At 62.8% G+C, this 93,370-nt stretch carries 93 protein-coding genes and 1 pseudogene; 51 read left to right on the plus strand and 43 right to left on the minus strand.

Annotation, left to right across the window (positions count from 1 at the left end; translation table 11 throughout):
• Positions 1-41: 41 nt before the first annotated feature.
• Entirely contained in the window at positions 42-1,643 is a 1,602-nt protein-coding gene (locus ACFQ6H_RS17635) for an MFS transporter (protein WP_378647579.1), read from the minus strand.
• 68 nt (positions 1,644-1,711) lie between these two features.
• On the opposite strand from ACFQ6H_RS17635, the gene ACFQ6H_RS17640 reads away from it, so the two are divergent.
• Entirely contained in the window at positions 1,712-2,287 is a 576-nt protein-coding gene (locus tag ACFQ6H_RS17640) for a TetR family transcriptional regulator (RefSeq protein WP_378447068.1), read from the plus strand.
• Positions 2,288-2,290: 3 nt separating this feature from the next.
• Here ACFQ6H_RS17640 and atzF read toward each other — a convergent pair whose 3' ends face one another.
• The 12 genes from atzF to urtA all read right to left on the minus strand — a co-directional run bounded on the left by atzF (position 2,291) and on the right by urtA (position 14,102).
• Positions 2,291-4,000, minus strand: coding sequence for an allophanate hydrolase (atzF, locus tag ACFQ6H_RS17645; RefSeq protein ID WP_378647581.1), 1,710 nt, complete (start codon positions 3,998-4,000; stop codon positions 2,291-2,293).
• A gap of 17 nt (positions 4,001-4,017) precedes the next feature.
• A complete protein-coding gene (locus ACFQ6H_RS17650) occupies positions 4,018-4,719 on the minus strand; it encodes a GntR family transcriptional regulator (protein WP_378647583.1) in 702 nt (233 codons plus the stop codon).
• 75 nt (positions 4,720-4,794) lie between these two features.
• On the minus strand, positions 4,795-5,328 hold the full coding sequence (locus tag ACFQ6H_RS17655; protein WP_378637985.1) for a carboxymuconolactone decarboxylase family protein: 534 nt from the start codon (positions 5,326-5,328) through the stop codon (positions 4,795-4,797).
• Positions 5,325-6,131, minus strand: coding sequence for an SDR family NAD(P)-dependent oxidoreductase (locus tag ACFQ6H_RS17660; protein ID WP_378647585.1), 807 nt, complete (start codon positions 6,129-6,131; stop codon positions 5,325-5,327). The genes ACFQ6H_RS17655 and ACFQ6H_RS17660 overlap by 4 nt, the downstream gene beginning before the upstream one ends.
• 96 nt (positions 6,132-6,227) lie before the next feature.
• The gene (locus ACFQ6H_RS17665; RefSeq protein WP_378647587.1) at positions 6,228-7,454 is read right to left on the minus strand and encodes an MFS transporter; all 1,227 of its coding nucleotides are present in this window, start codon (positions 7,452-7,454) and stop codon (positions 6,228-6,230) included.
• 9 nt (positions 7,455-7,463) lie between these two features.
• Positions 7,464-8,453 carry an LLM class flavin-dependent oxidoreductase gene (locus ACFQ6H_RS17670; protein WP_039973481.1) on the minus strand — a complete coding sequence of 330 codons (990 nt, stop codon included), beginning with the start codon at positions 8,451-8,453 and terminating at the stop codon, positions 7,464-7,466.
• A gap of 136 nt (positions 8,454-8,589) precedes the next feature.
• Complete coding sequence (locus ACFQ6H_RS17675; protein ID WP_378447079.1) at positions 8,590-9,279, minus strand: GntR family transcriptional regulator; 690 nt, start codon at positions 9,277-9,279, stop codon at positions 8,590-8,592.
• Position 9,280: 1 nt separating this feature from the next.
• Positions 9,281-9,973, minus strand: coding sequence for an urea ABC transporter ATP-binding subunit UrtE (urtE, locus tag ACFQ6H_RS17680; RefSeq protein WP_378647589.1), 693 nt, complete (start codon positions 9,971-9,973; stop codon positions 9,281-9,283).
• A gap of 3 nt (positions 9,974-9,976) precedes the next feature.
• Positions 9,977-10,807 (minus strand): urea ABC transporter ATP-binding protein UrtD, encoded by an 831-nt coding sequence (urtD, locus tag ACFQ6H_RS17685; RefSeq protein ID WP_378647591.1) that lies wholly within the window; start codon positions 10,805-10,807, stop codon positions 9,977-9,979.
• On the minus strand, positions 10,804-11,910 hold the full coding sequence (gene urtC / locus ACFQ6H_RS17690) for an urea ABC transporter permease subunit UrtC (RefSeq protein ID WP_317552531.1): 1,107 nt from the start codon (positions 11,908-11,910) through the stop codon (positions 10,804-10,806). Before urtC ends, urtD begins: the two co-directional genes overlap by 4 nt.
• Entirely contained in the window at positions 11,907-12,791 is an 885-nt protein-coding gene (gene urtB / locus ACFQ6H_RS17695; RefSeq protein ID WP_378647593.1) for an urea ABC transporter permease subunit UrtB, read from the minus strand. Before urtB ends, urtC begins: the two co-directional genes overlap by 4 nt.
• Before the next feature lie 54 nt (positions 12,792-12,845).
• Positions 12,846-14,102 carry an urea ABC transporter substrate-binding protein gene (gene urtA / locus ACFQ6H_RS17700; protein ID WP_230816876.1) on the minus strand — a complete coding sequence of 419 codons (1,257 nt, stop codon included), beginning with the start codon at positions 14,100-14,102 and terminating at the stop codon, positions 12,846-12,848.
• A 267-nt stretch (positions 14,103-14,369) separates the two neighbouring features.
• On the opposite strand from urtA, the gene ACFQ6H_RS17705 reads away from it, so the two are divergent.
• From ACFQ6H_RS17705 to ACFQ6H_RS17745, 9 genes are all read left to right on the plus strand, one after another.
• Entirely contained in the window at positions 14,370-15,110 is a 741-nt protein-coding gene (locus tag ACFQ6H_RS17705) for a TetR/AcrR family transcriptional regulator (RefSeq protein ID WP_378647595.1), read from the plus strand.
• Positions 15,111-15,236: 126 nt separating this feature from the next.
• On the plus strand, positions 15,237-16,421 hold the full coding sequence (locus ACFQ6H_RS17710) for an ABC transporter substrate-binding protein (RefSeq protein ID WP_378537439.1): 1,185 nt from the start codon (positions 15,237-15,239) through the stop codon (positions 16,419-16,421).
• 15 nt (positions 16,422-16,436) lie between these two features.
• On the plus strand, positions 16,437-17,312 hold the full coding sequence (locus ACFQ6H_RS17715) for a branched-chain amino acid ABC transporter permease (protein WP_378647614.1): 876 nt from the start codon (positions 16,437-16,439) through the stop codon (positions 17,310-17,312).
• Positions 17,313-17,380: 68 nt separating this feature from the next.
• Positions 17,381-18,340 (plus strand): branched-chain amino acid ABC transporter permease, encoded by a 960-nt coding sequence (locus ACFQ6H_RS17720; protein WP_378647673.1) that lies wholly within the window; start codon positions 17,381-17,383, stop codon positions 18,338-18,340.
• Positions 18,337-19,110, plus strand: a complete 774-nt coding sequence (locus tag ACFQ6H_RS17725; protein ID WP_378647616.1) for an ABC transporter ATP-binding protein — start codon at positions 18,337-18,339, stop codon at positions 19,108-19,110. Before ACFQ6H_RS17720 ends, ACFQ6H_RS17725 begins: the two co-directional genes overlap by 4 nt.
• A gap of 2 nt (positions 19,111-19,112) precedes the next feature.
• Positions 19,113-19,817, plus strand: coding sequence for an ABC transporter ATP-binding protein (locus ACFQ6H_RS17730; protein ID WP_378537444.1), 705 nt, complete (start codon positions 19,113-19,115; stop codon positions 19,815-19,817).
• A 9-nt stretch (positions 19,818-19,826) separates the two neighbouring features.
• Positions 19,827-21,467, plus strand: a complete 1,641-nt coding sequence (locus ACFQ6H_RS17735; RefSeq protein ID WP_378647618.1) for a class I adenylate-forming enzyme family protein — start codon at positions 19,827-19,829, stop codon at positions 21,465-21,467.
• A 68-nt stretch (positions 21,468-21,535) separates the two neighbouring features.
• Positions 21,536-22,555, plus strand: a complete 1,020-nt coding sequence (locus tag ACFQ6H_RS17740) for an alpha/beta hydrolase (RefSeq protein ID WP_378647620.1) — start codon at positions 21,536-21,538, stop codon at positions 22,553-22,555.
• Between the two features lie 131 nt (positions 22,556-22,686).
• Positions 22,687-23,706 carry an alpha/beta hydrolase gene (locus ACFQ6H_RS17745; protein ID WP_378647622.1) on the plus strand — a complete coding sequence of 340 codons (1,020 nt, stop codon included), beginning with the start codon at positions 22,687-22,689 and terminating at the stop codon, positions 23,704-23,706.
• Between the two features lie 5 nt (positions 23,707-23,711).
• On the opposite strand, the gene ramB is transcribed toward ACFQ6H_RS17745, so the two are convergent.
• From ramB to ACFQ6H_RS17765, 4 genes are all read right to left on the minus strand, one after another.
• On the minus strand, positions 23,712-25,124 hold the full coding sequence (gene ramB, locus ACFQ6H_RS17750) for an acetate metabolism transcriptional regulator RamB (protein ID WP_230816883.1): 1,413 nt from the start codon (positions 25,122-25,124) through the stop codon (positions 23,712-23,714).
• A gap of 125 nt (positions 25,125-25,249) precedes the next feature.
• A complete protein-coding gene (gene fmdA / locus ACFQ6H_RS17755; RefSeq protein WP_019744435.1) occupies positions 25,250-26,509 on the minus strand; it encodes a formamidase in 1,260 nt (419 codons plus the stop codon).
• A gap of 81 nt (positions 26,510-26,590) precedes the next feature.
• On the minus strand, positions 26,591-26,878 hold the full coding sequence (locus ACFQ6H_RS17760) for an FmdB family zinc ribbon protein (protein WP_378647624.1): 288 nt from the start codon (positions 26,876-26,878) through the stop codon (positions 26,591-26,593).
• 119 nt (positions 26,879-26,997) lie between these two features.
• A complete protein-coding gene (locus tag ACFQ6H_RS17765) occupies positions 26,998-27,630 on the minus strand; it encodes a serine/threonine protein kinase (protein ID WP_378647626.1) in 633 nt (210 codons plus the stop codon).
• A 514-nt stretch (positions 27,631-28,144) separates the two neighbouring features.
• On the opposite strand from ACFQ6H_RS17765, the gene aceA reads away from it, so the two are divergent.
• From aceA to ACFQ6H_RS17785, 4 genes are all read left to right on the plus strand, one after another.
• Positions 28,145-29,434 carry an isocitrate lyase gene (gene aceA, locus ACFQ6H_RS17770; RefSeq protein WP_050656693.1) on the plus strand — a complete coding sequence of 430 codons (1,290 nt, stop codon included), beginning with the start codon at positions 28,145-28,147 and terminating at the stop codon, positions 29,432-29,434.
• A 200-nt stretch (positions 29,435-29,634) separates the two neighbouring features.
• Positions 29,635-30,531 carry a 3-hydroxybutyryl-CoA dehydrogenase gene (locus ACFQ6H_RS17775; RefSeq protein WP_003941541.1) on the plus strand — a complete coding sequence of 299 codons (897 nt, stop codon included), beginning with the start codon at positions 29,635-29,637 and terminating at the stop codon, positions 30,529-30,531.
• A 92-nt stretch (positions 30,532-30,623) separates the two neighbouring features.
• Positions 30,624-32,930 (plus strand): 5-methyltetrahydropteroyltriglutamate--homocysteine S-methyltransferase, encoded by a 2,307-nt coding sequence (gene metE, locus ACFQ6H_RS17780; RefSeq protein ID WP_378537460.1) that lies wholly within the window; start codon positions 30,624-30,626, stop codon positions 32,928-32,930.
• A gap of 72 nt (positions 32,931-33,002) precedes the next feature.
• Complete coding sequence (locus ACFQ6H_RS17785) at positions 33,003-34,043, plus strand: NAD(P)-dependent alcohol dehydrogenase (RefSeq protein ID WP_378647628.1); 1,041 nt, start codon at positions 33,003-33,005, stop codon at positions 34,041-34,043.
• A gap of 5 nt (positions 34,044-34,048) precedes the next feature.
• Here ACFQ6H_RS17785 and ACFQ6H_RS17790 read toward each other — a convergent pair whose 3' ends face one another.
• Together ACFQ6H_RS17790 and ACFQ6H_RS17795 are read right to left on the minus strand one after the other, a co-directional pair.
• A complete protein-coding gene (locus tag ACFQ6H_RS17790) occupies positions 34,049-34,843 on the minus strand; it encodes an RNA polymerase sigma factor SigF (RefSeq protein WP_020906739.1) in 795 nt (264 codons plus the stop codon).
• Entirely contained in the window at positions 34,840-35,271 is a 432-nt protein-coding gene (locus ACFQ6H_RS17795; protein WP_230816889.1) for an ATP-binding protein, read from the minus strand. Before ACFQ6H_RS17795 ends, ACFQ6H_RS17790 begins: the two co-directional genes overlap by 4 nt.
• A gap of 391 nt (positions 35,272-35,662) precedes the next feature.
• Here ACFQ6H_RS17795 and ACFQ6H_RS17800 point away from each other — a divergent pair, with 391 nt between their 5' ends.
• Positions 35,663-36,106, plus strand: a complete 444-nt coding sequence (locus ACFQ6H_RS17800) for an STAS domain-containing protein (RefSeq protein ID WP_283304882.1) — start codon at positions 35,663-35,665, stop codon at positions 36,104-36,106.
• A 68-nt stretch (positions 36,107-36,174) separates the two neighbouring features.
• Here ACFQ6H_RS17800 and ACFQ6H_RS17805 read toward each other — a convergent pair whose 3' ends face one another.
• On the minus strand, positions 36,175-37,443 hold the full coding sequence (locus ACFQ6H_RS17805; protein ID WP_378647630.1) for a glycosyltransferase: 1,269 nt from the start codon (positions 37,441-37,443) through the stop codon (positions 36,175-36,177).
• Between the two features lie 120 nt (positions 37,444-37,563).
• On the opposite strand from ACFQ6H_RS17805, the gene ACFQ6H_RS17810 reads away from it, so the two are divergent.
• Positions 37,564-37,977 carry a DUF6292 family protein gene (locus ACFQ6H_RS17810; RefSeq protein ID WP_378447095.1) on the plus strand — a complete coding sequence of 138 codons (414 nt, stop codon included), beginning with the start codon at positions 37,564-37,566 and terminating at the stop codon, positions 37,975-37,977.
• 22 nt (positions 37,978-37,999) lie between these two features.
• Here the strand turns inward: ACFQ6H_RS17810 and ACFQ6H_RS17815 are convergent, their stop codons facing one another.
• Positions 38,000-38,569, minus strand: coding sequence for a DUF2231 domain-containing protein (locus ACFQ6H_RS17815; RefSeq protein WP_378537471.1), 570 nt, complete (start codon positions 38,567-38,569; stop codon positions 38,000-38,002).
• A 114-nt stretch (positions 38,570-38,683) separates the two neighbouring features.
• Here ACFQ6H_RS17815 and ACFQ6H_RS17820 point away from each other — a divergent pair, with 114 nt between their 5' ends.
• Positions 38,684-38,905: a hypothetical protein gene (locus ACFQ6H_RS17820; RefSeq protein WP_230816894.1), complete on the plus strand. Its 222-nt coding sequence runs from the start codon at positions 38,684-38,686 to the stop codon at positions 38,903-38,905.
• A 31-nt stretch (positions 38,906-38,936) separates the two neighbouring features.
• Here ACFQ6H_RS17820 and ACFQ6H_RS17825 read toward each other — a convergent pair whose 3' ends face one another.
• Both ACFQ6H_RS17825 and ACFQ6H_RS17830 read right to left on the minus strand, forming a co-directional pair.
• Positions 38,937-39,791 (minus strand): polyphosphate kinase 2 family protein, encoded by an 855-nt coding sequence (locus tag ACFQ6H_RS17825; protein ID WP_378638053.1) that lies wholly within the window; start codon positions 39,789-39,791, stop codon positions 38,937-38,939.
• A 57-nt stretch (positions 39,792-39,848) separates the two neighbouring features.
• Positions 39,849-40,583 (minus strand): TetR/AcrR family transcriptional regulator, encoded by a 735-nt coding sequence (locus tag ACFQ6H_RS17830; RefSeq protein ID WP_378537479.1) that lies wholly within the window; start codon positions 40,581-40,583, stop codon positions 39,849-39,851.
• A 171-nt stretch (positions 40,584-40,754) separates the two neighbouring features.
• Between ACFQ6H_RS17830 and ACFQ6H_RS17835 the strand changes: the two genes are divergently transcribed.
• The 5 genes from ACFQ6H_RS17835 (at position 40,755) to ACFQ6H_RS17855 (ending at position 45,011) form a co-directional block, all read left to right on the plus strand.
• Positions 40,755-42,035 carry a DUF445 domain-containing protein gene (locus tag ACFQ6H_RS17835; protein ID WP_378447269.1) on the plus strand — a complete coding sequence of 427 codons (1,281 nt, stop codon included), beginning with the start codon at positions 40,755-40,757 and terminating at the stop codon, positions 42,033-42,035.
• Between the two features lie 103 nt (positions 42,036-42,138).
• Positions 42,139-42,645, plus strand: a complete 507-nt coding sequence (locus ACFQ6H_RS17840) for a helix-turn-helix domain-containing protein (RefSeq protein ID WP_230816898.1) — start codon at positions 42,139-42,141, stop codon at positions 42,643-42,645.
• Positions 42,638-43,465 (plus strand): heparin-binding hemagglutinin, encoded by an 828-nt coding sequence (locus ACFQ6H_RS17845; RefSeq protein WP_378447100.1) that lies wholly within the window; start codon positions 42,638-42,640, stop codon positions 43,463-43,465. Before ACFQ6H_RS17840 ends, ACFQ6H_RS17845 begins: the two co-directional genes overlap by 8 nt.
• A 95-nt stretch (positions 43,466-43,560) precedes the next feature.
• On the plus strand, positions 43,561-43,857 hold the full coding sequence (locus ACFQ6H_RS17850; RefSeq protein WP_003941505.1) for a DUF2516 family protein: 297 nt from the start codon (positions 43,561-43,563) through the stop codon (positions 43,855-43,857).
• Positions 43,858-43,979: 122 nt separating this feature from the next.
• Entirely contained in the window at positions 43,980-45,011 is a 1,032-nt protein-coding gene (locus ACFQ6H_RS17855) for an alpha/beta fold hydrolase (RefSeq protein ID WP_021333908.1), read from the plus strand.
• Here ACFQ6H_RS17855 and ACFQ6H_RS17860 read toward each other — a convergent pair.
• From ACFQ6H_RS17860 to ACFQ6H_RS17870, 3 genes are read right to left on the minus strand one after another with little or no spacing between them, the layout of a single operon-like run.
• Complete coding sequence (locus ACFQ6H_RS17860) at positions 45,008-45,805, minus strand: carbon-nitrogen hydrolase family protein (protein ID WP_378647632.1); 798 nt, start codon at positions 45,803-45,805, stop codon at positions 45,008-45,010. The two genes, ACFQ6H_RS17855 and ACFQ6H_RS17860, sit on opposite strands and share 4 nt — an antisense overlap.
• Positions 45,802-47,157: an MFS transporter gene (locus tag ACFQ6H_RS17865; protein WP_378647634.1), complete on the minus strand. Its 1,356-nt coding sequence runs from the start codon at positions 47,155-47,157 to the stop codon at positions 45,802-45,804. Before ACFQ6H_RS17865 ends, ACFQ6H_RS17860 begins: the two co-directional genes overlap by 4 nt.
• Entirely contained in the window at positions 47,154-47,906 is a 753-nt protein-coding gene (locus ACFQ6H_RS17870) for an HpcH/HpaI aldolase/citrate lyase family protein (protein WP_378647636.1), read from the minus strand. Before ACFQ6H_RS17870 ends, ACFQ6H_RS17865 begins: the two co-directional genes overlap by 4 nt.
• A gap of 173 nt (positions 47,907-48,079) precedes the next feature.
• Here ACFQ6H_RS17870 and ACFQ6H_RS17875 point away from each other — a divergent pair, with 173 nt between their 5' ends.
• Complete coding sequence (locus ACFQ6H_RS17875; protein WP_378647638.1) at positions 48,080-48,751, plus strand: GntR family transcriptional regulator; 672 nt, start codon at positions 48,080-48,082, stop codon at positions 48,749-48,751.
• Between the two features lie 2 nt (positions 48,752-48,753).
• Here ACFQ6H_RS17875 and purU read toward each other — a convergent pair whose 3' ends face one another.
• Positions 48,754-49,641, minus strand: coding sequence for a formyltetrahydrofolate deformylase (purU, locus tag ACFQ6H_RS17880; RefSeq protein WP_003941509.1), 888 nt, complete (start codon positions 49,639-49,641; stop codon positions 48,754-48,756).
• Positions 49,642-49,705: 64 nt separating this feature from the next.
• Here purU and deoC point away from each other — a divergent pair, with 64 nt between their 5' ends.
• A complete protein-coding gene (gene deoC, locus ACFQ6H_RS17885) occupies positions 49,706-50,371 on the plus strand; it encodes a deoxyribose-phosphate aldolase (RefSeq protein WP_378647640.1) in 666 nt (221 codons plus the stop codon).
• On the opposite strand, the gene ACFQ6H_RS17890 is transcribed toward deoC, so the two are convergent.
• Positions 50,368-51,138 (minus strand): DUF2993 domain-containing protein, encoded by a 771-nt coding sequence (locus ACFQ6H_RS17890; protein WP_378447101.1) that lies wholly within the window; start codon positions 51,136-51,138, stop codon positions 50,368-50,370. The genes deoC and ACFQ6H_RS17890 overlap by 4 nt on opposite strands.
• Before the next feature lie 127 nt (positions 51,139-51,265).
• On the opposite strand from ACFQ6H_RS17890, the gene ACFQ6H_RS17895 reads away from it, so the two are divergent.
• From ACFQ6H_RS17895 to ACFQ6H_RS17905, 3 genes and pseudogenes are all read left to right on the plus strand, one after another.
• Positions 51,266-51,844 (plus strand): hypothetical protein, encoded by a 579-nt coding sequence (locus ACFQ6H_RS17895; protein ID WP_378647642.1) that lies wholly within the window; start codon positions 51,266-51,268, stop codon positions 51,842-51,844.
• 74 nt (positions 51,845-51,918) lie between these two features.
• Entirely contained in the window at positions 51,919-52,512 is a 594-nt protein-coding gene (locus ACFQ6H_RS17900) for an Ig-like domain-containing protein (protein ID WP_378647644.1), read from the plus strand.
• A 201-nt stretch (positions 52,513-52,713) separates the two neighbouring features.
• Positions 52,714-53,169, plus strand: a pseudogene (locus tag ACFQ6H_RS17905) (Ig-like domain-containing protein); the annotation flags it as partial.
• Between the two features lie 169 nt (positions 53,170-53,338).
• On the opposite strand, the gene ACFQ6H_RS17910 reads toward ACFQ6H_RS17905, so the two are convergent.
• The 3 genes from ACFQ6H_RS17910 to ACFQ6H_RS17920 all read right to left on the minus strand — a co-directional run bounded on the left by ACFQ6H_RS17910 (position 53,339) and on the right by ACFQ6H_RS17920 (position 55,209).
• Entirely contained in the window at positions 53,339-54,127 is a 789-nt protein-coding gene (locus tag ACFQ6H_RS17910; RefSeq protein WP_378549167.1) for a class I SAM-dependent methyltransferase, read from the minus strand.
• Positions 54,128-54,134: 7 nt separating this feature from the next.
• Positions 54,135-54,635 (minus strand): DUF2505 domain-containing protein, encoded by a 501-nt coding sequence (locus ACFQ6H_RS17915; protein WP_378537494.1) that lies wholly within the window; start codon positions 54,633-54,635, stop codon positions 54,135-54,137.
• 76 nt (positions 54,636-54,711) lie between these two features.
• Entirely contained in the window at positions 54,712-55,209 is a 498-nt protein-coding gene (locus ACFQ6H_RS17920; protein WP_378647646.1) for a DUF2505 domain-containing protein, read from the minus strand.
• A gap of 74 nt (positions 55,210-55,283) precedes the next feature.
• On the opposite strand from ACFQ6H_RS17920, the gene ACFQ6H_RS17925 reads away from it, so the two are divergent.
• The 4 genes from ACFQ6H_RS17925 to ACFQ6H_RS17940 all read left to right on the plus strand — a co-directional run bounded on the left by ACFQ6H_RS17925 (position 55,284) and on the right by ACFQ6H_RS17940 (position 59,977).
• Complete coding sequence (locus ACFQ6H_RS17925) at positions 55,284-56,327, plus strand: UDP-N-acetylmuramate dehydrogenase (RefSeq protein WP_378537498.1); 1,044 nt, start codon at positions 55,284-55,286, stop codon at positions 56,325-56,327.
• Positions 56,328-56,359: 32 nt separating this feature from the next.
• The gene (locus tag ACFQ6H_RS17930) at positions 56,360-57,556 is read left to right on the plus strand and encodes an Ig-like domain-containing protein (protein WP_378647647.1); all 1,197 of its coding nucleotides are present in this window, start codon (positions 56,360-56,362) and stop codon (positions 57,554-57,556) included.
• Positions 57,557-57,686: 130 nt separating this feature from the next.
• Positions 57,687-59,222, plus strand: a complete 1,536-nt coding sequence (locus tag ACFQ6H_RS17935) for a hypothetical protein (protein WP_378647648.1) — start codon at positions 57,687-57,689, stop codon at positions 59,220-59,222.
• Entirely contained in the window at positions 59,219-59,977 is a 759-nt protein-coding gene (locus tag ACFQ6H_RS17940) for an ESX secretion-associated protein EspG (protein WP_378549179.1), read from the plus strand. The genes ACFQ6H_RS17935 and ACFQ6H_RS17940 overlap by 4 nt, the downstream gene beginning before the upstream one ends.
• A gap of 15 nt (positions 59,978-59,992) precedes the next feature.
• Here the strand turns inward: ACFQ6H_RS17940 and ACFQ6H_RS17945 are convergent, their stop codons facing one another.
• The 3 genes from ACFQ6H_RS17945 to ACFQ6H_RS17955 are packed head-to-tail and all read right to left on the minus strand — an operon-like array spanning position 59,993 to position 64,053.
• Entirely contained in the window at positions 59,993-60,742 is a 750-nt protein-coding gene (locus ACFQ6H_RS17945; RefSeq protein ID WP_095970396.1) for an SDR family NAD(P)-dependent oxidoreductase, read from the minus strand.
• Positions 60,743-60,757: 15 nt separating this feature from the next.
• The gene (locus ACFQ6H_RS17950; protein ID WP_378647649.1) at positions 60,758-63,079 is read right to left on the minus strand and encodes an arylsulfatase; all 2,322 of its coding nucleotides are present in this window, start codon (positions 63,077-63,079) and stop codon (positions 60,758-60,760) included.
• On the minus strand, positions 63,076-64,053 hold the full coding sequence (locus tag ACFQ6H_RS17955; RefSeq protein ID WP_378537508.1) for a TauD/TfdA dioxygenase family protein: 978 nt from the start codon (positions 64,051-64,053) through the stop codon (positions 63,076-63,078). The genes ACFQ6H_RS17950 and ACFQ6H_RS17955 overlap by 4 nt, the downstream gene beginning before the upstream one ends.
• 342 nt (positions 64,054-64,395) lie before the next feature.
• On the opposite strand from ACFQ6H_RS17955, the gene ACFQ6H_RS17960 reads away from it, so the two are divergent.
• On the plus strand, positions 64,396-65,667 hold the full coding sequence (locus ACFQ6H_RS17960; RefSeq protein WP_378447114.1) for an ROK family protein: 1,272 nt from the start codon (positions 64,396-64,398) through the stop codon (positions 65,665-65,667).
• 15 nt (positions 65,668-65,682) lie between these two features.
• On the opposite strand, the gene ACFQ6H_RS17965 is transcribed toward ACFQ6H_RS17960, so the two are convergent.
• Positions 65,683-66,042, minus strand: coding sequence for a YybH family protein (locus tag ACFQ6H_RS17965; RefSeq protein WP_378647650.1), 360 nt, complete (start codon positions 66,040-66,042; stop codon positions 65,683-65,685).
• Positions 66,043-66,112: 70 nt separating this feature from the next.
• Here ACFQ6H_RS17965 and ACFQ6H_RS17970 point away from each other — a divergent pair, with 70 nt between their 5' ends.
• Positions 66,113-66,982: a LysR family transcriptional regulator gene (locus ACFQ6H_RS17970; RefSeq protein WP_378549191.1), complete on the plus strand. Its 870-nt coding sequence runs from the start codon at positions 66,113-66,115 to the stop codon at positions 66,980-66,982.
• On the opposite strand, the gene ACFQ6H_RS17975 is transcribed toward ACFQ6H_RS17970, so the two are convergent.
• The 3 genes from ACFQ6H_RS17975 to ACFQ6H_RS17985 form a co-directional block, all read right to left on the minus strand.
• A complete protein-coding gene (locus ACFQ6H_RS17975; protein WP_378647652.1) occupies positions 66,948-67,952 on the minus strand; it encodes a tocopherol cyclase family protein in 1,005 nt (334 codons plus the stop codon). The two genes, ACFQ6H_RS17970 and ACFQ6H_RS17975, sit on opposite strands and share 35 nt — an antisense overlap.
• Positions 67,949-68,341 (minus strand): PaaI family thioesterase, encoded by a 393-nt coding sequence (locus tag ACFQ6H_RS17980; protein ID WP_003942017.1) that lies wholly within the window; start codon positions 68,339-68,341, stop codon positions 67,949-67,951. The genes ACFQ6H_RS17975 and ACFQ6H_RS17980 overlap by 4 nt, the downstream gene beginning before the upstream one ends.
• Before the next feature lie 64 nt (positions 68,342-68,405).
• Positions 68,406-69,179: a PIG-L family deacetylase gene (locus ACFQ6H_RS17985; protein WP_378647654.1), complete on the minus strand. Its 774-nt coding sequence runs from the start codon at positions 69,177-69,179 to the stop codon at positions 68,406-68,408.
• Positions 69,180-69,290: 111 nt separating this feature from the next.
• On the opposite strand from ACFQ6H_RS17985, the gene ACFQ6H_RS17990 reads away from it, so the two are divergent.
• From ACFQ6H_RS17990 to ACFQ6H_RS18025, 8 genes are all read left to right on the plus strand, one after another.
• Positions 69,291-70,517 (plus strand): MFS transporter, encoded by a 1,227-nt coding sequence (locus tag ACFQ6H_RS17990; protein WP_378647656.1) that lies wholly within the window; start codon positions 69,291-69,293, stop codon positions 70,515-70,517.
• Positions 70,463-71,290: an alpha/beta fold hydrolase gene (locus tag ACFQ6H_RS17995; protein ID WP_378647657.1), complete on the plus strand. Its 828-nt coding sequence runs from the start codon at positions 70,463-70,465 to the stop codon at positions 71,288-71,290. The genes ACFQ6H_RS17990 and ACFQ6H_RS17995 overlap by 55 nt, the downstream gene beginning before the upstream one ends.
• Positions 71,291-71,332: 42 nt before the next feature.
• Positions 71,333-72,661: a D-inositol-3-phosphate glycosyltransferase gene (gene mshA / locus ACFQ6H_RS18000; protein WP_378647675.1), complete on the plus strand. Its 1,329-nt coding sequence runs from the start codon at positions 71,333-71,335 to the stop codon at positions 72,659-72,661.
• Positions 72,658-73,155, plus strand: coding sequence for a YbjN domain-containing protein (locus tag ACFQ6H_RS18005; protein WP_003941943.1), 498 nt, complete (start codon positions 72,658-72,660; stop codon positions 73,153-73,155). The genes mshA and ACFQ6H_RS18005 overlap by 4 nt, the downstream gene beginning before the upstream one ends.
• Before the next feature lie 139 nt (positions 73,156-73,294).
• Complete coding sequence (locus tag ACFQ6H_RS18010; RefSeq protein ID WP_378447119.1) at positions 73,295-74,896, plus strand: AMP-binding protein; 1,602 nt, start codon at positions 73,295-73,297, stop codon at positions 74,894-74,896.
• A 46-nt stretch (positions 74,897-74,942) separates the two neighbouring features.
• Positions 74,943-75,698 (plus strand): phosphoglyceromutase, encoded by a 756-nt coding sequence (locus ACFQ6H_RS18015; protein WP_378549204.1) that lies wholly within the window; start codon positions 74,943-74,945, stop codon positions 75,696-75,698.
• 162 nt (positions 75,699-75,860) lie between these two features.
• A complete protein-coding gene (locus tag ACFQ6H_RS18020; protein WP_378549206.1) occupies positions 75,861-77,096 on the plus strand; it encodes a sensor histidine kinase in 1,236 nt (411 codons plus the stop codon).
• A complete protein-coding gene (locus tag ACFQ6H_RS18025) occupies positions 77,093-77,782 on the plus strand; it encodes a response regulator transcription factor (RefSeq protein WP_003942020.1) in 690 nt (229 codons plus the stop codon). The genes ACFQ6H_RS18020 and ACFQ6H_RS18025 overlap by 4 nt, the downstream gene beginning before the upstream one ends.
• An 88-nt stretch (positions 77,783-77,870) precedes the next feature.
• Here the strand turns inward: ACFQ6H_RS18025 and ACFQ6H_RS18030 are convergent, their stop codons facing one another.
• Entirely contained in the window at positions 77,871-78,656 is a 786-nt protein-coding gene (locus ACFQ6H_RS18030) for a hypothetical protein (RefSeq protein ID WP_378638113.1), read from the minus strand.
• 66 nt (positions 78,657-78,722) lie between these two features.
• Here ACFQ6H_RS18030 and ACFQ6H_RS18035 point away from each other — a divergent pair, with 66 nt between their 5' ends.
• From ACFQ6H_RS18035 to ACFQ6H_RS18045, 3 genes are read left to right on the plus strand one after another with little or no spacing between them, the layout of a single operon-like run.
• Positions 78,723-79,673: a Ppx/GppA phosphatase family protein gene (locus tag ACFQ6H_RS18035; RefSeq protein WP_003941975.1), complete on the plus strand. Its 951-nt coding sequence runs from the start codon at positions 78,723-78,725 to the stop codon at positions 79,671-79,673.
• The gene (locus tag ACFQ6H_RS18040; RefSeq protein WP_378647659.1) at positions 79,673-80,779 is read left to right on the plus strand and encodes a hypothetical protein; all 1,107 of its coding nucleotides are present in this window, start codon (positions 79,673-79,675) and stop codon (positions 80,777-80,779) included. The genes ACFQ6H_RS18035 and ACFQ6H_RS18040 overlap by 1 nt, the downstream gene beginning before the upstream one ends.
• Before the next feature lie 7 nt (positions 80,780-80,786).
• The gene (locus ACFQ6H_RS18045; protein ID WP_230816927.1) at positions 80,787-81,671 is read left to right on the plus strand and encodes a sugar phosphate isomerase/epimerase; all 885 of its coding nucleotides are present in this window, start codon (positions 80,787-80,789) and stop codon (positions 81,669-81,671) included.
• Here the strand turns inward: ACFQ6H_RS18045 and ACFQ6H_RS18050 are convergent.
• The 4 genes from ACFQ6H_RS18050 to ACFQ6H_RS18065 form a co-directional block, all read right to left on the minus strand.
• The gene (locus tag ACFQ6H_RS18050; RefSeq protein WP_378647661.1) at positions 81,651-83,084 is read right to left on the minus strand and encodes an HAD-IB family hydrolase; all 1,434 of its coding nucleotides are present in this window, start codon (positions 83,082-83,084) and stop codon (positions 81,651-81,653) included. The two genes, ACFQ6H_RS18045 and ACFQ6H_RS18050, sit on opposite strands and share 21 nt — an antisense overlap.
• Complete coding sequence (locus ACFQ6H_RS18055; RefSeq protein WP_378647663.1) at positions 83,081-85,417, minus strand: glycerol-3-phosphate 1-O-acyltransferase; 2,337 nt, start codon at positions 85,415-85,417, stop codon at positions 83,081-83,083. The genes ACFQ6H_RS18050 and ACFQ6H_RS18055 overlap by 4 nt, the downstream gene beginning before the upstream one ends.
• A 3-nt stretch (positions 85,418-85,420) precedes the next feature.
• Complete coding sequence (locus tag ACFQ6H_RS18060; RefSeq protein ID WP_378537528.1) at positions 85,421-86,887, minus strand: wax ester/triacylglycerol synthase domain-containing protein; 1,467 nt, start codon at positions 86,885-86,887, stop codon at positions 85,421-85,423.
• A 155-nt stretch (positions 86,888-87,042) separates the two neighbouring features.
• Positions 87,043-87,666 carry a TetR/AcrR family transcriptional regulator gene (locus ACFQ6H_RS18065; protein WP_378537530.1) on the minus strand — a complete coding sequence of 208 codons (624 nt, stop codon included), beginning with the start codon at positions 87,664-87,666 and terminating at the stop codon, positions 87,043-87,045.
• A gap of 154 nt (positions 87,667-87,820) precedes the next feature.
• Between ACFQ6H_RS18065 and ACFQ6H_RS18070 the strand changes: the two genes are divergently transcribed.
• The 7 genes from ACFQ6H_RS18070 to ACFQ6H_RS18100 all read left to right on the plus strand — a co-directional run bounded on the left by ACFQ6H_RS18070 (position 87,821) and on the right by ACFQ6H_RS18100 (position 93,265).
• Positions 87,821-88,459 (plus strand): MerR family transcriptional regulator, encoded by a 639-nt coding sequence (locus ACFQ6H_RS18070; protein ID WP_378647665.1) that lies wholly within the window; start codon positions 87,821-87,823, stop codon positions 88,457-88,459.
• The gene (locus tag ACFQ6H_RS18075; protein WP_378647667.1) at positions 88,456-89,301 is read left to right on the plus strand and encodes a thioesterase family protein; all 846 of its coding nucleotides are present in this window, start codon (positions 88,456-88,458) and stop codon (positions 89,299-89,301) included. The genes ACFQ6H_RS18070 and ACFQ6H_RS18075 overlap by 4 nt, the downstream gene beginning before the upstream one ends.
• A 34-nt stretch (positions 89,302-89,335) precedes the next feature.
• On the plus strand, positions 89,336-90,151 hold the full coding sequence (gene proC / locus ACFQ6H_RS18080) for a pyrroline-5-carboxylate reductase (protein WP_378647669.1): 816 nt from the start codon (positions 89,336-89,338) through the stop codon (positions 90,149-90,151).
• A gap of 126 nt (positions 90,152-90,277) precedes the next feature.
• The gene (locus ACFQ6H_RS18085; RefSeq protein ID WP_003941845.1) at positions 90,278-90,514 is read left to right on the plus strand and encodes a helix-turn-helix domain-containing protein; all 237 of its coding nucleotides are present in this window, start codon (positions 90,278-90,280) and stop codon (positions 90,512-90,514) included.
• Positions 90,515-90,758: 244 nt separating this feature from the next.
• Positions 90,759-90,860, plus strand: a complete 102-nt coding sequence (locus tag ACFQ6H_RS18090; RefSeq protein ID WP_003402602.1) for a 30S ribosomal protein bS22 — start codon at positions 90,759-90,761, stop codon at positions 90,858-90,860.
• A gap of 237 nt (positions 90,861-91,097) precedes the next feature.
• Positions 91,098-92,231: an NAD-dependent epimerase/dehydratase family protein gene (locus ACFQ6H_RS18095; protein ID WP_378647671.1), complete on the plus strand. Its 1,134-nt coding sequence runs from the start codon at positions 91,098-91,100 to the stop codon at positions 92,229-92,231.
• Complete coding sequence (locus tag ACFQ6H_RS18100) at positions 92,228-93,265, plus strand: lysophospholipid acyltransferase family protein (protein ID WP_378537537.1); 1,038 nt, start codon at positions 92,228-92,230, stop codon at positions 93,263-93,265. Before ACFQ6H_RS18095 ends, ACFQ6H_RS18100 begins: the two co-directional genes overlap by 4 nt.
• Positions 93,266-93,370: the final 105 nt, after the last annotated feature.

Below are 93,370 nucleotides of genomic sequence, written 5' to 3' on the forward strand. Positions count from 1 at the left end.
CCTTTATTAACCGCGGGCGGTTAATAAAGGCGCACAGGGGTCTACCCCATGTGGACTGCACCCTCGGCGGGCAGATCACCCTTCTTGGCGCGAACCAGTACCAGCACGACCGGTGCGATGATCGCCAACAGGATTGCCGCCCAACCGAATGCGGCCGAGTATCCGGATACCTCGGCGCCGAAGAAGTAGTCCGTCATCGAGGCGACGAAGTCCTGCACCGGCTGGGGGAGTAGTGCCAATTGGTCGCCGGTCGGGATGGTCGCGTTCGACATGTCGACGGGCATGCCTTCGGGCGGCGTCGGCATTGCGTTGTCTGCACTGAAGGCGGACTTCGCCGAAGCGTAGATCGTGGTGAACAGTGCGGTGCCGAGCGCGCCGCCGATCTGCAGGGTGGCGTTGACCAGGGCACTGGCAGCTCCGGCGTCGTGGTCGGGAACGCCGATCAGTGCGAGGTTCTGCATCGGCACCATCAGCAGGCCGAGTCCGAAGCCGAAGATCGCGAGGCCGGGGAACACGTGCGTCCAGTAGGAGCTGTGTACCTCGATCTGGGTCAGCATGAGCAGTCCTACCGCTGCCACCAGTGGGCCGGCGACCATGAGCGGCTTGGGGCCGATCTTGGTGGACAACTGCGCTGCGATGGTCGACGCCAAGACGATGAAGAACGCCATCGGCAGCGATCCGACGCCGGCCATGACCGGGCTGAATCCGAGCACGATCTGTAGGTAGAACGTCAGGTACAACGTGCCGCCGAGCAGGGCAGCGCCCACCAACATGGAGCCGATCAGAGCGGCGCCGCGATCACGATGCCACGGAACACTCAGCGGCAGAAGCGGATTCTTGCTGCGGCTCTCGACGACCACGAAGATCGCGAGGAAGACCAGGCCCAGTGCGATGAACAGCAAAGTGTCCGCCTGACCCCAGCCGTGCTCGGCGCGCGTGAACCCGTACACCAGTGAACCGAGGCCGAGTGCGATGAGAATCGCACCGGGAAGGTCGTAGCTCGTGTCGCCGTGTGCCTTGGTTTCCTTGACGATCGGGACGGCCGCAGCGATGGCGATCAGCGCGATCGGGATGTTGACGAGCAGGCACCAGCGCCAGTCGACGTACTGCGTCAGCACTCCACCGAGGAGCAGGCCGATGGCAGCGCCACCGCCGGAGATCGCGCCGTAGACGGCAAAAGCCTTGGCGCGCTCCTTCTCTCCGATGAAGGTGGTGGTGAGCATCGACAGCGCGGCGGGCGCGAGCAGTGCTGCGAAGACGCCCTGGCCGGCGCGGGCGATGAACAGTTCGATACCGCTCTGCGCGATGCCACCGATGCCGGAGGCAACCGCGAAGCCCGCCATGCCGACGATGAAGGAGCGCTTGCGGCCCCAGTAGTCGGCGATACGTCCGCCGAGGAGCAGCAGCGCACCGAACGCCAGGGCGTACGAGGTGACCACCCACGCGCGGTCCAGGTCACTGATACCCAGTTCCTCCTGGGCCGCGGGTAGCGCGATGGAGACGATGGTGCCGTCGAGCACCACCATGAGTTGAGCGAAGGCGACGATGCAGAGCACCAGCCAGCGACGTTGATGATTCGGATTCTCGGAGGCGGCCGGGATCGGTGGCAGAGTGCCGCCGTCGACGTGGGACGTGGTGGTCATTCGAAAAAGATATTCCAGCCTTCTCGGGTGAGTCAAACGAAATAGTTCGTTCGGTTACCATCATCACTATGGCTCCCACTGATGTGACCGCGACAAAACAGCGAATCCTCGACGCCGCGCAAGAAGAATTCGGCACCTACGGGCTTGCCGGTGCGCGCATCGATCGGATTGCAAAGAACGGAAACGCCAGCAAGGAGCGCCTCTACGCCTATTTCGGCGACAAGGTCGCGTTGTTCCACGCGGTGCTCGACGTCGACTTCGAGCAGGCAATGGAGTCTGTCGAGTTCACCGGTGAAGACATGCCCGCGCATGCCGTCGAACTGTTCGACGCGATGCTCGGCAAACCGCAGATTCAACGGATGATGATCTGGGGTCAACTGCAGGGTGAGGCGCCACGGATGAAGAAGCTGGCCGAGGAACATTCCAGTTGGGTTCCGCGAATGGCCACGATCCGCAAGGCGCAGGACGACGGCATCATCTCGAAGCATTGGGATCCCCAGGACTTGATCACAATGCTGTTCGGCCTCGTGTTCGGCTGGGTGGTGGCACCCGGTGTGGCTGACAACCAGAACGTCGACGCCGACGAGATTGCGCGCCGCCGTGAAGTGGTGCGCGAGGCCGTCACGCGAATCTGCAAGCCCTAGCTGTCAGCGAGCGAGGTACGCGGCCCAGCCGCCGTAGCCGGTGATGTCAGCTGCGCCGTTTACGGCGTCATGGGTGCAGCTGAAACCGACAGTCGTTCTGCCGTCGGATAACTCGACGCTGGTGAGCGCCATCGGTGCAGGCAGTGCGGCGAGGAACGTTCCCAGCCCGGCCGGTGAGATTCGGAAGATCTCGCCGACGACCGGTGCACCAAGGCCGGGACCGCGGCGTACCAGGCCGGGCTTCGGTGGCGTCGTGTCGAGAGCGAAGAGTCGGTAGGCATCCGAGGTCGTGACGGTTTCGACGTACCGCGCGCCGAGGTCGACCAACTGTGTGTTGAGGGGTTGCCCGCGCAGGTGAGCGCCGAATACTGCGAGGTCGATTCCGGTATTGACGAGGGTGGGTGAAGGCACACCGCCGAGTCGCGCAGCGAGGTCGATGGCGATCTGGTCGTCGAAAGCGGGTACGACGAACATGACGCCGAACGGGTGGTCTTCGGCAGTGCGGTGTCCGGGCGCCGCGACGGCTGCCATGTCGAGCAGGTTGCAGAAGTTTGTGAAAGTTCCCATCCGGCGGTTGATTCCGATCGGATCCTCGGTCACTGCGGCGATGGTCGGATGTTCGGTGGTGGTGGGAAGCAGTAGGGCGTCGAACCCGGCGAGGAGTGCCCGGGCAGCGGCCTTGGCGCGGGTGAGAGCATCGAGATCGTCGACTAGCTGGTATCCGGTGGGGTGCTTCGCGCCGAGCACGATGTCGGACACCGCGGGATCTGCTCCGGCAGGAAGGGTTTCGAGGAACTCGCCGGCCGCTGCATATCGCTGCGCCACCACGGCGCCGTCGTAGAGCAATCGGGCCGCGTCGAGCAGTCCGGAGATGTCGACGGTCTCGGTCTCGGCGCCGCCGGCTACCAGAGCTGTCACAGTGTCCTGAAATGCTGCCAGATACGGCGGGCTAAGTTGAGCGAGATCCTCGATTCGGGGGACGGCGACACGGGGATTCGGCGCTGCCGCGAGACGAACATCGGAAGGCCAGATTCGGCTGCGGGGATCGCGCGATTCGTGGCCGACCATGATTGCCGCTGCCGCGGTTGCCGATTCGAGGTCGCCGGCGAACACGGTCAAAGCGTCGTAGTCGACGCAGGCGGGTACGACTCCGTGGACGGGGATGACGCCGAGCGAAAGCTTGAGCCCGTAGATCCCGTGGAACGCTGCCGGCACCCGGCCCGAACCGGCAGTGTCGGTGCCGATTCCGATGTCTGCAATCCCCAGTGCGACAGCGACGGCGGATCCGGAACTACTACCACCCGAGATCAACTCTTCGTTCCAGGCGCAGCGAACGGCTCCGTACGGACTGCGCGTTCCGACCAGTCCGGTGGCGAACTGGTCGAGGTTGGTCTTCCCCAGAACAACAGCGCCGCGCTCGATCAACCGCGCAACGGCACTGGCTGTTTCATCCGGCGCATACGCGAATTCGGGGCACGCCGCTGTGGTCGACAGACCGACGACGTCGACGTTGTCCTTGACGGCGACCAGACTCCCGGCCAGGGGAAGCTGTTCGCCTGCGGCGAGTCTGGCCTCGACCGAGGCGGCGTCGGCAAGCACATCGTCCTTGCTGCGCAACGTGATCCAGACTTCGGGGCGATCGACCTCCTCGATCCGGTGGAAAGCCTGCTCGACCCGGGCTGTCGGGGTGAAAGCTTCTGCTGCGATGGTCATGGTGTGTACTGCTCCGATCAGTCCGTGATGTTGGCGAGTGAGAGCGCGGTGATCGCGCGGGTCACCCGGTCGAGGACGACGTCGAGAGACTCGCCGATGTGCTGGTGCAAAAGCGTGCGGGCCTCGGGCAGATTGCCGGCACGTAGTTCTTCGAGGATTCGAATGTGCTCCGCGATCGAGGTGTCGATGCGGCCGTTGACCATGAAGTCGTACATCCGAACGTGCCGGATACGGGAATTCACCGACAGCAGCGACGCGACCAGTTCGTTGTTGCCCGACGCCCTCAGCACCGCGACGTGGAACTCCTCGTCCAGTTCGACGAACCCCGGCTCCTGAGCCGGCGGATCGAGAGCAAGAGCACGCCACCGCGCCAACTCGCCGTCGAGAATTGTTCGGTTGTGCTGGATCGTCGGATCCGCGATCGCCCGGGTAATTCCTTGCAGTTCCAAAGTGATTCGGAGTTCGTACAGATCTCGGATCCGCGGGATGCTCGGGCGCACGGCGGAGAACCCGTACTCTTCCCGGCGCAGGAGTCCATCGGCACACAGCATCGTCAGCGCCTCCCGTACCGGAGTACGAGAGATACCGAAACGCGTGGAGAGCTTCGGTTCCGTCAGACGCTGATCGAACCCGATGGTCCCGTTGACCAGTTCGGTACGTAGTTCTCGGTAGACCACCTCACGCAGTGGCTCAGGAGCCGTATTCATCCCTGTCGACATACCTGTATACGCTATTGATCAGGTGTTTCGTCCAGGTGTCTTCGGGTTAGAGCTGAGTTACGGCCGCCGCGAACTTCAGGAGAAGTCGCGCTGAACCCGCAAGGTTCCGATCGTGGTGGCCAGGCCGTCGTACTGGGTGACCAGCAAGGTGAATTCGATCAACCGACGATCGTCGAGATGCTGTGAAAGCGTTCCCCACGTGGTGTCGGTGACGTCCTTGGTGGTGACAAGCTCGTCGACCGCAGTCAAGATCGCACGGTGACGCGGACTCAACTCGGAAGCGCCAGGTCCCTCGATGATTCGGGCCAGTTCTTCTGCGTCGATTCCGGCTTTGCGGCCGAGCCTTATGTGGTGATCCATCTCGTAACCGCAGTCCCGCAGGTGCGCGACTCGCAGGATGATCAGTTCGGTGTCGTGCCGAGAGATCTTGCCGCCGGGCATGAGTGAGCCGGAGTAGTGCAGCCAACCGCGGAAGAGTCCACCCGTGCGCCCCAATGTGCTGAACAGATGCGCATCGGGTGCTCCGGCAGCCTTCGACAGGACACGCCAGATTCCCCAGTTGATCGGACCGAGGTCCTTGAATCGGCCGGGCGGGATACGGGGGTTCATGCGACTCCACGGATATGAGAGGGACGGAGGTCGATAGCTCGTTGCGCGATGTGGCGAACCGCAGCGCTGCGACGGGGTGCATGTACGCGCGACTTTCGGCCGACGATACCGCGCTCGAACGCGTCGACGGCGTCAGCGACTGTCGTGGTGCCGACGCTGGCGAGGGTTCCGCGTGCTCCGTCGAACGACAGTGCGGTGGTATCGGTGTCGATGTCGCCGATGTACGCGACGCCCACCTTGGTGCCGAGGTGTTTCATTTCCAAGCGCAACGCGTCACCCAGCGCTTCGACGCCGGCGCGCGAAGCACCGAACGGTCCGCGAAACGGATGCTTGGCGGCGCCGTGAGCCGAGGCGACCACCAGGGCGTAACCGTTTTCGTGACTGATGTGCGGACCGGATGCGCGCAGGGTGTAGTACGTGCCCATGAGATTGACTTCGACGGCGCGGCGCATGTCCGCAGGGTCGCCGCCGAGGATCGACGAGTTCGCCTCGACACCGGCATTGGCGACGACGACGTCGATGCCGCCCAGCTTCTCGGCTATGTAGTCGACGCCGCGAGATACCTGCGCGAGGTCGGCGACATCGCACAACTGCCAGGGCGCGCGGCCGCAGGAGGTGGCGACTTGTTCGAGAAGTTCCGGCTCGAGTCCGAGGAGCCCGACGGATGCACCGCGGTCGTAGAGGCGTCTGGCCAGCGAAGAACCGATATTGCGGGCGGCGCCGGTGATCAAGATGCGCCGACCCGTCAGGTCGTCCGCACCACTCTTGGCCGATTCGGCCTTGCCCGCCTCGCTCTTGCCCATTGCTGTGTCCCTACGCAGTGACCTTCTGGTCCTCCGACGCTAACACCGCCGGGTAGCTGCGACTGCAAGTACCGCCAACTCTGTCCGAATGGACGCTCAGACCGATGCGGCTTCGAGACGAGGATGTGACGCGGAAGCCTGTGTCGACCGCAATCGGCGGAATCGGACCACGGCAACGACGGCGGCAACAGCGGCGAGGATCACCAACGGCAGTGACGGACCCATCGTGGGTTCGATGACGACCAGCAGTACCGGTAGTCCGAATCCGAGATAGGTGCCGACGTAGAAGATCCCGGTCAGGGCGCCCCGCGAGGCTGGGGGAGCCAGCGACTCGAGATCGAGTAGGCCTTCACGCAGGCACAGTCCGTAGGCCGTACCGAGGACGAGCGCGCAGACGATGAACAACCCGAGCGCGGGGTGTGCACCGCCGACCGCGACAAGAAGGTATCCGAGTGCCGCCAGTGCGGCGCCGACCGTGCCGGCCTGGGGACCCCAATTGCGATGGCGCGCAGCGGTTTGAACCAGGATCCCGGCACCGAGAGTCAACGCCGCGGCGAAACCAGGAAGGAGCGGCCCGGAGTAGCGGTCACCGAGCCTGGCCGTCATGGTCACGAAAGACACTGTTGCGCTGGCGAACACCCACGGAGCCAACGGAAGTGCCCAGAGCAGAGCATTCGCGACGGAGCGCTCCGCGCCGTCTGGCGCATTTGCGACGGAGCGCTCCGCGCCGTCTGGCGCATTTGCGACGGAGCGCTCCGCAGCTTTGGTGGGAGCAGGAGTACGACTCCACACAGCCGCCGCGGCAACCGAACCCACCGACAAGACGGCTGAGACGACAAACGGCGTGGCGAGCGGGAAAGCGGCAAATTCCGCCAACAGACCCGAAAACAGCGGTCCCAGTGCAAAACCCGAGGTAAGTACGACGCCCGCCATGACGGTGCCGGACTTGCCGCGAAGGTCGGCCGCCCACGCGGTACCGGCGCCGATCGCCAGACCGGCACCGATACCGACGACAAGGCGTCCGACCATGAGTCCCGGCGCGTCGTGCCAGAGAAGAAGAATCAAGGTTCCGAGCGAGGCTATGAGCGCACCGGGCAGGACAACGACAGCTCGACCGACGCGGTCCGACACAGCTCCACCGGTCAACAGGCCGGGCAGCAGCCCGAGCGCGTAGATGCCGAAAACACCGTCGAGCACGGTGTGCGAGAGGCCCTCGTCCACCCGGAGAACCGGGATGAGCGAGGCAAAGTGGTTGGCGGCCCAACCCGTCGAAAGCAGAACGGCCAGTACCGAGATGAACCCGCGACGGGAAGGATCGCCCATACCGGCAGCTTAGGCGGGCACCAGATCGCTCACGTCGGCGAGGAGTTCGAACGTGCGCAACCATGCCTCGCGGTTGGTGCCGGTCGACACCGTGATCAGCTCGTCAGCCTGCGCATGCTCGGTGAACTCGTCGAGGTAAGCGCGGACCTCCGTGGGCGTGCCGATGGCGCTGTACTTGGTCATCTGCAGAACCTGCTGCCCGGCGGGGGAGTCGAGCAGCATGTCCGCTTCGTCGTCCGTGAACTTGCGTCCACGTCCGAGAAGAAGGCTGACGCGCGAACGCTTGGCCGCGAGGAAGTCCTGCTGAGCCTGCTCATGCGTGTCGGCGGCGATGACGTTGACGCCCGCGATGACGTACGGCTCCGCCAACTGCTCCGACGGCTTGAACTCGCGTCGATAGATCGCGACGGCGTCGCGCAGGGCGTTGGGGGCGAAGTGCGAGGCAAATGCATACGGCAGGCCGAGCATCGCGGCGAGCTTGGCGCCGAACAGTGACGATCCGAGAATGTAGAGCGGAACGTGAGTGCCCTTGCCGGGAACGGCGTTGATTCCGGGGACGCGTGAGGTGTCGCCGAGGTAGCCCTGAAGCTCGAGTACGTCCTGCGGGAAGCTGTCCGAAGAACTCGGGTCGCGTCGCAAAGCCTGCATCGTCTTCTGATCACTACCGGGTGCGCGGCCGAGCCCGAGATCGATACGACCCGGGTGCAGAGTCTCGAGGGTGCCGAACTGCTCGGCGATCGTCAGCGGCGCGTGGTTGGGGAGCATGATCCCACCGGCGCCGAGGCGGATTTTGCTGGTGTGCGCGGCGACGTGGCTGATCAGAACACTCGTAGCCGAAGACGCGATGGAACCCATGTTGTGGTGCTCGGCGTACCAGATTCGCTTGTAGCCCCACTCCTCGGCACGCTGCGCCAAGGTTACGCTGGCGTCGAAGCTGTCTTTGGCGGTTTCGTTGTCGCCGATGTGGGCGAGATCGAGGATGGAAAGTGGGACGGCCATGAATGTGGTGCCTTTCTCAGCGAATAGAACGCAAACGTCGTTGGAAGGTGCAACCATCTGGCCGGCTTTCCTATTTCCGAGAGCCTTCCCACGCTGAGCAAGTGCGATTTTCTGAGGGTCGGTGACTCCCGCTCGATCAGTTCCGTACAGCGTTGGCCATAGCGGCCAACGAGAGGGCTTGGCGGGCGCGGTCGAGTACAACCGTGCGAGAGATGTCGATGTGCGATACCAGTGCCTCGTGCGCCTGCGGAATCTTGCCGTCCAGAACCAGTTCGACGACGGAGATATGTTCCTCCACGGTGGCCTTCATACGGTCGGGAGTCAGGTAGTCGAACATCCGCACAGGGCGCAGCTTCGAGTTGACGGCCTGAAGAGCGTCGACCAGTGCGTGGTTGCCGGACGAGGCGAGGAGCGCAATGTGAAACTCCTCGTCGAGGGTCACGAAACCGGCGTCCGGCGACGGCATCTGTTTGCGAAACGCGTACCACCGGTCCAGTTCGGAACCGAGCGCGTCTTTGTCATGGACGGGGGCTTCACCGTCGAGTACCCGCCGAAGCCCGTGCACCTCGAGGAGTACGCGCAGCTCGTAGAGGCCACCCAACTCGTCGAGGTGCGGTCGGTACGGAAAGAGTCCGTGTTCGTCGCGTTCGACGAGCCCGTCGGATTCCAACTTCGCGAGCGCTTCGCGTACCGGTGTTCGCGAGACACCGTAGAGATGAGCCAACCGTTCTTCGCCGAGTCGTTCGGATGGCGCGATCTGACCCGACATCAGATCGTTCCGGATCGACCGATAGACCTGCTCGCGCAGCGGCGGGCGCACACTCATGTCAGATTGCCATCGCTCGACGAACCGCCTCGGTGGACGTGGTGCCGCCCTCACCGGTTGAGGTCACGTGTCCCGCCGCGAGAATGCTGTAATGCTGCGCAGATTGGAGCGCGAAACCGATGTGCTGCTCTACGAGGAGGACACCGAGATCGCCGCGTTCGGTGAGTTCCATGACGGTCCTTTCGATTTCGGCGACCACGTTTGGTTGAATGCCCTCGGTCGGCTCGTCCAGAATGAGGATCTTGGGCTCGGTGATCAGGGCGCGAGCGATGGCAAGCTGTTGTCGCTGCCCACCGGAGAGAAGTCCCGCGCGACGGTCGAGGAGCGTGGTGAGTGCGGGAAACAGATCCAATGCCTCTGCGATGAGTGCCTTTCCGCGTTTGCGCCCGTCGGCGACCACCCGAAGATTCTCGGCAGTTGTCAGTTGTCCGAACGACTGCTGCCCCTGGGGTACGTAGGCAAGTCCGCGAGCGACGCGGGCGCTCGGCCGTAGACCGGTGATTTCCTCACCGTTCAGAAGTACCTTTCCCCGTGTGGGTTTGATCAGTCCGACGGCGGCGCGTAGCAAGGTGGTTTTACCCGCACCGTTGTGACCCATGACTGCTGCAACCCCGTCGCTGGGAACCAGCAGGGAAACGCCGTGGATCACTTCGGTACGTCCGTAGCCGGCGCGGATGTCGACGAGCTCGAGCATGATTCAGTCCTCCGGGGTCGGTTCGGTGTCGGCGCCGAGATCGGTTCCGGCAGCGGCTGTGCCGAGGTAGACCTCTTGCACCTTGGGGTCGGCTTGGACCTCCGCCACAGTTCCTTCGGCAAGCACTTTCCCAGCGGCGAGCACTGTGACGGACGTGGCGAAGGATCGCATGAAGTCCATGTCGTGCTCGACTACGACGACGGTTCGTGCACCGCCGATGCGCCGCAGAAGGTTCCCGGTCTCCTCGCGCTCCTCGAGGCTCATGCCTGCGACGGGCTCGTCGAGCAGGAGCACGGAACAGTTCTGTACCAACAACATTCCGATTTCGAGCCACTGCTTCTGTCCGTGCGCCAGAATGCCTGCGGCGGTGTCCCTGAGGTGCTCCAACCCGGTTGTCTCCAGCGCCTCTTCGATCTCGGGAAGCACACCTTTGCGTTTTCTGAGCAGGTTCCACGGTGATCGGCCGGCTCCGGTCGCGATGTCGAGATTCTGCAGCACCGAGAGCTCTTCGAAGACGCTTGCCGTCTGGAAGGTTCGCCCGACGCCGAGACGGGCGATCTTGTGAACTTTCTTGCCGAGCAGTTGCTCGCCGGACTTCGTGATGGAACCGGTGGCGGGAACCAGCCCGGTGATGGCATCGACCAGCGTTGTCTTTCCAGCCCCGTTCGGACCGATCAGAAACCTCAGATCGCCCTGCATGAGGGTCAAGTCGACGCCGTCAACTGCTTTGAAACCGTCGAAGCTGACCGAAAGGTTCCGTACTTCGAGGTACTCGGACGACATTCCGGCGTTGCCGCCCAGTGCCGGCTCGGTGGTGGCGGTTGTGTTGGTCATGACGACACCTCGACTGGTTCGGGTTGGGAGACCTTGACCGGCGGGCCGATCGGTGTCTCACGCTTCTTGCGGTGGCGCATCAGAGCGAACAATCCGGCCACACCTGCCGGGAAGAATCCGACCACGACGATGAACATCAGCCCTTGCGCGTAGATCCATCCCGATGGGAGTTTTTCCGAGAATGTCGACTGCGCCCAGGCGACGCCGATCGCACCCAGCACCGGTCCCAGAAGCGTTGCGCGGCCGCCGATCGCAACTCCGATGAGGAAGGCGATGGACGGCACGATCCCGACGTCGGCGGGGGAGATGATGCCCACGATCGGAACGAAGAGCGCGCCGGCGATACCGGCGAGGAACGCCGCGGTCACGTAGGCGACCAGTTTGATGTTCGCCGGATCGTATCCGAGGAAACGCACGCGCTCCTCTTGATCGCGGACCGCGACGAGCAGTTCGCCGTATCGGGAGTTCATCAGCTGGCGAATCAGAGCTACCGACGCGAGAAGAACTCCGGCGGCGATGAAGAACAACATCTGCTTGTTTGCCGGATCATTGAGGTTGAAACCGAAGAACGTGCGAAAGCGGTTGAGGCCGTTGCTGCCACCGATCGATTGTTGGCCGATCAAGAGGATCGCAAAAGCCGCGGCGAGTGCTTGCGAGAGGATCGCGAAGTACGCGCCCTTGACCCTCCGCTTGAACACACCGAGTCCGAGGAGAAAGGCAACAGCGGCCGGCAGGAAAAGGATGGCGAAGATCGCCACGAATGGCGAGGCGAACGGTTGCCAGTATCCCGGCAGTTCGGTCTTGCCGGCGATGGACATGAAGTCCGGGACCGCGTCGCCCTTGAGTTCGGCATCGGCGATCTTGAGGTGCATCGCCATCACGTATGCGCCGATTCCGAAGAACACGCCCTGGCCGAGCGTGAGCATTCCGCCTCTGCCCCAAGCCAAACCGATGCCGACAGCGACTATGGCGAAGCACAGGAACTTGGCCAACAGTGACAGCCTGAAGTCCGAGAGTACAGCCGGAGCGATGGCGAACAGCACGATCGCGGCGAGTGCAAAACCGCCCCACACCCGAATTCGGGAATTGTTCAGGATGCTCATACGAGGCTCCTCGTCTTGACTGCGAACAGGCCCTGTGGCCGGACTTGAAGGAAGACGACGATGACGACGAACACGATCACCTTCGCGATCGACGCCGTCGTCGAGTACTCGATGAACGAGTTCAAGATACCGAGGGCGAAGGCTGCGATCACAGCTCCCTTCATCTGACCGAGACCGCCGACGACAACAACCAGGAAGGCGTCGATCAGATAGGACTGGCCGATGGTCGGGCTGGTGGAACCGATGAGCGTCAACGCGACACCCGCTACGCCGGCGAGCCCGGATCCGAGGAAGAAGGTCGTGATGTCCGTACGACGAGAGGAGATTCCGCTCGTCTCGGCCAGATCGCGATTCTGTACGACGGCGCGGATGCGTCTACCCATCGACGACTGCTTCAGCGCGACCGAAAGCGCGATCACCGCAGCGATCGCCAATACGAGAATGAAGATGCGGGTCTTCGGGACCACGGCGCCGAAGATGTCGACCCCACCCGAAAGCCAGGTCGGTGCCGAAACGTTGACTGCCGGCGCCCCGAAGATGTCTCGTGCCAACTGCTGAAGGATCAATCCGACGCCGAACGTCACCAACAGGGTGTCGAGGGGTCGGTGGTACATCCGCGATACCAGGACCACTTCGAGTACGACACCCATCAGTCCGCCGACGACAAAACCGACGAGCAGAGAAATGATCAACGATCCCGTTGCATTCGAGATCACCTGCTGCACTACGTATGCGGTGTACGAGCCGGCCATGATGAACTCGCCGTGTGCCATGTTGATGACACCCATCTGCCCGAACGTGAGAGACAATCCCAACGCTGCCAACAGGAGAATCGATCCGATACTCAAACCCGTGAACAACTGTCCGATCACAACATCCATGACAGACGCTCCACCTCTCTACTCGTCGATTCCGTCAATTCCGCCTTTCCTCGATCAGCTGCCGAGTCCCTCGGCCCAGGGGTAGTTCTTCAGGTACGGATCCGGCTCGATCGGCTGTCCCGAATCCCAGACCGTGTAGATCAGTCCGTCGGAACGGATTTCGCCGATCCGAGCAGTCTTGGTGATGTGGTGGTTGTCGCCGTCGATGGTGACGAGTCCCTCGGGCGCCTGGAAGGTCACACCGTCGGCGTTGTCCTGAATATCCTTGACCGCAAACGAGTTGGCCTTCTCGACGGTGTTCTTCCAGAGGTAGACGGAGGTGTATGCCGCTTCCATCGGATCGGACGTGGGCTTGTCCTGGCCGAACTTCGCCTTGTACGCGGCGACGAACTTCTTGTTCTCGGGGGAGTCGATGGTCTGGTAGTAGTTCCACGCCGTCAGCTGGCCTTCGACGTTCTGGACACCGATACCGCCGACCTCTTCTTCCGCGATGGAAACGGAGACGACAGGCATGTCGGCAGGCTTCAGACCGACATTCGAGTATTCACGGAAGAACGCGACGTTGGAATCACCGTTGAGTGTGTTGAACACGGCATCCGCGTCGGCGGTGCGCACCTTGTTCACGATGGTGGAGAAGTCGGTCGAGCCCAATGGCGTGTAGTCCTCACCCTTGATCTCGATGCCGTTCGCTGCCGCGTACGCCTTGATGATGCGGTTGGCGGTCTGCGGGAACACGTAGTCGCTGCCGACCAGATACAGCGACTTGACGCCCTTCTCCTTCAGGTAGTCCAGAGCCGGGATGATCTGCTGGTTGGTCGTTGCACCCGTGTAGAAGATGTTCTTGGAATCTTCGAGTCCCTCATACTGGACCGGGTAGTAGAGCAAAGAGTTGTTGTCCTCGAACACCGGCAGCATGGCCTTACGGCTCGAGGAGGTCCAGCCGCCGAAAACTGCTGCGACGCAATCGCTGCTGATCAGCTTCTCGGCCTTCTCGGCGAACACCGTCGGCTCCGACGCGCCGTCCTCTGCCACGATCTGAATCTTCTTGCCCAGCACACCGCCGGAATCGTTGATCTCCTGCACCGCCAACGAGATGGAGTCGCGGACCGTCACTTCACTGATGGCCATGGTGCCCGAGAGTGAATTCAGGGAACCGACCTTGATCGTGTCCCCCGAGGTGTCGACGCACGACGTAGCCGTCGAATCTCCCGCTGCGGTGTCTGTTGCCTTGCTTCCGCAGCCGGTGAGAACCAAGCCCAGCGCGGCGAGAGCGGCCGGCGCGGCAAGGGTGCGCTTCGAGAAGGTTCGCATGTACGGGCCTTTCGTGTCGATGGCTCTGGCAGACAATGGCTCTGACAGATCTGTATCCGGGGTGCGTATACAACGCTGTATTCGTCGAGTGCACAGAGTAGGTGGAAGTTGTTGCGGTGGAATGACTGTCGGTGACAAGTGTGTGTCCGGTGTTTCCATTCGATGTCCGGGACCTCACACCGCAGGTCAGCAGGGGTGCGGTGTTAGCATCGACGAGAAATCGATCAAGCACTCGCTTGACAATCGGAACGTCGGAAGGATCTTCTCGTGCGCTCGACCCGACGGGACGAAATACTCGCTCATGCGGCCAAGCTGTTCAGCGAGCGGGGAATCGCCGCGACGACGGTGCGCGACATCGCCGACGAAGTCGGGATCCTTTCCGGGAGCCTTTATCACTACTTCGACTCCAAGGATGCGATAGCAAACGAGATCGTCGTCCGGTTCCTCGAAGATCTCAACGTCCGGTACGAAAACTCGATCGAGCCGGAAGGTTCGGCTCGCGATCGCCTGGCCACCATGGTTTCGGTGTCGTTCGCCTCTGCGGTCGATCACCCGTATGCCACCGAGGTGTATCAGGGCGAGGCCATTCTTTCGTCGCAGCCGGCCGACGCTCCCATCACGGTCCTGGTGCAGAAGGCCCACAGTTACTGGCGATCGGCGATCGCGCGCGGAATTGCCGACGGGGAGTTTCGGGAGGACATCGATCCCGAGCAGTTTCACCGGCTCCTGCGTGAATCCGTCTGGTCCACCGTCGCGCAGTATCGCCCGCAGCTTTCCGAGTTGGCCGACGATCTGCAGCGCAATCTGATCTCGGTATTCCTGGACGGCTTCGCCGCACGTTCCGGCGACGGAGAGCCAGTGGCACGCGTTGCGCGGCGCACCGCGAAGAAGGATGCGCACACCGAATCTCCCGACTCTGAAATTGCCGAACTCCGCGCTGATGTTGATGAATTGAAGTCCGTCATTCGCGAACTCAGCTCCTCGATCCGGCACCTGCAGAAGCCGTAACACCGCAGTTCTTGCGCGTGTAGTTCGGATTTTGACTATCGGTGTGACCCAGTGCATACTTCTGTCCACAATCGTAAATCAAGCGCTTGTTTGATTTACCAAGCAGAGTTTGGACGGGAGTTCGATGTGAGACTCGGAAAGGCGATTGCCGTCTGCGCGGCAGTGGTACTCGGGGCGAGCGCGTGCGCATCTGCCGGTGTCATTCCCGAAGACACCATCGTCATCGGTTTGGACGAGGACTCGACCGGCCCCGGTGCGTCGTACAGCACGATCGCCGGCAAGACCGTACGGATGACCGTCGACCTGATCAACCAGGCGGGCGGAATCAACGGTAAGCAGGTCGAATTGGTTGTCGAGAACGACGAGAGCAGCCCCACCAAGACCCCGTCGATCATTCGGAAGTTGGTCGATCACGGATCCAGTGCGGTCATCCTCGCAACGGGCAGCGGGTCGGTCCTGCAAGCCAAGTCGATTCTCCAGCAGTCGAAGATTCCTGCGATAGCTCCGGTCGTTCTCAGCGACGCTTTTGCCTCGGCGCCCGACAACGACTACTCGTTCATGATTCCGAACTCGTTGAAGCAGTATGCCCAGGTGTACTGCGGGGCTTTCGAGAAGATGGGGTACAAATCCCTGGGAATTCTCGGTGACGCTAGTGCGTCCATCGACGGAATCATCAAGACCCTGCGGCCGGCGCTCGAGAAATGCGCGAGAGTGACGGCGGTCGAAAAGGCGCCGGTCGATGCCGCGGACATCACCGCGCAGGTGTCGCGTCTCTCGGAAACTGAACCGGACGCAATCCTGGTCGCCAGTATCGGCGGGCACTTCGAGATTCTCGCTCACAACACCCTGTCGAAAATCACCCCGCAGACGCAACGCTTCTCACTCGCTTCCATCGGAAACCAGCCTGCATCTTGGGCTTTGGCGGACCCGAAGGCGTTGAGCGGCATGGTGTACATGGGCTCACTGAGTGCGAACAACCCGAGAACCGCCGAACTGCGCAGCAAGGTGCAGGCGGTGAAGGGCCCTGATTATCAACTGACTGCCTACGACGCACAGGCGTACGACGCCGTCATGATGTTGGCAGAGGCCATCGAAATTGCCGGCGATCACCGAGATCGGACGGCCGTCCGTGATGCTCTTCAACAGGTTTCGGCACTTCCCGCCAGCTTCGGCCAGGACGGACTGACACTGTCGTTCTCCCCACAGGATCATCTGGCTCCGGACAGCCTCTGCGGACTGGTACTCATCGAATTCGGTGAGGACAACAAGCCGGCCCATCCGTGGGATTCCTACCAACCCCCGTGCGGATAACCGAGGAGCCTTGACATGACAGACGCACAACTGTGGCTCGCAGCCATCGAGATCGGTGCATTCTTTTCGCTGATAGCCCTCGGAATGTATCTCGTGGTGGTCGGCGCCGACTTCTTCAACTTTGCGATGGGCCCGTACGCGATGGCTGCGGCCATGGCGTCGAGTTGGGTCGCGATCAATTACGGGCTCGCTCTCTGGATTGCCATGCCGCTGGGGATCGCGGTGGCAGTAGCGTTGTCGATTCTGACGGAAAAGCTTGTGGTCAAGCAGGTTCAGAAGCGCTCGGGTCGGGGGGAACTACCGGCGTTGGTGGCTGTGACCGCGGTCCTGTTCGGGATCCAGCAGCTCGCCGGCACGGTCTTCGGCCGCACACCGCTTCCCGGACAGAGGATCTTCGACTTCGATCCGATATCGGTGCTCGGCGCCACCGTCGACAGTTCGACCGTATTACTCGTCGTCGGAACTGCTCTGATCTTCGTCGGTATCGGATTGTGGCTGAACCGGTCCACCTCAGGCCGTCTGCTTCGCGCCGTCGGCGACAGTCCGGATGCCGCCCGTGTCCTGGGGTTGCCGGTGGACCGTGTCCGGCTCATCGCGTTCACCCTCGCCGGTGTGATCGCCGCCGTTGCCGGACTTCTGTTCGCTCCCAAGGCCGGTGTTCAGTTCACGAGCGGCCTGTCGTGGACCCTGACGGCGTTCATCGCGCTTGTCATCGGCGGTACCGGCCGGAGTTGGGCTCCGCTGATCGGCGGAATGGTGTTGGGCGTCGTCCAGGTATTCGCCCCGTACTACTTCGGTGCGAGTGCTGCTCAAACCGCGATTCTGCTGATTGCACTGGTGTTCTTCGCTTTCCGTCCGGAAGGCCTGCTCTCGAGGAAGGTTCGCGTCTGATGGCCTCGCTTTCTACCAGTCCGCTCACGTCAAGTCCGCCCGCTTCAGGTGGCGGTTCCCGGACGAGAATGCTTGCCGTGTCACGGGAAGCTCTGATCACCGTGGCAGTGGTTGCCGCCGTGCTGCTGTGGATGGGGCCGAGTCTGTATCGGCAGGATCTGGTGTTCCTCGCTGCGACCTATTCGTTGATCGCTCTCGGAATGTATGTGCCGTTCGTTCTGGCCGGATCACTGTCGATGGCGTACAGCGCGTACGCCGCGATCGGTGCGTACGCGGTTGCGCTGATCTCTGTTCGGACCGGGTTGTCGATGTGGTGGGGATGGATTCTCGGCGCCCTCGCCGCCGCAGCGGTCGCAGTGCTCCTCAGCTTGGCGACGCAGAAACTCTCCGGGTTCTACCTCGCCGCGGTCACCTTGTTGTTCGGTATCGCCTTCGAGCACTGGCTGATCGACGGGCCGAGCTTCACCGGAGGTTCGGCCGGGATCTCGGGTGTCGAGACTGCGACGATGTTCGGTTGGGAGCCACCGCGTTACGCGTTGGTCGTGTTCGCGATCCTGTTCGTGTGTCTGATCGCGGTCGCTGTCGATCGGCTTCGGAAATCCGTGTGGGGTCTGATGTTGCAAGCTGCCCGCGACAATCGCAATGTCGCACGGTCTTCCGGCGTCAATCCAGCTCACCTGACCGTCGTGGCGCTGGCGATCGGTGCCGCCGTCGCGTCGACCGGCGGATCGCTGTTCACCGTGTCGGTGCAAGCGCTCACTCCTGAAACATTCACTCTCAGTATTGTTTTCCTCGCGATCTTCATGCCGATCATCGGTGGTCGCGGTTCCGCGTGGGGTGCTCCGCTCGGTGCACTGATCGTGGTGATCGTGACGCTGAACATGCCCGGGTACCAGGGAAGCGGTGAACTGCTGCTCGCCGGAGCCGTCCTGGTGATCCTCATCGTCGCGCCTGGCGGGGTGATCGGATGGAGCCAGAACGTTCTGGGCCGAATGAACCGTCTGTACAAGGAGCGTGGCAACCGATGACTCGGCTACTCGAAGTGAGCGGGCTCCACAAGTCCTACGGCGGGGTCCGCGCTGTCAGCGACGTCTCGTTCAGCGTCGGACCGGGTGAGGTGATCGGCCTGGTCGGTCCGAACGGTGCAGGCAAGACCACACTCGTGGACTGCATCTTCGGCACGCAGCAAGCAGATTCCGGAGCGGTCACGCTCGCCGGTGCCGCCTTGACCGGGCCGTCGGAGCGCCGTGCACGGCAGGGGCTCTCGCGTACGTTCCAGCATCCACAGCTCGCAGCGGAACTCGACGCGATCGACAACATCATTCCGGGACTGTACGGACACAAGATCACCTCACCGCTGCACTCGCTGTGGTGGGCAATCAAAGGGCCGTTCGAGAACTGGGATCGCGCAGCGCAGCGGGCCCGGGAGATTGCCGCCCGGTACTCGGTCACCGATGTCGAAAGTGCCTGCGGGGATCTCAGTTTGGGCGCGCAGCGCCTGGTCGAGGTAGCGCGGGCGATGTCGAGCGAACCTGAAGTCCTCCTGTTGGACGAACCGTTTGCCGGTGCGGATCACGACGGTATCGCCGCGATTTCCGGTGCTGTTCGATCGATTGCTGCACAGGGCAAGGGAGTGGTTCTGGTCGATCACAACGTCGATCTCATCGCGGCGCTCGCAACCAAGATCGTTCTGCTCAATTTCGGATCGGTGGCGTTCTACGGACCGCCGCAAGAGTGCCTGGCCAGCGATGCGATGCGCGAAGCCTATTTCGGTTCCGAATACGAGGAAGGTGCCTGACGATGCTCGAACTCGACAGAGTCACAGTTCGATACGGCTCCGCGGTTGCCGTCAGGAACGTCTCCCTCACCGCCCCGGCCGGTGAAGTGACCGCAATTGTGGGACCGAACGGTGCCGGCAAGACCAGCTTGATCGGAGGAATCTACGGCTCGGTTCCCGCTACCGGGAAGATCACTGTCGACGGTCGTGAGATTCAGAAGCTTTCGGCTCTCGCCCGAGTCCGTAGCGGATTTGCCTATGTCCCCCAGGGCAGGCAACTGTTCATGCGTATGTCCGTTCGCGAGAACCTACGCGTCGGCGCCGACCTGATGGGTTTGAAGGCCGAGGCCGTGGAAACAGCTTTCGAGAGGTTTCCGATCCTGCGCGAACGCTCGGAAAGTTATGCCGGGGTTCTCAGCGGTGGTGAACAGCAGATGTTGGTTCTGGGGCGGGCCCTTCTGGAAACTCCGAAGGTGTTGCTCCTCGACGAGATGATGACCGGGCTGGCACCGAAAATCGTCGCGGAACTGCGAGCGTTGGTCGGCGATCTGGCCGCCGAGGGAGTGACCGTCGTCGTGACGGAACCGGCTCTGGCTGCACTGAAGTCGGTTGTCGACCGCGGATATGTCATGCAACGCGGCGAACTCGTCCGCGAATGCGATTCCGCAGCGACACTGGACAACGCGTACAAACAATCGATGGGCGTACTCAGCGCCGACGGGAGATGATCGACGATCATGTTTGAAACGAAGACACTCGACTTCACCGTCGGTGAATTCGCCACGAATCCGGCCCGGTTCGCCGGTGTCAGCATCAGCGAGATGGTCAGGCATTGGTCTGAGACCATCCCGGACGAAACTGCCTTTGTCACCCCGGAGTCGAGGGTCTCGTGGAAACAGTACGACGCCGCTGCCGATGCCATCGCGTCGGCACTGGACCTAGCGGGTGAGGGATACGGGCATGTGGCCGTGTTGCTTCCCGACACCGCTGTCTTCCATGCGGCTCTCTGCGCAGCATTTCGGACCGGCCGCGTTGCCGTCGGAATCGGTTCGCGCTCCGGCATTCGCGAGATCTCTCATCTGATCGCCCGCTCCGAAGCATCCGTTCTGGTCACCGCGCGCACGCTGCGAGGCGTCGACACCGCCGAACTCGTGGCGAGTCTGCGGGCCGAGCATCCCGGACTGGACGTCGTCTTCGCCGACGAACGCGCCGATGTGATTTTCGAACGCGCGGGCGCAGGTGGCGAATTCACTTCGTTGCCGGTCGAAGTCAAGCGTTTCCCCGCAACCAGTCCGTGCTTTGTCACGTCGGGCGTTTCGATGCTGAACTCGACCTCCGGCACGACGGGCCTGCCCAAGCTGGTGACACAAACCGAGGACCGTTGGGTTGCCTTCTCCGAGATTGCCGCCGAGGCGGCGGCGATCGGTCCGGATGAGGTGTTCCTCGGCGCGGTTCCGGCACCTTTCGGATTCGGCCTCTGGACTTCGCATTTCCTGCCGGCGCTACTCGGTGCTCGCAATGTCGTCATGGAACGCTTCGACGTTTCGGTGATGATCGAGTTGATCGAGCGCGAACGGGTGACTGCTTTGAATTGTGTGAGTACACAATTCAAGATGCTGTTGCGTTCGGAGGCCGCGGAATCGGCCGATCTCTCGTCACTTCGTTTCATGTTCACCGGTGGTGAAGCCGTGCCGTATTCGGAGGCATTGGCATTCGAGCAACGTACCGGAGCGGCTGTCCTGCAGTTCTACGGATCGAACGAAACCGGCGCCGTCTCGGTAACGACGGTTTCGGACGGTTCCGATACCCGACTGAAGACGTGCGGCCACGTCATCGATCGCATGCAAGTTCGTGTATTCGACGATGCGGCAAAGGAACTGACGGGCTCCGTCCGTCGCGGTCAGCCTGCGGTCAACGGCCCACTGATGTGCCAGGGTTATTGGGGCGACGTCGATGCGAACGACGAGTTGTACACCGACGAAGGTTGGATGCTTCTCGGTGACATCGTCGAGATCGACGAGACAGGACGGGTGCGGGTGGTCGGACGCAAAGCCGACATCATCATTCGAGGCGGCAAGAACATTTCCGCGGTCGAAGTCGAGGAGTATGTACGCGCGCACCCTGCGGTGGAACTGGTCGCCGTAGTGGGAGTCGACGATCCGCTGTTCGGTGAGAAGGTCTGTGCGGTCGTCGTGTCCGCTGATGACGATCTGAGTTCGGAGGACTTGACTGCCTGGCTGCAGAGCCGAGGAGTGACCCGCGAGTACATACCCGAGTACGTGATGACGGTCTCCGAATTGCCGATGGCGGCCGGGGGCAAGGTAGCCAAGGGTGAAGTCAAGGCGCTCGCGCAGAGGTGGATCGCGGAACTCAGCTGATCGCGCCTGGCGGTACCGGCTTCGCGTTACGCTGATCCGGACATTGTGCCGAGAGTGAGGGAAACCCGATGACGAACCCTTCACCGCACCGATGGCGTAAGCGAGCGCTGTGGACTCTCGGGACAGTGATAGTCCTTGTCGGAGCCGTGGTTCTGGCTTTTGTGCTGAGTCCGCGACCCGGCGCGCTCACCGTGCGCTGGGTCTTCGATCGTGATGCTGTGAAAGTCACCGAGGCGCTCGAGAAGCATGCTCCAGGTGGCGTCGACTCGATCAAGGACCAGCACTATCGCGCCGATGACGACGACGCATATCTGGACGTCTACTTTCCTGCAGTGACGACTTCAGCGCTGCCCACGGTGATCTGGACTCATGGCGGTGCCTGGATCTCGGGAAGCAAATCCAACTACGCGCCGTACTACGACCTGCTGGCCTCTCGCGGATACACCGTTGTGTCCCTGGACTACTCACTCGGGCCCGAGCATCACTATCCGACAGCGGTGCGACAGCTCAACGACGCACACGCGTACGTCGTCGCGAATGCGGAACGGCTGCATGTTGATCCGACGAAGATCGTTCTCGCCGGAGATTCTGCGGGAGCGCAACTCACGAGTCAGCTCGCCACTCTCGTCACTGATCCCGCGTATGCGGACCGCGTGGGCGTGAACCCGTCGTTGCGGCCGGATCAGCTACGTGGAGTAATCCTGAACTGTGGAATCTACGACGTCGGGAACATGGTCGGCGGACCCGGCATCATCGGTTGGGGAGTTGATCGGTCTCTCTGGGCGTATACCGGGGTGCGTGACTTCATGAGTACCGATGCAGCGGATCAGATGTCGACCTTGAACTACGTCACCGATCGATTTCCGCCTGCCTACATCAGTGGCGGCAACGCGGATCCGTTGACAGATTCTCAGTCGAAACCGTTGGCTGACAAATTCTCGGCGTTGGGAATTGCGGTCGACACACTGTTCTATCCGGCCGATCACGTTCCGGCGCTCGGTCACGAGTATCAGTTCGATCTGGACAATGCCGACGGTCTCACTGCGCTCGATCGGACGGTTCAGTTTCTCGACGCTCATACCGGCTAGTTACCGGATTATGTTGAACCACCGGGAAAATGGTCATTTCGGACAAAGCTCCGAGGGTGTGTTCGGAGGGAATTCCCAGCTAGTCCTTTTGGTCTAGCCTGGGGAGATCCGATCCGACACCAGGAGTTGTTGTGCGAGCGTCTTCCCCCGACAGACGGCGAAGACTCGTTGTCGGAAGCTTGGCGGCGTTCGTCGTCATTCTGTTCGGCATAACCGCCGCGCTGGTCAGTCCGTGGCCAGGAGTTCTCCTCGTACGGTGGATGTCAGCGGGTGGGTCCGAAGCGACTCACGCACAACTCGACAAACACGCACCGCCAGGAATCGTCTCGGTCCTCGATCAGCCGTACCGCGACGGCGACGACGACGCACGACTGGACGTGTACTACCCGTCGGAGTCCACGTCAGCGCTACCGACGGTGGTCTGGGTGCACGGCGGTGGCTGGATAGCGGGATCGAGAACTGATGCCGACGGTTACTACAAACTTTTGGCAGATCAAGGTTTCACTGTGATTTCGGTGGACTATTCACTGGGGCCGGAAGCGTATTACCCCACCGCAGTGAATCAACTGAACGACGCGTATCGATTCATCGTGAGCAATGCGGACAGGTTGCATGTCGATTCGAACAATCTCTTTCTTGCGGGAGATTCGGCAGGCGCGCAGTTGTCCAGTCAGTTGGCGACCGTCATGACCAGCCCTGACTACGCGTCGGAAATGGGGTTGGAACCGGCATTACGACCCGAGCAGATACGCGGAGTTGTCCTCGACTGCGGGGTCTTCGATCTGAAACCGCTACTGTCGCAGGGGAAGTACTTCGGTTGGGGCGTCGACAAGCAGTCGCTGTGGGGGTACCTCGGAACGAGGGACTTCGACGGGTCGACTGCAGTGGGTCAGATGTCGACGCTGGGCCATGTGACCTCGGACTTTCCAGCGACGTTCATCACCGGCGGAAATGTCGACCCACTGACCGCCAGCCAGTCGAAACCCATGGCAGAACGGCTCGCCGATCTGGGCGTCGAAGTAGACGCACTGTTCTACCCCGACGATCACGAGCCTGCGCTGGACCACGAATATCAATTCGACCTCGACACCGTGGACGCGATGATCGCGTTCGATCGCACAGTCGCGTTTCTACGCGAAAACGTGCGTTAGCGCACTCAGCGAATCACGTACGGTGAAATCGAACTCCGGTGCTCGCTGATGTCGAGGTCTTTACCCAATGGAGGGAAGGCGCGCTGCGGACAGTTGAGGCGTTCGCAGACACGGCAGCCCGAGCCGATCGGCGTTCCCGGATTCGACTCGTCCAGATCCAGACCGTCGCTGTAGACGAGTCGATGCGCGTGGCGAATCTCGCATCCCAATCCGATGGCGAAGATCTTCGCGGGCTGTCCGTATCGAGCCGCTCGCCGTTCGACCGTGCGTGCGACCCACAGGTATCGGCGACCGTCGGGCATCTGCGCGATCTGCGGCATGATCTTGCCCGGATATGAGAACGTCTCGTAGACGTTCCACAGCGGGCATGTGCCGCCGCTGGTGGAGAAGTGGAATCCCGTGGCGGACTGACGCTTCGACATGTTTCCGGCACGGTCGACACGTACGAACATGAACGGAACCCCGCGAAGTTTGGGGCGCTGCAGGGTCGAGAGGCGATGGCAGATCGTCTCGTAGCTCGCGGAATAGAAGGCAGACATGCGCTCGATGTCGTAACGGAAGTCCTCGGCAACCTCGTGAAACTGGCTGTAGGGCAGCACGGTGGCCGCGGCGAAATAGTTGGCCAAGCCAAGCTTCGCCAGGGAGACCGATGCTTCGCTGGTGAAGTTTCCCTCGGCCACCAACGAGTCGAGCAGCTCGCCATGCTCGAGGTACGCGAGTTCTGTCGCGAACTTGAAGACCTGTTGCCCGCCCGAGAGCCTTGCCGAGATCTCCAGGACCCTGGTATCCGGGTCGTAGCGATGAAGTATGTTCTCGCCCAAATCGACTCGTCGAACGATCTGCACGTCGTGGACGGACTCGAGGCGTCTGGCGATCTCGCCGGCGACGTCGCCACGGTGAAAGCGCATCCGGGCAGTGAGTTCTTCGGCTGCGGTGTCGAGATCGTGGATGTAGTTCTGTCGCTGATAGAAGTAGTCCCGTACTTCCTCGTGCGGCATGGTGATCGAACCGCTGCCGCTGCCGTCCGAGAAACGGTCCTCCGTGGCTGCGGCGAGCTGGGCCGTCGTGTTGCGGAAGCGGCGATGCATGTTCACCATCGCCTTGGCGAGGCCCGGGTGCGTGGAGACCATCTCCGCGATTTCGTGGGCGTCGGCGTCGATACCCATCTCTTGATCGAGGGCAACTTCACGCATTTCCGCGATCAGGCGTGTGTCGTCTTGTGGGGAGAAGAAGGTGGTGTCGACACCGAAGACTTCACTGATTCGCAGGAGGACCGGCACAGTGAGTGGCCGGACGTCGTGCTCGATCTGATTGAGATAGCTTGCCGAGATCTCCAGCGTCTTGGCCAGTGAAGCCTGACTCAACCCGCGCTCGGTCCGCAGTTGGCGAAGCCGGACACCGACAAAGGTTTTCGACATTTTCCCAGGATACGAGTGACAGTCCGGCTTCGCAAAGGTGGGTTCGCAGTCTTCGCACCGGGGCTCCGCCGCCGTGAGTGGTTGAGGAGCCTCGGCACTCCCTAACCACTCACGGGGCCGGAGGCCTAGACCCTGTTCTCCGAACGCGGAGCGCCGATTCCGGGATCGATCTGGAACGGTCCGCTCGACGACGGTGCGAGCGGGAAGTCGAAGATCGCTGTCGGGAGATACACCGTCGAACACGAATTGGGGATATCCACGACGCCCGACAGACGACCCTCGATCGGTGCCGCACCGAGTAGCAGGTACGCCTGCTCCGGTGCGTAGCCGAACTTGGTCAGGTATTCGATCGCATGCAGGCACGCACGCTGGTACGACAGATGTGAATCCAGGTACTTCTGTTCGCCGTCCAACGTGACAGAAGTGCCCGAGAATGCAAGCCACTCGGAATACTGCGGATCCGTGTTGCCCGGCATGAAGATCGCGTTCTCGGAAACGCCGTAGGTATCCATGCCGCCCTTGATGATGTCCACACGAAGGTCGATGAAGCCGCCCATTTCGATGGCACCGCAGAACGTGATCTCACCGTCGCCCTGGGAGAAGTGAAGATCGCCGACCGACAGATTCGCACCGTCAACGAACACCGGATAGAAGATTCGGCTGCCCTTGGTGAGGTTCTTGATGTCCTGGTTTCCGCCGTTCTCGCGCGGGGGAGCGGTGCGAGCCGCTTCGCCGGCCACGCGTGTGTACTCGTCACCGGTCAAGGTTCCCAGAACGGCATCGCGGGGCTCGGGCGGAAGCGCAAGCGGGGGAACCCGATTGGGGTCGGTGGCAATCAGGGCACCCTCGCGGGCATTCCACTTGGCGAGCAGGGCTGCCGACGGAGCCGTGCCCATGAGTCCCGGGTGGACGATGCCTGTGAACGAGACGTGCGGAATGTGGCGCGACGTCGCCGTTTGTCCGGAGAAATCCCAGACAGCCTTGTACGCGTCGGGGAACTGTTCGGTGAGGAATCCGCCGCCGTTGTTCCGAGGGAAGATGCCGGTGTACCCCCAGCCTTGGCCGGCCAACGGACCCGAATCCTCTTGGGGGATAGGACCGATATCCAAGATGTCGACGATCAGCAGGTCGCCGGGCTTCGCGCCTTCGACGGAAAAGGGGCCGGACAGCGTGTGGACCGTGGTCAGTGGTGCATTGAGAATGTCGTCGGCGGAGTCGTCGTTGTGGATTGCGCCGTCGAACCATTCGCGGCAATGGACACGAAACGCATCACCGGGTTTCACCGTCACCGCTGCCGGGATGTCCGGGTGCCACCGATTGTGGCCGACGATCGCCTGGTCGGTGAATTTCTTGGCGGAATCGAGTGGAAACAGCAGTTCGGGCATATGCACTCCTCATTCTCGAAGAAACGGAAAACTCGTGGCGGCAGGACTTTCGTGTCGGATCGTGACTCGCTGTGAGGGTGCTCAGGGGCGAGGTAGCTTGCGGTGCAACGGATTGGACGTTGTCGGGGCAGATTGTCGGCCGCGGCCGGGTAGTGACCCACTGACCACGGCAGGCTCGTGAGCCGATCGAGCTGTGCTGTCCAGCAGACCCATCGCGGCTGACGACGCGTGACTCAAGCGGGGAGACGAGACCACCCGCTTGGACTCGAGGCTGCACTGGGGGCAGCTGATCGACTGGGGCACTTCGGCCATCGCGAACGACCGCTCGAGTGGGCCGCAGCCGGTACAGCGAAACTCGTACAGGGGCATGCGGTCACGCTATCGGAGGATCCGTCAGTGCGACACTGGAACGACCAGGGCGACACTGGAACGACGAGGGCGACACTGGAACGGCACGCAACGGGTTGCTGCCGCCGCAAGTGCGAACGTCAGCGCAAGTACACAACCGCGTTGTCTCCGCCGGTACAGGTGACGATGTCGGAGGCCACCTTGCACGCCATCGTGTACTCCTTGCCGGTCACCGGACTACGTGCGGAAACCGTGCTGGATCGACCGGCGGCACCGGAGTTTCCGTAGGCGATCCGAACTGCCTCGGCAAACTCGCACGAAGTTTTGCCCCCACTGGTCGCGGACTCCTTGTAACTTCCCGCCGGCTGCCCGCCGGGGCATGCGGACGCACCTGCCGGGAAGTTCGCGGCGCGTGTGGTCGTCGGGGATGTCGTGCTGGGAGCAGTTGTCGTGGCACCGGCGGTGCCGGGTGTGTTCGCGGCGGCGGTGGTGGTGTGGGCGGCTCCACCGGCCGTCGAGTTGGGGACGTCCTTCGGCCACAGAACCCATGCAAGCCCGCCGAAGAGAGCCAACACGGTGATGACACCGATGATCGATACCGGAATCACCCAGCCGGGTCGTCGTGGCGGCGGATTTCCACGTGGCGGACCAGGCGGGAATCCCTGCGGTGGGGGATAGGACTGCGGCGCGGCCCGGTATCCCAACTGCGGCGGTTGAGGCCCGGATTGCGACCATGCCTGGTTGTTCGGTGGCTGCTGATAGTTGTCCGGCACAGCTTTATCGCCCGTTCAGTGGTGTCGAGGGCGTCGAACGACAAGTCATGGTTCGACAGCATATGGCCGGTGAACGGGTTGTCGGGGGCTTTGCGAGACCTCGATCTCGGGAAAGTACTCGCGCGAATGCCGTTGCGACGAAGTGATTGCGGTCACTTGCGGGCAATGAAGTTGACTCCGAAGTAGCGGACAGGCCCGTTCCGTGCGCTGCGCGAACAGGCGTAATTCACCAGTGGCGGAGTTGAGTGCATTTCGTTCACAGCCTGCGGTTTCATTGCTACTCGCCAGTACGGAACCTGTCCGAATGGGTAGTGCTCGCCGTGTAGGAATCTTCACAGACTTAGCAAAGTGTGTTGAAAAGGTAGCGAAGATTGGCATTAGCAACAGGTAGACGGCACTTTTTCGATGTGCCATTCTCGGTAAGTACACAAGAAGGGCCTGGCAAGTATGTGAAGTAGTACGCACGTACTGCTCACAACAGGCCGGACCAGCAGATCAAAGAGATGGAGTCTTGATGTCGACCACCGGCACCCCGAAGACCGCAGCTGAGCTCCAGCAGGATTGGGACACCAACCCTCGCTGGAAGGGCGTTACTCGTAACTACACGGCCGATCAGGTCGTCAAGCTCCAGGGCACCGTCGTCGAGGAGCAGACCCTCGCTCGTCGCGGATCCGAGATCCTGTGGGATCTCGTGAACAACGAGGACTACATCAACTCCCTCGGTGCACTTACCGGCAACATGGCTGTGCAGCAGGTTCGCGCCGGCCTGAAGGCCATCTACCTCTCCGGTTGGCAGGTTGCCGGCGACGCGAACCTCTCGGGCCACACCTACCCGGACCAGAGCCTCTACCCGGCCAACTCGGTTCCGGCCGTCGTCCGTCGCATCAACAACGCACTGCTGCGCGCCGACGAGATCGCCAAGACCGAGGGTGACACCTCCGTCAGCAACTGGCTCGCTCCGATCGTTGCCGACGCCGAAGCCGGCTTCGGTGGCGCTCTCAACGCTTACGAGCTGCAGAAGGCCATGATCGGCGCCGGCGCTGCCGGTGTCCACTGGGAGGATCAGCTCGCTTCGGAGAAGAAGTGCGGCCACCTCGGCGGCAAGGTGCTCATCCCCACGCAGCAGCACATCCGCACCCTGACCTCGGCTCGCCTGGCTTCCGACGTCGCGGACGTTCCGTCCGTCATCATCGCCCGCACCGACGCTGAGGCCGCAACCCTCATCACCTCCGACGTGGACGAGCGTGACCGCCCGTTCCTCGACGGAACCCGCACGGCTGAAGGCTTCTACGGCGTCAAGAACGGCATCGAGCCCTGCATCGCTCGCGCCAAGGCTTACGCACCGTACGCAGACCTCATCTGGATGGAGACCGGCGTGCCGGATCTCGAGGTTGCAAAGAAGTTCGCCGAATCCGTTCGCAGCGAATTCCCGGACCAGCTCCTGGCCTACAACTGCTCCCCTTCCTTCAACTGGAAGGCGCACCTGGACGACGCGACCATCGCGAAGTTCCAGAAGGAGCTCGGCGCAATGGGCTTCAAGTTCCAGTTCATCACGCTGGCCGGCTTCCACTCGCTCAACTACGGCATGTTCGACCTGGCCTACGGCTACGCCCGCGAAGGCATGACGGCATTCGTCGACCTGCAGGAGCGCGAGTTCAAGGCTGCTGAAGAGCGTGGCTTCACCGCCATCAAGCACCAGCGTGAGGTTGGCGCCGGCTACTTCGACACCATCGCCACCACTGTTGACCCCAACACCTCGACGGCAGCTCTCAAGGGCTCCACCGAAGAGGGCCAGTTCCACTAAGAACTGACTTCGGGTGGGGGAGAGGCTCGGCTTCGGGTCTCTCCCCTGCTTGTATCACCGATCTACTTTCTCTCGTCTTCCAGGCAGTTCCAATTGCATCGGCCACCAGCGTCGACGCAGTTCGAAGTGCTTTCTTTGCAACACCTTCAGACTGCAAAACCTTCACCAGACAAACTCCACGAGACAAACAAGGAGCTGACGTGACCAGCGAAAAAATTCAGCGCGTCGGCGTTATCGGCGCCGGAATCATGGGTGCCGGAATCGCCGAGGTGTGCGCCCGCGCACATGTCGATGTTCTGGTCTTCGAGCAGACTCGCGAGCTTGCAGCAGCCGGGCGTTCACGCATCCTGCGTTCGCTCGACCGCGGCGTGAGCAGCGGAAAGATCACAGAACGCGAGCGTGAGCAGGCCGCATGGCGTCTGCGTTTCACCTCCGATCTGGGAGATTTCGCGGACCGCCAGCTCGTCGTGGAGGCCGTCGTCGAAGACGAGAAGATCAAGAGCGAAATCTTCGCCGAGCTCGACGCGGTCGTGACGGACCCGGATGCGGTTCTCGCGTCCAACACGTCGTCGATCCCGATCATGAAACTCGGCATCTCGACCAAGCGTCCCGAGCGAGTCATCGGTATGCACTTCTTCAACCCGGTGCCGGTTCTGCCGCTCGTCGAATTGGTGACGACGCTCAAGACCAGTGCCTCCGTCTCGCAGCGCGCCGAGGCTTTTGCCAGCGACATCCTCGGCAAGCAGGTCGTCCGCAGTGCCGACCGCTCCGGCTTCGTCGTCAACGCACTCCTGGTGCCGTACCTGCTCTCGGCGATCCGCATGGTCGAGTCGGGCTTCGCAACGAAGGAAGACATCGACAAGGCAACGGTTCTGGGCCTCGCGCACCCCATGGGTCCGCTGGCGCTGACCGACCTGGTCGGCCTCGACACCGTCAAGTCCATCGCCGACTCCATGTACGAAGAGTTCAAGGAGCCGCTGTACTCCGCTCCGCCGCTGCTCCTGCGTATGGTCGAAGCCGGATTGACCGGCAAGAAGTCCGGCGCGGGCTTCTACGAATACGCCGACAACGGTCGCTCCACCAAGCAGGCAAGCTAAGGCCCAAAGCCCCCTGTGCGCGTTTGTGGAGTGTAGAGACTCCATAAACGCGCACAGGGCGCTCGCGCCCCTCGGTTAGAAAGGTCGACCGCATGTCCAGCAGCACTGCAGCATTCGGCTCCAGCGTCCTGGGGTATCCGCGCATCGGGCCGCGTCGTGAGCTCAAGCGCGCCCTCGAGTCCTACTGGCACGGCACTTCGGACAAGGACGCACTCCTCGCGGTCGCCAAGGAACTTCAGGAATCGACCTGGAGCGAATTGGCTGCGACGGGATTGAGCCAGGTTCCCGGCAACACCTTCTCCTTCTACGATCACGTGCTCGACAATGCGCTGCTTTTCGGCGCAGTGCCGGAGCGGTTCAAACCGCTCGAAGGCGCACTCGATCCGCTCGATTTCTACTTCACGATGGCCCGCGGTCGCCCCGACTTCCCGCCTCTCGAGCTGGTGCGCTTCTTCGGCACGAACTACTACTACCGTCAGCCCGAGATCGACGCGAACACGGTGTTCTCGCTCAACTCGGAAGCACTGCTCGACGAGTTCGAACGTGCGAAAGCGCGCGGCATCGAATTGCGCCCCGTCATCATGGGACCGGTTTCGCTGCTTCTGCTCTCGAAGGTCGGGCCCGCCACCGAGAAGTCAGATCCGAACTTCACCCCACTCGATCTGTTGGACGCAATCCTGCCCGAGTACGAGAAGCTCTTCGAGCAGCTCGCCAAGGCCGGTGCCACCTGTGTTCAGTTGGACGAGCCTTCGGTGACCGAGGACCGCACCGCCGACGAGCTCGCCGCTCTGGGACGCGCATACGAGAAACTTTCGACGGCTCCGCTGCGCCCGCGCCTGTTGGTGACGGGTCCGTACGGCAAGTTCGGCGAAGCCCTCAACATCTTGGCGCCCACCAAGATCGAGGCCTTCGGTCTGGACTTGGTGCACGGCAAGATCACGGCCGAGGAACTGGCCGCGGTGCCGAACATCAAGCGCAAGCGCATCTACGCAGGCGTCGTCGACGGTCGTAACGTGTGGCGCGTCGACCGGTTCAACACGTTGACGTACCTGAACGAACTCAAGGACGTCGTGCCTGACCTCGTCGTCTCCACGTCGTCGTCGCTGCTGCACGTGCCGTACGACGTGCTCTCCGAGTACGACATTCCGGGAGACGTCGCAGACCGTTTGGCTTTTGCGAAGCAGAAGGTCGGCGAGGTCGTCTCACTGGCGAAGGCGCTCACCGAAGGTCCTTCGGACAAGTGGCGTAAGCGTCCGACGAAGGTGCACTTCAAGCTCAAGCACGCAGTCCGTGCTCGGGTCAACGCGATCAAGCCCGAAGATCGTGTGCGTGCACCGTACGAGGAGCGTCGCAAAGCTCAGCAGGAACGGTTGAACCTGCCTTTGGTTCCGGCTCAGACACTGGGTTCGTTCCCGCAGACCGACGCGATTCGCCAGGCTCGTTACGAACTCGGCCAGGGGCGCTTGGAGTGGGACGACTACTACAAGCGCATTCAGGAAGAGATCGAGCGCACAATCCGTCTGCAAGAGGACATCGGTCTCGATGTTTTCGTGCACGGCGAGCACGAGCGCAACGACATGGTCCAGTACTTCGCCGAACTGCTCGAGGGCTATGCCTTCACGCACAACGGTTGGGTTCAGGCCTACGGATCTCGTTGTACGCGTCCGCCGATTCTCTACGGAGACATCGCACGTCCGAAGCCGATGACGGTCGAGTGGATTGCGTACGCGCAGTCGCTGACCGACAAGCCGGTCAAGGGCATGCTGACGGGTCCGGTCACCATGATCGCTCGTTCGTTCGTGCGTCAGGATCAGCCGCTCTACGAAACGGCAGAGCAACTGGCACTTGTCATTCGAGACGAAATCGCGGATCTCGAAGCCGCCGGAATCGCCATCATCCAGGTGGACGAGCCGGCAATTCGTGAACTGCTGCCACTGCGTGAGGACGGCCGGGAGGCCTACCTGGAGTGGGCCGTCGACGCGTTCCGTCTGGCAACAGGTGGAGCGAAGCCGGAAACACAGATCCACACACATCTGACGTACTCCGCTCGGTCGTCGGTGGTCGACGCCATCGAACGGTTGGACGCCGATGTGACGGCTATCGTCGCGACCCGCTCCATCACGTGGGTTCTCGAAGCACTCAAGGAAGGCGCGCTCACACACGGCGTCGGCCCCGGCGTCTACGAATCTCGTTCGGCTCGGATTCCCGACATCGACGAGCTCGACGAATTGCTCACCGAGGCAAGCGAATCGATCTCTCTCGATCGTTTGTGGGCAAACCCGGACGGTGGCCTCAAGACCCGCCATCCGTGGCAGCTCGAGCCTTCGCTGCGCAACATGGTTGCGGCCGCGAGGCGCTTGCGTCGTCGCGCCGAGCAAGCCGAGCGCGACGCCGGGTAAGTCACGTAAAGAACTAGTCATGGAGGGGCCTGCGAGTTGCAGGTCCCTCCATGCACGGGTAGGCATGTCTGCATGGTTACTGCTGCTGCTTATGCCGCGACGTCTGCTGACGGTCCGCTCGAGAAGACCACCGTCGAACGCCGCGAGCTCGGTCCACTGGACATTCTCATCGACATCAAATTTGCCGGCATCTGCCATTCCGACATCCACACCGCTCGCAACGAGTGGGGCGGAGCCAAGTACCCGATCGTCCCCGGACACGAAATCGCCGGCGTCGTCGCCGCCGTGGGTTCCGATGTCACCAAGCACAAGGTCGGCGACCGCGTCGGCGTCGGCTGCTTCGTCGACTCGTGCGGGGAGTGCGACGCCTGCACCGCCGGCGAAGAGCAGTACTGCCGCAAGGGTGTGACGGGTACCTACAACGCCACCGGCCGCGACGGTGAGCGCACTCAGGGCGGCTACTCGACGCACATCGTCGTCACCGAGCATTTTGTTCTCTCGATCCCGGAGGGCATCGAACTCGACGTTGCCGCGCCGCTCCTGTGCGCAGGCATCACCTTGTACTCACCGCTGCGGCACTGGAACGCCGGCCCCGGCAAGAAGGTCGCCATCATCGGTTTCGGCGGCCTCGGTCACGTCGGTGTGAAGATCGCCAAGGCGCTCGGAGCGGAAGTCACCGTCCTGAGCCAGACGCTCGGCAAGAAAGACGACGGGCTTCGCCTCGGCGCCGATCACTACTACGCGACCAACGACCGTGAGACGTTCAAGGCTCTTCGCGGCGAGTTCGACCTGATCCTCAACACGGTCTCGGTCAATCTCGACATCGACGCCTACATGTCCCTGCTCGCCATCAACGGCACTCTCGTCGAACTCGGCCTGCCGGAGAAGCCGATCGAAGTTCGGGCATTCGCGCTCGCCGCAAACCGTCGTAGTCTCGCCGGCTCCATGGTGGGTGGTATCCCGCAGACACAGGAGATGCTCGACTTCTGCGCCGAGCACGGCATCGGTGCAGAAATCGAACTGATCCCGGCGAGCGACATCAACGATGCTTACGAGCGCGTGATCAAGAGCGATGTGCGATACCGATTCGTGATCGACACCGCAACAATCTGATCCGCTCAGTCGAGTTGCTCGCGAAGATTACTCAGTGTCTTCGCGAGCAATCTCGACACGTGCATCTGGGATACGCCGACTTTCTCGGCGATCTGTGTCTGCGTCAGGTTTCCGAAGAATCTGAGCATCAACACCGTCCGCTCTCGTTCGGGAAGCTTGTCGAGAAGAGGGCGCAACGCCTCGTGATTTTCGACGTTCTCGAGTGCTGCGTCGTAATCACCGAGTGTTTCCACGAGCGGAAGATCGTCGGTGTGATTGGACGCGGCACCGTCGACCGAGACGGTTTGGTACGCGTTGCCGGCGATCAACGCCTGGGCGACTTCTTCGCGTTCGATCCCCAACGTCTCGGCCAACTCGTCGACGGTCGGGGCGTGCCCGAGTTGCTGAGACAGCTCACTGATCGCCTGCCCGAGTTGGAAATGCAACTCCTTCATCCGACGCGGAACTCGTAGCGCCCAACCGGTGTCACGGAAGTGTCGCCGAACTTCACCCATCACGGTGGGAACTGCGAACGAGACGAAATCGGAGCCGCGCGTGGAATCGAAACGGTCGACGGCGTTGACCAGACCGAGCCGTGCCACCTGAACCAAATCGTCGTGCGCCTCACCGCGCCCGTCGAATCGCCTGGCAATGTGCTCGGCCAACGGCAGGCACCTGGTGATGAGTGCAGTGCGCACTCGTTCGTACTCGGGGCTGTGGGGTTCGAGGGTCCGCATTTCCTCGAAAACTGGTATGACGTCCCGATATTCGTCGGTGGACCGCCGACGCGGGCGTGAGGGGCCGTCTGCGGAAGCGGTCACAGGCGCCCGCTGAGGGCCTTGGTGAACTTCATGGTCGTGATGTAGCCGGCACCGCCGAGGTTCTCTTCCTGGTCGAGCGAAATCGAATCCGTCAGTTCGGTGAGAATGTGCCACCCGAACGAGCGCTGACTGCCGTCCTCGTACTCCGTGGTGGTCGTCGAAACAGACACGTGCAGTTGTGGGGGAGTGAAGACGAACCGACACACCAGAACCGAATCAGGGGCAGCACGAACAATCAGATGCGTACAGATTTCGTCCATGGCCAGCTTGATGTCGGCGATGGCGTCGAGGTCGAAGTTTTCCTGAATGGCAACGGTGGCAGCCAGTGCTCGCAAAATCGACAGCTGATCGAGAGTCGCTTGAATCCTCAACTCCACGACCGGTTGAGTCTGATCCTGATCGGGCTCGAGTGCGCTGAGGTGTGCCATAAGTTCTCCGGATCGTCGTACCAGGGGTCGCCGTGAAGTCTGGTGCCGAGAACGATACCCATCTCGACCTTCACCGTGACCCCCGAACACGAAATTTCGTCGATGGTGGTGCCGGGGTAATCGACACAGTTCTGCTCACGACCGTTGGCAGTCGCAACATCGGATTACCTCACGGAACCGCAGACCAAACCACATTTTTGTTCGGAGCACCGAAACGAATGGTCGCAACGCACTTGTGACGTCGGTCATGCTGGCGTACTGTTTCAAACCGAGGTTGAGCACACAGCCGATGAGGGATTGATCCGTAATTCTGGAGACCCGTTCATCGTGCGTCTCCTTCGGAGGTCCCTTCTCTTTTGCAGAGTGTAAACCGTTGCGGGATGGGAGAACCATGACTGTTGTTCCAGGATCATCTATTTCAGGCTTTACGAACGCGGCGAAGGGATCGGTTGATTACGGACCTCCCGCGACCGGGACAGCGACCGCATCATTTCACGCGCACCGCATCAGTGCACAGACCGCTGTTATTCAAGTTCGTGGCGAAATCGACCTGATGAGCGCCAATGCTTTTCGCGATTATTTGACGTACCACGTGGCCGCGGACCGGACACTGGTCGTTGATCTCTCCGAACTCGAATTCATGGGGACGTGCGGCTTGTCCGTACTGTCGGTGCTGTCGACGCGATCACGCGACGTGGGCGGCACACTGGCGCTCGTCTGCGCTCGCCCGGTTCAAAGGTTGCTCAAAGCAGCTGGTCAGGAGTCGATGTTTGCCTGCTACGAGTCGCTGGATCACGCGATCGGCCTCGAAGAGACCCGACGTTTCCCGGCTTGATTCCGCAGCTTCACTCCAATCTTCGTGAAATCAGCCTCGTGAAATCAGGTTCGTAGAGCCCGTCAGCGTCAGTGCACTTCACTTCTGTGAGTGCCCTTGTGTTGGCGGGCTCTCGGCGGTGCTGTGACGCACCGGCCGTAGGTTCGGACCACTTCGGTGGCGACGTGATCCCACGAATACGATTCGCACGCGCGAGCGCGACTCTGCCGTGCAAACGCTGCGCCTTCGTCCTCGTCGTCGAGAAGATGCCGGACTGCCCGCGCGGTTTCCACCGGATTGTTGACCGGGACCCGCCGGCCGGTGAGCCCGTCGATCACGGTATCCCGCAGTCCGCCAACAGGAGTCGCGACCACCGGCACTCCGCACGCCATCGCCTCCAGAGCCGCGATTCCGAACGGTTCGTATCTGGGGGTACAGACGAGGGCGTCGGCCGATCGCATCAATTTCGGTAGTTGGCGGTGCGGAACCCGTCCCAGTAATTGGACTCGATCTGCGACGCCGAGCCGCTCGGCAAGCTTGACCAAGCGGATCGCCACCTCGTCGGTGCTCAGTTGTGCGACGGGCGGCCCACCGATCACTACCAACTCCGTGTCCGGCAGCGAAGCCAGCGCGGCGACGGCAACATCGAAGCCCTTCTGCTCCACCAGCCTTCCGACGCAGATCAATCTATGCGGTGCGGTCCTCTTCGCGGCGGGTCCCTCAGGGGTGAACGCCTCGGTGTCGACGCCCGAGGGCACCATGGTGGTCCGTGATCGTGGTGATCCCTGCCGAACCAGATCGAAGATTTCGTCCGAACTGGTCGCGATGACATGGGTTGCGCCCCTGGCGATCAACGGCTCCAGGTGAGTCCGCTCCGAGGGGCTGTCGTCGGCTGCTCCGAGGTGGCGGTGCGCCGCAGATCCCAGAGAATGGAATGTCTGAAGTACAGGGATGCCGAGCGAGCGGGTCGCGAGTTCCGTTGCCACACCAGACATCCAGAAGTGCGAGTGCACCACATCGGGTCGGTCGGTACTCCACTGAGCGCGCAGAATGCTGGCAAAGGTTCCCAGGTGAGGAAGGATTTCGGCATCCGGGAGAGCCTGTGTCGGGCCGGCCTCGAGATAGTCGACGCAGTACCCGGCGCGAGCGCGAACGCGGTCCGGTCCACCGACGTGTGCCCGCCGCGTGAAGACGGTGACGTCGTGTCCGGCGCGAACCAAGGCCGCAGACAGTTCGTCGACGTGCAGGTTCTGTGCACCAGCTGCCGAGCAGCCCACCGGCGCGAGTGGATCGGCGTTCACCGACACCATGGAGATCTTCAGCATTCGTCCGGGAGCCATAGCGGGCGAGTACTTCATCGGGTCCCCTCTCCACTTGATCGGTTCGTCTGGGGATACCCGGAGTCCATGATCTGAACCGGGTTTCGACGTGGTCAGCGGTGGGCACATTCCAAACACGATGGCGAGGAGTGAGGTTCGATGACAGAACAAATGCTGGTCGACGCAACCGTCGGACTCGGGTTCGAGCGGTACGTACAACGGGTGGCGGTCGGCGTGGGCGCCGGTATCGAGCAATGGTGTTGCAGGCGCGAACACCCCCTGGAGGCCTACATCGCGTTGGACCGAACGGTGCCGCGTTTTCCCGGGCGTGAGGTGGCGTTGCTCTGGGAGGAGACGTGCGGTTGGGCCCTGGCCGTGGAGACTCGTTCAGGGGAGGACCTCATCGTTCTCGGATATCTGGGAGAACATGCGGTGCCTGCCCCCGGTGCCGTCGCCGACTTTGCCGCGACACTGGGCACCCGCAGCCCGCATTGGGTCATGAACAGGCCGCTGGCGGATTCGGACGAGACCGCGCGAGAACTGCGGAGCTATTCCGGAAGTGCTTACGCCTGAACAGTATTCAGATTCAATTGGCTCAGTTGACCACGTCCAGGATGGGATCGAGGACGGGCGTCGAGGCAGCTTCGACGTCCGGATCGTCCATGAGTCGAAAGACGATGTGACCGCCGAGCGCACCACCGATGCCGACCGCGGTGAGCCCCAGTATCGACAGCACTCGTGCCAGCGCGAGTGAGTCCTTTCCGCGTAGCCTGTACGACGCAGCAAAGGACCAGATACCCACTGCATTCGACGCAGCGTGCACCAGTCCCACACGGCGGGCGACGTCGCCACGTTCGGACCAGTCCAGCCAGCCCGTCAGCAGAACCGGCGGAGTCGAAACCAATCCGAGCCCGATCAGCCGTCGTGCTGTCTGCGGATCGCCTAAAACATCGAAGATCAGCGACGCCGTCCAGGCGCCCGCCGGAATGGTCACGAGGGCAGGATGGATGGGATGCCCGACGGCGGCGCCGCGCAGAAGTGCGGCGACAGTGCGCGATCGGTCGGATCGCTCCGTGATCTCGAGGATTCTGCGCCTGAGGCCAGTGGACGGACCGTCCAGTCCGCGAGCGGATTCGATTCCGCGATAAAGAGTTCCGATGTCCATGTAATTCGGCTACCCGGCGTAGACGTCGGGAAACCTCGCGACGGCAGTGTCTTGTCGACCGTCATGCTCCGGCGTACGGTCGAAACGAAAGAGATCCGACCGGAGGAGCGAACGATGAAGCTCAATCTCTTTGCGGCGTGGGCGTCGTATTTCCTGGTATTGGCCACAGTGGTCTGCCTCGGCAGTTTCCTGGTGGCGGCAGGCTCAGGTCAGGGTGGTTGGGCATTGATCGCCGGACTCGCCGGCGTCGCGTCCATCGGCCTCGCGGTAGCCCTGTACGCCAGCACTGTGCGTCACGACCACAAAGTGCACCGCGAATCCCCACACCTGTTCTGATCAGGCTGCGTCTGATCAGGACTGCTTCTGATCAGGACTGTGCGAGTCGCGCCTTCTCCGCCTCGATGTCGAAGTTGGCAGGCGGCCAGTCGAGATCGAGCTTTTCCAGAGCGTCGATCAGTAGCTCCGTGACTGCAATTCGGCTGTACCACTTGCGATCACACGGCACGACGTACCACGGCGCGTGCTCGGTCGACGTCTTGTCGAGCATTGCCTGATACGCCTGCTGATACGCCGGCCACAGACCGCGCTCGGTTACGTCGCCCGGGTTGTACTTCCAGTACTTGTCCGGACGGTCGAGACGTTCTTCCAGTCGCTTCTTCTGCTCGTCGAGCGAGACGAACATCGCGACCTTCACGATGGTGGTTCCGGCGTCGACGAGTTCCTTCTCGAACTGGTTGATCTCGTCGTAGCGCGTGCTCCAGACATCCTCCGGGACAAGATCGTGAACGCGCACGACCAGGACGTCCTCGTAGTGGGAGCGATCGAACACACCGAGATAGCCGCCGCGGGGTAGTTCCTTCTTGATCCGCCAGAGGTAGTGGTGTTGCTTTTCCTCTTCGGTCGGGACACCGAAGGCTGCGTGCTGCACTCCCGAAGGATCCACGTGACCGATCACGTGCCGGACCATGCCGCCCTTGCCTGCGGTGTCCATTCCTTGCAGGACCAGCAGAATCGAGCGGCTGTCCCCGGACCGGCCGTTGGCGTACAGCAACTCCTGCAGGTCGGACAGTACCGCGCCGCGCTCCTCGAGCAGACGTTCGCCGTCAGCTTTGTTTCCGGTGAATCCCGGAGTGCTGTTGCGATCGAGTTGATCGATTTCGAACCCGGGCTCTGCCCGCAAGGTCTTGGCGGCCGGTGTTTCCCACAGCGAGTCTTGTGCCATGCCGAAAGAGTGCCACAGGATCGCCCCCTACGGCCCGAAAGTTCGGTCTCGGGCGAGTCAGTCCTCGGCAGGCTTGACGAGGGGATGCGGAACCGACTTGAACTTGGCCGGTGATCCGTTGACCGCCGCAATGCCGGTGATGCCGCCCCACGTCATCATCGTGAGGTAATCGATCAGCGATTCAGCGGACATCGACTTGTTCGAGATCCACCAGTGCGTCGCGAGCTGAATTCCGCCGACGATCCCGAATGCCCACGGCAGGGAGCCGCCGGAATCCATCTCCATCTCGCGAAGACGATTGCCCAACACCGTGGAGAGCAATTCGGCGATCATGCGCTCGGAGTCGGCAACGACGTCGCGGTTGGCGCCGGCGCCGTTGGCCATCACGTAGAGGTAGATGTCCGGGTCGGATGCCACCGTCTCGACGTACGCGGTGATGCTGGCCTGAGTGAGTTCGAAATCGTCGAGATCGCCGCTGATCGCTTCGTAGATACGCGGCGAGAGGATGGTCTCGACGTACCGCATCATCGTGGCGGTGGTGAGGTCGCTCTTGTCGGCGAAGTAGCGGTAGAGGACCGTCTTGGAGACACCGATCTCGGATGCGATCTCGTCCATGCCGATCTCACGCCCGCGCGCCCGGATTGCGGCGATGGTGCCGTCGACGAGTTCCTCGCGTCGAGCGATCTTGTGCTCACGCCAACGACGCTTGCGACCGTCGGATTTCTCGGGCTTCGCATCAGCAACGACTGTGCCGTCTACCTGCTCGTTGTCCTGCACGGCATTCTTGGCCACGAGTCATCTCATATCTGTGGTGCGAGCCACGTCCGATCGGTCTACTTTTCCGTTCCAGCTTAATGTCCGTGCCTTTATCTCGGGCACTCACATCGGCAGTTGGGGGGATTAGGTCCTGCAGAATCAGACATCGTGTCGCTCGCGCTACGCCGCGTCACACCTTTCGGCACAATGGCGAGGGTGCAGCAACTGAGCCTCTCCGCCTTCGACGACGCCGCCAAGCGTCGGGACCTTCGCAAGATGAAGGTCTTCGCTACTGGCCTTCTGGGCTTCGCGACAGTGGTCTACATCTTCTGCCGTTGGCAGGAATCCCGCGGCGCCGGAGAGTGGGTCGGGTACGTCCGGGCCGCGTCCGAGGCAGGCATGGTCGGCGCGCTTGCCGACTGGTTTGCAGTCACCGCGCTCTTCCGTCATCCGATGGGACTTCCCATCCCGCACACCGCCATCATCAAGCGTAAGAAAGACCAGCTCGGAGCCAGCCTGAGCTCATTCGTCGGACAGAACTTCCTGGCTCCCGAGGTTGTGTCGGCCAAGGTGCAGCAGGCGCAGATTCCGCTGCGGCTCGGCACGTGGATGGCCGAACCTGCCAACGCCGCTCGCGTCGCCGCAGAGACGTCGACGGTCTTGCGCGGCATGGTCGAGGTTCTTCGCGACGAGGACATCGCCCAGATCATCGACAACACGATCGTGAAGCGTCTGGCCGAGCCCATGTGGGGACCGCCGATCGGCCGAGTGCTCGGTGAACTTCTCAAGGACAACAAGCAACTGCCGATCATCGAATTGCTTGCCGAGCGGGCACATCAGTGGGCTCTCGGCAGCCAGGAGACGATCGATCGTGTGATCGTTCGTGATTCGCCCGCGTGGTCGCCGAAGTTCGTCGACGCCATGCTGGGGGAGAAGATCTACAAGGAGCTCGTCGAGTTCACCTGGAAAGTCCGTTCCAATCCCGAGCATGAGGTGCGCCTCGCCGCCAACCGCTTCCTGATCGATTTCGCGGACGATCTTCAGAACGACCCGGAGACCATCAAGAAGGCCGAGGGGATCAAGGCCGAGATCATGGGCCGCGAGGAAGTGACCGGTCTGGCGTCGTCGACGTGGCAGGTCGCCAAGCGACTCATCATGGAGTCCGTCGACGATCCGAACAGCACCCTGCGAACCAAGGTCGCGGAGAACGTGGCCGGCTTCGGAGTTCGGCTGCGCGACGACGACTCCATGCGCGCGAAGGTCGACGGCTGGCTGGTGCAGGGCACGAAGTACATCGCGGAGAACTACACCGACGAGATCACCGGGGTCATCAGCGACACGGTCGAGCGGTGGGATGCCGACGAAGCAAGCGAAAAGATCGAATTGCAGGTCGGTCGAGACCTTCAGTTCATCCGTATCAACGGCACCGTCGTCGGGTCGATCGCCGGTCTGCTGATCTATACGATCTCGACGCTCATCTTCGGCTGAACTGTCCGGTATGTGACGTCCACCACGAGTGCTAGCAGTAGTGCTTGCAATAGTTAGCACCCTCTCCTATCCTGGGAAATGTCCACTGGAAAGGGAGGACGCAATGCCAGCGAAGTCGACGAACTCCGATGACGGAGATCGTGAATCATCCGGTGCCGCAGCCGGAGCAAGCGACTTGGCAGCTCGCGTCGTCAGCTCTGCGGCACACGACATCGGGGGGTTCATTCGTGCACAGCGGGAAGCCGCCCAAGTTTCGATGCGCCAACTTGCTCAACTCGCCGGCGTCAGCAATCCGTATCTGAGTCAGATCGAACGCGGATTGCGCAAACCGTCGGCAGACGTACTGGCGCAAATTGCCAAGGGCCTTCGAGTCTCCTCGGAAGTCCTGTACGTCCAAGCGGGATATCTCGAACAACGCCCGCACAGTCCCATCAGGGACGCGGTGTTGGCCGAGACGGCCATCAACGAACGGCAGAAGCAAGTACTGCTCGAAATCTACGACTCGTTCTGTCGCGAGAACGAGTCGTCCAGACCAGCCGCAGCGCCCGATTTTGCTGAATCGGCCGCAATTCCAGACACCGAGACTTCACTAGGAGAAAAAGATGACTGACAAGAACGCCATCGACAGCGTCAAGACCTCGCTCTACGCCGCCGTCGGTGCAGGCGACCTCGTCGTCCAGGCCGTAGCCGACGTTGTTGCTCAGGTTCGTGAACGCGCCGAGAACACCCAGGGTGACGTCAACGGCCGTGTCGACGGTGCCCGCGAGAAGCTCGCTTCCGTCCAGGGTGACGTCGCCGAGAGCGTCGAGGCACTGCGTGAGCGTCTCGCCGGCCTGCCGTCCGAGCTGCCCGAAGAGCTCGCCGAGCTGCGCGAGAAGTTCGCACCCGAGGAGCTCCGCAAGGTCGCCGAGGCATACCTCAAGGTTGCCGGCGATCTGTACAACTCCCTCGCAGAGCGCGGCGAAGACGCAGTCGAGCGCATCCGCAAGCAGCCCGCAGTCGAAGAGGGCATCGCAGCTGCAGAGTCGGCACTCGGCGACGCCGTCGAGCTGACCGAAGACGCACTCGGAACCGTTGCTCGTCAGACGCGCGCCGTGGGCGAGCAGGCTGCCAAGCTGGCCGGCCGCGCTGCCGGACGCATCTCCGACACCGCAGAAGAGGTCGGCGAGAAGATCTCTGACGCCGGCGAGAAGATTGCCGACGCAGGCGACGAGGCCGCGCTGAAGGTCCTCGATCTCGGTGACCAGGCTGACGAGGCTTCCAAGGAAGCTGCCGCTCGCGTGACCGCTGCTGCTTCCGACGTCCAGGAGCGCGCAACCACCGCCGCCAAGAAGGCCGCTCCGGCCAAGGCTGCTCCCGCGAAGGCTGCACCGGCCAAGGCCACCGCGCCGGCTCCGGCCAAGAAGGCTGCTCCGGCCAAGAAGGCCTGATTTGCCCAGCTCCACCTGACGAAGGCTCCCGCGCTCAGCCGAGTGTGGGAGCCTTCGTGTTCGTCGGGAACCGGATGAGAACTTAGGATGTAGTTGTGACTCAAGTCGATGGGCTAGTCGGTCTGATCTTTCTCGCACTCAAAGTGCTCGCGTTGGTGGGCGCTGTCTACGCGATCGTTCATGCCGTCAGGCAGCGTCCAGACGCCTTCACCGCGGTCAACAAATTGACCAAGCCGATCTGGCTGGGAATTCTGATTGTCGCGGCATTGATTCTTCTGGCGACGTCTCCTGTCGGCCTCCTGGGCATCATCGCGGTCGTCGCAGTGTGCGTGTATCTCGTGGACGTTCGCCCGCGGGTCGATGACATCCAACACGGCGGTTCTCGCTGGTAGTGTGCTGCCCCACTCTTCGCTCCAACGCTGACAACGGGCGTTGTTCGAGTGATAGTGTCGGTTAACGGCAGTCACACATAGATTGCATCCGTCTGTCGTCAGCAGCAGTCAGGGGTAAATGCATGTCCAGTCGTTCGCGCACCACAGAGCTTCGAGTACTGGCAGGCGCCGTCGGAGTGGGAGCACTCGTCGCGGCTGTCGCGGGGATCCGTCATCGGCGATCCACGCGTGGGTTGACCCTCTCGAGTGACGTCGAGCCCAATGCACTCCTGAAGACTCCGACGCTCAAAGCTGACATCAGCGAACTGACCACCGACGACGGTGCGATCATCAATGTCCGGGCTTACGGTCCCGTCGACGGCGATCCGATCGTTCTCAGTCATGGCTGGACGTGCTCCACCGAATTCTGGTACCCGCAGGTCAATGCGCTGGCCGGCGAATATCGCGTCATCACCTACGACCAGCGCGGTCACGGCCGCAGCACCGTCGGAAATCTCCCGCTCGGCCCGGATGTCCTTGCCGACGACCTCTCCGCCGTCCTGGCAGCCACGGTTCGCGAGGACAAGAAGGCCGTCATCGTCGGTCACAGCATGGGCGGGATGAGCATCATCGCCTGGGCTGGTCGCCACCCCGACGAGGTCAAGAAGTATGCATCGGCGGTCATGCTCGCGAGCACCGCGAGTGAAAGGTTGATCGCGGAGACCACGGTCATCCCACTGCCCAATCGTTTTCCTCGGGTGCCGGTCCCGGTGGGCCGCGCCATCCTCAGCTCGCCCGTTCCGTTCGTCTCCTCGGGCGCGATGACGAAGGCGATCCAATACGTCTCGATGTCACCGAACGCGACCAAGGCCGAGATTCAGTTCTGCGAGAACATCGTTCGCGAGTGCAAGCCCCGCATCCGTGGCGGTTGGGGAGCAGCGCTGAGCACCCTGGACATTCACGAGGGACTCGACAATCTCGAAGTGCCGACCACCGTGCTCGTCGGCTCGCTTGATCGGCTCACTCCGCCGGTCCATGCGCGCAAGCTTGCGCAGGTCCTCGACGACGCCGGCAACCTCGAACGGTTGATCGTGTTGCCGGGCGTCGGTCATATGTCGTCGATCGAGAACATCGACGAGTTCGACAAGGAAATCGTGCGATTGCGCAACCTCTAGCGCGCGGTGACTGCGAATCGGCGTAGCTCGAGGGCGGGATTCTTCATACGAACCTCCGCGATTCGTTCGAGGGAGACGGTTGCCGTCGCGATTCCCACTCGTTCTCCCAGCGATGCGACGATCACGCCCATTGGATCCACGATCATGCTCGCACCCGATCCCGCCGGCGCGCTTTGGTCGGCCGCCGCGACGTAGATCGTGTTCTCGATTGCGCGGGCGCGGATGAGAGTTGTCCAGTGATCCTCCTTCAGCGGTCCGGGCACCCACTCTGCCGGTAGGAGTAGTACGTCGGCACCTGCATCGACGATCCGTCGTGTCGTTTCCGGGAAGCGTAGGTCGTAGCAGGTCTGTAGACCGAAACGGACGTCGTCCACGACGAAGGTTTCGGGGTCTTGAATCTCACCGGCACGGACGACGTCCGATTCCTTGTATCCGAAAGCGTCGTACAGATGCAGTTTGCGGTAGATCGCAACTACCCCGAGTTGTGGGGCGAGAGCGACCAAGGTGTTCGAGATCTGGTCGGAGCCCGCAATTGCCTCGTTGATCCCGGCGACGATGTGAATGTCGTGAGTTGTCGCGAGGTCTGCAAGCGCTGAGACGAATTCGCCGTCTAGCGGCTCGGCGGTCAGGACGAAACGTGAGTCCATGCTCGGAGCCGTGAACATTGCGTACTCGGGAGCGACCATGATCCGAGCGCCGGATTCCGCCGCGTCGCTTGCCAGTTTCTTGATCTGCTCGAGATTCGCCTGCTTGTCGAGTCCTGGGGCGTACTGGGCGATCGCTACGTCGATCATGTGGTTGTGCCTTTCTGTGCTTGGGGTGCCGGCATTCTCTCGATCTTGCCGAGCACCACGGTGTAACAGAAGATTCCGCCGATGAGTACCGCACCGGTGGCGATGAACGCGCCGGCGAACGAACCGGTGGCGTCGACCACCATGCCGGTCACGATGGGCGCCGCGATTCCGAGCAGATTCGCTACGAAATTGACGATTCCGCCGAGTGACCCGGTATATCCCTCCGGCGCAATGAGCGCCACGATGGACGATCCGGCGGGGACTGACACTGCCAGTCCTGCTGCTCCGATCGAGAGGAAGATCAGGGCCACTGCGATCGATCCTGCGTATGCCGCTCCGGTGACGGCAAGTGACGCCAGGAGGCTGACCACGAGGACCGTGCGGCGGACCTTGGTGACGTCGCCCGTTTTGGCCAACCACCTGTCCATCAGGATGCCGGCGATGAGGAACTGTGCAATCACAGCGACGAGCCACGGGATCATCGTGTAGATGCCGCCCTTGAGGAGGTTGACCCCGAAACTCTTCTCCAAGTAGGCGGGGAGCCAGGTCAAGAGCACGTAATACGCGTACGTATAGGACGCGTATCCGAGTGCAAGTCCCCAGGTCTTCCGTCGCCGCAGGAGGTAGCCCAGACCGTTGAGCGAACCGCTGGTTTCTGCTTCCTCGTCTTCGGCGCCGCCTTCGCGGATGTAGTCGAACTCTGCTTGGCTCAGCCGACCTTTGGCGAGCGCCTCCTTGGGCGTCTGATACAGCAGCCACCAAATCGCGAGGTAGGCCACGGAGAGGATGCCGGTGAAGATGAAGGCCGCGTGCCAGCTGAATGTCGTGACCAAGAATGCCATGATCGGGATGCCGATCACGTTCGAGATCTTTGCGCAGCCGTCGAAGATGGACGTCGCGGTCCCGCGCTCCTGCTTCGGGAACCATTGGCCGATTGCTTTCCACCCGGCCGGGACAGTGGGGGCTTCGCCGACGCCGAGGACGAGTCTGGCGACCAGGAGCATTCCCAGTCCACCTGCCGCAGCGGAGGCGAACGACGCCACGGCCCAGAGAAAGGCGGCAGCTCGATTGACCCACCGCACGCCGATGCGGTCGATGAACGAACCGATCGGCATCTGGAGCATGGCGTACGTCCACAGGAACGCGGACGAGACCATTCCCATTTGCGAAGCGCTGATGTCGAAGTCGCGCATGATCTCCGGTGCAGCGATGGAGAGGTTGACGCGATCGATGTAGTTGACGAACATGCCGACGCCGAGAACTCCGGCGATACCCCAACGGGCACGGCCGATCTTCTGCGGGACGGCCGTCTTCGTCGGTGACGAGCCAGGCTCCGAGGTTTGCGTTGTCATCGAGACTCCCGAATCCGAGTGATCTGATCGAGCGGTCCGGCGAAGCCGGCGGCGAGGGCACCGTGCTGCATGATCAACGCCATCTGATCAGCGCCGTGCCGGACGGCGAATTCCTTCTCTTCCACACTCCACGCCGGCAGCACCCATGGCTTGCCTGCTTCGGCCGCCGCTGCGGCAACGATAGCGAGGTCGGCGAAATCGCCGTCAGTGCGTGTGTATGCACCGCGTTCTCGGCGCAGCGATAGATCGGATGGGCCCACGAAGACGCCGTCTACGGTGTCGAGTGCCAGAATGTCCGCGATGTTCTCGATTGCTCCGGCGTCTTCGATCATCGGGTAGCAGCGCGTGAACGTGTCCTGGCGGCGGACCCAGTTGTCGGTGAAGCCGCCGTAGTTGGTCGTGCGTCCGCCCGCAAAACTGCGATCACCGAGCGGTGGGAACTTGGCGAACGCAGTGACTTCCTTTGCATGAGAAGCATTTTCGATGTGCGGAATGACAACGGCAGTAGCGCCGAAGTCGAGGGCCTGCTGAATGGGCCCGCGCTCGGGTCCGAGGACTTTCGCGAGAACCTCCATTTCCAGGGCGCGAAGGAAGGGGATGAATCGCTCGAGGTCGGCAAGGTCGAACGACCCGTGTTCGATGTCGAGGATCACCGCGCCGTAGCCGAGTCCGCGCGCGATTTCTGCTGCGGCAAAGCTCGGATCGGACAGCCAGATCGCGTGACGGCGGTCGGCGGGAGTGCTGAACATGCTGGTGGGCTCCTTGGCAGTTGGGATTTTACGACTGATCGGATCGTGTGACGGCCCGCACAACTGTCGTATACGTCATGTATACACAGTGAATACTTGGTGTGTCCAGAGTCGGTATGATGAATTTGTTACAAGTTCGTCAACCCGGCGGACGCCAGTGCGAAGGGATTGTGATGTCGACACCGGCAACTGCCGACCCGTCAGTCGCCCAGGGGCCGGCACGCGACCGTGTCTACGTCTGGTTGCGGGACGAGATCATTCGTGGATCGATCGAGGGCGGCCGATTCCTGGACGAGCTGTGGGTCTCCGGAACCATGGGAGTGTCCCGAACACCGGTCAGAGAGGCATTCCATCGGCTCGCCGCCGAAAAGTTCATCACCCTCCTGCCGCGCAAGGGCGCGCAGGTACGAACGGTGACGGCCCGAGAGCTCGAAGAGGTCTACCAGAGCCGGCAACTGATCGAGGGGCACGCGGTGACTGTGCTGTGTACCCGAGGCTTCGGCGCACCGACGTCGATGACCGAGCTGATCGAACCGATGGAAGCCGCAGGGCGTGAACGTGATTGGTTCGAGGTTTCCGGTCTCGACCGACAGTTCCATCTTGCGATGGTCAGAGCTGCTCAGAACTCGGTACTGACCGAACTCTACGAGTCGCTGCGGTCACGGCAACAGAGAGTTGCGGTGCGCGCACTTAACGTGGGCCCGCACCGCCTCGACACGATCAATGCCCAGCACCGCGCCTTGGTTGCGGCGCTGGACGAATCCGATGCAGACAAGGCTCTCGAAATTCTGGCCGCACATCTCCGGCCGGTGCCGGAGGTCCTTGCCCTCTTGCCTGCTGATTAGCCTTAGCTGAAGACAACCGTCTTGCGCCCGTGGACCAGAACACGATCCTCGAGGTGCCAGCGCAGTCCGCGTGAGAGTACGAGTTTTTCGATGTCTCGACCCTGACGGACCATGTCGGCGACATCGTCGGCATGGTCGACGCGGATCACGTCCTGCTCGATGATCGGGCCTGCGTCGAGTTCGGCGGTGACGTAGTGGCAGGTGGCGCCGATCAGTTTCACACCGCGCGCGAAGGCCTGGTGGTACGGGCGAGCACCGATGAACGACGGCAAGAAGCTGTGGTGGATGTTGATCGCGCGTCCGGCCCAGTGCTCACACAGTGATTCGGGCAGCACCTGCATGAAGCGTGCAAGAACAACGGCGTCGGGGTTGTGAGCGTCGACCAGGGCGCGGACCTTCTCGAAGGACGGTCCCCGTTCGGCCGGATCCTTGGCGAACGGAACGTGGTGGAAGTCGATCCCGTGGCGCTCGGTGACACTGCGCAGATCCTCGTGATTGCCGATGACTGCGCTGATTTCAGCCGGGAGTTCCCCGCCCGCAGCGCGGCCCAGGAGGTCATGCAAGCAGTGGCCTTCCTTGCTCACGAGCAGCACGATTTTCTTGGGAGCACCCGAGTCGTGAAGGGTCCACTCGGTTTCTGGACCGATCTCGGCTGCAACAGCTTTGAACCGTTCACGAAGCTCGTCGATGCTCATGCTCACCGAAGACGCACGGACCGCCTGCCGCGTGAAGAACCAGCCGGTGTCGGCATCGGCGTGATACGCAGCTTCCACGATCCATCCACCGACGTCGGTGAGAAAGGTCGAGATGCGTGCGACGATGCCCGTGGTGTCGGGGCAGCCGAGGGACAGAACATAGCGACGATCGTCGATCGAAGGTGCAGCGGTCATGCGGCCTAGTCTCTCAGGTGCGGCTGCGGCGACGGTCGCGTGGTGGTGTGCCAAGCTTTCCACCATGTCTGAAGCTGCACTCACTCGTTCCCAGGTTGCCGCGATGGTGGACCACACTCTGCTCAAACCCGAAGCCACCGCGGCCGATGTCACCGCCTTGATCGACGAAGCACGCAGCCTCGGTGTGCTCGCGGTCTGCGTCTCGCCGTCGATGTTGCCGATTCACGCCGACGGACTGGTGACGGCGGCCGTCGTCGGATTCCCGTCGGGGAAGCATCATTCACTGGTCAAGGGCGCTGAAGCGCGACTGGCCGTCGATCAAGGCGCAGCCGAGATCGACATGGTCATCGACGTAGGAGCGGCGGTCGCCGGCGACTACAGCGCGGTGTTGGCAGACATCCTCACCGTCCGCGAGGCGATGGGGGAGAGTGCGATCCTCAAGGTGATCCTCGAAACCGCAGCGCTGTCCGACGAGGCCATCGTCGAATGCTGCCGCGCAGCTGTGCGTGCCGGGGCGAACTTCGTCAAGACCTCCACCGGCTTCCACCCCGCGGGCGGAGCGACGGTCGAGGCCGTCGCACTGATGGCGCAGACGGTCGGCCCGGGCGTGGGAGTCAAGGCCAGTGGCGGAATACGTACTACGCAGGCAGCACTCGACATGATCGCGGCCGGTGCCACCCGCCTCGGATTGTCCGGAACCCGAGCAGTACTGGACGGACTGGCCGACTAGGTCAGCAGGCCGCAGCTGTCCGGCACCGCCGAGGTGTTCTGGTTGTTCGCGTCGGCGACGGGCATGGCGTAGGCGCCACCCTCGAGCGAGATCTCGATAGCGTCGTCGGTGACGGTCAGCTTGGTGGGCTTCATGTCCAGCGGGTACGTCTGCAGGCTGTCGGTGAGTGTCTGGACGATGCCGTCGACCAGGTCGGTCGGCAGACCCAATCCGAGAATCTCGGCGCCGACGGTCTGGACGTCGACCACACCGTTGGTGACGGTGGGCTTGACCGTGAGCTTCGCGAGCCCGACCGGTCCGACGTCGAACGCGAGTGTTCCGGCGCTCGAGTCGGCGGTGACGCCGGAGACGAGCCCGCCGAAGGTCTGTTCCTGCAAGGTGGCGAGAATGCCTGCGGTAGACCAGTTGACGTCGGCGCTGGAGCTGCCGATGGTGCCGCTGTTACCCGCCGAGGGCTGCAGGTTGATGTCGTTCACCTTCGCGTGAACCTGCATTCCCGTTGCGGGGCCGAACGAAGAGTCGTCACTGTCGATGCTGATGTACGGCACCTTCTTGTCGACTGCCTGCAGGAGTACTGGCTTCCAGCTCAACCCGACATCGACCTGGGATCCCAGTTCGCTCTGGAACTGGTCGGCCATGCAGGTCTTCACCTGGTTGCGTACGTACAGTTCTCCACCGACGAGTGCCGCGACGAGTACGGCGATCACCACGAGAAGGATGATGAGCACTCGGTTGCGCGGACGAGGGTTGTTCGCTGCGACAGTCATTCGCCAGATTCTTCCCGACGAGTCTGAACGAACTCTGTGAATACGCACTTCCTCATTCCTGTGATGCGCGACACAGTCGCCCGTAGTCTGTTCGAAACGGCGTTTTCGACGGTCACCGGAGGTGGTCATGGCTTCGGACTACGAATCACTCGAGCTGCTGGCGCTACGACAGTGTGGATTTGTCACGGCCCTCCAGGCATCCGAACTGGGTTTCGGTCCGGCCCTGATGGACGAGATGACGGAATCCGGAGCTTGGACGTGTGAGTGTCGCGGACTTTTTCGCCTCGAACGCGTCAGACATACTGCCTTGGACGAGTTTGCGAAGTGGTGCACGTGGTTCGCCGGTAGCGCCACCGTCTCGCACTACAGTGCCGCAGATCTGCATGGCCTCGGGCACCTGCAACCTCGTTTCATTCATCTCTCCGTTGCGCATCCTCTCGCGGCGCCGACCCGCCAGGTCGCACTGCATCGACTGCCACTCGCGGACGACGAGTGTGAACAGATCGGGCCCATCCGCATCACCACGCCGTTGCGTACCGTGCACGACCTCGCTTCCGGTGGAATTTCCCAAGTCCTACTCAACGAAGTAGTCGCCGATGCGGTGGCGATCGGTCGACTCGATGCGCACGAGTTGTATCTCTCGTGTGAGAACGCGAGTGTGGATGTTGCTGTTCGAGTGGAGTTGGCGCTCGCCGCAAGCCTGTAATCGAGATTGAATTTTTATACTTCTGCGAGCTTCTGGCATCACGTCCCAAATCGAATATGACGCCCATATCAGAGATGAGTGCGGGACTTACGGAATGGCCGATGTGGGGCGGCGACGTGAAGACGTTCGAGTTCCAGTATCGCGTTGGTGCGGATTGTGCGCGTGGTACCGATTTGTCGACGACGGTGCATTTCGACGGCACGGTGTTCGTTGACGACACGACGAATGGTCGTGGTCCGTCGATCAATGTTCAGAAGAATGTCTCGGCGACGACCCTGTCTCCCGCGGACGCTGTAAAGGGAGGGCAGTCCGTTGAGCTGAAGGCGGCAGTGACCGGTGGTGCCGACGGTGATTCGGTCGAGTTCTTCGACGGCGCCACCAGGATCGGTGAGGGCACGCTCGCCAATGGTGCTGCAACACTTGCCTGGACACCGGCCGACGTCCGAACGCACAGCGTGACGGCCAAATATCTCGGCAATGCGAAGGTATCGACCTCGACCTCGACGTCTTCGGCTGTCGACGTCGTCGTCTCCGAAGACGACAAGAGCACTGCCACCACGATCACCGGTCCCGCAAGTGCGGTGGCGGTGTACTCCGGTTTCGGTGTGTACCAGGCCTCGACGTCCGCGCCGCATGCGTTGACGGTCGCTCCGGTAGTCGTTCACTGACTCCGTCTCGACCGGTGCTGCAGACGGAACCGTGCAGTTCAAGCAAGGCGGCAGGGATCTGGGCTCACCGATTCCCGTGAACGTCAAGGCGCCGGCTCCCACCGACCAGCAGACCCAAACGACCTTGACCGTTCCGGCGAATGCAAAACCGGTACGTCAGTTGGTCTCTCCGTAACCGTCACGCCGACTCCCGTAGGCGGCACGGTGCAGTTCAAGGACGGCTCGGGCAATCTCGGCTCGCCGGTGTCGGTCGTCGACGGCAAGGCGTCGATCATGCACGAGTTCGCGAGCGTCGGCACGCATGACATCACGGCCGTCTACTCGGGTGCCACAGGATTCCTCACCTCTACCTCGGCCGCGCGGGCGGTTTCGGTTACGGCTCCGGCCGCGGAGGATCAGGAAACGTCCATCACCGTGAGCGTCCCGGCATCAGCGGTCAAGGGCGCGAAGGCCGATCTTGTTGCGGCAGTTGTACCTACGCTCAGCGCAGGAACGGTCCAGTTCATGGATGGAGCCACCCCGATCGGTGGACCGGTTGCTGTCGTGAACGGCAAGGCCACGCTCTCACATACTTTCACCGAACTCGGCGATCGTCGAATCACCGCGGTGTTCAGCGGAACTGACGGCTACCTCGGTTCCGAGACCCAGGCTGTAGTCACCGTCAAGGTCACGGCAGAGTCTGACGGCGGCGATCCCGGCAACGGCGGCAGTTCGACCGGTTCGCTGGGAAGCCTGGAAAACACCTTCGGGTCCTGGCCCGACGCCGGCACAAAGAGGCCTCGCCGCGGAGAACACCTCCGCGGCGGGGCGTTTCCCGTCTGTGAGTTCAGGGATTCGGCGCTACGACGTGCCAGGGCACGGTCAAGATGCAGTCACGAAGGCGTCGACGCGCGGGTTGGACGGGAATTCCCTGTGCCCGAAGAATTTCCAATGCGGCGGCCCACCGGTGGCGAGGGCCGAACGAGGCGTGCGGCGCAGCAGTGGCCCAGGCTCGATCGGCAGCGCTCAGCAACGCATGGATCGGCTCGCCCGGAACATTGCGATGGATGAGAGCCTTCGGCAGTCGTTCCGCGATGTCGGACGGTCGCTCGATGTCGAAGGGGTCCCATGCCAACGTCAGCGTCAGCGGACGATCGGCGTCGAGAAGTACCCAGGCGCAACGTCTCCCGAGTTCGTCGCAGGTGCCGTCGAGTAACAGTCCGCCCGGTGCGAGACCGGACTGAATGTGTGACCACGCAGAGTCCACAGCCTCCTCCGGGTACTGCCGGAGCACGTTGAAGGCGCGTACGAAGACGGGTGTGAGACCGGCCAGTTCGAATCCACCGCGGGCGAAGCTGACACCGTCACGACTCTCGACCACGCGGGCGGGGTCGATCTCGAGTCCGATGACGCGTCGGTCCCGCCGGACAGCGGTGAGGCGGCTTGCCATCTCGAAGGTGGTATCCGGCCTCGCCCCGTAGCCGAGGTCGACTATCAACGGATCGGCTGCGTTGTTCAGGGCGTGCGCGATCGTGCGGTTGTGGACAATCCACCGGTCACTTCGTCGCAGTCTGTTGATCCCCGTCGTGCCACGGGTGATGACCCCCTCGATCTTCGGGGGTGGAGCCTTCTTCACGCCGGCTTCAGCGAGCGGCGAGCCAGGTCGCGGTGACCTGTGCCTCGGTGCGGAACAGATCTACGAGGTTGATCAGCATGAGCTGTTCCAACTTCGCGCCGATGAACGGGATGAATACCTTGGCCTCGGACGTGGTTCGCAGTGTGGACCCGGTATCGGTAGCGAACAACTCCATGGTTCCGGACAGACTTCCCGGCCCGGCGGGGATCGAAGCCTCATATGTTCCGGTCACGGTGTCACCGAAGGCGCCGTAGGACTCCTTGCGAGTGATGACAAGATCCTTCTTCATCACCGTCTGAGCTATGTCCGGCAAATCGGTGCGCGGAAGAATGTGGTGGAGCACGAGATCGATTCCGGTATCGGTGACCTCGAAATGTTCCACATGGTTCTCGGAGTGCTTGCGCATCTCCTCGACGCGGGCCTCCCAGTACGAGCGGTCCGCCAGCGCCGCGTAGACCTGCTCGGGGGAGTGCTGATAGCGGGCGGAGTAGTCGATGCGGCGAGCCATGATCGGAAAGAATACCTGTTACCCGCTGTGACAAGCCAAATTGGCCGTATCCACAACTGTCGCCGCCCGCAGGGATTTACTTCGCGATCCACTCCCGGGTGAAGTCCTGTTCAGCCTGGATGAGCCGGACAACTTCGTCGACTATCGCGCTCTCGATCTTTCCGCCGAGGAACGGGATCTTGACCTCGACCTCACCGTCGACCTCGAGAGTGGCGGAGTCCTCGTCACCAGTCAGAACCTGGGTGCCCTCGATACGGGCGGGAACACCGTCGACGTGGGCGGAGAAGGTTCCGGTAGCCCTGCCGTCCTTGAACGGGGCCATCGTTTCACTGCGCTTGATGACGATGTCGCCGTTGACGACCTTCGACACCATGCTCGGGAGGTGCTCGGCGGCAATGATCTGCGACATCGTGACCGCAACGGTCTCGTCGCGGACGGTCAGCTCTTCGATCGTTGCGCCGGGACCACCGACAGCGACGATTCGGTCGCGCCAGTACTGCTCGGAGGTCACCGCCTCATGGACCTTCTCGGCGGGGACTGTGTACTTCGACGAATGCTCGATGCGACGGCTCACGATTGTGGAGGCTACCGTTTATCGATGTGTGGGACGTAACCATTGGCAGACGCGTCGTGGAATCAGGCGCTTTCGTGTCCGAGAACGTTGACTTGTCAGGATTGACGACGCTGCGAATCGGGGGACCGGCGCGGCTGCTCGCAGAATGCCCGACGACGCAGTCGTTGATCGACGTCGTGACGCTGCTCGATCGCGAGCAGATCCCGACGCTGATTCTCGCCGGCGGATCGAATCTCGTGATTTCCGACGAAGGATTCGACGGAGTTGTCGTTCGTGTGGCCAACACCACCGTGAGCCTCGACACGGACCGCGTCGTTGCCGAAGCGGGTGCGGTGTGGGACGAAGTAGTCGGCCAGTCCGTCGCCGCGGAGTTGGGTGGCCTCGAGTGTCTCTCCGGGATTCCGGGCTCCACGGGTGCGACGCCGGTACAGAACGTCGGCGCGTACGGCGTCGAGGTGGGCTCGCGACTCCGGCGAGTTCAATTGCTCGACCGGCGCAATGGCGAAGTGTCGTGGGTCGAACCGTCGAAACTCGAATTGGGTTACCGGTCGAGCGTCCTCAAGCATTCGGACGCAGCACTGGTTCTCGCCGTCGAATTCGACGCGTCGACCGACGGATTGAGCGCCCCGCTCGCGTACCGCGAACTGTTCACCGCGCTGGGGGCAGAAGAAGGCGCGCGGTTGCCTGCGTCGCAGGTCCGTGAGGCAGTTCTGGGACTTCGGACAGGCAAGGCGATGGTCCTCGATCCGTACGATCACGACACCTGGAGCGCGGGTTCGTTCTTCACCAACCCCGTGGTGCCGGGCGACAAGCTGCCTGCCGTGCTCGCAGCCATCGCCGAACAGCTCGGCGACGTCACCGTGCCGCAGTTCCCCGGCAGTGGTGGAACCAAGCTCTCGGCCGGATGGTTGATCGAACGGGCCGGATTCTCGAAGGGTTATCCCGGCGAAGATGCACCGGCCAGGCTGTCGACCAAGCACACCTTGGCGTTGACCAACAGAGGGTCCGCAACGAGTGCGGATGTGGTCTCGCTCGCGCGGGCAGTGCGCGACGGGGTCGAGGCCGCGTTCGGCGTCCGCCTGGAACCGGAACCGGTAACTGTGGGCTGCACCGTCTGATTCCTGACAGAGCCCGCAGGTAGCCTGTTGAAGTGCATGAGCTGGGTGGTCGGAGAAGTCGTTCGCGTCTTGTTGCGTTGGTAGCTGTATTGCTCGCTGTGATGGTGGCCGTCGTCGGCTGCACGATCGGCGGCAAGGACGGACAGGGCGGCGCGGCAGCCGCCGAACCAGCACCGGTGGCGACCGTGGTGTCCACGCCGGCGCCCGGCACCAAAGATGTCAGCCCGGTCGCCCCCGTCTCGGTAGCGGTGACCCAGGGAACGCTGTCCGACGTCAGCCTCAGCAACGCAGCCGATAAAGCCGTCGCCGGACAACTGTCGCCCGACAAGACATCGTTCACCGTCAGTGAGGCACTCGGCTACGGCACCACGTATTCGTGGTCGGGCTCGGCAACCGGAACCGACGGTAAATCCGTGCCGGTCCAAGGGAGCTTTACGACGGTTGCCCCGGAGTCGACCACCGGCGCCACCCTCAACATCGCCGACGGCCAGGAAGTTGGCATCGCGGCACCGATCACCGTGCAGTTCGACAACTCCGTCGTCGACAAGGCGGCCGTCGAGAAGGCACTTGTCGTGACCACCGTGCCGCCCACCGCCGGATCGTGGGCTTGGCTGGCTGACGACAACGGCGGATCTCGGGCCCATTGGCGCCCGGCCGATTACTGGGTGCCAGGAACGACTGTTCATCTGGATGCCAAGCTCTACGGCTTGAACTACGGCGGTGGCGCCTACGGCGACCAGGATCTCACGCTCGATTTCACGATCGGTCGCAGCCAGATCGTGAAGGCGAATGCACCGAGCCACCGCATGCAGGTGGTGCGCGACGGCCAGACGATCATGGACATTCCCGTCAGCTACGGCGAGGGCAACGAACCCCGAAACGTCACGCGCAGTGGCATTCACATGGTGACCGAGAAGTACGAAGACTTCATGATGTCCAACCCGCCGTTCTACGAGAACGTGCGCGAGCGTTGGGCGGTGCGCATCTCCAACAACGGCGAATTCATCCACGCCAATCCTGAAACCACTGGGGTACAGGGCTCGTCGAACGTCACGAACGGTTGCATCAACCTGTCGACGTCCGACGCGCAGGAGTACTTCGGAACGGCCCTCTACGGTGACCCCGTCGAGGTGACCGGCACGTCGATCGACCTGTCTCCTGCGGACGGCGACATCTACGACTGGGCGATCGATCTGCCGACCTGGAAGTCGATGTCCGCACTGCCGTAAACCGATTTGTTGCTGTGAACCGAGCAATCTGGCGAAGTTCGGAACCATCCGGGCGTGGCGTGCGTCAGTGCAGGTAAGTGCTGTCGGCTCGGGGGAGTCTGACGGAGGTTTCGACGTCAGGGGGACGGCAGTGGGCATTCCATTTCTGGAAGACGTGCTGGGCAGAATTTCCGAAGCGACGCAGGCCGTCCCTTCCGGCGTGGCGGCATTGCCAGTTGTCGGTATTCCCGTCGCGAGCGCAATCGCTACATCTGCTCTGGTTCAATCCGTGACCGACGACCGCGGCGCGTTCGACGGCGAGATGGCTGCTGCGACTGCGGACGCCGATGCAGAACGCGCACGAGCCTGGGGTGAGCGCGATGCCCTCACCGCTCAGACCTCGTCGCTGGAGTACAGCGAACATGCAATCGTGGACGACGATCCGTTCGACGCGATGTCGCACTCCGAAATCTTCGATCACGTCAACGAGATGGATCCGGCAACCCTGAGCGCAATCGGCGAGGCCTGGAAGGCAATTGCCGGCCGGGTGGAAGCCGGCATCGGGAAGTTCCAGAACGATGTGAACGGCGCGATCACCGAAGGATGGCAGGGGCGGGGCGGCTCTGCTGCGTTGGAAGCCGTGCTGGCCTACTCGGCAGATGCGGGTGAGCTGAAGGTGCGGGTCGATCTGATCTCGAACAAGATCGAGGAGGCGAAGATCGCACTCCACGAGGCCAAACGCTCGATTCCGGCACCCGACGGCGCCTCGACGGTCGAGATGATCCTCAGCGTGGTTCCCGGGGCTACGTGGAAGCAGGCCCAATACGAAGCGGAAGAAGCCGAACGTCAAGCGCGTCAGGTGATGAAGGACGTGTATCTGCCGTACATGAAGCGCGCGGACGACCAGGTGCCGATCCTCCCGGCCGCGTTCAATCCGGTCACCGGCAGTGGAGGGTCGGGCAGTGGAGGGTCTGGGGGCGGCGCATTCGGTGGCGGTGGTTCCGGCGGCGGGAACACTTCGGGTTCGGGGAACGGGCTCGGCACGCCACCTACATCGGGTGGCGGAGTTGGTGGAGGAGCGGACGGTGGGAACTCCGGCGGTGCAAACCCGGCCGGAGACGGTTCCGGTCAGAACCCATCCGGAACCAGTTCCGGAAATGGTGACAACCGTAGCGGCGTTGATGCCCAAGGGAATTCGGGTGCCGATGCTGCCCAGTTCGCAAACCATTCCGGCCCGGCCGGGACTACCGCGGCAAATGCCGGCCCACTGCCGGCCGGTGCAGCGCCAGGTGCCCTGGCAGGTGCAACTCCGAATGGTGCTCAGCTCGGTTCCGGAGTGCCTTCAGGCCTCATGGGTAGCGGTTCGGGTGGTGGTTCCGCAGGTGGAATCGGTACCGGCGGCTTCGGGCCAGGCGGAACCGGAGGTGGCGCTCTCGGCCCTGGCGGCGTGGGCGGCCTCGCCGGTGGCGGGCGTGGGGGCGTCAACGGAACTGGCGGTACCTCGGCGACGGGCGCGCAGAGCGGTCGGGGCGCGATGGGTGGCGTCGGCGGCATGGCACCGGGACGCGGACAAGGACAAGACGAAGACAACGTTCACGACACCCCCGGCTACCTCGTCACGGTCGAGAACGGCAACGCCCTGATCGGCGACCTACCCATGGTCTCCCCGGCGGTGTTGGGCGAATGACAACCAAGCAGTGGCAATTCACCGGCCTCGAATTCTCGATCCTCTGGGAAGCGGTCGGACGTGACCGCCTCCCGTACCCGCTTCGGTTTCGTTCGACGGCCGAAACCATGAACGAGCTGACAGCGGAGCGCCGTCGAGCGGGAGCGCGCCTGTCTTCCATGCTTGACGATCGGCTGCATCACGTTCTCGGGGCACTTGCGAATCCCGCTGCGCGCGTCGAGGTTTCCGGTTTTCACGGGCCGAACATGAGTACAGTGACGCGATTGCACGGCGTTGTTGCCGGCGATCTGGGCGTGCTCGCAACCCAACTGCCCGGCAGGACCTCGGACTGTGGCTCCGACGTGGTTCTGAGCGTGGTGCATCCGTCGGCAATTCCGCGGATGCTGGTCGATCGGCTGCCCGCCTGCTCCGCCGGATCGGAGCGTGGTGTGAGCATCGAGAGATCGAAACCTGCCGGGGGACAGAGCTTTCTGAGCAGCGCCGGCAGTGCACGCGGGAGCGAGGAAGTGCGCAGGTTCTTCGGCCGAGCACGGACCTCGATCGGTGAAGTCACCGCATACCCAGGCGGAGCCGTCGACAGCAGACCGACCGACGACGGAATAACGTTCCACTGGTACGACTATGCCGATGACGGTCGGTACATCATCACCGCGGGTGAAACCGTCAGTGCCCGCGGCGCTTCCGCGGAAATGACGGAGGCCGAGATTGCACGCAATCTCGGCCTCGTCCTACACCGGGCGATTCGCACTGGTTAGTCAGAACGATTCGAACTAGCTGGTGGTGCGGTGGAACCGGCCGGGGCTTGCCTGATCCCTCGGCTTGACGACGATCTGATCGAGGTTCACGTGCGACGGCCGCGAGGCGACAAAACCGATGATCTCGGCGATGTCCTGCGCCACCAACGGTGTGATTCCCTCGTACACCTTGTCTGCCTTGTCCTGATCACCTTCGAACCGGACGAGTGAGAACTCCGTCTCGACGGCTCCCGGCGCGATTTCGGTCAGACGAACGGGCTTGCCCAACAGTTCACCGCGCAATGTCCGATGAAGGACGGCTTGAGCGTGCTTGGCGGTGGTGTAGCCCGAGCCGTTGTCGTACGCCTCCAGCGCGGCCACCGAGGTGATGGTCACGACCAGACCATCACCCGAATCGATCAGCTTGGGCAGCAGTGCCTTCGTCACACGCAACGTGCCCAGGACATTGGTCTCCCACATCCACCGCCAGTCGTCCAGATCGGCGTCCAGGACCGTCGCCAGACCCTTTGCGCCACCTGCGTTGTTGACCAACACGTCGACACGGGGGACCACCGCCGCGAACGCGTCGACGGAATCCTCGTCGGTGACGTCGAGTTCGAGAGCAGTACCACCGATTTCCTCGGCGATCTTCTCGAGACGATCAACGCGGCGAGCACCGATCACGACGTGGAATCCCTGAGCTGCCAGGGTGCGGGCGGTGGCCTCACCGATTCCGGAGCTGGCTCCGGTGACTACGGCGATGCGGGCATCGGAAGAAATGGTCATGATGCAATCGTAGGGCTAGTCGGCGGCATACTCTGCTTCCCGTTCGATGGATTCGATGTGACGACGCGGTACTTGTATCCGACCGGGTGTGTAGGTGACGGCACGCAGAGAGCCGCTGTACCGGAACGGTCCGTGGCGTTGGCGCACATCCCACGACACCGGCCCTCTCGCGTCGACGCCGACTGAAATGCCGGTCCACGGCGCCATCCCGACCAGTTGTACCTGCCCGAGTAGTTGACCCGCATGGATTCCGTCGACACTGACGTGGAGATCCCAACGCAGCCGAGGTACCACCGTCACGGACACGTCGATGCGCTTGCTGCCGATCGCCAACGGGCCTGCATCGACCACGGAGTAGGAACCGAATGCGTTGTATCCGAGATGCAGGTGCCCGTCCTCGACGTAGAGAAGATATCCGCCCTGTGGATCACCGTGAGCGACAAGAACACCGGCGTCACCTGCTCGGTAACCGTCGAGTTCGACGGTGATGTCGAAGTCGCGGAACCCGATCAGTTTGCTCGACCGGTAGCGCTCCAGTGGAGGCGTTCCGGCAAGCAGACGGACCGGGCGCGAGAGTGCCTCCTCCGCCGGCCGCCGGACTGCGCCCACCGAGTTGCCGAGCAGTGGAAAGACGGTGTTCGCCCACGCCGAGTGGTCCCAGGCTTCGGCGAGCTCGCGGACCTTGTCGGGAAACCGTGATGCGAGGTCGTCAAGTTCGGTCGGGTCGGTGTGGACGTCGAACAATTGCCAGTGTGGCTTGTCGATGTCGTCCGGCGCCAGGGCCAGCAGTTTCCAGCCGTCCTTGTAGTAGCCGCGGTTGCCGGTCATCTCGGTGTACTGCTCGGTGTGAGTGCTCGGAGCGGTGGACGATCGCAGAACCGGTGCGGTCGAGACACCGTCGAACTCCTTCACCGGAAGCCCGTTTCGTACGCTCGGTGCGTCGATTCCGGCCAGGTCCAGCAGCGTGGGGGTCAGGTCGGTGACGTACGCGAACTGGTCGCGAATCCCGTTGTCGTCTGCTCCGGGTTTCAACCCCGCGGGCCACGACAGGACGAAGGGAACACGAATTCCTCCCGCGAAGGACTGCCCTTTGTAGAACCGGAAGGGGGTGTTGGACGTCTGCCCCCATCCACGTGGATAGTGGACGCCCAACTCCGGTCCGCCGATCAGGGATTCGTCGTGGGGGACATCGCCGACCCAGTCCGGATCCTGGATATGCGCGAATTGTGCGAAGTAGCTTCGGGTTCCGTCCGAACCGCCCTCGGCGGTGCCGCCGTTGTCCGAGGTGAAGACGATGATCGTGTTGTCGAGCTCGCCCAGCTCGTCCAGAGTGTCGACGATGCGTCCGACGCTCTGATCGATCGAGTCGACCATCGCCGCGTACACCTCCATGTAGCGGGCGAACCGAGACTGCACTTCCGGTGTGAGCGAATGCCATTCGGGGACGTCGAAGCCGGGTTCGGAGTTTCGCGGAGCCTGCCGTGTTCCGTCCGGAAAGAGTCCTTGCAGGAGCTGAGAGGCGAACCGAGACTCTCGGATTCGATCCCAGCCCTCGTCGTAGCGACCGCGGTATTTTGCCTGATCGGCCGGCTTGGCCTGCAAAGGTCCGTGCATCGCGACGTGCGCGAAGTAGAGGAAGAACGGCTTGTCCTGATCGTGGGCGCGCAGATCCTTGATGTACCCGACGGCCTTGTCGGTCAGATCGTCGGTGAGGTAGTAGCCCTCGGGATACTCGTCGACGTCGACCACCGAATTGTCGGAGATCAACTGATTGGGATAGTAGAAGGAATTGAGGCCTTCGAGCGAGCCGTAGTATCGATCGAAACCGCGCTGCGTCGGCCAGGAATCGCGACTTCGGCCCGGGGCGAGGTTTGCGTCGCGCACGAGATGCCACTTGCCCACCGCATAGGTTGCATAGCCTGCGCCGCGCAGGATTTCGGGGAGTGTCTGCACGTCGTCGGCCAATTCCAGACGCAGCCCGGGGTATCCCGGATCGGCGTTGGCGACAAATCCGTACCCGGCGCGGTGCGGATTGAGGCCGGTGAGAAGTGCGGCGCGTGAGGGCGAGCAGAGGGGTGTCGTGTGATAGTTGGTCAACCGAACACCCTGCGCGGCAAGCCGATCGAGGGTCGGAGTCTCGATCTCGGAGCCGAAAGGCCCGATGTCGCTGTATCCCATGTCGTCGATCAGAACCACGACGATGTTGGGTGATCCGGGAGTCGGGGTCGAGGCGGTGGGCCACGACGGGGCCGAATCGGCTGCGGTGCGGCCGATTCGGCCCTCGAAGCCTTCGTAACCGCGGGCATGCGGAGGAAGGATGGAATCCGGTGAAGTCATGGGAGAGTCGAGGCACCTTCGATAATCGAGTATTCGGAAGCGTCGCCGGCGATGCTGCTGCTTCGTTCCCCGTGGATGTTGACCGGAATGTCACCGGCAAGTGTGATGCGCTCCAGGCGGCGGTACTGATCGTCGTAGTCGGCGATCGCGTAGTGCTGGGTGGCGCGGTTGTCCCAGATGGCGACATCACCCGCCGCCCAGTTCCAGCGCGTCGTGTACTCGAGCTTGATGGCGTGATCCTGCAGGAGCTTGAACACACCGTTCGACTGTTCGGTGCTCAACCCGACGAAGTTCTTGACAAAGTGACCGAGGACGAGCGTGCGTTCTCCGGTTTCGGGGTGGACACGCACCACCGGGTGTTCCGTCTCGAAGTAAGTGGACTGGAACTCTTCGCGGTAGGCGGCCGTGCGATCTTCGGTGAGCCGCTCGGCACTGGTGGCCGCGTAGTCGTAGACGTTCGTGTGGCGGGCCCAGAGGTTCTCCGCGAGCGCCTTGAGCGGATCCGGGAGTCCGTTGTACGCGGCTACCCCTGACGCCCACGTCGTGGAACCGCCGTATTCGGGTAGCTGCACCGCGCGCAGGATCGACGCCTTGGGGATGCGATCGACGAAGGTGACGTCGGTGTGCCAACTGTTGGCCTTGCCCAGGTCCGAATCGATGGGGAGGACTTTTGCGCCGTGCGACTTCACCGTTGGGTGGGCAGTGGTCGGGGTGCCCAGCAGCTGGGCGAACTCGTACTGCGAATCGTTGTCGAGGTGGTCTTGCCCGCGGAAGAAGATCACCTTGTGTTCGAGAAGTGCCTGTCGGATGAGCGAGATCGTCGCCGGGTCGAGGTGCCCGCCTAGGGTGATTCCGTCGATGCGGGCGCCGATATGCGCGCCGAGGGCGGTGACAGTGCCGCGAGCGGCGTCAGCAGCCGCTCCGTTCGTCGACGCCGCATTGGTAAGGGTCGGCTTGGCGAAAGCTGTAGACATGGTGCACCTTTCGTGGGGAGTGTGCCCACCCAAACATGCGAGATTTCGCCACGACAGGGTTGCGTTCAGTGTGATCGTTACCGCACCTGATTTGTGAATCTCGGTGAAGCTGCTACTTTTGGAGCCATGTCGACCGACCAGCCTGCCGCTTTGCGGGTCACCTATGTGACCGCTGCGCTTGGTTCGCGTCTGCCTCTGGCGCGAGAGCTGTGTTGTCGCCGCCGTTCTTTCTGCAGCTAATTTCTGCGCCTTTTCTGTCTACTTCTTCGTGTGACCAGTGGAAACGCTGATTTCTCGGTCGACAGAGATATGCGCCTTCTCCTCCTTCTGCAAGGGACAGCCATGTCGACACCCACCATCTCTGCCATTCCGAACATCCGATCGCGAACCGCGCTCTCGGGAACCCGGACCCGTACTCAGATTGTTGCGCCCGAACTGCGCATTGCCGACGGTCCGTCCGCGACTGTGTTGCGCATTGCTCGATCCCGCGGACCGCTCTCTCGCGATACCGCCGCGAAAGCGTCCGGACTGAGTATTGCCACCGTGAACCGGCAGGTCACGAGCCTGCTCGACCTCGGAATCCTGCGCGAACGCGCAGACCTGACAGCCTCCGGCGCCATCGGGCGTCCGCGGGTTCCGTTCGAGGTCAATCACGAGCCGTACCTGACCGTCGGCATCCACATCGGTGCCGTAGTCACCAGCATCATCGCCAGCGACATTCGTGGCAAGGTGCTCGGCGCCGTCGAGATTCCGACGCCCGCCACCAATTCCGCTGTCGCACTTGCCACCATTGCGCGGTCGGCCAAATCGTTTGCCTCACGGTGGCACAAGCGTCGCCCGCTCGCCGTCGGCGTGGCCATCGGCGGTCGCGTCGATTCAGCGACCGGAGTAGTCGATCACCCGCGCCTGGGGTGGAAGGGCGCCAAGGTCGGATCCATCATCGGAGCCGGCTTGGACCTCCCCGTTTCGGTCGCCGCCCACGTCGAGGCGATGGCCGCGTCGGAACTTCTGCTCAGCAACGACCGCGCCGAGGCGCCGACGCCGGGAACCACCGGACTGTACTTCTACGCCCGTGAAACCGCTGGTATCGCAATCACTTTCGAAGGGCGAGTGCACACTCCGTCCAGCGGGCCCGGTTCGATCGCGCACCTGCCCACCGGCTCGTCGGCGCGGTGCACCTGCGGCGCGGTGGGTTGCTTGGAAGCGACGATCAGCGACCGCGCGGTCGTCGCGCAGGCACTGTCTTCGGGCGCAGTGATCCAGGGCAGTGAGCGTGTCACGATCGCCGATGTCTATCGTGCTGCGTCGGCGGGTTCCATTCCGGCTCACGAACTTCTGGTCGACCGGGCGCGCGTGCTCGGCCGGACAGTGGCGATGTTGCGTGACCTGTTCAACCCGGATCGGGTGATCCTCGGTGGCCAGGCGTTCACCGACTATCCGGCCGGCGTGCCGCACGTCGCCGAGGCTTTCTCGTCGGCATCCTCCTTGGAGCGCAAGGATATTCGAATCACCGGTTTCGGCAATCGCGTTCAGGAATACGCCTCGACGGTCGTGTCACTGAGCTCGCTGTTCGCCGATCCGGCGGCGGCAATGCGGCGTGCGTCGGCCGTCTGACTGCGAAGAGGGCAGTCAGAGTTCCGGTCGATCGAGCACCCGCAACCACGAACCGTCGGGCTGGCGGCGCGCCACCTGTGTGCGTCCGCCGGTTCCGTCGGAAGGTTTGGTCGAGGTCATGGCGAGGTCGTCGCTGATCACCGTTGGTAGGGTTTCCTCGACGGTGAATGTCGGTGCCGCTGCGAGCATCTGAGAAATCACTTCGCGGATGGACTGACGGCCGATCGTGAGGGATCCGGGTGGAAACGCCATCACAGCGTTTTCCTCGTACAGTCCGGCGACAGCGTCTGCGTTTCCGGCGTTCGCGAACTGGACGAAGAGTCGGGCAATATCTTCGGGGGTTGCGGCCTTCTGAACTTCATGTGTTGTTGTCATGTTTCCATCGTGCAAGCACACTTTCGATAAGTCCAAGATCTAGTTTGTCTCAAAGCTAGAATCAACAGTTATGGAACTCCGGCAGCTGGAATACTTCGTCACGGTAGCGGAGGAAGCCAATTTCACTCGCGCCGCCGAGCGGCTTCACGTAGCGCAGCCGGGTGTGAGTGCGCAGGTCAAAAGACTGGAACGTGAGCTGGGGCAGGAGTTGCTCGATCGTAGTGGTCGAACCGTTCGTCTGACCGATGCCGGGCGAGCCGTCCTCCCACACGCCCGCGCTGCACTTGCTTCCGTGCAGAGCAGTCGCGACGTTGTCGACGCCTTGAACGGACTGGTTCGGGGCTCGGTTTCGGTCGGGATGGTCACCGCCTGCGCTTCCGCCGATCTGACCGATCTGCTCAGTCGTCTACACACCAGACACCCAGGTTTGGACATTTCGCTGGCCGAGGACGATTCGCGCAGCCTGCTTGCCGGAGTGGTGGACGGAACCTTCGACATAGCCGTCATCGGAGTTGCGGGCGAGCTGCCGGAAGGCCTCGAATCGAGGGTGATCACCGACGAACGACTGGTGGCCGCAGTGGCGGCGGATCATCCGCTGGCCGCGTTGTCGTCTCTGCCGTTTGCCGAACTCGCCACGCGATCGGTCATCTGTCTTCCGGAGGGAACCGGTATCAGGACGTGTCTGGACTTCGCGTGCGCCGCGGCCGGCACGAAGGCGACGGTTGCGCTCGAGGCAAGCAACCTCGGCATCATCGTTTCGTTGGCCGCACAGGGGTTGGGAATCGCTGTGCTTCCCGAGTCGACAGTGGGGGAGTTGCATCGGATCGATCTCGAACCGGAAGCTCGATCCCGGTTGGAATTGGTCTGGCGTTCGTCGGGCGGCAAGAACCCGGCGGCATCCGCTCTCATCGATCTCGCGAGAGCTGTTCCCGCCGAGTGAGTTCGGCCTGCGCCCGATCCAATCCGCCGTGCTCTAGGGCGGCCAATCGTGATCTGTCCTTCCAGACTATGGTGCCGCGTCGCCGGACGATAACCGACATGGTTCCACCGAGATGCTCGAGCGCTCCGGGTACGTTTCGACGCTCGGCGGGAATGGGAACCGGAAGTATGTGCGCGTCGGCGATGGGTGCGGTCCCGTCGATGTCGACGCTCCACTTTCGGCTGTAACCCCGAAGCGTCCAGCGATCGTCGGACACGGTCGTCTCCACCTGCGACGTCAGCGGATTGCCCAGACGCAACACTGTGCCGTCTGGCAAGGCGACCACCACGGCGGTGACTTCGGTGCGCAGAGGCCCGGCGCTGACCTGGCCGCCGGCAAAAGCCACACAGGCTCGTGGGTCGGTGAATCCCTGGGCCTGCCCCCACCACCAGGATTCCGGGAATCCTCCCTTTCCCCAGTTCTTCTCGCCGTACACCTGTGCTCCGCTGAGATCCCAACTGTGCCCGTCGATGACGGCGCTTCCCTCTACCCGGCCGCCGAGAAGCCACGGATGCCAGTACTGATTGAGTGCGGGAACTGATTGGAAGTAACTCGATCCCCCGAAGCGGCGGTGTGGCCAGAATCGCTGATTACTGATCCGCACATCGAGATGGCTGTCGCCGAAATCGACCTGTAGTCGATCAGCATTGCCGCGGAAAGCGTTGTCGGCGTACGCCCCCAGGATGCGGGAATCGGCCGATCCGCTCGGGTGCTCGGCGGTCCGGAGGAATCCGCCCGGATGCGCCGCGAGACCGAGCGTCGACCAGTTGCCACCATCGGACTTGTTGATTCCGGCGAGCGCAATCACCACCCGTCCGCTCTCCGGCAGCGTGAAACGCCAGAAGTAACCCTCCATCGCAACGTCATGGGAGGCAAGCAGATTGCCGAAAGGAAGGGTGGCACCGGAGGCGCGGTACGAGGGAAGCTTCACGGTCCCAGCACTGCCTGTGATGCGGTGACCTGAGCGACGAGACGGCCCTCGTCGTCACGAATCTCGGTCACGACCGCGACGGTGCTGCGTCCCGCGTGCAATGGACGGGCAGTTGCGGTGACCGTGCCTTTACGAACCCCGCGGGTGAACACGGTCGACGAACTGGTGGTGGACGTACTTGCGCCGGGCGGAAGATTGAGGAATGCACAGACGGCGCCGACGCTGTCTGCCAGCGTCATCAAGGCGCCGCCGTGCATTCCGTTGCCGGCGGTGGTGCGGTGGCTGTCCCAATCCAGATGGCCGACAACCTGTTCGGGTGCCGCGCTGTCCAACTGAATTCCGGTGTGAACTGCAAAAGGCATGCTCGCGACAAGTTGTTCGAGGTCCATGCCTACCGATGGTAACGAGCCGCCGAAACCTCCGTCGGGACTTCGGTTTATCGAGGGCGGTGACTCAGAGGGGCAGGGCGGTTTCCGACAGTCCCTCCGGCGCGTTTCGGCGACGGAACCACTCGGTGCCGAATGCCGCGGCGAGCTGCTCCGTCGGCATTTCGAGGAACGGGCCGAAATCGCCGACCTGCGTTGCGTGCGCGTACATGGCCGCGCGCTTAAACGAGATCACCGAACTCACGTCGACTGCGGTGGTGAGTTGGTCAGCCGGAAGCCCGAACGATTCGATGTCCGGCGGCTGCGCCTCCTCGGTCCACTCGGGGTTGGCCTGCATCAGCATCTTCATGTGATCGCGGTTGGTGGACGCCTCGTAGACGAACGGCGTGCCCGCGAGTTCTGCAGCACGAACGCCGACGTGGTGGACCTGGATGTGATCCGGGTGGCCGTATCCGCCGTTGGGGTCGTAGATGGTCAGGACATCGGCGTTCTCTTCACGAAGAACCTCGGCCAGACGCTCGGCGGCCTTCTCGACGTCGACGTTGCAGAACGCTTCCGGATTCTCGTTCTCGGGCGTACCCACCATCCCCGAATCCGGGTAGTGCAGGGACACGACGCGATTGGCACCCAACGCGTCGGTGGACGCCTCGAGTTCACGGCTGCGGCGCTGAGCCAACGTCTCGTATTCGTCCAACAGTCCGTCGGGGAATTCACCGAGAGCACCGTCGGTAGCGGTGACGACTACGACGCGGTGACCTGCGTCGGCGGCCATTCTCATCACGCCGCCCGTAGTGAAAACTTCGTCATCGGGATGGGCGTGGAAACACACCAGGACACTCATTCGCGCAATCGTAAGGCAAGTTACCGACAGGTCAACCCGAGCGCACAGTGAAAACGATTTGTCGAGTCGGCCTCGGCTCTGTGAACCTTGTTCAGTGCACGAGAAGCTGACATGAGCGAATCCACCAACAAAGGCCTGCTGAGCGCCTACCGCGAGATATTCTCGGCCCCGGGATCGGTTGCCTTCTCGGCCGCCGGATTTGTCGCAAGGCTGCCGATAGCGATGATCGGCATCGGAATCGTGACGATGATCTCGCAACTTCGTGGTGACTACGCGCTCGCCGGGGCGCTCGCCGCGGTTTTTGCGCTCTCGTCGGCGATCATCGCGCCAGCGGTCTCGCGCGCGGTCGACCGCTTCGGACAGAGGGCGGTCCTGCCGATTGCCGCGGCGGTCAGCGTCACCGCAATCGGGGCACTCTTGCTCGCAGTCCGGATGGAAGCCCCCGACTGGCTGCTTTTCGTCTTGGTAGTCCCCGGCGGCGCCACCCCGACGATCGGGGCGATGATTCGCGCCAGGTGGGTCGCGATCTACGTCGGAAAACCGCAGCTGCGCACTGCCTTCGCCTTCGAATCGGTGGTGGACGAGCTCTGCTTCGTGGCGGGCCCGGTCATCTCGGTGGGTCTGAGCATCGGACTCTTCCCCGAGGCTGGACCACTTGCAGGGTTGATTCTGCTGGTCACGGGGACCTTGCTGCTGGTGATCCAGCGCGGAACCGAGCCGAAGGTGCATCCGCGTCGACCCGGCCGCGGACGGTCGGTACTCGGTAACCACGTGATGTGGATCGTCATCGTGATCATGGTGATGCTCGGAACGATCTTCGGTGTCATCGACGTCGGCGCCATCGCGTTCACCAAGGAACAGAATTCACCTGGCTCCGCGACGCTGGTCCTCGCGCTGTTCGCCGGCGGTTCGGGAATCGCGGGACTGATCTTCGGATCGATGCACCCGGCGCGATCGCTGCGTGGGCAATTGATGATCGCGTCCGCAGCGGTCGCCCTTCTCAGTGTCCCGCTTCTCCTGGTCGGAAACGTGGCCGCACTTGCTGGCGCGTACGTCCTGGCCGGCGCGACCATCGCTCCGACGCTCATCATCGCGACAGCCCTGGTCGAGCAGATCGTCCCACCGGAAAAGCTCACGGAGGGAATGACCCTGACGGTCACCGGACTCGGCGTCGGCGTGGCGCTCGGCTCTGCGCTGGCCGGGCAGCTGATCGACCGCTACGACGTCTCCTCCGCTTACATGCTCGCCGTCGGCGCCGCAGTCGCAGCCTCTATCGTGACGGCATGTCTATTCGTGAAGCCGTCAGCGTCGACGGCACGTCCATCGTCTATCGAGTAACCGGAAATCCGGCTGGGACCCCGCTGGTGCTGCTGCACGGCTGGGCTCAGTCGTCACAGTGCTGGGGCGAGCAGGTCCTCGCGGACCTGGCAGCGGACTACCGCTTGATCGCCGTCGATCTGCGCGGCCACGGCTACTCCGATGCGCCCGAGTCCGGATACGACGACTCCGCGAACTGGGCCGGCGACGTCGCGGCGGTTCTTGCTGCCGAAAGCATCACCGAGAACGCGATCCTGCTCGGCTGGTCGTACGGCGGTCTGGTGATCTGCGATTACCTGGCAGCACACGGAACCGGCGCGGTGGCGGGTGCGGTGCTGGTCGGAGCGATCACCAGCATCGGGCGCGGCGAGAAGGGCGGCAAGGTCGGCTCGGCGATGAGGAGTGCGGTTCCCGGCGCTATGTCCGAAGATCCCCGCGAGGCAATCCGGGCACTCGGCGCTTTCGGCAACGCACTCACCGGCCCACCCGAGGGCAAGGGCGCAGCGTCGCAGGCATTGTTCGGGTACAGCCTCTCGACGCGTCCGCGGGTGCGCGCAGCACTGTTCAACCGTGCAGTCGGTCACGACGATCTGCTCCGCAACCTGGACATCCCGGTCCTCGTTCTGCACGGGACCGAGGACTCCGTCGTCGACGTGAGTGCAGGTAAGCACGCCGAGGAACTGATTCCCAAGTCGCAGGCGTCGTACTGGGAAGGCTGCAATCACGGCCCGTTCGTGGAGGATCCGACACGATTCGTGTCCGAAGTGCGAACCTTCATCTCGAGCCTCGGTTAGAGTTCGCGCCCGGTGAGGGGGCAGTATGGAGTGGTGACGTCCATGCACATTTCGCGCCCTCGCCGGGTGGCCGTTCTCTCGGTCCACACCTCGCCATTGGCGCAACCCGGCACCGGTGACGCGGGTGGGATGAATGTCTACGTTCTGCAATCCGCCATTCAGCTCGCCAAACGTGGCGTCGAGGTGGAGATATTCACCCGCGCGACATCGTCTTCGGACGCGCCCGTCGTGGACGCCGCTCCCGGAGTACGGGTGCGCAACATCGCGGCCGGTCCCTTCGAAGGACTGGACAAGGCAGATCTGCCGACTCAACTGTGTGCCTTCGTCGCGGGAGTTCTTCGGGAGGAAGCGCGACGCGAACCCGGGTACTACAGCCTGATTCACTCGCACTACTGGTTGTCCGGGCAGGTCGGCTGGCTGGCCCGCGATCGTTGGGGCGTGCCCCTCGTCCACACCGCGCACACACTCGCGGCAGTGAAGAATCTTTCGCTGGCCGAGGGGGACACACCGGAGCCTGCAGCACGGCAGATCGGCGAGCAGCAAGTTGTCGCCGAATCCGATCGGCTGGTCGCCAACACCACCGACGAAGCCAAAGCGCTGCACGAGTTGTACGGGGCAGATCCCACGCGTATCGACGTTGTTGCGCCGGGTGCCGATCTCACACGCTATCGACCGGGTGACCGCGATGCTGCCCGCGCGTTGTTGGGATTGAACCCCGGCGAAGTGGTCGTGACATTCGTCGGCCGCATCCAACCGCTGAAAGCGCCGGACGTGCTGCTGCGTGCTGCCGCCGAAGTGATCAGCCGCCGCCCCGAGTTGCCGTTGCGCATCCTCGTCGTCGGCGGGCCGTCGGGAACCGGTCTCGCGCGGCCGGACGTATTGATCGAACTGGCACGTTCGCTCGGCATCACGGCGCAAGTGACGTTCTTGCCGCCGCAGGCGCCGGAGCGTCTCGCCGATGTCTACCGTGCCTCGGATCTGGTTGCGGTGCCGAGCTATTCGGAGTCCTTCGGGTTGGTGGCCATCGAAGCTCAAGCCTGCGGAACGCCGGTGATCGCCGCCGACGTCGGCGGACTGGGAGTGGCCGTACGCAACGGTGAGACGGGCCTGCTGGTTCAAGGACACCGCACCGAAGACTGGGCCGGTGCCCTCGAATCTTTGGTGACGACGCCGACGCGCTTGGCCGAACTCGCCGCGCAGGCGCCGCGGCACGCCGAGAATTTCTCGTGGGAACACACCGCGGACGGTTTGCTCGAGAGCTATCGCAAAGCCGCAGTCAACTACAACAACGGAACCGGTCCCAGCGACTTCTCGCCCCGCCGTGCGCGGGGTCTGTGGCGTCTGCGCCGGACCGGGGGAGTGCGTACATGAGCAGCATTTCGGACACTATCGAGCAGGCCCTCACCGAGCGCGAACTCGAGTTCACCAGAAAAGACGACGCGCATTTCATCGTCGAACTTCCCGGCGAGCACAAACTCAAGACGTCGACTCTGCTCACTGTCGGCAATCACGGCGTGCGGGTCGAGGCCTTCGTGTGCCGCAAGGTGGACGAGAACTTCGAAGGCGTCTACAAGTTCTTGCTCAAGCGCAACCGCCGTCTGTACGGGGTGGCGTACACACTCGACAAGGTCGGGGACATCTACCTGGTAGGCAAGATCGCCGAGCATGCCGTGACCGGCGATGAACTCGATCGAGTGCTCGGTCAGGTTCTCGAAGCCGCCGACGGCGATTTCAACGTCATCCTCGAACTCGGTTTCTCTTCGTCGATCAAGCGCGAGTGGGCGTGGCGGGTGTCGCGAGGTGAGTCGCTGGCGAATCTCGAACCGTTCAAGCACCTCATCGAGGAGGAGCCCGCGCAAAGCTGACCGAGCGGGGTGAGACACATCGCTGATGTGTCACGTAAAGTGGCCTTTACTTGTGACTGTCGTCACGGAATAATACTGTTCCCGTGAGTCACAGTAAGTTGGTCACACCACCCTGCCGCGCAACTTTTCGAGGAGCACAGTGAGCTTCAAGAGTCCGTTCCCCGACGTTGAAATCCCCAACCTCAGCGTCTACGACTTCCTGTTCGGAAACACCGACCCCGCAGACCTCGACAAGACGGCATTCGTCGAAGGCAGTTCTGGCGCGGTCACCACATACGCATCGCTGATCGCACAGATCAACGGCGTTGCAGGCGCTCTCGCTGCGCGTGGACTCGCCGTCGGAGACGTGGTCGGGTTGCATTCGCCCAACGTCCCCGCCTTCGGTTCCGTCTTCCACGGCATCCTTCGAGCCGGTGGTGTCGCGACCACGATCAACGCTCTCTACACCGCCGAGGACATCGCCAAGCAGCTCACCGATTCCAAGGCCAAGTTCCTCTTCACCGTCTCGCCTTTGCTGCCGCAGGCCAAGGCAGCCGCCGATCAGGTCGGCATCCCCGCTGAGAACGTGTTCGTGCTCGACGGAGCCGAAGGCCACCTGTCGCTGCGAGATCTGCTCGGCGAGGGTGCAGCGGCGCCCGAGGTCTCCTTCGACCCGGCCACCCAGCTCGCGGTGCTGCCGTACTCGTCGGGCACCACCGGCCGGCCCAAGGGCGTCATGCTCACCCATCGCAACCTCGTGGCCAACGTCTGCCAGATCATCCCGCGGATGGGGATCGAGACCGACGACAAGATCCTCGCGGTCCTGCCGTTCTTCCACATCTATGGCATGACGGTGCTGCTCAACGCCGCGCTGTACCGCCGCGCGAGCCTCATCACGATGCCGAAGTTCGATCTCGTGGAGTTCCTGCGGATCGTCGCCGAGCAGAAGTCGACGTACATCTTCGTCGCACCGCCCGTTGCCGTCGCGCTGGCCAAGCACCCGCTGGTCGACCAGTACGACCTCTCGAGCGTGCACACCATCTTCTCCGGTGCGGCCCCGCTCGACGCGGCGCTCGGCAAGGCCGTCGCAGACCGGTTGAACTGCCACGTCCGCCAGGGCTACGGCATGTCCGAGATGAGCCCCGTCTCGCATGCGATCCCGTTCGATCGTGACGACATCGCCCTCGACACCTGCGGTCCCACCATCGCCAACATGGAATGCAAGCTCGTCGACCCGGGAACGGGCGAAGAGGTCGCGTACCCGGCACTCGGCACGGACGGGGTCAGCGAGCCCGGTGAACTGTGGTGCAAGGGCCCGAACATCATGGTGGGCTACCTCGGCAACGACCAGGCCACCAAGGACACCCTCGACGACGACGGTTACCTGCACACCGGTGACATCGCGACTGTCGACGGAGACGGCGTCGTCAAGATCGTCGATCGCCTCAAGGAACTGATCAAGTACAAGGGCTACCAGGTTCCCCCGGCCGAACTCGAGGCTTTGCTGCTGACGCATCCGCAGATCGCCGACGCCGCCGTGATCGGTGTGCTCGACGCCGAGGGCGAAGAGGTTCCGAAGGCATTCGTCGTTCTCCAGGACGGCGCCGAGTTGACCGAAGCCGACGTGATCTCGTTTGTCGCCGAGCGCGTCTCGCCGCACAAGAAGGTCCGCCAGGTTTCGTTCATCAGCACCGTGCCGAAATCCGCGGCCGGAAAGATCCTCCGCAAGGATCTGCGAACTGCGGAAGTAGCCCCGAGCTGATTTCCAGACAGGGTTGACCAAGAAGGGTTCCGGTACTCGTGCCAGGATGAACGCCATGAGTATCGGAACCCTGGTCCTGCTCCGCCACGGCGAGAGCGAATGGAATGCACTCAATCTGTTCACCGGCTGGGTGGACGTACACCTGACAGACAAGGGCATGGCCGAAGGCAAGCGCGCCGGCGAACTGCTCGCCGAGCACAACCTGTTGCCCGACGTTCTCTACACCTCGCTTCTGCGCCGCGCGATCAGCACCGCTAATCTCGCGCTCGATGCGGCCGATCGCCACTGGATCCCGGTAGTTCGCGACTGGCGCCTCAACGAGCGCCACTACGGCGCTCTGCAGGGCAAGAACAAGGCTCAGACCAAGGAAGAGTACGGAAACGAGCAGTTCATGCTCTGGCGTCGTAGCTACGACACCCCGCCGCCCGCCATCGAAGCCGGCAGCGAGTACAGCCAGGACACCGATCCTCGGTACGCGAACCTCGACGAGGTTCCCTTGACCGAGTGCCTGCTCGACGTCGTCAAGCGCCTGATCCCGTACTGGGAGGACACCATCTCGCAGGAGCTGCTCGCCGGCCGGAACGTGCTGGTCACCGCGCACGGCAACTCGCTGCGTGCATTGGTCAAGCACCTCGACGGCATCTCGGACGAGGACATCGCGGGCTTGAACATCCCGACCGGAATCCCGCTGCGTTACGACCTCGACGAGAACCTGTTGCCGCTCAATCCTGGCGGCACCTACCTGGATCCGGAGGCCGCCGCTGCCGGCGCCGCCGCGGTGGCGAATCAGGGCGGAAAGTAGCAACCCGATGATGTGCGTCGAGGCCCCCCGAACAGTGTTTTCGGGGGGCCTCGGCCAACAACAGATGAACGACGAACCAACGCCGTCCACCTGGCGGATTACGCGGGCGGGAACGTCCGAACCCGCCGTAACCGACACTTCGCGCGAACGTACGATTGCGCCGTGAGTGTCGTGATTGCAGTGCTGCTGGTCGTGGTCGCCGGCTTGGTCGGCTACCTCGTCGGCGGGGTGCTGGTACCCAGGCTGTCGTCGCGCCAGAGTCAGCGCTCGGACGAACAGACCGGGCTCACGATGTCCCAGGTCCTCGACCTCATCGTGCTGGCGTCGGAAAGCGGCATCGCCGTCGTCGACGGTTTCCATGACGTCGTGCTCTTCAACCCTCGCGCCGAAGAACTCGGCCTGGTCAAGAATCGTCTGGTCGACGAGCGAGCGTGGCGGGCAGCGCAGGAAGTCCTGCGGACAGGTCACACCGTCGAGGTGGATCTGACAGCGCAGACCGCGCAGCGCGGCCGCGACAAGATTGCCGTTCGTGGCACCGCTCGGCTGCTCAGCAAGGACGACCGCAACTTCGTGGTCCTGTTCGCCGACGACGATTCCGAGCAGGTCCGCATGGAGGCGACTCGACGCGATTTCGTCGCGAACGTCAGCCACGAACTGAAGACTCCGGTCGGCGCGATGAGTTTGCTCGCGGAGGCACTGCTCGAATCCGCTGACGATCCGGAGTCCGTGCGCCACTTCGGTGAACGGGTGCTCGGTGAGTCGATTCGTCTGGGCAAGATGGTCACCGAGTTGATCGCACTCTCGCGCTTGCAAGGTGCCGAGAAGCTGCCCGATCTCGACGTGGTCGACGTCGACACGGTGGTGTCCGAGGCGCTGTCGCGGTCGAATCTGTCGGCCGAGGCCGCCGGAATCACCGTCACCACCGACCATCCGAGCGGGCTGGAGGTGCTCGGGGATCAGACCCTCCTCGTGACTGCACTGTCCAACCTCATCGAGAACGCTATTGCATACTCGCCCAAAGGTTCTCCGGTGTCCGTCAGTCGGTCGGTGCGCGGCGACAATGTCGCGATCGCGGTCACCGACCGAGGTGAGGGCATCGCGAAATCGGATCAGGAGCGAGTGTTCGAGAGATTCTTCCGCGTGGACAAGGCGCGGTCACGGCAGACCGGTGGAACCGGTCTGGGGCTGGCGATCGTCAAACACGTCGCGGCCAATCACAACGGCTCCATCGAACTGTGGAGCAAACCGGGAACAGGGTCTACCTTCACGTTGCAGATACCGGCACACGTGGAGTCGGACGACGACATCGACTCTGACGACGCGGGAACCGCCGGTTCCACGCGGATCGGCAGACGAGAACAAGGCAGTAGAGAAAACGGCATGGAGGCCAAACGATGACGAGTGTGCTGATCGTGGAGGACGAGGAGTCCTTGGCGGACCCGCTGGCGTTCCTGCTCCGCAAGGAAGGCTTCGAGACCACCATCGTCAACGACGGACCGTCGGCGTTGGCGGAATTCGACCGCTCCGGAGCGGACATCGTCTTGCTCGACCTCATGCTGCCCGGCATGAGTGGCACGGACGTCTGCAAGGCGCTGCGATCGCGCTCCGGCGTTCCCGTCATCATGGTGACGGCGCGCGACAGTGAGATCGACAAGGTCGTCGGCCTGGAACTCGGTGCGGACGACTATGTGACCAAACCGTATTCGGCGCGCGAGCTGATCGCCCGCATCCGTGCGGTGCTGCGCCGCGGGGTGGAGAACGAGGCAGACCTCGCCTCCGACAACGGTGTGCTCGAGGCCGGACCGGTACGGATGGACGTCGAACGTCACGTCGTGCAGGTGGCCGGTAACCCGGTGACGTTGCCGCTCAAGGAGTTCGACCTCCTCGAGTACTTGCTCCGCAACTCCGGCCGGGTGCTGACCCGCGGACAGCTGATCGACCGCGTCTGGGGAGCCGACTACGTCGGTGACACCAAAACCCTTGACGTACACGTGAAGCGGTTGCGTTCGAAGATCGAATCGGATCCGGCCAAGCCGGAACATCTGGTCACCGTCCGCGGATTGGGCTACAAGCTCGAAGCGTGATCGAACCTCGTCGAGAAGAAATGTCGAGAAAGAATTCAGCCGCTCACACGATCGTGTGAGCGGCTGAAACTTTTCGGTTTGCGTGGAGTCAGCCCTGAGCGTTGTTCTGAGCGATCGTGGTCGCCGGGTGGACCGCTATGAGGCCGAGGCCGGCGCGACGCCTGCAGAGGCGAGCCAGCTCGTCGTACGCGCGCTTTCCGAGAAGCTCCGTCAGTTCCGGCCCGTACGACTGCCAGACTTGCCGCTCCCCGACATGAGCGTCGGGGGAGCCGGAGCAGTACCAGGCGAGGTCGTCGCCGCCCTCACCCCAGCCGCGGCGGTCGTACTCGGTGATCGTGGTCTTGAGGATCTGCACGCCGTCCGGCCGGTCGACCCAGTCCTGAGTGCGGCGGATGGGTAGCTGCCAGCACACGTCGGGCTTGACCTCGAGTGGCTCGATGCCCTTCTTGAGCGCCATGGAATGCAGTGCGCAGCCCTCGCCGCCGGCAAAACCCGGCCGGTTGAGGAAGATGCACGCTCCTTTGTAGCGGCGGGTGCGCAGCGCGGGCTCGTCCTCGAGGTCGTCTTCTTCGACGTAGCCCTTCTTGCCGAGGCCCTTTTCCATGTACTGCCAGTCTTCGGCTGTGAGCATTTTCACTGACGCATCGAGCTTGTCCTGATCCTCCTGATCGGAGAGGAAAGCGCCGTGCGAGCAGCAGCCGTCGTCCGGGCGGTCGCCGATGATGCCCTGACACGCCGGCGTGCCGAACACGCAGGTCCAATGCGAGAGCAACCACGTCATATCAGCGGAAATGAGGTGCTCGGAGTTCTCCGGATCGACAAATTCGACCCATTCGCGCGGGAAATCGAGATCGACCTCGGGGCTCGGAGTCATCTTGTGGGACCGGTCTGGGTTACCTGCTGTCACAAGGGCCGACGGTAGACCCAGTAACGTGGCGATGTGCGACTAGGGGTACTCGACGTCGGAAGCAATACCGTCCATCTATTGGTTGTGGACGCCCATCGGGGCGGCCACCCAACACCCATGAGCTCGACCAAGTCCACGTTGAGGCTGGCAGAGAACACCGACGACCGCGGCGATATCACCACGTCAGGAGCCGATCGGTTGGTCTCGACGGTCTCCGAATTCGCCGGTATCGCCAAGACGTCCGGCTGCGAGGAAATGATGGCTTTTGCCACTTCCGCCGTCCGTGACGCCAACAATTCCGAAGCCGTGCTCGCCCGCGTTCGCGCGGAGACCGGAGTCAATCTCGAGGTTCTCTCCGGGGTCGACGAAGCCCGCTTGACCTTTCTGGCCGTGCGCCGCTGGTACGGCTGGAGCGCCGGACGCATCCTGAACCTGGACATCGGCGGCGGCTCGCTCGAACTCACAGCAGGTGGTGACGAGGATCCGGACGTCGCCTTCTCACTGCAACTCGGTGCCGGACGGTTGACGCGCGACTGGCTACAGGCCGATCCGCCGGGCAAGCGCCGGGTCGCTGTATTGCGCGACTGGCTGGACGCGGAGTTGGTCGGACCAGCCAAGGAACTGCGCGCCGCCGGCGACTGGGACCGCACGGTCGGGACTTCGAAGACCTTCCGATCGTTGGCTCGGCTCACCGGCGCGGCCCCTTCTGCCGCAGGCCCCCGGGCAAAACGGACCCTGACTTCTAGCGGACTCAGGCAACTCATAGCCTTCATATCCAGGATGACGGCGGCGGACCGTGCAGAATTGGAAGGAGTGAGCTCGGATCGGTCACAGCAGATTGTGGCCGGCGCGCTCATCGCAGAGGCAACCATGCGGGCGCTCGGAGTGGACGAACTGGAAATTTGTCCCTGGGCACTGCGTGAGGGTCTGATTCTGCGAAAGCTCGACACAGAAATGGGCGGTGAATTGGTGGTGAGTGCTTGATGACCGAGGACAGTCAGCAGATTTCCGTAGCGGAACTGCTCAAGCGGAACGGTCAGAGCGTCGAATCCCGAGGTGGACGACGCCGGCGCGGCGTAGCCGGTGGCATCTCCGTCGCCGAACTGACGGGTGAGATCCCGATCGTTCGCCAGTCGGGATCGCGCGCGGCAGCCGAGCCCGAGTCCGACGAACCAGCAGCCCAGCCCGAAGCCGCTGCGCCGGAAAACTCTGCACCTTCAGCGCCGGCCGAGGCTGTCGCGGAAACCGCCAAGTCAGCCGAACCGGCACCGAAGGTTCCCGCCGACCGCACTGCCGCCTTCGCCGTCTCGTTCGACGACGACGATGACGACGACGAACCGCAGGCACCCAAGGCCGAGTCGAAGCCGGTTGCCGCGCCGCCGACCACTCCGAAGCCGACTTCCACACCTTCGCCAGGACAGACCTCGAAGTCCTCGCCAGGACAGTGGGTGAGCCGGGCACCGCTCAACTCCTCGTCGCCGACGCAGGTAACGCAGGAACCGGCACTGCTGTCGGGTCAGACTCTGGCAGGCGACCTGATGCGTCAGGAACGTGCCGCAACTCAGTCACCGTCGTTGCGTCCGCCGATCCTGCCGCCGCGTGTCCCCACTCCCGTCGCCAAGACACCTGCTCCGGCCGCTCCGGACGACAGCACCGAACTGATCGACAAGATCGCAGACGCGGATGCCGGCGAGGCCGAATCGACCGCCGTGGTCGATCTGGTCAAGGCGCCGGCAGTCATCGACAGTGCAAAAAAGTCCGCTGCCGTCGCTGAGCCCGAGACTGATGTCGAAGCCGAACCGGCCGCGGAAGAGGCCGGCGAACGTAACTCGATCCGTGAATGGGCAGTGCTTGCCGGTCAGGTGGTTGTTGCACTGATCGTCGGCGGCGCGATGTTCAAGGGCTTCGAAAAGCTGTGGGACATGCTGCCGTGGGTGGCGTTGGTGCTCGCGCTGATCGTGATCGTCGGCTTGGTGGCCGTCGTGCGGGTTCTGCGCAAGACGGACGACATCACGAGTTTTGTGATCGCGGTGGTCGTCGGCATGATCGTGACGCTCGGTCCATTGGCGTTCTTGTTGACTTCGGGTTGATCGGACGATGATCGGGGGATCGCAGCGCATGATTCGTCGGCCGATAGCCGTCGGCTTGTCGACGGCTTCGGTGTATCCGGAGAACACGGAAGCAGCATTTCGTTACGCCGCCGATCTCGGATACGACGGTGTCGAACTGATGGTGTGGGCCGAATCCGTCAGCCAGGATGTCGGTGCTGTTGCTGCCCTCGTTCGCAAATATGCGATCCCGGTGCAGGCTGTGCATGCGCCGTGTCTGCTGATTTCGCAGCGCGTGTGGGGATCCGATCCGGTCGAGAAACTCGAGCGTTCGGTTCGCACCGCCGAAACCTTGGGTGCGACGACGGTGGTCGTCCACCCACCGTTCCGGTGGCAGCGCAAGTACGCCGAAGGCTTCGCCGAACAGGTTGTCGACCTCGAATCGAAGAGCAGCGTCGTCGTGGCGGTGGAGAACATGTTCCCCATGCGCGCGGACAGCTTCTTCGGCGGTAAAGACAAGTCTGCGGAGCGTCTACGCAAACGTGGCGGTCCGGGCGCGGCGCTGTCGGCATTCAGCCCGTCGTACGACCCGACCGATTCCGATCACGCTCACTACACACTCGACCTGTCGCACACCGCGACGGCGGGAATGGATGCCTTGGAGTTGGCCTCCCGGATGGGTAGGGGACTCGAGCATCTGCACCTGGCCGACGGTCGCGGGGCGTCGATGGACGAGCACTTGATCCCCGGGCATGGTTCACAGCCGTGCGCGGAGTTGTGTCAGCAGTTGGCCGCGAGCGAATTCAGCGGCCAGGCCGTCATCGAGATCAACACTCAGAACGCGCGTACCAGGCGGGAGCGGTCGTCGATGCTGGCGCAGGCGCTCGCGTTTGCACGCGAGCACCTGGCACGTTCAGCGGTGGCCGGCAAGTAGCGCAGCTTCGAACTGCGCGCGTACCTTCTCGACGTGCGCGTCGAGGTCCTTGGTCTCCCAGCCTTCGGTCGAGATGGGATCGAGCACCGAGACGTAGACCGGGCCCGGATGGGCGACAAGCGAATTGCGCCACATCCTTTCGCCCGCGTTGTGAATCACCACGGGCACGATCGGCACACCGGCCTGGATCGCCAAGTGGAATCCACCCTTCTTGAACGGGCCCAGGCGTGGCGTCGGAGAACGGGTGCCCTCCGGAGCGATGACTATCGAGACGCCGTTCTTCAGCTTGTCGACCGCCGGCTGCAATGCGGCCTTCGCCTTGGTGGTGTCCGTGCGGTCGATGTAGGCGACGTCGAGCAGTGCGCCGACGGGCATGAACCGCGGATCGCTTGCCGCTTCCTTCTTCGCGACACCGGTCACGTCTCGCTTGATGACGGTGCCGAGGACCAACATGTCCAGGGAACTCTGATGATTGAACATGAATACCGCCGGGCGGTGGTCCCACACGTTGTGCTCGCCGTCGATCTCGACGTCGATGCCGAGTAGTGAGAGCGAGATGTCGGGGCCGTAGGTACCAACGAGGTTCGCGCCCAGTTGACGGTTGCCGGTGACGATGCCCGCCGACGCGCCGATGGCGGCGGTGGCCGCCAGCGCGCCCATGGCCGTTGCCGTTCGGATCGTGGAGATCGGCGTTGCGCCTCGTTGCGGTTTACGCAGGTTGACCGAGGGCCAGTGATTGCGCAACGCGATCTTGGCCAGACCACGGTCGGGATTCAACGCTACAGGCCGCCCGACGGCCTCGAGCATGAAAACATCTTCGACGCCGTTGGAGTACGCAAACGCGTTCTTCAAGTCGGCGCCCATCGTCTCGGCATATCCCGCAAGAGCATTGGCTTTGGCCGGACCCCACAAAGCGGGTGAGGACAGTTCGCCGGTCAGCATTCCGTCGACGACTTCGGGTTCGGTGCACAGCACGTCTTCGATGTCGAGATCTTCGGCGACGTACTTGGCCTGGAACGGAGTCGCCGACGTGGCCATCACGATGGTGTGGCCGGCGCGCCGGTGCGCTGCCAGAAGCCCGCGTGCTTCCGGGTAGATCATCGCGGCGATCTCCTGCTTGAACAACCGTCGGCCCCAGTCGTTCAGTTCCTCGACGGTCCGGCCGCCCAGGGCGCGAACGCCGATGTCCATCAGTGCTCCGACGTCAGCACCGCGGAATTGGGTGTCAATCGCGGCACCGGTGGTGCGCAAGAGTTCGCCGACGCTGATATCCAAGCGTCGCAGGCGGTCTCGGTACACAACGCTGGCCGAGTACCCGCTGATCAAGGTGCCGTCGAGGTCGAAGGCGGCGATCGTTCCGGGCCCGGGTGGGGCGGCTTCGATGGCGGAGTGCAGACGCTCGAGTCCGGTCACAGTCCTACTTCCTCGTTCGCGGCGGGCGCTCGGTTTGCTTCTGGAATGGTCACTACCGCAGCGGCGTCCGGTACCGGCATCGCCACCTGATCGAGTCGCGCATGCGCGAGCGCGCGAAGGTGACGCAGGCGCTCGACCTGAACCTTGATCTCGGCAGCGAATGCCAGGCGCCGGGCCCGGACTCCGTCGTCGTCGACTTCGATCAAGTTACGGTTGCGCGCCAAATTCAGTGCGGTGGCGAACAATTCGCCGGAGACGGATTCGTTGCTGGCGATCTGCTGCCGCAGTCGACGCTGATGTGCGACGTCGATACAGTTGCTGATGAACGACTTCTCGTCGAACGACGTCGAAATCGGCGCGAGCACAAGCTGATCGGCGACAACCTGGTACGCCTCGAGGAACGGTTGGAGCACGCGGTGCGCGAGGTACGGGCGAACCGTCTCGATCATGTGCTCGGTTCGTTTGTCGTCGGCCATGACGGTTTCCCACTCGGGGTCGATCAGCGTCAGCTCGGTCCGCATCTCCTGCTCGAATGTGTCCCGGTCACTGAAGAAGAACTCGAATTTCAACAAATCTCGGATGCGCTTGGCCTCTGCCCACCCGTCCCCGATGGGGTCCTCGAACCGCTCTTCGACGGCTGCCTGAAGTACGAGTTCGGTGATGGCACGCACGACAAGAAAGTGAATCGTGTTGTTGCGGTAGAAGGCAGCGACAAGATGCTGGTCCTTGCCGAGGTAGAAGACCTGCTCGCCGCCGCGATCGAAGCGCTCGAGCACACCGGAATCGACGTGTGTCTGCAACGCCTTCTCGATGACACGCGGATCGGACAGTTCGACGTCGCCGGCGATCGGAAGGTTGCGCGCGGTGATGTACCCGAACAGCGGCGTGAGGATCGCCGTGAGTTCGCGAACGGTCAACGCCCGGTCTTCGATTCCGAGGAACGCCAACATCGCCAGCGAAGACACGGTCACCGGCGTGACCTCGTTGATTCGGTGACACACCTCGATTCCGGCCTTTTGAATGGCGAGGCGCTGGTCGGTTTCCTGGCTGAGTGCGTCCGCGAGTGAGAGCGGCCTGCCGATGGTCACGTGCGCGACGCCGTTGCGCTTGCCCTGTGCACGTACGTAACCCACCATCCAGCGTAGGCCTTCCGGTGTCTTCTCGGCGCCGAGCGCCTCGGCCGCCATGGCCCCGACTTCGTAGAGTTGGTCGTAGCTCAGCGCGACCGGGACGAGGTACACGTCGGATGCGCCGCTGACCTGAAAAGCCTTGGTCAGGTAGGTCAGGAGACCGAAGCGCGGCGGGCGCAGTTTCCCGGTGCGCCCGCGTCCACCCTCGATGTACCACTCCAGATTGAAGCGCTTGGTCAGCAGGTAGCGCATGTACTCGTGCATCGACCACTTGTAGACCTCGTCGTTGCCGATGCTTCGACGAATGAAGACGGTGCCGCTGCGCTTGAGGATCGAGCCCATGGGCCAGAAACTGATGTTGAGGCCGCCCATGACGTGATTGAGCGGCAAGCCGTTCGCGATCAACGCCGGACGCAGGACGAGGGGATCGAGGTACGAACGGTGACTGGGGAGGAAGACCAGTGAGTGTTCCTTGTTCAGCTCACGGAGTTCCTCGAAGCGGCTCGTGTCCACGTCCAGCTTGTAGGCGCGAGCGAAGTAGCGGCCCAGGCGATCCCACACCGCGATGGCTTGGCGACTCTGGGTGGCAACCATTTCTTCGAGAGCTTCACGTGCGCGGCGATCGACCTCGGCGACGGCGATGTTCAGCCGGTCGGCCAAAGCCATGACCTCGGTGGCGAATCGGCGGGTGTCGGTGATCTCGTCGACGACGAACCGCGACACCTTGTACTGGCCACCCAGTAGGCCCAACTCGGCGCGCTCGAGCGCCAGCGCCGCTTGACGACGGATGAACTCGGGTAGCGAACCGCCACCGCTCTTTTCGAGTCGACGCTCGAGATCGCTCAGTGGCGCGGGTTCACCTTCGATGACCTGGCACCGCGACGGGTCGGTGCGCAGGGTTCTGCGCTGCGCGCCGCGTCCGGGGTGGAGGGGGTCGCGTGGTGCCAGTGCATCGCGCACCCGCACCGCGACGTTGTGTTTGGTATGGGTGTCCGGGATCCACACAACGCGAAGCGGCGCGAGCATCGGGTCGTCGGTCCGCGCCGCCAGTTCGGCCAGGGTCTTGTCGGTGATGTTGACGGTGACCGGCCTCGTTTCGGATGCGGTTGCCTTGTCGGCAAGCCACTTTCGCAGCACGCCGGCTTCGGCCTCTGTCATGGTTTCGGTGAGGTACACGCGCGGGTTGGTCGTGTTTTCACTCATGACTCAAGCACCTTCCGTTGGAACTCCGAGAGCCACGATCTCGTCCAGGCTCTCCTGCAGGCACTGCATCAGCAAGGCTGGTTTCGTGATCGCAGCGGTGTCGAGATTGATTCCGATACAGCACACCCCGACATGGGAGACCAGCGTTGCCATCGCCGCGCAACCGGGAGCCGGGCCGAACGGGAACATCCGCTCGATCTTCGCTCCGGCGAGATACACCGGCACCGGTACGCCGGCGACATTGCTCGCCTGCAGATCCAGTCCAGTCGACTGGGACAGATACCAGTTCGCGAGCAGATAATTTGGCAGGCGGGCGAGGATCGGGGCAGCGACGTCGAGAGCGTCCAACGCCGGTTCCTCACGCAGACCCAGGACGATTTCTCGTACCTGCCTGATGCGTTTGGCCGGATCGGTCTCGGCGACTGGGCCGTTGAAGCGAACTGCTGCAAACCGGTTGCCGCCGTTGGCATCCGCGCCGGTACGCATACTGATCGGCATACCCATCGGAATGCTGTCGACGGATTGTCCGAAGGCTTCGTGGTAGCGACGGAAGCCGCCGAGCAAGGCAGCGACGTACGCGTCGTTGAGTGAACCGCCGGCAGCTTTCGCCCCGGCCTTGAGTTCGGGGACACCCACTTCGAGAGTTCCGAACCATCGTCCGAGACCACGATCGTGGAGCAGTGGGGAACCGGAACGAGCCGGGGGAGTGACGATCTTGCGGAGTGAATTGGCGTAACCGAGGACCTCGGAAGCCGTCGTGATCGGACTCGAGATCGCCGTGGTCGCAACATTGGTGGCGCCGCGGACCAGTTTGGCGATCCGCGAGGGCGTCCGCCGGATCTCGCTGACGACCTCCTCGCCGAAGGCGCCTACCGAAGACAGGTGCTCAGGGGCGGGCGGCGTGCGGTCGGGTTTGTTCGGGGTGGGATCCGGGCGCCTGCTGTGTAGGAGCGTCATCATCTGGATGCCTCCCATGCCGTCGGTGATGGAGTGGTGAGTCTTGACCACGAACACGGCGCGACCGTCGTCGAGACCTTCGATGAGCAGTGCGCTCCACGGCGGCCGAGCCTTGTCGAAGGGTTCGGTGGCCAGGTGGCGACACATGCGCAGCGCGTGATCGAAATCCGCGGGTGCAGGCAAGCGAACCCGTCGTAGGTGATAGCCGATGTCGAACTCCGGATCGACGGACCACACCGGATTGCCCAACTGCATCGCCGGTTCCACCGCTCGCATACGAATGCGCGGAACCACGTGCGATGCCCACTCGACTGCGTCGAGCAGACGGTCCCAGTCCGGGGCGCGATCGAGAACCTCTACCGCAACGATCGGTGAGCGCAGTTGCGGCTGCGCTTCTTCCATCCGCCACATTCCAGTCTCGAAGTCGGACATCGTGCGGTTCGCCCCCCAGGCGACCGCGGAAAGGTCGACGTCGACCGCGCTAGGAGGAACAAATGGATTGCTGTTGGCCATACGTCAAGAACTCCCTCGGTCTGCGGATCCACCCCGCGCATCTCTGCTTCTAAGTGTGGACCCGCGACCGTGGGCGCGTCCCGGTTTCGGTGTCAGCCGGGAGGTGTGACGTTCGTCAGTTAAGGGCTAATCGGACATGCCGGGAAGATCAGTGATCAAGAAGTGACGCCGACGGCTTTCAGGGCTATCTCGCGGTAGAGGACACTGACTTCGCGTGGAGTCTGCGGTCCGTCGAGTCGATACCAGAGGACGACGGACTGACACATGCCCAGCAGTGCGCGGCCCGTTCCGGTGATGTCGGGGACCGTGAACTCACCGCTCTCGACGCCTGCCGTCAGTACGTCGACGAGTAGGTTCTCGAGCTTCTTTCGCTTGGCCGCGTAGCTCTTTCGTTCCGCGTCCTCGAGGTATCGGAGTTCGGAATCGAGGAAAGCTATGTCGGAGCGACTGGTCATGTGCAGGACGCACGCCTCGATGAGATTGCCGAACTGTGTCGTCGGTGACGGGCCGGCAGCGTCGACAGCAGCGCTCGCGCGCGCGGTGACGTTCTCGATTCCCGGTTCCATCAGTGCGACGAGGATGCCTTGTTTGTTGCCGTGGTGGTAATACAGTGTCGGCACGGTGACGCCGGCGCGTTTGGCAATGTCGCGAACCGATGCTCCGTGGTAGCCGAGTTCATGGAACACCTCGAGTGCGGCGGTGAGCAGGGGAGTCAGCGCCAGTGGTTCGACGATGCGCCACTGTTCGTCGGGCTGAGCCTCCGACTGCAAATCCGTCATTCCGCCTGTTCGCTCCGTTCGGAAGTTTCTGGTGGTGTGCGCAAAGAAGGTTCAACCCTAGCGCAAGGCGTGTCCTCCTTACCGATGCTCGGCCACCATTGGATAGCATCACTATCCAGTGATGGGCCGAGCGAGTTGGAGGGACGGAGGAGCGGTGAAGGTTTCCGAACTGGCCGCGCAGTCCGGCGTCGCACTGGCCACGATCAAGTACTACCTCCGTGAAGGTCTGCTGATGCCTGGTGAGCCGACCAGCGCAACGGGAGCGAGGTACGGCGAACAGCACGTCCAACGACTCGCGTTGATCAGGGCCCTGGCCGGGGCGGGACTCGCGATTCCACGGATTCGCGCGGTGCTCGAATTGGTGGTCAGTGACGAGCGATCCGAATTCGAGACTTTCGGCCGCGCGATCGCACAACTACCGCCCTACATCGAACCTGAACCGGATCCAGAGTTCCCCAGAGCTCGCAAGGTTCTGGAGTTTCTCGGTCAGGTCTTCGAGCCGAGGTACGTGGCGGTTGCGCACCTCGAGCGGGCACTGATCGGCCTCGAGGATGCCGGACTGAGCCTCTCGGACGAGCGATTGCGCGCCTACGGCGAGCACATCCGAGGGATCGCCGAAGTGGAAATCGAGCTGATGCCTACCAGTTCGACCGAGGACGGCATTCGCTATGCGGTCCTCGGAACCGCCATGTACGAACCCGTCCTGACAGCTTTGCGACGCTTGGCGCACCAAGACTTGGCCGCACGACATTTCCCGCAACACCGAGAAAGCACTGAACAGGAAAATCGATGAGCACCAGCCCCTTTCAAGATCTCAATCGCCTCACCTCGCTCGGCAACGGGCGATACACCGCAACGATCGATTCGATCTGGACCATCGGACCGAAAGTGCACGGCGGCTCCATGATGGCTGTGTGCGCCGCTGCCGCGCGTCAATGTCTGCGAGACGGCGCGGGCGAGAACGACTCGCTTCTGAAGATGCAGCCACTCGCGGTGAGCGCCAACTATCTCTCCGCCCCCGATCCGGGTGAAGTCGAACTGGAGGTGATCGTCCGCAAGCAGGGACGGCAGGTCGCGTTGTTCGACGTCGAGTTGAGCCAGGCCGGCCGCAGCGCTGTTCGCGCGGCGGTCACGCTCGGATTCCCCGATGACGGCGACCCCACCTTCGTCACGGCCTCGTCGATCGACGACATGTCACCGGAACCGCCGGAGAGTGCGGTGGCCGTCATCGGCGATCATCCGATGGCTCAGGTCGTGCACGTCGGGCAGGGTTGCGACATGCGAATCGACACCACCTCGGCGCACTTCCTCACCGGGAGCCAAGGCGAGGCCGAGGTCAGGATGTGGGTCCGCCCCCGGCCCGAGGACGAGAACGATCTCGACACCGCTGTGCTGTTCGCCATCATGGCAGGTGACATCAGCGCGCCGGTGACGATGAACCGCGGCTTGTTCGGGTGGGCGCCGACAGTGCAGTTGACGACGTACCTGCGCCGACTGCCGACACCGGGATGGCTTCGTGTGCGAGCAAGTTCGGATGTTCTGGGCAGCACGTGGTTCGAAGAGGACCACGCAGTTCTCGATTCGGCGGGAGCGGTTGTCGTACAGAGCCGTCAGCTGGCGATGATGCCCCGCTAGGGTCGATCGCTGCGGTCGTGGCAGGCTGTTCGCCATGACAAGAATTGCGATTATCGGTGGCGGCAAGATCGGCGAGGCGCTGATCTCCGGGCTGTTGCAGGCCGGCCACGCCATCAAGGATCTGGTTGTCGCCGAGCAGTATCAGCTTCGCGCAGACGAATTGATTGCCGAATACTCCATCCGCGTCAGCACGGTCGCCGATGCTGCCGAGGGTGCAGACGTCATCGTCATCGCGGTCAAGCCCAGCGACGTCGAATCAGCGCTCACCGCGTTGACGAAGGTCGACCTGGACGGTGACCTCGAGCAGTTGATCGTTTCCCTTGCGGCGGGAATCCCCACCGGGTTCTTCGAAACGCGTCTGCCGGCAGGGTTCCCGGTCGTCCGCGTCATGCCGAACACCCCCATGTTGGTGGGGGAGGGCGTGAGCGTTCTGTCACCCGGACGCCACGTCAAGGCCGAGCATCTCGAGCTTGTACGCGGCATCCTCGGCAGCGTCGGCAAGGTAGTCACAGTTCCCGAATCGCAGATCGACGCGGTCACGGCTGTCTCGGGTTCCGGGCCGGCCTACTTCTTCTTGGTTGCCGAAGCGATGATCGACGCGGGAGTCGGTCTCGGCCTGACGCGCCCGGTCGCTACCGAATTGGTGGTGCAGACGATGGTCGGTTCGGCAGCGATGCTCGATCGCACCGGCGACAGCGCAACGGATCTTCGCGCCGCGGTGACGTCACCGGGCGGAACGACGGCTGCAGCACTGCGTCAGCTCGAAGCGGGCGGCCTGCGGACGGCGTTCTTCGATGCCTTGGATGCCGCCAAGTCGCGCTCGGCCGCGATGGGTGCAGCTGCGGAATAGTCGTCCGTTTAGCCACACCCGTCGCTTTAACCCCACCAGTACAGCTAAGCTCGACTTAGTACGTACGTGTCTGTTCCGCCGGAGGGGAAGCCGGCGGCGCGAGTCGTGCTGGAGGTATGTGGATTAATGGTGTCTGCAAACAAGCCGTCCATGGGTTCGTCCCACGACGGAAAGCCGGCAGTGGCCGGCACGCAATTCCTCACTGTTGCTGAGGTAGCAACTTTGATGAGGGTGTCGAAAATGACTGTGTACCGGTTGGTACACAGTGGCGAATTGCCCGCTGTACGAGTGGGCCGTTCGTTCCGTGTACATGCGAAGGCAGTGCACGATTACCTCGAAACCTCGTACTTCGATGCCGGCTGACCAGCCGGTTCGAAGCGGATGACCTCGGCGTGAGCCGAGTCGCGGGCACAGCGGTTGCTGTGCCGGAGGCTCGGTTTATGCCGAGTGAGTCCACACCGGTACGATGAGTCACTGTCGTACCAGCAAGCTGGTGTCGTAAGGCGCTGAGCTAGTTAAAACGAGGGCCAGGCGCCAATTGCTTGGCGCAGGCGTACGTGACCGGCGTGCGCAGGAACGCTAGAGAAGAACGTGAGGGACACCCGCTATGGGTTCAGTGATCAAGAAGCGTCGCAAGCGCATGTCGAAGAAGAAGCACCGCAAGCTGCTTCGTCGTACCCGAGTACAGCGCAGGAAACTCGGTAAATAAGCAATACGTGTTGATGCCCGCCGCCCCTTCAGGGGTGGCGGGCATCGATGTATTTCAAGGGAGGGGCGACGTATCTCCGGGGAGAGATGTGTCGGCCGTCTCATTGTCTGGGCGGTTTGTCTTGAATGACCGAAATCTGGGTAGTCAGCGCGGGACCCCCTCTGCCCGTAAAGTGGGGGAAAATCGCGGGAGGGACGCTTCGGCAGAGCGCGTTTCTACTGGATATGGGGGTACTTGGTGGTTGAAGGTGACAACACTTCAGGGGGCGCGGCGCCTCGCGTCGTACTGGTGACCGGGGCGAGCAGATTCCTCGGCGGCTACCTCGTTACCAGGCTTGCGCAGAATCCGTCGATCGAGCGTGTCATCGCAGTCGACGCGGTCAGTCCGAGCAAGGACATGATGCGCAGAATGGGCCGCGCGGAATTCGTGCGAGCAGACATCCGCAATCCGCTGATCGGCAAAGTGATCCGAAACGCCGAGGTCGACACCGTCGTGCATGCGTCGACGCTTCAGAAAGCCCCCAAAGCCGGCAGTCGCGCCGCGATGAAGGACATGAACGTCATCGGCGCCATGCAACTGTTCGCGGTCTGCCAGAAAGCTCCGACGGTTCGCAAGGTGGTCCTGCGCTCGGCCTCGGTCGTCTACGGGTGCAGTGCCAAGGACCCCGCTCAGTTCACCGAAGAAATGAGTGCGCGCCGCCGGCCGCCGGGCGGATATGCCCGCGACAGTCTCGAGATCGAGGGATACCTCCGCGGGATGGGGCGTCGGCGTCCCGACATCTCGGTCGGGATTCTGCGGTTGGCGCCGCTGATCGGACCTCAACTGACGGCAACTGTCGGGCATTACGTCACCGCCCCGCTCGTGCCGACCATCGTCGGGCGCAACGCGCGTCTGCAATTGCTCCACGTCGAGGATGCCCTTGCAGCGTTGGAGAAGGCGACCATCGGACACGCCTCGGGTACGTACAACATCGCCGGCGACGGAGTGGTGATGATGTCGCAGGCGATCCGCCGGGCAGGCAGGGTCGAAGTTCCGATGCCGCTCGCTCTGTTCCGCAGTGTCGGGAGCGCGCTGGTGGGATCGTCCATGAGGCTGTACACCGACGAGCAACTCGAGTACTTCCGGTTCGGCTGCGGACTCGACACCACTCGCATGCGCAGCGAATTGGGGTTCGAGCCGCGATGGACCACCATGCAGGCACTCGACGATTTCATGCGTGCGATGCAGACCCGCCGGATCATCAAGTCCGAGTGGATCGATCGGGCCGAGAATGCGTTGACCACGATCCTCGGCGGTGACGCCGCCGCGGCGAGCGCAAGTGCAGACGTGATGCACATGCCGTTGTCGTGGCAAAGTGCGGTGAAGGGGTGACTGACGTGGCGAAGGTAATTCCCCTGAGGCCGAGCGCAACTCACACCGGAAAGTCGGCAACCTCACGCTCGCGTGAGTCCGTCACGGGCACGGAGCGTGACATCCGTGAACAAAGTGAGCGTCGGCATCCGTCCGGAGCGTCCTCGGCGGCCGACCACGGCGGTGAGAGCACATTCGTCGATGCGGCCAGGTCCGCGATCGTCGACCAGATCGGCTCGGCGGCAGAATTTTTCCGACGTCGGGTGTCCGGTGACTACGAGGTCGACGAGTTCGGATTCGATCCGCATTTCGCGGACAACGTCGTCATGCCGATGTTGCGGCCGTTGTTCGAGAAGTGGTTCCGCGTCGAGGTCAGTGGGATCGAGAACATTCCCCTCACCGGGGGAGCACTGGTGGTTGCCAATCACGCCGGCGTGATTCCGCTCGACGGTCTGATGACGTCGGTCGCAGTGCACGATCATCATCCGGCGCATCGCCCGTTGCGAATGTTGGCTGCGGACATGGCTTTCGAGATGCCGGTGGTGGGCGGTCTGGCGCGCAAGGCCGGTCACACGTTGGCGTGCAACCCCGACGCCGAGCGTCTGCTCAACGACGGTGAAGTCGCGGCGGTGTTCCCGGAGGGATTCAAGGGGATCGGGAAGCCGTTCAGTGAGCGGTACAAGTTGCAGCGGTTCGGGCGCGGTGGCTTCGTGTCGGCCGCAATGCGTACCGGTGTTCCGATCATTCCGTGCTCGATCGTGGGTTCGGAGGAGATTTATCCGAAAATCGGTGATCTGACCACACTCGCGCGTGTTCTCGGGTTGCCGTATTTTCCGGTGACACCACTGTTTCCGCACTTTGGGCCGCTCGGCCTGGTTCCGTTGCCGTCGAAGTGGTACATCGAGTTCGGAAAGCCCATCGTCACCGACACTTTCGAGAGCGGTGCCGCCGACGATCCGATGGTCCTGTTCGAGGTCACGGACCACGTTCGAGAGACGATTCAGCAGACGCTGTATCGGCTGTTGGCCAAGCGTCGCAACGTCTTTCTCGGCTGAGTTCGGTGCGGGTCGGCCGGCGATGCCGACCCAAACCCCACACGCCATCTGGTGTTTTCGCCAGGGGACAATAGGCCCGGGCGCCCCCCCCCACCCGGGGAGTAT

It is taken from the genome of Rhodococcus sp. NPDC056506, from assembly GCF_042794945.1.
GTDB lineage: Bacteria > Actinomycetota > Actinomycetes > Mycobacteriales > Mycobacteriaceae > Rhodococcus_F.

Excerpts from the sequence above, each read along its gene's own strand:
- ACFQ6H_RS17635 (WP_378647579.1), bottom strand. The coding sequence starts at position 1,643 with ATGACCACCACGTCCCACGTCGACGGCGGCACTCTGCCACCGATCCCG.
- ACFQ6H_RS17640 (WP_378447068.1), top strand. The coding sequence starts at position 1,712 with ATGGCTCCCACTGATGTGACCGCGACAAAACAGCGAATCCTCGACGCC.
- atzF (WP_378647581.1), bottom strand. The coding sequence starts at position 4,000 with ATGACCATCGCAGCAGAAGCTTTCACCCCGACAGCCCGGGTCGAGCAG.
- ACFQ6H_RS17650 (WP_378647583.1), bottom strand. The coding sequence starts at position 4,719 with ATGTCGACAGGGATGAATACGGCTCCTGAGCCACTGCGTGAGGTGGTC.
- ACFQ6H_RS17655 (WP_378637985.1), bottom strand. The coding sequence starts at position 5,328 with ATGAACCCCCGTATCCCGCCCGGCCGATTCAAGGACCTCGGTCCGATC.
- ACFQ6H_RS17660 (WP_378647585.1), bottom strand. The coding sequence starts at position 6,131 with ATGGGCAAGAGCGAGGCGGGCAAGGCCGAATCGGCCAAGAGTGGTGCG.
- ACFQ6H_RS17665 (WP_378647587.1), bottom strand. The coding sequence starts at position 7,454 with ATGGGCGATCCTTCCCGTCGCGGGTTCATCTCGGTACTGGCCGTTCTG.
- ACFQ6H_RS17670 (WP_039973481.1), bottom strand. The coding sequence starts at position 8,453 with ATGGCCGTCCCACTTTCCATCCTCGATCTCGCCCACATCGGCGACAAC.
- ACFQ6H_RS17675 (WP_378447079.1), bottom strand. The coding sequence starts at position 9,279 with ATGAGTGTGCGCCCGCCGCTGCGCGAGCAGGTCTATCGGTCGATCCGG.
- urtE (WP_378647589.1), bottom strand. The coding sequence starts at position 9,973 with ATGCTCGAGCTCGTCGACATCCGCGCCGGCTACGGACGTACCGAAGTG.
- urtD (WP_378647591.1), bottom strand. The coding sequence starts at position 10,807 with ATGACCAACACAACCGCCACCACCGAGCCGGCACTGGGCGGCAACGCC.
- urtC (WP_317552531.1), bottom strand. The coding sequence starts at position 11,910 with ATGAGCATCCTGAACAATTCCCGAATTCGGGTGTGGGGCGGTTTTGCA.
- urtB (WP_378647593.1), bottom strand. The coding sequence starts at position 12,791 with ATGGATGTTGTGATCGGACAGTTGTTCACGGGTTTGAGTATCGGATCG.
- urtA (WP_230816876.1), bottom strand. The coding sequence starts at position 14,102 with ATGCGAACCTTCTCGAAGCGCACCCTTGCCGCGCCGGCCGCTCTCGCC.
- ACFQ6H_RS17715 (WP_378647614.1), top strand. The coding sequence starts at position 16,437 with ATGACAGACGCACAACTGTGGCTCGCAGCCATCGAGATCGGTGCATTC.
- ACFQ6H_RS17720 (WP_378647673.1), top strand. The coding sequence starts at position 17,381 with ATGCTTGCCGTGTCACGGGAAGCTCTGATCACCGTGGCAGTGGTTGCC.
- ACFQ6H_RS17725 (WP_378647616.1), top strand. The coding sequence starts at position 18,337 with ATGACTCGGCTACTCGAAGTGAGCGGGCTCCACAAGTCCTACGGCGGG.
- ACFQ6H_RS17730 (WP_378537444.1), top strand. The coding sequence starts at position 19,113 with ATGCTCGAACTCGACAGAGTCACAGTTCGATACGGCTCCGCGGTTGCC.
- ACFQ6H_RS17735 (WP_378647618.1), top strand. The coding sequence starts at position 19,827 with ATGTTTGAAACGAAGACACTCGACTTCACCGTCGGTGAATTCGCCACG.
- ACFQ6H_RS17740 (WP_378647620.1), top strand. The coding sequence starts at position 21,536 with ATGACGAACCCTTCACCGCACCGATGGCGTAAGCGAGCGCTGTGGACT.
- ramB (WP_230816883.1), bottom strand. The coding sequence starts at position 25,124 with ATGTCGAAAACCTTTGTCGGTGTCCGGCTTCGCCAACTGCGGACCGAG.
- fmdA (WP_019744435.1), bottom strand. The coding sequence starts at position 26,509 with ATGCCCGAACTGCTGTTTCCACTCGATTCCGCCAAGAAATTCACCGAC.
- ACFQ6H_RS17760 (WP_378647624.1), bottom strand. The coding sequence starts at position 26,878 with ATGCCCCTGTACGAGTTTCGCTGTACCGGCTGCGGCCCACTCGAGCGG.
- aceA (WP_050656693.1), top strand. The coding sequence starts at position 28,145 with ATGTCGACCACCGGCACCCCGAAGACCGCAGCTGAGCTCCAGCAGGAT.
- metE (WP_378537460.1), top strand. The coding sequence starts at position 30,624 with ATGTCCAGCAGCACTGCAGCATTCGGCTCCAGCGTCCTGGGGTATCCG.
- ACFQ6H_RS17785 (WP_378647628.1), top strand. The coding sequence starts at position 33,003 with ATGGTTACTGCTGCTGCTTATGCCGCGACGTCTGCTGACGGTCCGCTC.
- ACFQ6H_RS17795 (WP_230816889.1), bottom strand. The coding sequence starts at position 35,271 with ATGGCACACCTCAGCGCACTCGAGCCCGATCAGGATCAGACTCAACCG.
- ACFQ6H_RS17800 (WP_283304882.1), top strand. The coding sequence starts at position 35,663 with ATGACTGTTGTTCCAGGATCATCTATTTCAGGCTTTACGAACGCGGCG.
- ACFQ6H_RS17805 (WP_378647630.1), bottom strand. The coding sequence starts at position 37,443 with ATGAAGTACTCGCCCGCTATGGCTCCCGGACGAATGCTGAAGATCTCC.
- ACFQ6H_RS17810 (WP_378447095.1), top strand. The coding sequence starts at position 37,564 with ATGACAGAACAAATGCTGGTCGACGCAACCGTCGGACTCGGGTTCGAG.
- ACFQ6H_RS17815 (WP_378537471.1), bottom strand. The coding sequence starts at position 38,569 with ATGGACATCGGAACTCTTTATCGCGGAATCGAATCCGCTCGCGGACTG.
- ACFQ6H_RS17820 (WP_230816894.1), top strand. The coding sequence starts at position 38,684 with ATGAAGCTCAATCTCTTTGCGGCGTGGGCGTCGTATTTCCTGGTATTG.
- ACFQ6H_RS17825 (WP_378638053.1), bottom strand. The coding sequence starts at position 39,791 with ATGGCACAAGACTCGCTGTGGGAAACACCGGCCGCCAAGACCTTGCGG.
- ACFQ6H_RS17835 (WP_378447269.1), top strand. The coding sequence starts at position 40,755 with ATGGCGAGGGTGCAGCAACTGAGCCTCTCCGCCTTCGACGACGCCGCC.
- ACFQ6H_RS17840 (WP_230816898.1), top strand. The coding sequence starts at position 42,139 with ATGCCAGCGAAGTCGACGAACTCCGATGACGGAGATCGTGAATCATCC.
- ACFQ6H_RS17845 (WP_378447100.1), top strand. The coding sequence starts at position 42,638 with ATGACTGACAAGAACGCCATCGACAGCGTCAAGACCTCGCTCTACGCC.
- ACFQ6H_RS17855 (WP_021333908.1), top strand. The coding sequence starts at position 43,980 with ATGTCCAGTCGTTCGCGCACCACAGAGCTTCGAGTACTGGCAGGCGCC.
- ACFQ6H_RS17860 (WP_378647632.1), bottom strand. The coding sequence starts at position 45,805 with ATGATCGACGTAGCGATCGCCCAGTACGCCCCAGGACTCGACAAGCAG.
- ACFQ6H_RS17865 (WP_378647634.1), bottom strand. The coding sequence starts at position 47,157 with ATGACAACGCAAACCTCGGAGCCTGGCTCGTCACCGACGAAGACGGCC.
- ACFQ6H_RS17870 (WP_378647636.1), bottom strand. The coding sequence starts at position 47,906 with ATGTTCAGCACTCCCGCCGACCGCCGTCACGCGATCTGGCTGTCCGAT.
- ACFQ6H_RS17875 (WP_378647638.1), top strand. The coding sequence starts at position 48,080 with ATGTCGACACCGGCAACTGCCGACCCGTCAGTCGCCCAGGGGCCGGCA.
- purU (WP_003941509.1), bottom strand. The coding sequence starts at position 49,641 with ATGACCGCTGCACCTTCGATCGACGATCGTCGCTATGTTCTGTCCCTC.
- deoC (WP_378647640.1), top strand. The coding sequence starts at position 49,706 with ATGTCTGAAGCTGCACTCACTCGTTCCCAGGTTGCCGCGATGGTGGAC.
- ACFQ6H_RS17890 (WP_378447101.1), bottom strand. The coding sequence starts at position 51,138 with ATGACTGTCGCAGCGAACAACCCTCGTCCGCGCAACCGAGTGCTCATC.
- ACFQ6H_RS17895 (WP_378647642.1), top strand. The coding sequence starts at position 51,266 with ATGGCTTCGGACTACGAATCACTCGAGCTGCTGGCGCTACGACAGTGT.
- ACFQ6H_RS17900 (WP_378647644.1), top strand. The coding sequence starts at position 51,919 with ATGAGTGCGGGACTTACGGAATGGCCGATGTGGGGCGGCGACGTGAAG.
- ACFQ6H_RS17915 (WP_378537494.1), bottom strand. The coding sequence starts at position 54,635 with ATGGCTCGCCGCATCGACTACTCCGCCCGCTATCAGCACTCCCCCGAG.
- ACFQ6H_RS17940 (WP_378549179.1), top strand. The coding sequence starts at position 59,219 with ATGACAACCAAGCAGTGGCAATTCACCGGCCTCGAATTCTCGATCCTC.
- ACFQ6H_RS17945 (WP_095970396.1), bottom strand. The coding sequence starts at position 60,742 with ATGACCATTTCTTCCGATGCCCGCATCGCCGTAGTCACCGGAGCCAGC.
- ACFQ6H_RS17950 (WP_378647649.1), bottom strand. The coding sequence starts at position 63,079 with ATGACTTCACCGGATTCCATCCTTCCTCCGCATGCCCGCGGTTACGAA.
- ACFQ6H_RS17955 (WP_378537508.1), bottom strand. The coding sequence starts at position 64,053 with ATGTCTACAGCTTTCGCCAAGCCGACCCTTACCAATGCGGCGTCGACG.
- ACFQ6H_RS17960 (WP_378447114.1), top strand. The coding sequence starts at position 64,396 with ATGTCGACACCCACCATCTCTGCCATTCCGAACATCCGATCGCGAACC.
- ACFQ6H_RS17965 (WP_378647650.1), bottom strand. The coding sequence starts at position 66,042 with ATGACAACAACACATGAAGTTCAGAAGGCCGCAACCCCCGAAGATATT.
- ACFQ6H_RS17970 (WP_378549191.1), top strand. The coding sequence starts at position 66,113 with ATGGAACTCCGGCAGCTGGAATACTTCGTCACGGTAGCGGAGGAAGCC.
- ACFQ6H_RS17980 (WP_003942017.1), bottom strand. The coding sequence starts at position 68,341 with ATGGACCTCGAACAACTTGTCGCGAGCATGCCTTTTGCAGTTCACACC.
- ACFQ6H_RS17985 (WP_378647654.1), bottom strand. The coding sequence starts at position 69,179 with ATGAGTGTCCTGGTGTGTTTCCACGCCCATCCCGATGACGAAGTTTTC.
- ACFQ6H_RS17990 (WP_378647656.1), top strand. The coding sequence starts at position 69,291 with ATGAGCGAATCCACCAACAAAGGCCTGCTGAGCGCCTACCGCGAGATA.
- ACFQ6H_RS17995 (WP_378647657.1), top strand. The coding sequence starts at position 70,463 with ATGTCTATTCGTGAAGCCGTCAGCGTCGACGGCACGTCCATCGTCTAT.
- mshA (WP_378647675.1), top strand. The coding sequence starts at position 71,333 with ATGCACATTTCGCGCCCTCGCCGGGTGGCCGTTCTCTCGGTCCACACC.
- ACFQ6H_RS18005 (WP_003941943.1), top strand. The coding sequence starts at position 72,658 with ATGAGCAGCATTTCGGACACTATCGAGCAGGCCCTCACCGAGCGCGAA.
- ACFQ6H_RS18015 (WP_378549204.1), top strand. The coding sequence starts at position 74,943 with ATGAACGCCATGAGTATCGGAACCCTGGTCCTGCTCCGCCACGGCGAG.
- ACFQ6H_RS18025 (WP_003942020.1), top strand. The coding sequence starts at position 77,093 with ATGACGAGTGTGCTGATCGTGGAGGACGAGGAGTCCTTGGCGGACCCG.
- ACFQ6H_RS18030 (WP_378638113.1), bottom strand. The coding sequence starts at position 78,656 with ATGACTCCGAGCCCCGAGGTCGATCTCGATTTCCCGCGCGAATGGGTC.
- ACFQ6H_RS18040 (WP_378647659.1), top strand. The coding sequence starts at position 79,673 with ATGACCGAGGACAGTCAGCAGATTTCCGTAGCGGAACTGCTCAAGCGG.
- ACFQ6H_RS18045 (WP_230816927.1), top strand. The coding sequence starts at position 80,787 with ATGATCGGGGGATCGCAGCGCATGATTCGTCGGCCGATAGCCGTCGGC.
- ACFQ6H_RS18055 (WP_378647663.1), bottom strand. The coding sequence starts at position 85,417 with ATGAGTGAAAACACGACCAACCCGCGCGTGTACCTCACCGAAACCATG.
- ACFQ6H_RS18060 (WP_378537528.1), bottom strand. The coding sequence starts at position 86,887 with ATGGCCAACAGCAATCCATTTGTTCCTCCTAGCGCGGTCGACGTCGAC.
- ACFQ6H_RS18065 (WP_378537530.1), bottom strand. The coding sequence starts at position 87,666 with ATGACGGATTTGCAGTCGGAGGCTCAGCCCGACGAACAGTGGCGCATC.
- ACFQ6H_RS18075 (WP_378647667.1), top strand. The coding sequence starts at position 88,456 with ATGAGCACCAGCCCCTTTCAAGATCTCAATCGCCTCACCTCGCTCGGC.
- proC (WP_378647669.1), top strand. The coding sequence starts at position 89,336 with ATGACAAGAATTGCGATTATCGGTGGCGGCAAGATCGGCGAGGCGCTG.
- ACFQ6H_RS18085 (WP_003941845.1), top strand. The coding sequence starts at position 90,278 with ATGGTGTCTGCAAACAAGCCGTCCATGGGTTCGTCCCACGACGGAAAG.
- ACFQ6H_RS18090 (WP_003402602.1), top strand. The coding sequence starts at position 90,759 with ATGGGTTCAGTGATCAAGAAGCGTCGCAAGCGCATGTCGAAGAAGAAG.